We start from the raw sequence: 115343 nt of genomic DNA, 5'->3' as shown, positions 1-115343 counted from the left end.
ACACTTATTGGTTTTTGCCCAGGCGGTGTGTGCGTTGAATACGGCATGCCCGTGTTGCAATAAAGAGAATTATGTGATAACTCTACAAAGTTTGACACTCCCACATTTAATGAGGCATCAAGCGCATTAATTGCAGCATTGCCATTATCCACCGCTTTTTGATTTTGCAAACAGTTTGTTATTACATTGCCTTTGTTATTATCGCTGCCTCCAATTAATGTTTTCCCGGCCGTATAGTAAAGCGTAATTGCCGCACCATCTACAGGGATCTTGTTTTTTTTATCGGTAGATGTTCCAAAAAAATTACTTTGTATTAAGCAGTTTAAATTCGTAAATCCTGTTATAAGCAATGAATAGCCAAAAACGTTATTCGAAACCTCGATTGTTGTGTTTTTATGATAAGTTAATAAGGGTTGAACCCCGATACTCAGAGCCTGGTCATTCCAGCTAAAATCAATATTGGGGTCAGTATTTCTTTGCTGTAATGTATTAGCCGAGAAAATATTATTCTTTATTTTAATCTTCACATCTTCTTTAAGATCCTCGTTTGCACGAGCCGGCACAATAGAAACAAGATCGAATATCGTATTACCCTCATTATTATTGTCTCCACCAATTGTCACATTATAAGTAAACGGTAAAAATATCCGGGATTGGTTATAAGCTCCTATTTTAACACCATCTTCCCCAATACCAACTAAATTATTCTTTAGTTCAATTGATTGGACTTCGCATGCCGGCAGTCCCATTGAATTACTGTCTTCTATGCCCTCAATAGCCGATTGAACATTATATATTACATTTCCTTTGCCCGGGGCTCCGATAACGATATGGTCAACTTTCCCTTGAATGGAAAGCACAATCCCCCCAAATGCGCCAAAAGCAGGATTGTCGGCAACGTAAAGATTTTTGACTATCAATCCATACATTTCAAAATCAGCAACGCTGCCTAAAATAAAGCAATAAACTAACAGCGCCTTTTCTCCTTCTCCTTTAATGATAATTTGAGCGCCATTTACAGATAGTGGCGCGCCCGGCTGGGTCGATCCGTCGATAACCAGATCAGAGGTAATTTGGGGCAGATCTATTTTGATAGCTATCGTCCTCCCAGCCTCACTCAAATCCGGCAAATTAAAATTAATATAATCCTTCTCTGCACTGCCATTGGCGGCCGCTTTTGTTAAAGCTTCGCGCAAAGTGCCTAGGCCGCTATCTGCGTTGCTGGTTACCACAAACACCGCGGCAATAGAAGTATCCGAAAGTAATACAAGTAATAAAAGAATTAAAAATAACCTGTAACCCATCGCTAAAGATCAATCAACATTACCTGATAATGGTTAAGCTGCCCGAAAGCAGGCTGCATGGTGTGTTTAAATTTATTATATAATAATAAACTCCCTCGGCCACCGGCTTTCCGTTAAAACTTCCGGTGAATGGGGTTGAATAATCTTTAGATTCAAATACTTTTTGCCCATAACGGCTAAACACCTGCACTAATGAACCGGGGAATTTTTCGAGGCCTTCAATTTTCCAGTAATCATTTGTGCCGTCTCCATTGGGTGTAAATGTGTTGGGTCTTTTAACATCTACATGCACCACCTCTATATGCGTTTGGGTTCGGTTACTTTCACATGTGCCAATACTGTATGAAATATAAAAATCGCTGGTTTCTGCAACCGGCAGACTGAATTTTCCCGTAAGGTTGGTGTATAGTGGTTGTAGCGATGTTGCATCGGCATACAATTTATAAGTGCCGTTAACCGGATTTAGTACATTGATAGCAACCGTTTCCGGATCGCAGATCCTTTGATTGTTAATTATGGGCTGATCGGGCGCAAATTCGTTATTATCAACATTCCGTTGAATTGGAAGCGGAATGGCGCAGGAGGTATTATCGGTAACCACCAGCGAATAATTACCCTTGCCAACATTTTTCAGGTCTTTATCAAACCCGGCATTGGCATTATTATCCCTATTTGTCCAGGCGTATTTATACGGTGGCACGCCTCCGGTTACTTCAATACCGGTAATGCTGCCCAATAGCTGATTGCACTGATCTGCGGTTACAGAGGGATTGTTTGTAGCTGCAAATTGCAGCAATGGGGTTGCTTTTATCTCATAATTAGAGATCAATACAGATGGGCAGCCATTTATATCGGTTACATTTAATGTATAAAGCCCTGCCGCCAAATTGTTAATACTGGGGGTATAACCGGCTAACGACCCATCGGATTTTAACCATTGGTAAGAACTGGGTTTTATTGTGCCATCAAATGTAAGGTCAATGGCTCCGTTATCAAGGCCGCAGGTAATTGGGGTAGCCACGAGGGATTTTATAGTATACACCTGTGGAATTAACCGGTTAACAGCAAAATATTTGTCGTTACTGCATTGGGTAACCGTATTTAAAGCGTTGAGGCGGTAATTGCCATCGGTAAGGTTATAGATATTTAAATTGGTCTGATCGGTGGGAATAGGATTTCCCTGCGGATCGTACCATTGAAACTGGTTTGCATTTTGAACATACACCCCTGTTATCGATCCATCATTATTACCACATTTAGCCGGTGTTAAGTAGCCATCGCCAATATTTACCGAATTAGTTTCCGGAATGTATAATGCTGGTGTTGAATATGGGCTGCATTCGCTTTGATCATATAACGTTAGCGTGTAATAACCTCCTTTAACACCTTTCAGATCTTTCGAAGCACTAACTGCTTTCCCGTTTTCATCTGTCCATTTGTAAGTTAAAGTACCAATGCCCACATATGTTGTAATGTTGCTTATGCCGCCGTCGGCTACGCCACACCGGGCGGGTTTAGTAATTATGGTCGAAAGATCATAATCGGGTCCGGGCTTTGCCTTAATAGTTATAGCCGGGGCTGAGGTAACCGCACAGCCGGCCTCGTCATAAATGGTTACTGTATAAGTGCCTTCGGGCAAATACGCAGCTTTGTCGGTCGACTTGATCTGGCCGTTTTTATCCTTCCATGCAAAAGTTACATTGCCGGTACCGCCCGTAAAATTCACATCAAACGGAAACGATTTTTGGCGGCACTCGGGCGTAGGTTTAACAACGTTCTGTATTTTAATCCTCAGATCTTTTATCTCAAAGAGTTGGGTTATTTTTTGGCATCCGCCGGGATATTGAACAGTTAACTGGTAGGTACCCGGGAGCAGATTATTAATATTCTGATTGTCACCTATTGGTGTTAATTTTCCATTTGTTTCTTTTTTATCCCAGTGAAATAAAAGCCCGGTGCGATTTTGCTGAATGGTTACGCTGCCCTGGTATGCGCAGGTATAATTTTTAACAACGGCATCATTATCCTGTATCACCAACGATGAAAAGGGCGATGTGTTATTACTGGCATCGGTGGCGGTAGCTATAACCGCCTTGCTAAGATTTCCCGAATAGCTCCATACGCCGCCTCCGTTTGACTGTACAGTGGCTATATAGGTTTTTCCCTGGCATATATTGCCACAATCATCAGACAAAAACAGCTCGATGCTGCAATTGGGCGTGGCTACACCAGAAGCTGCCGTTCCGCTAAAATTAAGTACCTGTACAAATGGCACCTGGTAATAATTACTTAAAGCACTTATACCATAATCGCTATTGCAAAAAATGCTGTTGCGCGTAATGAGCGTATGCGAACTGTTTAAAGCCTCGATACCATAATTGTTAAAGCCTATATAATTTTTATCGGCAGCGGCTGTACCACCAATGGTTCCGGATGAACTTGTACCCGCGTGGATACCCTCGCCATTTCCCAGGTCTTTTGTTCCGGTAATATCGGTGCCAATTTTATTTGCTGTTATTTTAAAGGAGGAGTTCTCAATAAAAATACCGCAATAACGCTGCCCCGATATAAGATTAGATACGATGTTTACCGTTGTATTTGAAGCGTTAACATTAATGCCATAGGCCTTAATAAAGGCGCTTTGTTGCAGGAGGGGGATATTTTTAAAATCAACTTTGCCTGTATAATCGGTACCAATTTTATTATTTTGTATGCTTAATGAGTTTGGCAAACCAAAATTATTGTTACGGGTAATATTAATACCTGTTACATTTGCGGCTATAACATTGCCCATATTGGCATCTGTCCCGCCTATAAGTCCGTCTTTATCCAGGCTAATATTAATACCTGTATAATTGCTGGCAGCAGTAAAACCATCATCAAGCAGCCCGATAATATTACTTTGTATCTGGATATCTGAAATACCTGCAGAATAGTAATATGAGATATTATAGATACCGTTAATATTGCCGYAAAAAACATTTCCTTTGCCCGGTGCGCCTATAGTGATCCCGCTTGCATCGCCCTGGATCATTAACCCCGATCCCTGGTTAATATCTACATTTGCTAAGCTGGTAATTTTAGCAAAATTGCGAATGTACAACCCATATATGGCTATTTGTTTTGCAGGCGTACCCCCGGTGTTAACCTCACCATTTATATTTAAAGCATTAAAATAAACAGGAGAAGTTTCCGGCTCAATAATCACCCTGGCATCTGATACACCAAATACTATGCCCGGTTGCGTAGTACCATCAATAGTTACCTTGGAAGTTATAAAGGGCAACTGGCTTTTTAACCTGATGATACGATCGGACACTAAGCTACCCGGTAAATTGAACTGAATGACATCGGCGGTTGTAGTGCCATTCCCGGCTGCTATAGTGAGTGCCTCACGAAGGGTGCCAGGTCCGGTATCGGCATTACTGGATACAATAATGACAGCAGAAAAGGAAATACTGCTAAATAAAAACAAGAAGACAACCGAAAGTAAAAAATTCTTAACAAACATGATAAAGTTTAGCCTGTTAAAGATATAAATTTTCTGTGTAAATGCTTTGTCAACTTGATATTACGCAATTGTTACTCATATTGTAAAATTGTACCTTTGCGGTAAATTTAAGGGGACGACCACTTCATGAAGCTGAACGCAGATTACCAGGAGAGATTTCAATCGAGACACATAGCTCCAAATGAGGCCGATACGGCAAAAATGTTAAAAACCATCGGTGTTAGTTCACTGGATGAATTGATAGCACAAACCATTCCTGACAGGATCAGGCTTAAAAAACCACTCAATTTGCCACCTGCGAAAAGTGAGTTTGATTATCTTACTACACTTAAGCAAACATCATTAAAAAACAAGGTGTTTAAGTCGTTCATCGGCAAGGGTTATTATGATGTTATAGTTCCGGGTGTTATTCAGCGTAATATACTGGAAAACCCAGGCTGGTATACCCAATATACACCGTACCAGGCCGAAATTGCGCAGGGCCGTTTGCAAGCCTTGCTCAACTTTCAAACCATGGTTATTGATTTAACCGGTATGGAAATTGCCAATGCATCCTTACTGGACGAAGGTACCGCCGCTGCCGAGGCTATGTTTATGCAATATAGCCTGCGTAAAAACAGCAGTGCCAATGTTTTCTTCGTATCCGAAGAGCTGTTTCCGCAAACCATCGATATTTTAAAAACACGCTCCGAACCTTATGGTATCGAGCTGCAAATAGGCGACCACCGCACTGTTGAATTAACCGACAATATGTTTGGTGCCATTGTACAGTACCCGGCAGGTAAGGGTGCCGTTTATAATTATACTGATTTTGCTGTCAAAGGACACGAAAAAGGCATTAAACTAACCGTTGTTGCCGATATCATGAGCCTGGTTCTGTTAACCCCTCCGGGCGAATGGGGCGCCGATATCGTAGTTGGTTCAACCCAGCGCTTTGGTGTACCCATGGGCTTCGGCGGGCCGCATGCCGCGTTTTTTGCTACTAAAGAAGAATATAAACGATCAATCCCCGGCCGCATCATTGGTGTAACTATTGATAGTGCCGGTAACTATGCTTTGCGCATGGCCCTGCAAACCCGCGAGCAGCACATTCGCAGGGATAAAGCCACTTCAAATATTTGTACCGCGCAGGCATTACTGGCTATTATGGCCGGTATGTATGCCGTGTACCATGGCCCACAGGGAGTTAAACTAATTGCCGAAAGAATCCACGGGCTAACTGTACTATTGGCTAAGGCCCTTGGTGAATTAGGTTATAAACAGCTAAACGAATCGTATTTTGATACTTTGAAGTTTGATGTTGCTCATTTAGCCGGCCCTATCCATTCAGAGGCATTAAACAACGAAATGAACCTGAACTATGAAGGCTCGGTTGTTACCATTTCAGTTGACGAAACCACATCGCCCGAGGATATTAAAACTATCGTAAGGTTTTTTGCAAAAGTAATAGGCAAAACTATTCACGATGTAAATTTTGATGAACTGAAAGCCGATCTGCAAACTGTTATCCCTGCTGCATTGCAGCGCACATCTGCTTATCTAACGCATGGCCTGTTCAATACGCATCATTCTGAGCATGAAATGCTGCGTTACATCAAATCACTGGAAGCAAAAGATCTTTCGCTTTGCCATTCTATGATCGCCTTAGGTTCATGTACCATGAAGCTGAACGCGACCACCGAAATGGTACCGGTTACCTGGAATCATTTCAGCAAAATTCACCCGTTTGCACCTACCGACCAGGTAGGCGGCTACATGCAACTGTTTGATGAGATCAACAACTGGCTGAGCGAGATCACCGGCTTTGCAGCAATGAGCTTACAGCCAAATGCAGGCGCGCAAGGTGAGTACGCGGGCTTAATGGTTATCCGCGCCTATCATCATGACAGGGGCGATACCCATCGTAATATCGCTTTAATTCCATCATCAGCACACGGCACCAACCCTGCATCAGCAGCTATGGCCGGTATGAAGATTGTGGTTGTTAAGTGCGATGACAATGGCAACATTGATGTTGCCGATATGCGCGCCAAAGCAGAGCAATATAAAAACGAGCTATCGTGCTTAATGGTTACCTACCCATCAACCCACGGCGTATTTGAAGAGTCGATCATCGAGATCTGTGATGTTATTCACCAGAATGGCGGCCAGGTTTATATGGATGGCGCCAACATGAATGCCCAGGTAGGCTTAACCAGCCCTGCTAATATAGGCGCCGACGTTTGCCACTTAAACCTGCATAAAACCTTTTGTATTCCGCATGGCGGCGGTGGCCCGGGTATGGGGCCAATTGGCGTGGCTAAGCACCTGGTTCCTTATTTACCGGGGCATGCTGTGGTTGATATCGAAAGGGGTAAATCAATCCACGCGGTATCTGCAGCTCCCTGGGGCTCGGCTTCTATCCTCATCATCTCTCATGCTTATATAGCCATGATGGGCGGCGATGGACTGACTGATGCTACGCGTTACGCAATACTAAATGCCAACTATATTAAAACAAGGCTACAGGATCATTTCCCGGTATTATACACCGGCGCCAATGGCCGCTGTGCCCACGAAATGATATTGGATTGCCGCTCATTTAAATCATTCGGTATCGAGGTTACAGATATTGCCAAACGCTTAATGGATTATGGCTTCCATGCGCCAACTGTATCATTCCCGGTTGCGGGTACGGTTATGGTTGAGCCAACAGAATCGGAGCCTAAACATGAACTCGATCGTTTTTGTGATGCAATGATCGCTATCCGTCATGAAATTGCCGATATCGCCACCGGAATATCAGATAAAACAGATAATCCGTTAAAAAATGCACCTCATACAGTATCGGTAATTACCGGTAACGAGTGGGAGCATCCATATAGCCGCCAGAAAGCGGCATTCCCGCTACCTTATGTAGCCGCCTTTAAATTCTGGCCATCAGTAGGCAGGGTTAATGACACCTACGGCGATAGAACGCTGATCTGTTCATGTCCGCCATTAACCGATTACGAGTTTGAAGAAAGCGAAGTAACTACCCCGGAATACGGAACGTGAGATTTTAAATAACTATTTCATCCAAATAAAAAAGACCGTCATCAAAAATGGCGGTCTTTTCTGTTTATATTGTTGTGGAGGACGCGTATTTACGTCTATCACCTGAAAGGAAGATTGCAAGCCAATTTAAGTTAACTGGTTGAGCTTCTGCGTTCACCCTCTTTTATCCGGGGTTCCGAAAGTCTTTTGTCCGAAAGTCCTTTGTCCAAAAATCCCTGCTCTTTGCTCTAAGAATTAAAGTGATAAACAAAAACAATATCGCCGCTAAAGGCGGGTTTCTTTTGATCTTTAATTTCAAGGGTGGTTATCATGGTGGCTTTAATTGGTCCGCGCAGATTTACCAGGCCCCCGAGTTTTACTTTTAGCCTTACCTCCGAATCAACCAATACAGCTTGCCCAAAACGAAAACTTTCAATACCATAATTGATCTCCATTTTCAGGTTTTTAACTTTTACAATTTCCTTCCATAAATATGGGATCAGCGATAGGGTTAGATAGCCATGAGCAATAGTTGCTCCAAACTGGCTTTCAGTTTTTGCCCTTTCAGGATCAGTATGGATCCATTGGTGATCTAATGTGGCATCAGCAAATTTATTGATCTGCTCCTGGGTAATTTTATACCATGATGAAACACCAAGGTCATTCCCTATTTGCGCTTCAAATTCGTTAAAGTTATTTATAACTAACATTTATATCGGGTTTATTGCTTTCAACCGGCAAAGTAATTACAAAATTTCCAAAATCTGAATTTTTATTCTGATCTCCCGGGGGGTATAAACCCAACTTAACAAGTTTTTGCCCACACGGTGATTGACTATGGGCTAACAAAAAAAGCCGCCCGTTTAACAGGCGGCTTAAAATGTGCTTTTTATACTCCCCCTTTAGGGGGGCGGGGGGCTTACTGCGTTGATATGCTTGTAAACTTCGATCCTAAACTGATATAATCAGTCATGATCTGGCCTGCTTCGCGTTTTACAAAATCCAGGTCTTCATCTTTAGGTTTTTTATCCCCTTTTTTAAGGGCCGGCAAGCCTAAAGCTATGCGGCGCAGATTATTGCGTTCTAAGGCTTTTTGCTCATCGGCATCACGTTGTTTTTTCAACTCAGCCTCGTTTAAAGTAACACTATTTTCGGTTTCGTGCTTTTTAAAGTCGGCAATATCTTCCATCATGTATTTATAACTATCGCTGGTAGCCATACGCTGATCATGCAGTTTTGTTAATTGAGGCAACACAGAAGTAAAATCACCCGCTTTGATGAAATCACTTTTCTGAATAACATCAAAAGGCATAGCAGACGGTTCAGTATCCTCACCATATTTATCCAAAGGAATTAATGAAGGGAACTGGATATCTGGTGTTACACCCTTGTGCTGGGTTGAGCTGCCGCTGATGCGATAAAACTTAGCTATGGTTAAATTAAGCTGCCCATAAGTGCTCTGGCTGCCTGTTGATACCCTTGTTTTACCGCCAGCTGCTACTTTATTTGCCAGCTGATTAATTTTATCCTTAAGTGGCGAACCTAAGATTCTATCAAGGTCAATTGCGTTTTGAACAGAACCTTTACCATAGGTTTGCGTACCCAATATGATACCGCGACCATAATCCTGTATCGCTCCCGAAAAAATTTCGGACGCTGAGGCACTGAAACGATCAACCAGTACACCTAACGGACCAGCATAAGTAATTCCCGGGTCATCATCTTTCTCTACATCAACCTGGTTTTTAGTATCGCGCACCTGCACTACCGGGCCACTTTTTACAAATAAGCCGGTAAGCTCAATGGCCTCCATTAATGAACCGCCACCATTCTCGCGCAGGTCGATCACTACACCATCAATATTTTCCTGTTTCAGGCTATCCAATAATATTTTAACATCATGGGTGGTGCTTTTATAGTTGGGGTTACCTGCTTTATAATCATTGTAATCAATGTAAAATGCAGGGATAGATATAACACCAATTTTAACAGTCTTCCCATTATTATTGTACGTACGGATCTCCTTTTTAGCTGATTGATCTTTTAAAATGATCTTTTCCCGTACCATCTCCACAACTTTTGGCTTACCACCGGCGCTTGTTCCGGCAGGTAATATCTCCAGCCTTACAACAGTACCTTTTGTACCACGAATTAAAGCAATGGCGTTTTCAACTCTCCAGCCAACAACATTCTGAAATTCGCCTGTTTTGCCCTGGGCAACACCAACAATGCGGTCGTCAATACTGATTTGTTTGCTTTTATCAGCAGGGCCGCCGGCTACTACAGATTTTATAGTTACATATTCATTTTCAACCAAAAGCGATGCACCTATACCTTCCAGCTGACGCGACATTTCAATATTGAAATTAGCCGCGTTTGATGGGTTAAAGTAATTGGTGTGCGGGTCTATTGCCTCGGTAAAGGCATCCATAAAATACTGAAAAACATCCTGGTTTGATAATTTATTGGCTTGCGATAATAAATTCGTGTAGCGTTTTTTTAATGTTTCCTTATTTTTAGCCATATCGGGGCTGGCTATTTTTAAATTCAGCAAGTCGTATTTTACCCGTTGTCCCCACATGTCATCCATTTCGGTTTGCGAAGCGGGCCATGGCAGTTTATCGCGATCATAAACAAATGTTTCTTTTTTATCAAAATCAAAACTTTTGTTTAAACGGGCCAGTGAGTAATTTACATGCTCGATGTATCTTTTTTGAAAAACATTAAATATGTAAAAGGCATCGTTCAGGTTACCATCTTTAATGTCATCGTCAAGCACGGTCTTGTACTTTTCAAAATCCTTGATATCAGATGCTAAAAAATAGCTGTGGTTTTCGTCAAGCGATTTTATATAGCGGTTAAATATCACTGTGGATATAGAATCGTTCAAATCAACCTTTTTATAATTGTAATTAGTAATAAGCTCGGCAATTTTTTTGCAAACTATTACCTGTTGTTCATCAGGCACCAGGTCTGCTGTGCTTACTTTAACAGGTTTTGATGGCGCTGCCTTGCATGCAAGTGCAGCGGCCATCATTAATAATAAATATCCTTTCTTAAACATATCTTTCACTCTATTTAAATCGGGGGTTGTGTAAAACATCAATACTTGTGCCTAATATATAATCACTAATGTAAAAAAAAAGACAGTCAAAATGCTGTCTCTGAATAACAATAACAATTATACGATAATGTTTTACTTGTAGTATACAAGCAATGGCATTTTACGCTATTGTTACATAAAAAATTTATTTTATTACCTTTTTCTGATCCAATTTCTGATCCAAATCGGCGGTTTCGGCATAACGAATCTCCGCTTTAGGGTTCGATTTATTGTCCTGCAGGTAGCGCGCCTGTTTGTTTATAGCTGTAATATCCGTAGCAAGGCCGCGCGAAGTAGCCAGTACACGGGCTTCGGTAAGGTCCTGCATGGCTTGTACATAATCGCCATAACCGGCCTTTACTGTTGCTAGTCCTATTAAATTAGTAATGGTATGCCGGTCGTCGTTTTGCTGGCGCGAAATCTGGAGGCTTTGCAATAAATACCATTTTGCTTCGGATAAGCGGTTCTGTTTCAGGTACATCTGCGCCAGATCGCTAAAGTTATAGCTTGCGGCGCTGTATACCCTAAAACGCATATTATGTTGTGCCGTTCTCATTACCGACATTTCTTCGAGATAAAGCGCATATGGAGCACGTTCGATAATGGTTGGCGCAATTTTACGTTTGGCAATTTGAGCTGCAGGCAGTTTTTTTACGGAGTTATCCTTTAACCCGGCAATCTGCGGAAAGCGCTCATGCTTTTTAAATACATTACCGATGGTATTTATTGGCTTTTGCCACCATTGCGCAGACGCTGATATGCTAACCGAACATAAGATAATAAGTAAACAATATCTCATTTAATTTTTTTTGTCTGGGTTTAATAAATTAATCAGATAAACAAATATAACTATAATAACCAGCTAATCAATAATCATAGCCGGGCAAATCAATTGCAGAACTTCATTGATAGTTGAATTAAACGGAAGAAAAGCACATAATGTTATGTTGGTTTTATTCAAAAACTTCAACATCACCATCATGCAGGGCCCAAACCATATATGGATGTGTATCAGCATGATAAATTTTACCATCTGCTGATATTCCAACTATCCCGGCAAAGCCGTCAAATGGCTTCAACTCATCAAGTGTTTTTTCGGTAGCAGCAGATAATGGCATGCCATCGGTAACCCGGGTAACAATTTTTGAAGCTACAGCCCCGCTTACAATATCCTCCCCAACACCGGTACATGAAATGCCCGCGTGTGCATTTGCATAATTACCTGCCGTTGTTGCCGAATCGCTCACCCGGCCGGGAATTTCAAAGCCTTTGCCTCCGGTTGATGTTGCGGCCGCCAGGTTGCCATAAATATCAAGCGCAACACAGCCTACTGTACCCAGCCTAATGGAGTCACTTAACTTTTTTTCGTACTCATGGCGACGATGGGGTGTTTCGGGATTGTAATAAGCTGCCCCATTATTAGTAGCAAACTCTTTTGCTCCTTTGCCGCTTAAAACCCGATCATCATAGCCCATCAGTTTATCGGCAATACAAATGGGGTTTTTAACATCCTCGATATTGATCACCCCAGAGAATTTTTGAGTTTTGCCATCCATAAGTGATGCGCTGAGCCGTATTTTACCATCGCTTTGTATCTGCGAACCGGTACCGGCATTAAACAGATCACAATCTTCCAGGAGGCAAACTGTGTATACCGCCGTTTGGAGAGCGGTATGATTTTGCAGGTATTTATACCCTGCTTGCACAATATCGCTTAAAGCTTGTTGTTTGGCTTGTTTTATTTCAAGATTGGTTTGCGATTCGCTGAAAAAACCGCCGTGTATGATGATCTTCATTTTGAACTGTTTAATTGATTCAAAAAATATCGTTCGTCATGCCAAATTTATTCCGGCATCCCACAAGGCAAGTAAATTCACAGGTTTATACTAAGCATGTGAGATCCTGAAACAAGTTCGGGATAACATTTTTATATAACTGAGGAGTAGGTGTATTTATTTTAAAAGGTCGTTATCCGGTGCATTAATAAAAACACCCTCTTCTACCTTAACTGTTTTTTTAATGAGTAACCGATGTTCTGTAAGGTCATATTTATCAAATATAGACATTACATGTACTTTCAAACTTTCGATAGAAACCGGTGAACCTATCTCTACATCGTATATATTGGTGGCTACAATATTCCTGCCATCAACCAAAATGATCAACCCGGAGCCTATGGCTTCCATTATATTGCCTTCGGTTACAAGCAAACCGGCATCCTCGCCCAAACCAATACCTAAAATACCAGGATTGGTTGCTACGGCGTACATTAGCCTGCCTATACGGCCGCGCTGTACAAAGTGCGTATCAACTATAACAGAATCAATAAAGCCAAGCCCGGCGGTAATTTGCACCTCGCCTTTGATGAGTGCCTCATTGCTTTGTCCGCGATAGATCATGTGGGTTGAGGCCGCCGCCGCCCCTGCCGATGTACCGGCTATTACAAAATCTTCATTCCTGAAACGTTGTTTCAGGATCTGCAAAAATTCAGTGCCACCAAAAATAGCGGTTAGCCTAAGCTGGTCGCCGCCACTAAACATTACCACATCTGCTTTACGAATACGTTCAAGGTATTCTTTATTAGCTGCATCTTCACGGTTTTTAATATGCAGTACATTAACATTGGTAACATTTAGCTGCCCAAATGCCTTAATATATTCCTGGCCCACCAACTCCGGAATCTGGGAGGCAGTAGTAATAACTTCAACCAACGAACCTTCGTGCTTAGCTGATTCGGTAACGATCCGCTTTAAAATGCCCTGTTCAAAAAATTTAATATAATCTGGCTGTAAAATGTGTTCCTGTATGGTTACGTTACTCCCCATATCAACTGCGCCACCAATAATTATTAGTTTTCCTTTCGGGACAATCATGCTTCTTTATTGTTTGGTTGATTAAGTTGATTGAGGCGACTAAGTTGGTGAGTTACCCTGAATTTTAATTTTTTGCCGGATAACCACGCACTAAATCAACCTAATTTAACTAATCAAATGATTCTACAATACAAATTACGATAAAATGGATCAAAAACACAGTCTGTTATAAACAAATAATGCCTTTTTAGCTTTAAAAATTTTAAATACCCTATTAAGTTTTATAGTTTTAAAGAAATTAAGCCGTTTACAAATTTCGTAACATACGTATGAAGATCGAGAATATACAAGTACTGCGCGGACCGAACATCTGGAGCATCCGTCGCAAAAAATTAATACAAATGCGGCTTGACCTGCAGGAGATGGAGCATAAGCCCACTAACGAAATTGACGGATTTTATGAACGCCTGCAAGAGCTATTACCATCCTTATATGAACACCGCTGTTCGCCTGGTGTTCCGGGAGGTTTTTTTCAGCGGGTTGTTGCCGGCACGTGGATGGGCCATGTTATTGAGCATATCGCCCTCGAAATTCAAACCCTTGCGGGTATGGATACGGGCTTTGGCCGCACCCGCGAAACCAAAACCAAAGGTGTTTACAACGTTGTGTTTGCATATGTAGAAGAAAAAGTAGGCGTTTTTGCAGCCGAATCGGCAGTACGCATTGCCAGGGCTTTAATACAAGGCGAAGAGTATAACCTGGATGCCGATATACAGGAAATGCGCGAGATTAGGGAGTATACCCGCCTGGGCCCAAGCACAGGATCGATAGTGGAAGAGGCCATAGCAAGGGATATCCCCTGGATCAGGCTTAACAATCAATCATTGGTACAGTTAGGCTACGGCAAAAACCAGGTGCGTTTTCGTGCCACCATGACCGAGAGAACCAGCAGCATAGCAGTTGATATAGCCAGCAATAAAGATGAAACCAAGCGCATGCTGCAGGAACAGGCCATCCCCGTTGCCAAAGGTATTACCATTTCGTCGGTTGAAGGGGTGGCCGAGGCAATCCGCAAGGTTGGGTTCCCATTGGTGTTTAAACCTTTGGATGGCAATCATGGCCGGGGGATCTCTATCAATATAAAAACCGAAGAAGCGGCGATAGCCGCCTACGAGCACGCTGCCAGTATATCCCGTAAGGTTATTGTGGAGCGTTTTATTACTGGATATGATTTCCGTGTGCTGGTAATTGATAACAAAATGGTGGCCGCCGCCTTACGCGACCCAGCCCATGTTAACGGTGATGGGATATCTACCATCCAACAACTTATCGATAAAGAGAATACTGATCCGCGCCGTGGATTTGGTCATGAAAATGTGCTTACCCTTATAGGTATTGACCGCGATACTATTGACCTGCTGGAAAAGAAAGGCTATACGCTGGACACCATACCCGCCCGCGACGAAAAAGTATTTGTAAAATCGACTGCCAACCTTAGTACAGGCGGTACATCTGTTGATGTTACAGACCATGTGCACCCGCAAAATATTTTTATTTGCGAGCGGATTTCGAAAATAATTGGTCTTGATATTTGCGGTATTGATATCATGGCCGAAAATCTGCATGAGCCCCTTACCGAAAACGGAGGTGTGATATTAGAGGTTAACGCGGCGCCCGGTTTTAGGATGCATATCGCCCCAAGCGAAGGCCTGCCGCGCAACGTTGCCGGGAATGTGCTTGATATGCTTTACCCAGCAGGTAAATCGGCACGGATCCCTATTATTGCTATTACCGGCACCAATGGTAAAACTACTACTACCCGTTTAATAGCACATATTGTTAAAAATAATGGTCACAGGGTTGGCTTCACCACATCCGATGGTATTTATGTGCAGAATACGATGTTGCTAAAAGGCGATACCACCGGCCCGGTAAGCACGGAGTTTATTTTGAAAGACCCTACGGTTGATTTTGCCGTGTTGGAAACCGCCCGCGGCGGCATCCTGCGTTCGGGCCTGGGCTTTGGCTTTTGCGATATTGGTGTGATTACCAATATTCAGGAAGATCACTTAGGCCTTTCGGATATTCACACCCTTGATGATTTGACAAGGGTGAAAAGTGTGGTGCTCAATTCGGTTAAAAAGGGTGGCTGGGGAGTTTTGAATGCCGATAATAAGTATTGCGTACGCATTGGCAATAGGGCAGATTGTAACATCGCTTACTTTAGCCGGGACGAGAATAACCCGGTCATTAAATCGCATTGCCGCAAGGGAGGTATAGCCGCCATTTGCGAGAATGGTTTTATAACCATACAAAAAGGCGACTGGAAGATAAGGGTACAGCGCACTATTTTGATTCCGCTAACCTTTGGCGGTACGGTGCCTTTCATGATCGAGAATGTGCTGGCTGCAACTTTGGCTACGTTTTTATGGGGTTTCAAAACCGAAGACATTAAAATGTCTTTGGAGACTTTTATACCTTCAGCAGCGCAAACGCCGGGCCGCATGAACATTTTTGAGTTCAGGGATTTCCGTTTCATGATTGATTTTGCCCACAACCCCGATGGTTTTAGTGGTATCAGGGAGTTTTTAAGACATATAGATTCACCGCTGAAAATAGGGATCATTGCCGGAACCGGCGACAGGCGGGATGAGGACATTCGCGAACTTGGTAAGATAGCCGCCGAAATGTTCGATTACATCATTCTGCGCCAGGAAAAACACCTGCGCGGCCGTACCGAAGAAAATATATTGACACTGCTTATTGAGGGTATTCGCTCATTTAATCCTGAAAAGAAATTTGAGATAGTGCCTAAAGAAATTGATGCAATCAAACACGCCATGAGCCTTGCCAAACCCGGCACTTTCATTACTGCCTTAAGCGATGTGATTAATAATGCTATAGAAACGGTACAAAATTACCAGGAACAGGAAAGGAATGGGTTGTTTAATGTATAGGGCTTCACATGCTCTCTCTATAGATGACGGTTCTGATACACACATTTAATTTTCAAAGCCATTTTGCAGATTGCAAAGTGGCTTTTTTTTAAGCCCTCTCCTTTGCAGAGGGTTTGGGTGAGGCTAAATAATAATGCCACAGCAACATGCTTGCAATAGTTTTATAAGGCGCCCATTGTTCTGCTATTGCAATCATTTCTTCCCTTGAAATTTCCTTTGGTAGTTTTTTCACTCTTTTTAGCGCATTCACCGCTGCAAGGTCACCAATAGGAAATATATCTGTATGCTGTAATACAAACATTAAATAAACATCGGCAGTCCAGTTGCCAATGCCTTTGAGGGCAATTAGTTTGGCGCGGACTACCTCATCGGGCAGTTGTTCCAGTTCTGTTAAATTAATCTGCCCGCTAATGATGGCCTCGGCCAGGTATTTGGTATAGGTAGTTTTCTGCCGGCTAAAATAGCTGGCTTTAAATTCTTCGTCGGTTAATAACAACACCCTCGCCGGGGTTATTTCCTGAACACGCTCCCGCAGTTTATTTAATGCAGATAGTGCTGATGCAAGCGATACCTGCTGCTCCAGGATAATATGGACCAGCGTTTCGAACGTGTTGGGCCTCGACCATAGTGGCGGATAGCCATAGGTATTGATGATAGCAGCCAGGTCGGGGTCGGCCGAGGCAAGTTCATCACAAATAGCATGGTAGTTGGCGTGGTTAAACTGCTTAAACATGGTAAACTAATCAGCCTGTTTTACAATTATTTTATCCAGGTTAATGGTAAATATAGGAAGCCCCGTTTAAAAGTCACATAAAAAAGGGAGACAATTACCTTCCACCAGCGATCAAAAAACAAAAACCACTTAGCATTTCGCCCTTAATCTTGCCGGGGGCAACAAGATATTTTATTTTTTGTTGAGTTCTTCTTCAATCCGCCCCTGCAGCTCTTGCTTAAAACCGTCATCAAGTGGTGATGCCGATGAATGCACTGAATCATGAAAAAGCTTTTGCGCCATCTGTTGAATAAACCTGCTTTGAGTATCATACAATCTGCAAGCCGAGCACCCCGCCTGGTGGATCCTCAATTCGATAACCTCGCGAAAGCTTAACTTTTTGAGCTGTTTTTTCTCGATCAGAAAAGTAGCCTGCCTGCAGTTATATTGTATTTTTTTCAGTGGGTTCATATAGCTAAATTTTTAGATCCAGTTTCTTTGTAAACACGCCCTCAGGTTCAATTTGGCCCGGTGAATGATCACCCAAAAGTTGGCCTGCGAAATTTTAAGCTCGCTGCAAATAATATCAGTAGCCGCATCATCAATATGTTTCATGGTAAAAACGGCCATCCATAAGGCTGGCAGCTTTTGCATACATTTTTGAAAGATGCCGTTAAACTCCTTACTCTGTAAGGGATCCTGATTTTCTATGCCAAAGGGTTGGGGTGTGTGGATTTTATTCCAGTGCCCGTCATCAGCATTAAAAAAATCCCGCAGTTCTTCTTCAGCCTCTTTAACAGCTGTCATTTTTAAGCCCGATGATCTTTTTCGGTAAACGTCAATTATCTTGTTTTTCAGTATAGCGGTTAGCCACGTACGTTCAGAACTTTTACCTTCAAATTTCTCTTTCCTTTCAAGGGCAGCTAAAAACGTTTCCTGGACCAGGTCTTTAGCCTCCTCTTCATCATTTAAGCGTGGCAGTGCATAGCCATAAAGATAATCGGCGTACGCTTCAACCCAATGCCGGGGATCTAATAATTGCTTTTCAGTAGCCATTAACACATTTATTCATGAACGTTTTATTCCATTAGTCGGTAACAATGGCAAACCCTTACGATAAATTTTCATTTTTTTTGTTCGCCGATACAATGGGGATTTGTTGTTAAATTTACATATATCTAACTGATTATTAATTTATTTAAACATAGACGGTTATGCCCGGCCCCTTGATCGGGCACAAAAATTATTTTTTTGTAAGGTTGTCAACAGCAACCCGACTAAGCTATAAAAACGTACATCAAATTATTAAAATATGAGATCGATTAAAATATTTGCCCTTACCACCTGTCTTGCAATTGCAGTTTTGGTGTCGGCGGCATTTATCAATCATAAAAGCGATATTAAAAAAAGTGCGGTTGAAACAGCAGGTAATGGTTTTGCCGTAATTGAACTGTTTACATCAGAAGGCTGCTCCAGCTGCCCGGCGGCTGATGAACTATTGGCACGAATACAGAAAGAAGACAGCGACAAGCAGGTTTATATACTGGCCTATCATGTTGATTATTGGAACCGCCTGGGCTGGAAAGATGTTTTTAGCAGTGCCGATTATTCAAAAAGACAAAATAAGTATGCCAGCTGGTTAAAGCTACAATCGGTTTATACACCACAGGTTGTGGTTAACGGCAAAAAAGAGTTTGTAGGTTCGCAGGAAGGCACACTACGCATTGCTATCACCGCTGGCCTGCGTACGGCCCCAACCGGGACACTAACCCTTAATGCTCAAAAAAACCAGGATCATGTTACCATACAGTACCATACCGAAGGAGCAGAAAAGAATGCCATCCTGTTTTTGGCTCTTGTACAAAAAGCTGCACAAACAAAAGTACAACGAGGTGAAAATGGTGGCAGAACATTATCGCATATACAAATTGTTCGCAAAATGCAAAGCCTGCCAATAAGTACCGGTGGAAAGGGTTACGCTACCATTGCCCTGCCCCAAGGTTTTAACCTGCAGGGATTTGAAGTGATCGGCTTTGTACAAAATACAGGTAACGGTGCAATTTCAGCTGCGGCCAAATCATCATTTGATACTAATAGCGCGGGTAAATAATGTATTGTTGTTTGTTTTCACTTTATTAATGTGGCCTGTACCTGTTTAAATTAACCGGTTACAGGTATTTTTACCAACCAAAACTCCTCTTTAAATGAAAGTAATAAAAGAAAAACATCCTTTAGCCATGCGGTGGACACATTGGGTAAACTTCCCGATACTCACCATTATGATATGGAGCGGGATGTTAATTTACTGGGCCAACGACGAGTATAAAATAATGTTGTTCGGGCATACATTTTTTAGCTTTTTCCCGGCGGGGTTTTATAAAACGTTTAACATACCGCATCGCCTGGCTGAAGGTATGGCCTTTCATTTCCTGTTTATGTGGGCCTTTGCCCTTAACGGTTTGGTGTATATACTGTACACAATTATATCGGGCGAGTGGCGTGAGCTTGTTCCGCAAAAAAAATCGTTTAAAGAGGCATGGCTGGTATTGCTTCACGACCTGCACATCAGGAAAATGGCCCCGCCTCAAAATAAGTATAACGCAGCCCAGCGCATTGCATACACAGCAATTATAGTGATGGGCTTTGGCTCGTTAATAACCGGGCTTGCTATTTATAAACCCGTTCAGTTTTATTATTTAACCTGGATTTGCGGCGGATATCATTTTGCACGCATCCTGCATTTCGCCCTTACCATCGGCTATGTGTTTTTCTTTTTGATCCACATAGTACAGGTGCTGCTTGCAGGGTGGAACAATTTCAGATCGGTTATATCCGGGTTTGAAGTGATAAATGAGCCCGATCCCAAACCAATTAGTGAAACCCCAACTCCAACCGATGAAAAACCCATTCAGTAAAAAAAATAAAGCCCCCAAAAAAACGCTTACGGTTGAGCAAAAGATCACGAGGCGTAATTTTATATCATTTGGCAGTTTCATCGTACTATCGGGAGCTGCTTATGGTGGCTGGAAATGGCTATATAACTCGCCCAACGAAGCTATTGGCATTACCGCAGGCGCACACAAGCCTTTACGAAGAGCTTTGAATAAAACCGAGCTGGTTTTCCGTAATTTTTTCAGTAATAATCACCTGGTAAAAACCTATCCAAAAGAAATGGCCGCCAAAAATGTACGCCATAACAGCGACATAGGATCGGGAGGGAAAATAGATATAGCAACCTGGAGGCTGCAGGTAAAAAAACAATCGGGCGAGGTGCTGAACATCAGCCTGGATGATATTAAAGCCCTGCCCAAAACCGATATCATTTTTGATTTTAAATGCGTTGAGGGCTGGGACCAGATCTCGCATTGGGGTGGTGTTAAGTTCAGTGATTTTATAGCTCATTTTAAATTGGATGATGAAACCCGGCTGGAATATGTTGGGATGGAAACTCCGGATAAAGGATACTATGTTGGTATTGATATGCCCAGTGCCTTGCACCCACAAACAATGCTGGCTTACGAGATGAATGAAAAACCATTGCAACCAAAACATGGCGCACCATTAAGACTTATAATCCCGGTAAAATACGGCATCAAAAACCTGAAACGTATAGGCAGCATCTCTTTTAGCGATAAGCGCCCGCACGATTACTGGGCCGAGCGGGGTTACGATTATTATTCGGGATTATAACCGCGCGCCGGGCTTTACCAGCTAAGCAAATGTGAATAAAATAGGGCCTTGTAAAGAAGTTTATTGCCGCTATTGAGTTAATATTTGCATATTGCACAAAATGCTGGTTGCCAAATTCCCTCTTTCAAAACAGCTTGCTTATGCCTGCGGGATGATAGGCTGGAGTATCATGACCAATATAATAATTGTGATGCTGCCGTATTTTTATCTGCCTCCCTCCAACTCGGGATTAATTCCGCTTGTACCGCAATTGCTGGTATTTGGCGTGCTTAACATCATGTCGATCATTGCTGCTTCGGGCCGGTTTGTTGATGCGGTTTTTGACCCCCTAATTGCCTCATTGAGCGATAAAAGCACCAACCCCAGGGGCCGTAGAATACCATTTATGAAATGGACAATTTTACCGGCTGTTGTTTTTTGCGCGCTAACGTTTTGCCCCCTGGTAAAGGCCGAAAGTATAGACAATGCAGCCTGGATCTCGTTCACGCTTGTATGCTTTTTTATGGCCGCCACCAGCTACATTATTCCCTATAATGCCTTATTGCCCGAGCTCACAAATACCGCTGCCGAAAAGGTAAAACTTTCATCCCTGCAACAGGTAGGTTTCGTTATAGGTATCATTATATCGGCATTGGTGAATAACTTTGCTGATTTGGTGCAACACATTTTTCATGTAACAGATCGCAATTCAGCTGTGCAGCATACTATTTGGGGGTTATGTGGCTTTGCAGGCCTGATCATGCTAATCCCGGTTTTAGCTATTGAGGAAAAAAAGTATTCAAACATTACACCGTCTCATTTGCCTTTGCTGGCAGCTATCGGGAAAACCTTCGGCAACCGTAATTTTAAATACTACCTGATCTCCGATTTCTCGTACTATATGTCGTTGAGTATCATATCAAGCGGATTATTGTTCTTCCTGACAGTATTACTACACCTGCCAGAATCTATGGGGGGCATACTGATGGGATCAATGGTATTATTTTCGCTTGTATTTTATCCTTTCATTAATTACCTGTCGAAAAAAATAGGGAAAAAACCCATTGTGCTTTTTTCCTTTGGCCTGCTGAGCCTCATTTTTGTGGCGATATTTTTCCTTGGTAAATTTCCGATATCGCCAACCGCACAAATTTATATGCTGGTATTAAGCGCTTCTTTCCCGCTGGCCTCGCTGGGCATATTACCCAATGCAATACTTGCCGAAATAGCCCAGAACGATGCTGAACGAACAGGCGAAAACAGCGAAGGGATGTTTTTTGCGGTAAAATACCTGTTTGTAAAATTAGGGCAAACACTGGGGATAGCCCTGTTTGCATTTTTAACAGTGTACGGAAAAGACCCTGGACATGATTATGGTCTACGCCTTAACGGTATCTGTGGCTGTGTGCTATGCCTGCTGGCTATTGTATTTTTTAGCAGGTTTAAAGAAGCAAGGGTAAGGGGTTGATTGGGGTTTATTAAGTGAACGGTTGGTATTGTACATACAGAATACACTACACTGTTGACATTTCGAAACCGGCCTCGCAATTATCAAAGCCCCTTCTTATATTTATTTGGTCACCGTATTTAAAAAGCGCTCAACAGTATAGGTAGCCAGTTGACCGCCCGGGCCGTTTAAATTGTAATCAAAGCCATGGGTAGCCCAGGGCAGCTTCAATAAAAAATGCCTGATGCCGTTTTGTTCAAGCTTTAAATTCAATCGGCGGCTATGCTCGGGCGATACAAGTATATCGTTATCTCCATGGATAATTAAAGTAGGCAAAGAATACCTGCTCACAAATTCAAGCGGCGAGCAAGCTGCAAATTTATGAGGAACCTCCTGGTAGCTGCCGCCGATATAATCACGCATCACCTTACGTGAATCCATAATCAGCGGACTTGTTGGTATGGAGTATCCCCAAACCATGTCGGCCGGGCCATAATAATCAATCACAGCTTTTACACCCGGCTCATGCAATGTATAAGCAGCCAGTAAAGCTATCTGCGCCCCGGCCGAACGGCCCAGTAAAACAAAATTATTAGTATCAATATTTAATTCGGCCGCATGCCTGCGCAGGTAGGCTATAGCGTTGCGAACATCCTCTACAGGAGCAGGGGCTTGATATTTAGGTGCAAGACGATAGGTTATAGCGGCTACATTGTAGCCAGCTATAGCCAGGTAGCTGTTTAGCTCTGGTAATTGCTTACTATCTCCTTTACTCCAGGAGCCTCCGTGAACTATTACAACGCATGGCCTCTTACCAGCTCTTTGAGCGGGAAAATAATCCAGATACAAGTTTAAGCCCGGGGAGCTGTTATAAGTGATAGTCCTGCCGGCAACCTCTTTATTGCTCTTAAACATATTCCAGAAACTGTAAGGAGACGGGGTATCAATCCCATTAATAACAGTGCTGGCAGGCCCAAACGCAGCCTGGAAATTTTGTTTTAAACTGTCTGCCAAATGGTAAGCCCTTACTATTGGAGACGTAAATAACACCAAGGCTATAATACCGGCGATGGTACCCGCGAGCTGGTATTTTGAGGTGTAAAAACCGGCTAACAGGGTTATCAAAGTAAGTATGATAAATATCCAGCAAAACTCGGTGGCAATAATGGCAAGCATCCATATATGTAATTCGAATGCTTTTAAAATAGTAAGTGACGATATGAGCAATAGTAAAATGCAGATTATAAAACGGATCATGCGGCTTTTTTATAGTTACTCACAATCCACACGTTACCATTGTTTTAGCCCTGCCCGTTACCATTTTCCAGGCTTTGGCATCTGGCAAAGAATTGCCTGCTAATAATTCTTTATCTGTTTGGGCCTGTGCCACGCACGAAAATAAGAACGAAACAGCCAGAATAATGAGCAAATATTTTATTGTGGTGGTGTTCATCTCTATAATGTGCGAAAATTTTGATTGCAAGCGATTTTAACCTATGTAAAAATAAAAAAGCCATCACACTGTTTGGGTATGTGATGGCTTATATTTTATGCTTGTAACAAAGTTTTTATACCAGGTTCTTTTTAATGTATCCGATACTTTGCGCAATACTGTCAAACGGATCGCCGGGGCATACGTCCTGCTCAACAAAAAAGTATTTCATGCCTGCTTTTTTTGATTGTGCCAAAATCTTTTTAAAGTCGATAACACCATTGCCTACTTCTGTAAATTTCTTTTCAGGAGTTTTGTCCATATCCTTAACATGCAACAGCGGGAAACGACCAGGATATTTATTGAACAAGGCTATGGGGTCTTGCCCGGCTTTGGTTGTCCAGTACAGGTCCATTTCCATTTTTACCAGGTTGGGGTCGGTGTTGGTCAATAATATTTCATAAGGATATTTTCCATCCTGCTGCACAAATTCAAAATCATGGTTGTGGTAGCATAGCTGTATCCCCGCACTTTTACAGGTATCACCTGCAACATCAAGCATATTGGCTATATTTTTATAATGATCAAGGTCACCACGCTCCGATTGGGATAAATAAGCGCATACCATATATTTAACGCCTACAGCAGCGGCATTGTCAACGGCTTTTTTCCAGTCGTTTAAAATAGTGCCTTTTTGCGATTCACCGTTAACCAGTTCCTCACCAAGGCGATAATGCGCACTTGGCATGATCAGGCCTTCCTGGTTTAAAACACTTAAAAATCCTTTGGCGTTCATGCCATAAAATAATTGGGAGCCTGTATAAGTAGCCCCCTCAACAGAGGTAAAACCTAATTTGGCTACTTTTGCCAATGCTGCTATTGGGTCTTTTGCCATAGCATCGCGTACTGTATAAAGCTGCAAGCCTATTTGTTTTTTGTCGTAAGCAAATAAGCGGGGCGCTGCTAAAAGCCCGGCTGTAAACACCGCCGAAGTTTTGAGAAATGAGCGTCTGGTAGTCATTGTTTTTCGTTTTAGTAATTGGTTACTGTAAATATAGCGTATTAGCCATACCAAAACCAAAGACTTGAAATAATTTGAATGGTTTAGAAGAATATATAATAATTGTTACCATTTCGGTATAAATAGTATTCCTGTATTATTATATCCATCAATTAAGTAGACCTTTTTACATATAAACAAGATTCTTTTCCATAAACTTGCAGTGTAAATAGTTGTTTATCATAAACACCCAGTCGTAAAACATGAGTCCGGAGTTTTATCAGCAAATTTTTAACAAGCAGCAAAAACTTGAGTATATCCCTTCAAATAAGGAAATTACCAGGTGGGCGCTACGGGTCATTCATTTATTGTACCCCGAACAAACAGCAAAAATGTTTGCAACTGTTGATGAGTTGAAGGCGGAGTTTGTTTTACTGGAGGCCGAACTTTACAGCATCATGGAGGCCACAAAAGCGTGCGGCGACTGTGATAATAAGAAGCGTGCCGCTGATTTTTTTGAACAACTGCCGCAACTTTACCAGGTACTCAACACAGATATCCAGGCCATATTTAATGGAGACCCGGCTGCACGCAGCGAGTTTGAGGTTATCAGAACCTATCCGGGCTTTTTTGCCATTTCGCTGTACCGGCTGGCGCATCGTTTGTATGTAAGTGATGTTCCCTTAATCCCGAGGATATTAACCGAATATGGGCACTCCAAAACAGGTATTGATATACACCCGGCAGCAGTTATCGGCGAGTATTTCTATATAGATCATGGTACAGGCATTGTCATAGGCGAAAGTTGCAGTATCGGCTCACACGTAAAATTATACCAGGGTGTTACCCTTGGTGCTTTAAGTGTTGATAAAAGTATGGCATTCACCAAACGTCATCCTACTGTTGAGGACAATGTAGTTATATACTCGGGCGCTACTATACTGGGTGGTGAAACGGTTATTGGCAATAATAGTATAATTGGGGGCAATGTTTGGCTTACCAAAAGCCTTCCCCCTAACTCAAGGGTATACCACACACCAAAGATCCGCATACTTAAAAAGTTAAGCAGGCGGATCTTTGGAGAAAATAAATAAATTACATCTCCTACAACGAAAACGAATTATGGCTGCACTGATTGATCTGATAGGCAATACGCCTATGGTTGAAATAAAAAAGCTAAACCCTAATCCCAACGTACAAATATTTGCCAAGCTGGAAGGTAATAATCCCGGCGGCAGTGTTAAGGACCGTGCATCGCTTAACATGATCCGAAGCGCTATTGAACGTGGCGATATTAAGCCGGGCACTAAGCTTATTGAAGCTACCAGCGGCAATACCGGTATAGCACTGGCCATGATAGCCCGCCTGTTTGACCTGGAAATTGAGCTGGTAATGCCATCAAATTCCACCCGCGAACGAACGCTTACTATGGAGGCTTTTGGTGCTAAAGTAACCTTGCTGGAAGGCATTGAACTTTGCCGTGATTATGCCGAAGAAAAAGCAGCTACTGGTGAATTTTATTTAGTAAACCAGTTTGGAAATCCAGATAATTACGGAGCTCATATTAAAACTACAGGGCCCGAGATTTGGCGGGATACTGAAGGCAAAATAACCCATTTTGTAAGCGCAATGGGTACAACGGGCACCATTATGGGCTGCTCCATATACCTTAAAAAACAAAATCCAGTTATACAGATAGTGGGCTGCCAGCCTACTGAAGGCTCATCTATCCCGGGAATCCGCAGGTGGTCGGCTGCTTACCTGCCAAAAATATTTGACGCTTCAAGAGTTGACAGGGTGATGGATATCTCTGAAGAAGAGGCTACCCAAATGGCCCGTAAACTGGCTAAGGTTGAAGGTGTATTTGCCGGCATGAGCAGTGGCGGCGCCTTATCAGCAGCCATAAAATTAGCAACCGAATTAAAAGAAGGCATAATTGTATTTATCTGCTGTGATCGCGGCGACCGGTATTTAAGCAGCGAGCTTTTCGGGTAGTTTATTACTTACCTAAATCGTAATTGATAACCACTGTTGGCAGCAAGGTAGCATTATCCATAGGCACCTGGTTGGTTGATAAGATAGGCTTGCGTTTAGCATAAAATTCATAAACCTCTTTCAACAAAGCTTTACTTGGGATAGGCGGCTGATTAAATCCTATCGAAAACGGGATCACAAAATCATGTGCTTTCTCATGATCGGGAATGATCCATTTATGATTGGATTTTTTAAGCGCTTCAATAACCGGAGTAGTTAATATGTAATCATCAGCATAATAAACAACAATCCTTTTAATAGTGCCCTTTTCATCAGCTGTAAATTTAAAAACGGCTGTTCCGGTTGCCTTCTTGCTAACTATCTCGGGCGATACTTTCAGGCTATCCCTGAAAAAAGAGGTCATTACCGGAGCTCCGCCCTGGAAAGGGAATACCTGCTCTGTTTGAGCCATACTATAAACTGACGATAAAACGGCGGCGACAATTAATATGATCTTTTTCATTTATTCTTTTTTTGGTTATTCTTCTTTGGGTTCTCTTTTGCTTCCTTCATACAGCTCATATTCAAATAAGCGGCAATCCAGTTTACCATTGTAAAATTCTATTCTTCTTGATGGGCGCAAACCTATCTTTTTCGCCAGGTCGGGATTGCCGGTAAAAACATATCCCCTGTATCCCAGGCATTTCTTTTTCAGGAAATCGCCCATTCTTTTGTAAGTAACCTCCAGTTTGCTGTGTACGCCTAAACGTTCACCATATTCCGGGTTAAACATTACAACACCAGCATCCCCGGGCACTTCAGTGTCTTCGAAGTCACAAACAGCAAAATCAATCAAATGTTCTACACCGGCTGTTTTTGCATTTTTTTGGGCTATATCAATCGCGTCTTCAGATATATCGGTAGCTATAATTTTAAAGCCGGTTTCTTTTTTTGCCTTATCTTTTAATTTGCGGCGTTCGGCAAAAAACACGGTCTCGTCATACCCCATAATATGCATAAAACCATAGTTCATCCTAAATAAGCCCGGATGTTTATCTGTAGCCAGCAAGGCTGCTTCAATAGCCAGTGTACCAGATCCGCACATGGGGTTAATGAAAGTACTCTTCCTATCCCAATTGGTGGCCATAATGGTTGATGTGGCTAAAGCTTCCAGCATAGGAGCCTTGCCCGGTATTTTACGGTAACTATGCTTGGCAAGTGTTTCGCCCGATGTATCCATAAAAATATCCGCATCACTATCCTGCCAGTAAAGGTGTACCAGCGTCTTATTTGCCTCCGAGCCAGAATTAGGCCTGATGTCTTTCACAGATTTAATTCTGTCAACAATGGCATCCTTTACTTTCACATTGGCAAACAATGGCGTAAGTATATGCTCGTTATTAACGTTTGATGTTACAGAAAAATAGCCGCTAAAATCTATTAACTTCTCCCATTCAATGGTTACCAGTTCATCATATAGCTGTTTAGGATCATCGGCCTTAAAGCTTTTTATAAGGTAAAGCACCTGGCTTGCGCAGCGCAGGTTTAAATTAAGGGCTATAGTATCAGCCACCGTGCCCTTAAGCTCAACCCCGGTTTGAAAAACGCGGGTTGGCGTATAGCCCAATTCTTCTACTTCCTGTTGAAGGTAGCCCGACAGCCTTTTATTACAGGTAATTATTATTTTACTCTCGTTGTGGAAAACTTGCATAATATTTTGCGAATTTATGAATTAAAAAGCCCCTATTTTAATTTCCTAAGCATTAACTTTACATTTTAAATTTTTTAAGATTATGGAAGTTAAAGGTAAAGTACATGAGGTGTCGCCAACACAGCAGGTAACAGAGTCACTAAAAAAGCGTGAACTGATAATTGAGTATGTTGAGAATCCACAGTATCCCGAATATTTAAAGTTTGAAGCCATACAGGATCGTTGCGCGTTAATGGACAACGTAAAAATTGGTGACGACGTTGAAGTTTTCTTTAACCTGAAAGGCCGTCCATGGACTGATAAAACAGGCAAGAAAAGCTATTTCAACTCATTGCAGTTATGGAAAATTAACGTTTTGTCGGGTGCAGGTGCCGCCTCAACCCCAGAATATGCAGCGCCGGCAGCTGATATCAGTTCATCAAGTGATGATGACGACCTGCCGTTTTAATCGGGTTGCACATTAGATATTTAAAAGCTCCTTTTATTAAAGGGGCTTTTTTCGTTACATATCAAACAGCAATACCCTATTCTTCAAACCGTTATTGTATATTAACAATTGTTAAATTTTGTTAAATGCCCCTTTTGTTGGGTTATTTAAAATAATTTTGTTTGTTAACAAATGAAGAAAAGAAGCATAGGATTGATTATTGGACTAATGGGACTTGCACTTTTAGGTGTAATGGCCATGCAATTGTACTTTTTAAGGCAATCGTACCAGATGCAATCCGAACTATTTGACCGTTCTGTTAACGAAGCGCTCAATAACGTGGTATCAAAAGTAACCAAACAGGATGCCAATAATTTTTTAAGTTCAAGAGCTCAAAATAAAGATACGGAGGTAGATGAAGGGGGAATTAAAATTGTTAAAAGTAATTCAAACAAGGCATACGACTTAAACTCAAAGAAAAAGACAACTTATAAACAACGACGGATTGCCCTTTTGCGTGATAGCCTTGAACGAATGATCATGCACAAAAAGCTGGATGATGAGTTGAGCAATTTATTAATGCAGGAGGGTACCATTGATTTCAGCGTTGAAGAGCAAACAGACGAATTTGGGGTTGTGCATGTAAGGTTTACCCCGCAAGCTGTAAGAACACGCATAACAAAAATTAAAATACCCAAAAAGCTACACAAATATGATACGCTCAGGTATTTTTACCAAGACCCAATGATAGGCAAGCAGTTAACACTGCAACTTATACCCAACCCCCTTTGGGAGCGCGAGCAAAGACGTAAACAAAAGGAAAAACAAGTTTACCAGATCAAAAAAATGCTGGAGACTGATTCCCTCCAAAATTTAAATAATAGCAAAATTAGCGTTATCGAAAACCTGGCAGAGGATTATCGGAAATCCGGGCAGCCGCTAACCAAACGCCTAAGTCGGTTTTGGATTGATTCCTTACTCCGGTTCGAACTCCATAATAAAGGAGTGTACCTGCCTTTTAGCTATGAAGTTTCAACGGCCAATAATGATTCACTTATATTTTCAAGCGCCAATGACCTGGAAGGTAACAAGCCTGTATTTATAGCTGCAAATACCTACCAAACCCCTATTTTCAGTAAGGATGTGATCAATGATCCAGGCAAAATAAAGCTTACATTCCCTCAAAAAAACTCACTTATATTAAGCCATATGACTGCTACAATGGGCACCACAGGCGGTTTGTTGCTGGTGCTTATATTTTGCTTCGGATACACTATATTTTCTATCCTAAAACAAAAAAAGGTATCGGAGATGAAAATAGACTTTATCAACAACATGACCCACGAGTTTAAAACCCCTGTATCAACCATCATGATAGCAAGCGAGGCTTTAAAAGATACCGAAATTACAAACGACCAAAGCCGGGTATCGCGCCTTGCCAATATAATTTTTGAAGAGAACGAACGTTTAGGAAGCCATATAGAAAGAGTACTTAATATTGCCCGCATAGAAAAGAATGATTTTAAGCTCGACAAAAAACCGCTTGATGTAAACGATATGATAGCCGTTGTATTGGATAGCATGGCACTTAAACTGCATAAATGCAATGCCAAAACAACCCTTGAATTGGATGCAGAGCATGCCGTTATCATAGCTGACGAGCTGCATTTTTCGAACGTGTTGTACAACCTTATAGACAATGCCATTAAGTATAGCGTTGACCATCCGGAAATTACCATCAGCACGGTTAACAGGAACGGGCAGATTATTATAAAAGTTGCTGATAAAGGTATTGGGATGAGCCGCGATCAGCAGACAAAAATATTTGAGCAGTTTTATCGCATTCCAACAGGAAACCTTCATGATGTAAAAGGTTTCGGCCTTGGCTTAAGCTATGTAAACACCATAGTTAAACGCTTGAATGGTACCATAAGCGTAAGATCCGAAAAGGAAAAAGGGTCGGAATTTGAATTGAAATTTGGGTTGGCGTAGGGAGTCGGAAAGTCCGGGAGACAGTAAAATCCGGAAGTAAATAATTGAAATAAAATCTTCCGGACCTTCCGAATATCGGATTTCCGGGCAAAAAAACATGAAGAAAATACTACTGGTTGAGGACGATGCCAATTTGGGTTTGCTGTTGCAGGATTACCTGCAGCTGAAAGGTAAGTTCGATGTTGTTTTGTGCAAGGATGGAGAAGAAGGCCTGCGTGCTTTCACCAAACAGATGTACGACTTATTGATACTTGATGTAATGATGCCCAAAAAGGATGGTTTTACTTTAGGCAAAGATATCAGGAAGATAAATCCTAATGTTCCTATCATTTTCGCCACAGCAAAAAGCATGATAGAGGATAAAACACAGGCTTTTAACCTTGGCGGTGATGATTATATAACCAAACCTTTCCGTATTGAAGAGTTGTTACTGCGCATAAATGCCCTCCTTAAACGTACCGGCGGAACCGAAAAATCTGAAGAAGAAAAACAAACCAACTTCAAAATAGGCCGTTATTCGTTTGATTATACCTCGCAGATCATCACCATTGGCGAATCGAACCAAAAATTATCCACTAAAGAGGCCGAACTGCTCCGCCTGCTGTGCATGCGTAAAAACGAGGTACTTACCCGCGAAGAAGCCCTCCTTAACATCTGGCATGATGATAATTATTTTAATGGCCGCAGCATGGATGTGTTTTTAAGCAAGATCCGTAAGTATTTAAAGGATGACCCTAATGTAGAGATCATTAACGTACATGGCCGGGGTTATAAATTGCTTATCAATTAACCCCGGTCCGGGTATCTGTTGCCTTGGTTATTCTGGATGCTGAATTGAAACATTTTCCAGGGCATATTCATAAGTTTAAAACTGTATGGCTTTTTTGTGGCATAGAATGCGTATTTAATGCCTTTTAGTTAAGTTATCTAAATCATCAAGATCTTTATATCTGCCCGATGCCTTTTTAGCACTAATAAGGTCATTCAAATGAATAGTTCTGACAAGTAAGCCATCTTCCTCAAAATAGATCGCGCTATTATAACAGGAATCAAAGTCAACCCCCAGTGCAGATGTCATTACATCAATAGACGCCGGAGGTCTGCCAAATGTAAATACCTCTATATTTTCATTTAAGAACTTCTCCTCTGTCATATCAAAAACGGGCATACCGAAATGCAAAAATGCGGTTCTTAACTTTTTATAATTGTCAACTGTTTTTGCAACCAAAATATCCATGTCACCAGTAGTTCGGGGGTGGCCGTGTAAAATGACAGAATACCCACCAATCAGCACATACTTAACATCATTTTTATTAAGCTGGTCAATAAAATCTCTGAAATCCTGATTGAAAATATTACCCATCTATTTTTCCCTGGTCCTGATACTGAACACGGTTTTATCCATCCTTGGAGGATTATTCTCCGGGTAATTATAAGCAACACTATTTAGGTAGTTTGCTATGCGCAGTCTTTCCTGCCAGGTAAGCTGTTTATAATACCCTGTTTGGTCGGCGGCTTCTTTAGCTGTCTGGGCTTTAAAAGCAGTCCGGTCTAATCTAAAATCGCTCATAGTTCAAATATACCGCAAAAACTTTTACATGTAACAAATTTGTTAAGCCACAGTTATGGTTTTATGCCGATTAATAAATAGGTTTGTTATAGACTGATCTCATTATTTATTAACTATGAAACTAAAACTACTTTTTTCGTGCCTCTTATCTGCGGGCATAAGCGCTCAGCTGTTTGCACAGGAAACCGTTGATCCGGCAATAGTTCAAAAAATTCGTGACGAGGGTTTAAATCACTCCAAAGTGATGGAAACCGCTTTTTACCTAACCGATGTATCCGGCCCCCGTTTGGCTAATTCTCCGGGATTAAAACGTGCACAAAACTGGGCTGTTGAGCAATTGAAAACATGGGGTATGGTAAACGCCAAATTAGAGCCATGGGGCAAGTTTGGTAAAGGATGGGAAGTTCAAAAAAACTATGCCGCTATTACTGTTCCATACTATCATGCTATTATAGCTATCCCCAAAGCCTGGACACCTGGCACCGGCGGATTGATCAAAGGTGATGTTATGGTTGTAAAAGCCGATTCTGCTATTGATTTGGAAAAATACAAGGGCAAGCTGCAAGGCAAGGTTGTGATATTTGATACCAAACCACTTACCGAACGTACTTTTAAATCTGATGCAGCCCGTTATACCGATGAGGAGCTGGCCACCATGGAAAAGGCAACTATGGCCCCTGCACGCGAGCGCCGGGCGTTTGATCCAAACGCACCCCAGTTTGCTGCCATGCGTAAACTACGTGCATTCAGGGCGTCTTTAGGTGAGTTTCTATTGCAGGAAAAGGTTGCTTTGGTTTTAAGTCAGGGAAGAGGCACAGATGGCACTGTATTTACCACAAACGGTGCTTCATACGCCGATACAGCTAAAGCCGTAGCGCCGGAACTGGAAACCAGCAGCGAAGACTATCAGCGCATTTTACGCCTGGTAAATGCAGGTAAACCGGTACAAGTGGAGGCCGACATAAAAACTCAGTTTTTTACTGATGATATGCAGGGTTATGATGTAGTTGGAGAAATTTCGGGCACCGATAAAAAGCTAAAAGACCAGGTTGTTATGCTTGGCGGCCACCTTGATTCATGGCATGCAGCAACCGGCGCTACCGATAATGCCGCAGGCAGCGCGGTAATGCTGGAGGCTATGCGTATACTAAAAGCTATCGGTTTTAAACCAAAACGCACCATTCGTATTGCGCTCTGGAGTTCAGAGGAGCAGGGCTTATTTGGCTCACGGGGCTATGTGTTAAATCACTTTGGCGATCCTAAAACTATGCAGCTAAAGCCCGAGCAGGCAAAGCTTTCGGCATATTACAATTTAGATAACGGTACGGGTAAAATAAGGGGTATCTATTTGCAAGGCGATTCGGCTGCAGGGCCAATATTTAAAACCTGGCTGGAGCCCTTTAAAGATTTGGGCGCTACAACGGTAACCATCAGCAACACAGGCGGTACAGATCACCAATCATTTGATGCGGTGGGGATCCCGGGCTTCCAGTTTATCCAGGATGCTGTTGATTATGGTTCGCGCACCCACCATAGCAACCAGGATACTTACGATCGCCTGATTGAGGATGACCTTAAACAAGCTGCTACCATTATTGCCTCGTTTGTTTATAATACCTCACAACGTACCGAAATGATACCACGTAAAGAATTGCCTAAGCCGCAACCGGCACGCTAAATATCATTTTAAAGTGTTCCATCGGAACGGTGGAACGCAGCGGAACGGGTGGAACACCTTTCTGTTTGACTCTCAATGATTTAGGTAAAGTTTAAAACAAGGGCGGAACGCTATGGTGGCTGATTTTCAGCTGTTTACATAAACGCAAAAAGCAAAATGTAAACTAACAACAGGACTAATCAGTAAAAGTGTAAACTTTTTTCAGGGCGAGACAAACAAAGCAAAAACCAATACTTTGGCTATCAATTATATTAGCTTATTTGATAGGAAAGTATTTAAAAAAAGAAGAGAAAAAACGGGAAAAATTGAGAATTATAAAGAAAAATTCAATAAAAAAAGCGGTGCTGTTTTGGCATCGCTTTTTTTATTGCTTTATTCTTTTATCAAATACAAATGGTTCTGTTTTAACTAAGCGGATGGATTTAAAATCATCATGCTTAGGATTGATCAGGTAGTTGACCTCTTCGTCAATAATGGAGGATGGAACTGCTAATACAGCCGACTGCTTGTCTGCTATCCATTTATTGCCCAGGTTTTGAGTAAACAACATCCGGTCATATTCCTGCCAGTCTGGCGACAGGTCTTCCTTTTTAATACTGATGACCGGTAAGGTATCCGGCACCTCAATGGTCATTACATTAAAAGCAAGGTTGAGGCCAACCTGGTTACGGTGAACCACGTTTTCAAGACAGGCTAATGACCGCGATGAGGCCGTATATATCATCTCCACATCATTAGGGTTCCACCTGGCGGCCCTGCCCGATGCTACCAGTTTACCCGAATATTTTGCAAGCGCAATACGGTATACAAGCATCGTTAAGCCAGATCGCCAAATTGTATACGGATCAACTCTTCTTCGATGAGCTGGATACCTGTTATGGTATCCATTATATCAAAAGGCAGCCTGTTGCCAAGGCCATAAGCCGGCGTATTAAGCCACTGATGAAATGCCTGGCCCGAGCCGAATATTTCTATACCGGTATCAAATAGCGCAAATGATTTAAGCAGTTTTTCGCTTAAGGCGGCATCCAGTTTTAAATCGCGGCTAACATGGTTTTGAATAGTTTTAACCGTGGTTTTAAATGTTTCCTGGAATTCATCCTGGGTAAAACCCGATAATGATAAAAAATCAAGCGCGGTTTTTGCATCCAGTCCACTTTTTGACCGATTTAACAAGCTGATAGCATCTGTGTATTTTGGCTGACGGTTGTATACACCTTCAAAATCAGAAACATAACTAACTTTTTCAAAATCCTTATAAATCACAGGGGATTTTTTAAGGGTTGCTTGTTTTTTTACCTTTGCCATTGGTTTTATCTTCTACAACAAATATAGAAATTTTTCCACAAATAAAAGAAATTTTTCCATTTATTGTAATTCTATCCGCTGATGCTGGTAGGGTATCTCTATATGTTTAAACCCTTTCTCTTTTAGCTTTCCACTAAAATACTGCTGTACCTCGTATTCGCCGTGTACAAGAAAAATGCTTTTTACCTTTTCAGGATCCTGGCAAGCCATAAAATGCAGCAGGTCCTCATAATCGCCATGGGCACTCATTGATCTGATGGACTTTACCTCGGCATTAACGGTGTATGCTTCGCCAAAAATATTAACTTCCTTATCCCCGTTAAGTAAACGCCCGCCCAATGAGCTGGGCTCACAGTAGCCTACCATTAAAATAGTGTTTTTATTATTGCCGATATTTTTTTTAATATGATGCTTTACCCGGCCGGCTTCGGCCATGCCCGATGCGGAGATGATAACACATGGGCTTGGGTTATCATTCAGGGCAATGGATTCTTCGGTTGATTGAATAAACCGGAGTCCTTTAAATCCAAAAGGGTTTGGGTCGGTTTTTAATACGGCTTTCACTGCTTTATTATAAACCTCGGGGTGGCCCATGATTACCTGGGTGGCTTTTTCTGATAGCGGACTATCAACAAAATAAGGCAGATCCGGCAATACTCCTCTCAACTCCAGGGCATTTAAAGCGTATAGCAACTCCTGTGTTCGCCCAACACTAAATGCCGGGATAATCACTTTACCCTGCTTAATCTCGCAGGTTTCTTTAATAATCTCCAATAAGGCATCCTCAATAGGCCCGATATCCTTGTGCAGTGAATCGCCATAGGTTGATTCCAGCAAAATATAATCAGACTGGTCAAATACCTCCGGATCATTTAACAGCATGTCATCATATCGTCCAACATCACCGCTAAAAGTAATATGGGTTGGCTTGCCATCTTCCAATATGGATAAATGCACTACCGCGCTGCCTAATATGTGGCCGGCATCTGTAAACTTTAGCTTTACCCGGGGGGTAATCTCAAACTCCTCCTTATATTCAACAATTTTAAATAGCCTAAGCGCATCCATCGCCTGCTCATCTGTATACAGCGGCTCCAATAAGGGTTGACCTTTACGCGCCCGGCGCTTGTTGATATAGGCAACATCCTGCATCTGGATATGCGCCGAATCCATCAGCAGAATTCGCGCCAGATCCATTGTAGCCGATGTGCAATAAATAGGGCCATTATAGCCTTCGGCAACTAAACGCGGAATTAATCCGCAGTGATCAATATGCGCATGAGATAGCACCATATGATCAACCTTTTGTGGATTGAATCCAAAATGTTCGTTCAGGTCATCAGATTCTTCGCCCATGCCCTGGAACATCCCGCAGTCCAATAATATGCTGGTACCATCCTTTAAGCTGATAAGATGCTTGCTGCCGGTAACGTTACGGGCAGCGCCATGAAAGGTTATATTCATTGATAATTTAGTATGAAATAGCTTAACGAAGATGAGGATTAAAAGTTTAGTTTCAATAAAACTAAGTTTTTAGTTGTTATTTTAATTTATAGTATTTACCTTAGTTTAACCAATTGGATAATTGATGTGATTTTAAATAAGCATCAATAATATTTATTACAAAGCACATGGAAATTAAAGAATTAACCCGCGCCGAAGAACAAATTATGCAAGTATTATGGCAACTGGAAAAGGCCTATGTAAAAGATGTGATTGACGTATTACCCGAGCCAAAACCAGCCTATAATACCGTATCAACCATTATCAGGATTCTTGAAACAAAAGGATTTGTAGGGCATACGGCATTTGGAAAAAGCCATCAATATCATCCGGTAGTAAGTAAAGACCAATACCAGGATTTTGCTTCGGACAAACTGCTGAGCGGCTATTTTGATAATTCTGTAAACCGCATGCTTTCTTTTTTTGTAAAAAAAGAAAAGATCGACCTGAAAGAGGCTGATGAGATCATGAAACTGATTGAAAAACTTAAAGACAAGTAATTATGAATTGGTGGCAATATTTATTACTGGTAAATATTTACCTGGTGCTGTTTTATGTGTTTTATGTTTTATTGCTGCGAAAGGAAACCTTCTTTCAGCTTAACCGCGTTTACCTGGTAACGGCGGCACTATTGTCGTTTATTATACCGGTTATCCAGTCAAACTGGGTGCAAAACCTTTTTATTACACAACAGGTAAAATATACTATTTATAGCATCCCGGTAATAGAGTACCATTTTAAGCCCATAGACGACAGGCATATTAATATGGGCGAAATATTGGCCATTTTGTATTTAAGCGGAATATTGGTTTTATCGGCAAAGCTTACCTGGCAGTTATATAAACTGCGTAAGGTGATGCGGATGCCCAAAGCAGCTGTACCATACTCATTTTTTAAGCAAATAAAACTGGATGAAAGCAATCCCGATAATGCAGTAATTGAAGCGCATGAGCAGGTGCATGCGCAGCAATGGCACTCGGCCGATGTATTGTTGATTGAAATGGTAATGATCATCAACTGGTTTAATCCGATAGTTTACCTGTACCGGTTTTCTATCAAACACATTCACGAATACATTGCCGACAGGCAGGCTGTGCAGGCGGGTACCAGTAAAGCCGATTATGCACTGCTGCTATTGAAGCAAACATTTAATGCGCCGGCCCACCGGCTGGTAAATCCGTTTTTTAACAACAGTTTGTTAAAACAACGTATTATCATGTTACAAAAAAATAAATCGCAGCGAATCTCGCTTATCAAATACGGCCTTTCGGCGCCGTTATTTATACTGATGCTTATTTTATCATCGGCAACTATTAATAACAGTGAAACTTTTACAGCTATTAATGATAAGGCGCAGGAAATATTTATAACACCGGCGTTGCAAACAGACCTTTCTGCTGTACTGCCCGGCAACAATAAACCGATTACAGCTATTAAGACAAGCGATAAGCCTGATACTGGCAAGGTATTTTCTTCGGTAGAGGAATTGCCTGAATTTCCGGGAGGTGTTCAAGGTTTCGGGAGGTTTTTAGGTGTTAACATAAGGTACCCTCGGGACGCAAGGGAAAAGAAAATACAAGGCCGGGTAATTTGTTCCTTTATTGTTGAAGATAATGGAGCTTTATCACACATCAAAATTTTAAGAGGTGTTAGTGCCGATATAGATGCCGAATCGGTTCGCGTGCTTAAGCTTTCACCTAAATGGAAACCCGGTGTACAAAACGGAATAAAAGTACGAACACAGTATACTGTTCCTATAAGTTTCACTTTAGATGTTGATAGCATTAAATTGGACGAAGCTGCACAAACACCGGCAGCGAACAAGGTTTATAGTTCGGTACAGGAACTCCCTGCTTTTCCGGGCGGTATTGAGGCGCTTGGCAAATTTTTAAGCACCAACATCAGGTATCCTAAAAGCGCGAGGGAAAAAGGGATAGAGGGAAGGGTGATATGTACCTTTATTGTAGAAACCGATGGCTCATTATCTAACATAACAATTTTAAGGGGTGTTAGTGCCGATTTGGATGAAGAAGCGGTTAGGGTACTCAAACTCTCGCCAAACTGGACTCCCGGTAAGCAAAATGATACCGAAGTAAGGGTGCAGTATAGCATACCAATTAGCTTTAAACTTACCGAGGATAAAAAGCCGGCAAAATCAACAGAAAATAAAATGGGTAACGTGCGGGATACTGCTGCTACTTACAAAGAATCGCTTATATGCAATAATTTTACTACCGATTCCAAACCGCTGTATGTGCTCAACAACAACCCCATAACTGACCTGCAGCTTAAGCTGATGGATCCAAATACCATTAAAAGCATTAACGTTTTAAAGGACAAAAGCGCCACGGCCCTTTATGGCGATAAAGGCAAAAACGGCGTGATTGTAATAACCACAAAGAACAACAAGAGCTAAGTAACAGATGTGCAGATATGCAGATTACAGATGTGCAGATGAAGTCGGATATGCAAATGTGCAGATTTCAGATGTGCAAATGATTTTGCAGGTGACTTTTAAGGCGTAAAGATGAGGATGAAAGATGTCAGGGTCAAAAAAAAAGCAGATAGAATTATAATTTCCATCTGCTTTTTTTCATTTAATATCAATCATTGGCAGCTCCTCATCTGCATATCTGCACATCTATAATCTGCACATCTGAAGCCTCCACATCTACTTCGTATACCTGTTAATGATATCAACTATTACTTTGTTCTTTTGTAGCTGAGGCAGATAGTCAAACAGGATATAATGTTTCTCCGGATCGGATGTCAATGCCATTTCCAGGTAGTTAAGTGCCTCATTATATTCGCCTTTGGCAAACAGGTAAGCCACCATTCTATAATAAAGCTCTGCCGCTTCGGGGTTATTCTTTATCGCCTGCGAGATGATCTCGATAGCGCCTACCAGTCTTTGCTGTTCGTATAATATAGACGAATAATCAAGCCAGGCATCAATATCCAGGGGGTTTAGCTCAACCACCTTTTCATAAGCCTGTTCAGCTTCGGTCATGTGGCCCAGCTTATACTCAGCATCGGCAATGGCAAACCAATAATCGGCATTGGCAATATCAAGATCGAGCGCTTTTTTGTAAAAGTGCAGGGCCTCGAAATAACGTTCCTCAAAATCAAGTGTAACACCTATCCCAAACCAGGCATCAGCCAGTTTAGGATCCATTTTAACCGATTTTTTATAAAAAGCGCGGGCATCATCCATCTGCTCCAGCTTTTCGTAGCACTCGCCAATAGCGCAATAAGTATCAGCATTAGGTTGCTCATACTCAAAGGTGTGGCGGTATACTTCAATTGCTTCGGCATATTTCTCCAGGTTAACCAATGCGTTACCTTTATTAAAATAGGCTGATGCAAAGCTGTCTTTTATCAGGATGGCATAATCATAAGCATCAATTGCTTTCTCAAACAAACTTAGCTTAGTATAAGCGTTGCCAAGGTTGTACCAGGCTGCGTAGCTGTAAGGCTCGTTATCAATATATTGCTGATAAAACTGCACGCTCTCCTGCTGGTTGTCCATTACATCATAGCAAAAAGCCAGTTCGTACAGGGCATCCTGGTTTTCCATATTTTGCTTAAGGCAAAGCTTAAGGTAGCTTATGGCAGTATCGTAATCGCCCATGTTTTGATAAACGTAGGCAATGTGCAGTAATATCTCATCTGTTTCTTCGGCAAGGCCAAGGGCTTTTTCATAATTTTCCAAAGCTTCACCAAACCGTTCCATGCTCTCGTACAGGTTACCCCGTATAATATAAATATCGGCATCAGAGGCCTCAAGCATAGCGGCCTTTTCAAGAGCGGCAAAGGCTTCGGGAACTTTGTTGCCTACTACAAGCAACTGGGCCTGTTTAATTAAAAAAACTGCTGCAAATGGGTGTTGGTTACGTGCGTACTCTGCCACCTGCAGTGCTCTGGCCGGATCATTCTTTTCGATGTAATAGTCGATAATGTTCTCAAACGCCTGGGCATCAAAAAAGTACTGGTCGTGATTGCGGATCATCTCCTCGTACCGCTCTACCGAAAACTTTGGATCTTCGGTAAAACCAAATTCAAATTCTTCTTCCATTCAATTTTGTTTGCAGAACATCCGCTTTAGGTTAACAATTGATATTGCTTTGTAAAGACTTATTAAGTTGAAAATACGACAATAAAGCGTCTAATCGACAATTTAGTTTTCAACATTCGCACATTTTTAACAGATGTTAATTACAAAGCCTTGATAATTAATGACAATCAATTAGCAGGCAATGGGCGGGGTGATCAAAAAATTGCCTTAAAGATTTCTACCTTTGACAAAAGTAACGATTATGAGCCTTGATATTACAGATATTTTAAAACGTTTACATATAAACGATATTAATGATGCTTTTAGTACCGGGAGCAACTGGGGCAGCAGTGGCGATGCAGCCATAAAAAATGTTACATCGCCCGTTGACGGCCAAAAGATAGCATCGGTTAAATTTGCTACCGAAAGTGATTATAACCAGGTAATTGAGCAAGCTGCCAAAGCATTTAAAACCTGGCGCCAAACCCCTGCCCCAAAGCGCGGCGAAATAGTACGCCAGATAGGCGAGGCCCTGCGTGCCAATAAGCATGACCTGGGTACACTGGTATCCTATGAAATGGGTAAAAGTCTGCAGGAAGGCCTGGGCGAAGTACAGGAAATGGTAGATATAGCCGATTTCGCGGTAGGATTAAGCAGGCAGCTGTATGGTTTAACCATGCACTCAGAAAGACCGGAGCACCGTATGTATGAGCAATACCACCCACTGGGTATTGTCGGCATTATTTCGGCCTTTAACTTCCCGGTTGCAGTATGGAGCTGGAATGCACTGCTGGCATGGGTTTGCGGCGATGTTTGCATCTGGAAACCATCAGAAAAAACACCTTTAACCGCCATTGCCTGCCAGCACATTGCACAGGAGGTTTTTAAAAGAAACAATATTGAAGAAGGGGTATCAAACCTCATCATCGGCGATCGTAATATTGGCGAGCTGATGGCTAATGATACACGCGTACCACTCATTTCGGCCACTGGTTCAACCCGCATGGGTAAGGCGGTGAGCGCGGCCGTGGGCGCCCGGTTAGGCAAAAGCCTGCTGGAGCTGGGCGGCAATAATGCCATCATCATCAGCGAAAATGCCGACCTGGATATGTCGCTCATTGGCGCTGTATTTGGTGCCGTGGGCACCGCAGGGCAGCGTTGTACCAGTACCCGCAGGCTTATTATACACGAGAGTGTTTACGAAGCTTTTAAACAAAAACTGGTGAGCGCTTACGGGCAGATACGGATAGGTAACCCGCTGGATGAGCATAACCACATGGGGCCGCTGATTGATCATGATGCCGTGGCGCTTTACCTGGATTCAATAGAAAAATGCAAGGCCGAAGGCGGCAAATTTGTAGTTGAAGGCGGTAAGCTGGAAGGCAATGCTTATGCATCCGGATGTTATGTAAAGCCATGTATTGCCGAGGTTGAAAATCACTTTAAAATTGTACAGCACGAAACCTTTGCGCCTATCCTCTATCTCATAAAATATACCACGCTTGAAGAGGCTATCGATTTGCAGAATAGTGTACCGCAAGGCCTGTCATCGGCCATAATGACTAATAATTTGCGCGAGGCAGAACAATTTTTATCCTATGCTGGTTCTGACTGTGGAATTGCCAACGTAAACATCGGTACATCGGGCGCAGAAATAGGCGGCGCTTTTGGCGGCGAAAAGGAAACCGGCGGTGGCCGCGAATCCGGTTCTGATGCATGGAAAGTTTATATGAGGCGACAAACCAATACTATTAATTATTCAAAAACGTTGCCATTAGCCCAGGGGATCAAATTCGACCTCTAAAATTTTTATTACTAATATTTATACATGTTTAATTTCCGCTCATACATTACCTGCACTTTTTTATTCGCAGCATTAACAATTGATCAACTGGTATCGGCACAGGTAATGCCTAAGCCCGAACCCGACCCGCCAAGGCATTGGCAACTAATGGACCTTAAGGAAGATGGTTACTTCGGTATCAGCTTAAAACCTGCTTATCTTTATGTAAAAGGTAAAAAAAGCAAAACTGTTGTAGTAGCTACCATTGATAGCGGAGTGGATACCCTGCAAAATGACCTGAAAAGCATTTTATGGGTAAATACAAAAGAAATTCCGGGCAACGGCATAGATGATGACCATAACGGTTATATTGACGATGTACATGGCTGGAATTTTTTAGGCGGCGCAGGCGGTAAAGCTGATTTTAATGAAACTACCGAAGAAGTACGCGAGTACAACAAACTTAAAGGCAAATATGCCGATATGACTGAAGCCACGGCAACTGATAAAAAAGCATTTGCTTACTGGCAGCGCGTTAAAACCGTTTATGATACTACCATAAATAAATCGCAGACAGAAACCGCACAGTTACAGCCTATTATGAACGCCTTGATGGCAACCAGCGGATACATCAAAAAAGCGCTTAGTATAGGCGCAAACGGCACTTTTAAAGAAGCCGACCTTGTAAGGATCAAAACAACAAACGATACCTTAAGCCAAAGCAAATATGTATGGGCTACTATATTTTCGCAGGAGGGTGGCAACAAAACAAATGCTGCCATTATTAAAGATTTAAGCGAATACCTGGAGAAGCTCAATAACAACTTATCGCCCGACCTGGAATCGCGCAAAAGAATAGTTGGTGATAATGTAGATAGCTTGGATCATAAACCTTATGGCAACAACCTTTTAAAGTTTGCTGATGCATCACACGGTACAGGAGTAGCCGGATTAATTGGTGCTGTTCGCGGGAATAATTATGGTATAAACGGCGTTGCTGATAACGTAAGGATTATGGCGATTAAAGCAGTACCTAATGGCGATGAATATGATAAGGATGTTGCCAATGCCATACATTACGCGGTAGATAATGGTGCAAAGATCATTAACATGAGTTTTGGTAAAAAAATATCGCCGCATAAAGAATGGGTTGATGAGGCTTTAAAGTACGCCGCTTCAAAAGATGTATTGCTGGTATTAGCCGCCGGGAATGATAACGACGATATGGATAAGGACACTGATTACCCCAACGATCTTTTTCTTGACGGATCAGCTACCGATGCTGATAACCTGATTAATGTTGGCGCTTCGGGCTCACATTTGGGCGACCACCTTGCAGGAGATTTTAGTAACTATGGTAAAAAAATGGTGGATGTTTTTGCACCTGGTGTTAAAGTAACTACTATTGACACCGATGCCGAATTTAATACCGAGGACGGCACAAGCTTTTCATCGCCAATAACCGCGGGTATTGCAGCTTTGGTGCTGGAATATTATCCAACATTAAGTTCAAAACAATTAAAACAGGTTATCCTGGCATCGGCCACACCATTAACCGGTACTATGGTTTACAAACCCGGCTCCAAAACCGAGAAGGTTGACTTTACTACCCTGAGCAAAACCGGCGGCATTGTAAATGCATATAAAGCGCTGCAAATTGCCTCAACAATGCGGGGAGAAAGGAAATAGATTTTTTGGACTTTCAGACGTTCGGACTTTCAGACTTTCGGACAAAAGACAGAAGGACAAAAGATAAAGGACTTTAAATAGCTTTATATCTTTTGTCCTTTATCCAAAAGTCCCTCGTCCGAAAATCCCTCGTCCTTTGTCCGAAAGTCTGAAAGTCCTTTGTCCGAACGTCCTTCGTCCAAAAAATTACTTTTTCTTATCGCCGCCAATGGGTTTTACGGCGTCTTTTTTACCCGATTGGTAATCAGATGGCGCTTTTTTGCTTCCTTCGGCTGCTGGCTTCTTTTTTTCTTTTACGGCTTGTCTGTCCTTGCTCATGATCTTATAGTTTTAGATGTTAATTATGCAGGCTTGCTGGTATTGCAGCCCGGGTATTATATTGTATTTGCGGATGATTAACAGGCCCTCTTTTGTAGTGCCGGTTTTTAAGAAGAAAATGGATTGCTTTAATTTTAAAAACGCCTATCTTTGGCCAATTATTACAGCAATTAATTAAAGGTAATTGTTTTAAGCTATAAAAAGCATTCAGCGTGATTTTAAATATCGAAAACCTGTATAAATGCTTAGCTTTGCAACGTTTTTTTGATACACGTATATAAATAACAGATACATTACAACAATTCGCTAAAAAATGAAAAGCTTTATTCCAACAACCTTTTATGCATTTTTAAACTATGCAGTAGCCTTGTTACTGATTTCAACACTGTGGACGTTTGATACATTACATATTGGCGGCGCGGCTTTATTCCTGCCATTAATTGTAGGCTGGTTACAGTTGATCATGGCTATTTTTGCCGATAACAAGCTGGGCTTTATTAAAGTGTTTCCAATGAGCATGCATAATATAAATGATGTAATTATGGGTTCATTCCTGATGTGTTCTCCCTGGGTTTATGATTTTAGCTCAAAATTATGGATACCACAGGTTATTTTTGGTGGCCTGCTATTCATCATGGGTATTTTCACCGAGGGATCGCCTTTGCTTAAAAGGCACCAGGAACCGCTTCAAGAAGGTGGATTTACTTCAACAGATTCAATATAATCAGCTACATGATATAAAACAAAAAGGGGCGCAAAATTTGCGCCCCTTTTGTTTTTGCCCCGGCTTTTATGGTAAAATACTGCGTAATAACAGGCTGTTTTTAAAACACCTCGTTGAGCCCTAAAAAAAAGCCGCCGGAGCCATAGCTGCCCCGGGCATAATCAAAACACATGTTGGATCGGGTATATTTATTAAACAACAGCCTTAAGCCAAAGCCGGCTCCCGGCTCCCAATACCTGAACAGCTTAATATCCCGCTGGTTATTGGCCGATTCCACATTTACAAAAGCAACCCCGCTTAATAACTTATTAGCCGTTAGCGGAAACCGGTATTCTGCCTCATTATATACAAAAGATGGCCCTTTAAACCTGCCAATAATAAAGGCGCGACCTATGCGACCATAGGCATCGCTGGCGGTACCCGGCAGTTCAAGGTACGGTAACGATCCTTTAAGCAGGTAATTGGCCCAGTGCCAAATGGCAAAAACATTTTCGGGGTCGGTGTCGCTCAGGCTCCAGTATTTCCTCAATTCGGCTTTTATTTGCACCGCGGCATGATTACTGCCCAGCCAGGTTTGGTTAGCCCGCAAAATAACATCTGCGTAAATGCCTTTAAACGCGCGGTTTGGCTGATCGCGGCTGTTGTATTGAAAGTTTATTAAAACCCCATTGGCATTATATTTAAAAGGATTGTACCCCTTGCGAATGCTGTACCTGTAATTATGCGTATCCTCCACCGGGATATTTTTCCGGTTATCATCAATGTTATTATAAAAGTTAAAACTGAGGCCCGCGCCCACATAAATATGGTCTGTTATTTTGCGGTAAATGCGTTCGTTTATTTTCAGGTAGGTATATCTTATCGGAAACTCATTGGGGTTATCGCTAAAATGCAGTTCACCCATGTGGAATGGGCCATCACCAACGCTGCGCCTGCCGGTACCCAGGCCATTATCTTTAGCTATCGTTTTACCTACCTGCAACGTACCCTGCAGGTTCCACATATTTTTTGAGGTGAACGCATTGTGTTTAAACTCGAGTGTTGAAAGGCCATTGGTTGAAATGTACGCACCCGCGTTCATTACCGAGAGAATGGTATTATGCCTGTCGCCAAAGTATTTACCGGCTGCCGAGGTTGCGCCGATTGCAAAGCCTACGCTTGGATTATAAGCTGCCGAGGGTAGCACAGCCCAAAAGAAATTCTTTTCTTCGAGGCTGGTATCGGCCTCCTCTGTTTTTTTACTGCTGAAAATTGAATTTAAATACCCGTTGGCATCTCTTTGCGTTTTTAAAGAATCATCTAAACTTACCTGGGTTTGAGCAGATAGCGCAATTGAGTTTAAAGCAAAAACACATACGCCAAGCGCAAACCTGCAGATGGGTGACATCAATTTAGGGTAATTAATTAGAGTTCAGCGCTAATATATGTCATCGGTTTGATAATTAAAAAGAGTCGGGAGGCAAAAGTTTTTAAATATTGTTCAAGCTGTTGCGTTCCCAACAGGTAAAACAAACCGCAACACCTGGTCATATCAACGGCAACGCAGAAAAATCCATCACAACGCTTTTTAGCGTTGATTTTCAGCGATGGCGCTGTTGTGTCACCAAAAGGCGGGTTAAGAAATACAGTAGGTATGCCAATCACCCCAAATAGCTTTTCGTATCGTTATATCTGCATGCATAAATTTTCCGTAAAACTATTTGCTAATAACACAAATAGCTGTATCTTTGCAGTCCCGAAAATGCGGGGTATAATAAACGTTTAAACAATTTAATTTAAAGCAAGTGAATACGTTAAGTTACAAAACTGTCTCAGCCAACAAAAAAACCGTTAACAAACAATGGGTTGTTGTTGACGCACAAGGCGAGATTTTGGGGCGCTTGTCCACTAAGATCGCAATGATCATTCGTGGTAAAACCAAGCCAGATTTCACCCCGAACGTAGACTGCGGTGATAATGTAATAGTTATCAATGCAGACAAGGTAAAGTTGACCGGAAACAAATTCAGTGACAAAACTTATGTTTCGTACACTGGTTATCCAGGTGGTCAGCGTTTCATTTCTCCTAAGGAGTTAATGGCAAAACATCCAACACGCGTAATTGAAAAAGCCGTGCGTGGTATGTTACCTAAAAGTCGTTTGGGCAAGGCGTTATTTGGTAACCTGTATGTATATGCAGGTACTGAGCATCCTCATGCAGCACAAAACCCAACAACCATTTAACTTTTTAATTTTAAAGGAGAAAAAAAATGCCAACAACTAACACTTCAGGCAGAAGAAAAACAGCCGTTGCCCGCATCTACCTTTCAGAAGGAAATGGTGCGATCATCGTTAACGGTAAAGATTACAAAGAGTACTTCCCAACATTGCCATTGCAGTACATCGTAACTCAGAGCACTGAGGTTTCTGGTTCAGCCGGAAAATTTGATGTTAAAGTAAATGTTGCAGGTGGTGGTGTAAAAGGACAGGCAGAAGCCGTTCGTTTAGCTATTGCGAAAGCCATTGTTGAACTGGATCCTGAAAAGAAACCTTCACTACGCGCTAAAGGTATCATGACCCGCGATGACCGTATGGTTGAGCGTAAGAAACCAGGTCGTAAAAAAGCACGTAAGAGATTCCAATTCAGTAAACGTTAATCACAGGAGGACAACACAATGGCAAGAACAACATATCAGGATTTACTGGATGCAGGTGTACACTTTGGTCACCTTACCCGTAAATGGGATCCGAAAATGTCACAGTACATTTTCATGGAGCGTAACGGCATCCACATTATCGATTTAAATAAAACCTTAACCAAGGTTGAAGAAGCTGCTGCAGCTATCAAACAAATTGTAAAATCAGGCCGTAAGGTATTATTCGTAGCTACAAAGAAACAAGCGAAAGATATCGTTGCCGACTATGCAAAAAGCGTAAACATGCCCTACATCACCGAGCGTTGGTTGGGTGGTATGTTAACCAACTTTGCTACCGTACGTAAGTCGATCAAAAAGATGTCAAACATCGATAAATTGACTAAAGACGGTACTTACAGCAACCTTTCTAAAAAAGAAAGACTGATGATACAACGTGAGCGTATCAAATTAGAAACCCTTTTAGGAGGTATCTCTGATCTGAACCGTTTACCTGCAGCATTATTTCTTATCGACGTTAAGAAAGAGCATATCGCAGTTTCAGAAGCTTTGAAGTTGAACATCCCTACATTTGCTATGGTTGATACCAACTCCGATCCTTCAAACATCGATTTCCCTATTCCGGCGAATGACGATGCTACAAAATCAATTTCATTGATCACCAGCATTATCATCAAAGCTATTGAAGAAGGTTTGGATGAGCGCAAACGCGAGAAAGAAGACGAAGCAGAAAAAGAAGCAGCTACCGCGAAAGCTAAAGCTGATGCTCCTGAAGTAAAAGACCGTAGTGAAAACGAAGGCGGTAAAAGAACCAGGAAAACTGCCGAAGTTGCAGACGTTGTAGCCGACGCTGAAACTGAAGCTCCTGCTGCCGAAACAGAAGAGTAATCGAATTTAGTTGTGGGTTGTAGGTTGTGAGTTATAAGTTTTTTATAATCTACAATTTACAACCCATAGTTTTAATATTAAAAACAGTTGCAGGTTATAATAGCTAATTAATTTTGCCTTTAACTTACAACTTATAACAAACAACTTAAAACTCAAAAAAAATGTCTACAGTACAAATATCTGCAGCCGACGTAAATAAACTGCGCCAACAAACAGGTGCCGGTATGATGGATTGCAAAAAAGCACTAACCGAAACTAACGGTGATTTTGAAGCAGCTATCGATTTTTTAAGAAAAAAAGGTGCTAAGGTTGCAGCAAGCCGTCAGGACAGGGAATCAAACGAAGGCGTTGTTATTTCACGCACTTCTGCTGATGGCAAAACCGGTGTTATCATCGAACTTAACTGCGAAACTGATTTCGTAGCTAAAAACGCTGAGTTTGTTGCTTTCGCTAACGAAATTGCTAACAAAGCCGTTGAAAACCAACCAAAAAGCATCGAAGAGCTTTATGCTATTTCAATTGATACCGAAAACACCACTATTACTATTGGTGATGCTATTATCGACAAAACCGGCAAAATCGGCGAAAAAATCGGTGTATCTAAATTAGAGATCATCACCGGCGAAAAAGTTATCGCTTACGTACACGGTAACTTCCGTTTAGGTGTATTGGTAGCTTTAAACTCAAACCCCGCAGGTGCCGACGAAGCAGGTAAAGATGTTGCCATGCAAATTGCAGCTATGAACCCTATCGCGGTTGATAAAGATGGTGTTGATGCTACTATCATTGAGCGTGAGTTGGAGATTGCTAAAGACGTGATCCGTGCTGAAGGTAAACCAGAAGAAATGGTTGAGAAGATCAGCTTAGGTAAACTGAACAAGTTTTATAAAGACTCAACCCTGTTAAACCAGGAGTTTGTAAAAGATTCATCAAAAAGCGTTGCCCAGTTCCTGGCCACCGTTGAAAAAGGCCTTACAGTAACCGCCTTTAAGCGGGTAGCTTTAGGAGCTTAAATATTTTATCCCCCTCGTTTAAAACGAGGGGGATTTTTTTTGCAATATTGTTTCAGATGTCGACGACGACTCACCCGGTCGAGGCTACGCCCGACCACCCTCTCTCCGCTTCGCGCAAAGAGGGTTGAGAAAAACAAAAACTTTTCCGCCCCTCTATGCGGCGCAGCCGGAGAGAGGGGCAGACGAGCAAAGCGATGTCGGGGTGAGTCGTCTCCTCCGTTCATCGTAATCACGTATAGGATAAAACTGCTTACATGATAACAGCACTTCACAACCTCCAACTCATTTCAAACGGGCAAATTGCCCATGGTAAAGCCGTTTTAATTTCAAACGGATCGATCATTGATGTTATTGATGAAACCGCCATACCTGCAGATGCAGAAAAGAAGGATCTTAACGGCTCATATCTTGCTCCCGGTTTCATCGATCTGCAGATCTACGGCAGCGGCGGAAAGCTTTTTGCCGGCACGCCAACTGTTGAAGCATTGGAACGCCTGGAAAGCGATCTGTTAAACCAGGGAACTATAGGCGTTTTTGCCACCATAGGCACCAATACCAATGAAATTGTTGAGGCGGGAATTGAGGCTGCTAAATTATACCGCAAAAAGGCCAGGGGCGCATTCTGGGGCCTGCACCTGGAGGGGCCGTATTTAAACCCAGCAAAAAGGGGCGCTCATCCCGAAAAATATATCAAAAAAGCTACCCTTGCAGAAGTTAAGGGCTGGGTGGAGCGCGCTGAAGGTGAAATAAAAATGATCACCATAGCACCCGAGCTGCAAGACCAGGAAGTGATTGATTATTTGCATAGCCAGGGCATTATCATTTCATCAGGCCATAGCAATGCTACTTATGCCGAGGGAAAAGCGTTTTTAAACAAACCCATACAGGCGGTTACGCATTTATTTAATGCCATGCCGCAGATGCACCACCGCGAACCGGGCTATATCCCAGCTATTTTTGAGGAACGCCCGTTTACCAGCATCGTAGCCGATGGCATTCATGTTGATTTTGCGATGATTCGCCTTGCCAAGCGTGAGCTGGGTGATAAATTGTTTTTGATTACCGATGCTGTAACTTCTACCAAAGAAGGCACTTATCAACATGAGCTAAGGGGCGACAGGTATACCATGCCCGATGGAACACTCTCCGGCTCATGCCTTACTATGCTAAAGGCTGTGGAAAATTGTGTAAAAGAGGTGGGTATTCCCCTGGCCGAAGCCGTTAATATGGCCTCGTTATACCCGGCACAACTGGCAAAACAACTAAAAAAAGGCAAAGTTGAAAAGGGTTTTGATGCCGACCTGGTTATTTTTAACACTGATTTTGAGGTAGAAGGCACCATTTTACAAGGCCTTTTTTTAACAAAGACAACATAAAATTTTAACACTGATTTTTATTCTTTATTTTTGGCGAACTACGCACATATGAACAAAGCTTTATCAATTCATGATATCCACAAAAGCAAGTTCCATCTATTTCTATTATTAACAAATCACACCAAATGAAATACAAAAGAATTTTACTGAAACTTTCGGGCGAATCGTTAATGGGCAGCAGGCAATATGGCATTGATAATGCCCAGGTTTTGCAATATGCCCAGGATATAAAAAACGTGTACGATACCGGTATGGAAATAGCGATCGTTGTTGGTGGCGGTAATATTTTCAGGGGTCTGAGTGCCGAAAAATCGGGCATGGAGCGTGCGCAGGCTGATTATATGGGGATGCTGGCTACTGTGATCAACTGCATGGCACTGCAAAACGCGCTGGAAAGCATAGGCGTGGAAACCCGCCTGCAATCGGCCATTAAAATGGAACAGATTTGTGAGCCTTACATCCGCCGCCGGGCAATGCATCATTTAGAAGTTGGTAAAATAGTAATTTTCGGTGCCGGTACCGGAAACCCGTATTTTACTACAGATACCGCGGCATCATTACGCGCTATTGAAATTAAAGCCGATGTGGTACTGAAAGGCACCCGTGTTGATGGTATTTACACCGCCGATCCGGAAAAAGACCCCAGTGCTACCCGCTATGACGAGATCTCGTTCCAGGAAGTATACGATAAAGGCCTAAATGTAATGGATATGACGGCCATTACCCTTTGCCAGGAAAACAAGCTGCCTATTATTGTATTTGACATGAACAAAGAAGGCAACTTTATGAAGATTGCCAATGGTGAAGCAATTGGTACCCTGGTTAGATAGGGTCCTTTCCTGAAACAGAARGTAAAAAAAGGACATTAACAGTAGAGAGACTTACGAAGTTTTAAAAACTTCGTAAGTCTGCTGTTCATTCGTGAAATTCGATCCAATTCGTGAAATTAGTGTTTTTATCTACTTATCACTCAGCATTATAGGGTTCCCCCTGCCTCCGCCGATAATGATTACCTTGGCATTCGACGATAGGGCAATTTCCTTTTGAGCTTTGATACTTTCATACTGTAATTGCTTGTCAGATAATCCTGTGGATAGTATCTTTTGATAGTCGGCTATACCCTGGGCTTCTACACGCTTACGTTCGGCTTCCTGTTTCTCCTTTTGTAAAACGAACTGCATTTTTTGAGCGTCCTGCTCGGCGTTGATCTTTGATTCGATGCTCGCTCTTACAGACGCAGGCAGGGTGATGTTACGAACCAGGATCTGCTGAAGCTCCAGGCCCCTTTTTACAAAGTTTGCTGTTATATAACGGTTTATTTTATCCTGAAATTCCTGCCTTTTGGTTGAATACAGGTCAACGGCGGCATAATTTACAGCATTGTCTCGTATAGCGGTACGCGATACGGGGCGAACAATTTTTTCCAGGTAATCTACGCCAATATTTTGAAGGATGAAGGGTGCCTTATCAGGGCTTACTTTATATTGCACCGAAAGATCGATGCTAACCTCTAACCCATCAGATGATAATACCCTAATAGCATCGTCACCTTCTTTTTGGCCCTCGCTGCTAACTGCACTCATGGTATAAGTTTGCGTCCGGGTATCAAAAACGGTTATCTCCACAGCGGGGTTAACTATATGCAAACCGCTTTCTAACACATTATCCTGCACTTTACCAAAAAGGGACTGCACACCTGCATGGCCCGGTTCAATAACCTTAAACATGGACAACAGCAGGCCAACGGCCACCATCACTCCACCAACTATACTTACAGTGTTACTAAAATGATTTGCGGGCTCGGGCGAGCGTTTGAGCACTATACCCACCACGAGTACAATAACTCCTAATATTGCTATAAACATGCAATGAAGTTACACCTTTTTCTGTGAGTTTCTTACGTCTTTTAACAGTCTTATTTTTAAGAAAATAACAACCAGACAAACAAACACGGCAACACCCATATAAAGATAGTTTTTGGCCATGAATGATTGATATGCCACAAAAGCGCACAATACTGCACCTATGGTATATAATACATTGAGCACTAATTTAAAGCCCATATACTAATAAACATTAAGTGTAGGGTCAATTTCTGCGGCCCAGGCTAAAATACCGCCGTTTAAGTTATATAAGTTGGTAAAACCACGCTGCTCCAACTGCATAATGGCGGCCGCGCTGCGTTTACCACTGCGGCACATTACCACTACGGGCTTATCTTTATTAATCTTTTCGGCCTCTATTAATATGCCACCAAGGGGTATTAACTGCCCACCAAGGTTTGATGTTTCGTATTCAAAATCTTCCCTAACGTCAATCAGCTGAAAATCTTCACCTTTGTCAATTTTCTCTTTTAGTTCCTGTACGGTTATCTCGTTCATGATAAATAAATTAATACTCAAAGGTAGCTTTTTTTCTATTGCAAATAATTACACGATATTTTTGTAACAATCAATGCCCGGGAGCGTTTATTATATGGTTTACTTAGCAATACGTTATTTTGAGCAACAAAAGGCAGTAAATTAAGCAATGCCGATCTGATAATTTTACACAAATATTAAACCGGCATTAAATTTAAACAGATCATATAGATGAAAAAAGTTACCCGCTTTTTCTGGTTTTGTTCAGGAGCACATATAGATACGTTAAAAAAATACCCTATCGAGCATAATAAATATGTAGGTATTGGAGCTACTATATTTTTTACCGCCCTGTTTGCCTCCCTATCTGGCGGCTATGCCATGTATTTTGTTTTTAATGGCGATGCTTTTGCAGTAGGCTTTGCTATTTTGTTTGGCCTGCTGTGGGGAACGGCTATTTTTAACATGGATCGCTATATTGTATCCAGCATTAATAAAGAAGGTACAACCAACCAGCAGATCCTGCAGGCCTCCCCGCGTATCCTGCTGGCTATTATGATAGGTATAGTTATATCCCGCCCGTTGGAGTTGAAGATATTTGATAAAGAGATTCGCCAAAAATTAAAATCCTCCTACCTTAAAGGCCAGCACCGTAAAATTGACACCCTGGAAAAAACATACAACCAAAAGTATGCGATGGAAATGGGTAAGAATAGCGACCTGAAAAAGGAGAAAGACTCTCTGGAAAAAGATATCAACCGCACCCGTTTCCTGCTGAACCAGGAAGTATTTGGCGATAAAACCAACCAAACATCGGGCATTACCGGGTATGGCACCTACGCCAAGCAAAAACAAAGTGTATTAGAGGAAAAAGAAAATCGCCTGAAAGCAGTAACCGGCAACCTTGGCGAGATGGACCAATACCTGAGCCGGCGTAAAGAATTTGAAGGTTTAAACAATGCCAGATTATTTAATGATCATCAGCTGGACAGCCTGGCCAACGTAGCCGGCTTTGCCGATCGTAACTGGGCGCTTGGGCAGCTATCCTTCAACGAAAACGGCACCCGGGACCTTGATACCTATATGGCCATTTCATTCATTGGCTACCTGTTTATTTTATTTGAGTGCCTGCCGGTATTTGTAAAGCTGATGTCGCCCAGGGGGCCATATGATGCGGCGATCGGGAAAACGGCCGAAGCCAACCTTTATATGGCCGATAAAGAAAAGGACCGGGACATGACGGTTACTGATAATATTTACGACCATAACCTGGATACCGATGTCCAGCGGCGCAAGAAGATCATCTCAACCCAATCCGACTACGATTTTGAGCGCCATAATTATGATTAAAGCAATTGGACAGCGGCTATACATTTAGCCGTTAATTTCCCCCTAAGGAGCTGTTTAAAATAAATAAATAGACCGTCATTGCGAGGCACGAAGCAATCCCCGCCTTACAGAGTAGCTTTGCAAATCCGATCTGCGTAGTTAGGGATTGCTTCGTGCCTCGCAATGACGCGTGGAAATGTATTTCGTTAGAAGTATAAAAACATTAATAAATCAAATTTAAACAGCTTCAAAAAAAGCATACCTCAACTTTCAAAAAAATCTTAAAAATAAAAAATGTAAATCCAAGCTTTTATAAATCCCGTTTATATTATCATTTAATACATAATACATTGGGATGAAAGAAACGCTGAATTACAAAGTCAGGGCGATTGCAGTAAATATCAGGAAAACGCGCGAACAGTTAAACTACACACAGGAATACCTTGCCGCAAAATTGAATATATCGCAAAACGCCTATAGCAAAATTGAGTTAGGGTATACCAAAATAACCGTTGAAAGGCTTTTTCAGATTGCTGCCGTATTAGAAGTAGATATCCATAGCCTGATAGATACAGAAAACCCATCCGTTGCGCAGTAATTTAAAAATTATCCGCTGTTTCATCCCGGGCAATAATATCTTTGCAACCGGATGGAAAACGCAAACCTGATCAGGAGCACAGTACAATTTGTACGTGATACCCTTAAAAATGCTGAAGGCGGCCACGACTGGTGGCACATACACCGCGTATGGACCAACGCCAAACTGATTGCAAAAACAGAAAAAGCCGACCTGCTTACTGTTGAACTTGCCGCCCTGCTTCATGATATAGCCGATAGCAAATTCCATAATGGCGATGAAGAAATTGGACCGTTTACTGCCGGCAAATACCTGCAAAGTGCAGATGTTGAAGCGGAGGTGATTGAGCATGTACAGCAGATCATCAGGCATATATCCTTTAAATCGAGCTTTGATAAACCAACTTTTTACTCGCCCGAACTGGCTATAGTACAGGATGCCGATAGGCTTGATGCCATTGGCGCTATTGGGATAGCAAGGGCTTTTAACTATGGCGGCTTTAAAGGCAGGGAAATTTATAATCCGGAGGTTGAACCTAATTTAAACATGAACAAAGAGGAATATAAAAATTCCCCAACGCCTTCAATTAACCACTTTTACGAAAAACTATTACTATTGAAAGATAAAATGAACACCGCAACCGGCCGTAAAATGGCCGACCAACGCCACGCGTTCATGGAAACCTATTTGCAGCAATTCCACCTCGAGTGTAAACCATAGGTTTCAATATTCGTTTCAGCATTTAACTATTACCCATGAAAAAAACTTTACCTTTTATAATTTCCCTGTTAGGTATCTCTCTCGCCGCAAAAGCTCAGGATACGCTTAAACAGCAGCGCTTTAACTTTCATTTTCAACAAACTATAATAACCCAGTATAAACCATCGTTTGGAGCGGATTATACAGGCGATAACAGCTTGCTTACCAAATCAGAAACACAAAGCTCAATTACTACTACCTTTTTTGGCGGCGCCAGGTTATGGAAAGGAGCCTCGGCTTATTTTAACCCCGAAATGTCTGGAGGATCGGGCCTGAGCAAAACCCTGGGTGTAGCCGGTTTCCCAAATGGCGAAACCTTTAGGGTTGGTGGTTCAGATCCCAAGATCTATATAGCCCGCCTGTACTTTACACAGAATTTTGAATGGGGAAAAGATAAAGACACCATTCAGGATGATGCTAACCAGCTTGCGGGCTTAAAAAGCAAACGCTATTTCTCGGTAACCGCAGGTAAATTTGGCATGGCCGATTTTTACGATGGTAACGAATTTAGCCACGACCCACGCTCACAGTTCATGAACTGGTCATTAATGGATAATGGCGCCTGGGATTACCCGGCCAATACCCGGGGCTATGCCATGGGTATACATACCGAATTAGGAATGCCTAACTGGACGTTAAGGTTTGCCTTCACCATGTCGACAACCACAGCTAACGGCGCTATCTGGGATGCGAAAATAGGGAAGGCCAATACCCAAACCCTGGAGTACGAAAGACGCTACACACTTAACGGCAATAAAGGAACGCTAAGGGTTTTAGGTTTCCGTAACAATGGCAAAATGGGCGATTATCGCCAGGCACTGGCCATTAACAAGGTTAACCCGGTTGTGGATACCAATTTAGTTTATGGCAAGCATAAATACGGTTTTGGCATCAGCGCCGATCAATACCTAAGCAAAGACTTTGGGGTATTTGCCAAGCTAAGCTATAATAATGGTCATACCGAAACCTGGTATTTTACTGAAATAGATAGGTCATTAAGTTTTGGAGGCGTACTGAAGGGCAGTTCATGGAAACGCGGCGATGACGAGTTAGCATTGGCATTTGTGGCAAACGGCCTATCCAAACCCCATAGTGATTACCTGGCTGCGGGCGGCTATGGCTTTATTATTGGTGATGGCAAGCTGAATTACAGTCATGAATTGATAGCCGAGCTGTATTATAAAATAAACGCCTATCAAAAAAAATTCTGGCTTACGCCGGATTACCAGTTTATACTAAACCCGGCTTACAATAAAGATCGCGGCCCGGTAAATGTGTTTTCGATGAGGGCGCATGTGGAATTTTAATTGTACCGGTATTTAAAATAATAATCCCTTATGGTGATGCTCATTTGTTCGGTATCGCCGGCTATTAAAATACCTTCCATTGAAACATTGTCTGCAAGAACCCGGTAATATGTCCTGATTACCGGGTTCTTTATTTCGCCCCAATTCTTCCATGTCTTTCTCAACGACATTCTTAATCCCCGCCCTTTGTCTATGCTCTCTATATCCCGCCAGGCAATGGCACAGCCCCTTTTCTGAATAAAAATAAAGTCAGGGGTTATTATTATAGCGCGAATTCCCTTTATCACGTAATAAGTGTGCTTAACAAAAAATATCAGGAAATAATCAATAAGCAGCACCACTATGATAGCGCTGGAATAATCTTTATAAACGATCAGCTTTGTAAATATCGAATAAACCGGCTGCGCCGATAAAAGGCCAAAAAGTACCATTGGTAAAATAAAATATGGATTGTATTTATAAACTCTTGTCCCGTCCATATTTCTAAGCAGGTTATCCCATAAATACCAGTACCCCAAAATAAACCAGCATACAACCCGCGCTTAAAAAATTCATGCGCATGGCATTTTTAAAATTGGCGTTTTCTGTTGATTTGCCCACCTTATAAAACCAGTAATTAAAAAATAAAAATATGGGCAGTGCGCACACCAGGAAAAAATAGAAGTTGAACATTTTACCTGCTGCATGCCAGTAATAAAAAGAGCAGGCAATCCCCAATGCAAATAAAACACCCGATAAAATAAACGATCCCTTATAGCCCAGCACCAGGCTGATGGTCCTGTCCCCGCGGCGGCTATCTTCCTGATGCTGGTAAACCTGCGTTAACGGGTACGATGCGCCTATAAGGCAGGAGCAAATTGCCCCGGCTACTATAAAGCCGGCATCCCAATGCCTGAATAAACTTAAACCACTTAATGCCGAAAAAGTAACATAATAAACAAACGCTCCCTGGAAAAAGAAAACGGTAAGAAAACTAATGACAGGGTATTTTTTTAACCGGGTTGCAGGGTGGCTATAAAGTTTCGACATGATGCCATATAACAACACCGCAAAAGCAAATTCCCAACCAATCAAAAATCCCAATAAGAAAGCTAAAGCCTCCAGCAGTATTGAAAAATAATACAGGCTGATATCTACTTCGGGCGGCTTTTCTAAAAGACCAATACTATCTTCATCTTTATCAAAATAACTGTTATAGCCATTGCTCGCCGGGAATGCAAGAAGGTGCCATATTAAAAACACAAGTATGGCGTTAACCGGATCAATAAACGGCACCTGGCTAAAAGCAAACAAATATACCGGCAGCAAAAAAACCGAGAATACGAAACGCATGTGCGCCCAGGCTGATGAAGTAGGTATAATTTGTTTTAAGTTCATACAGAAACAGTATTTTAACAGGTAAAGGCAACCAATACTATTTGTTGAAACGTATTAAACCTACAACGGGTTGCCTAATCTTACTAATGTAAAAATTAGTTACAGATAAATCATTATGTTTGAAATCCACGTTAGCAGTAACATGATTAAGAAATTATTTACCATCGCGATTTTATTTTTTTTAGCAGCAACATCTTTCGCGCAAAGCAAAGTAACCCGTTCGGCAGTTACCTTTAAAATTAAAAATCTGGGCTTTAACGTAGCGGGTACTTATGGAGGTTTTAGCGCCGATATTAATTTTAAGCCCTCCAGTCTCGCCACCAGCTCAATTGAGGCTTCGGTTGCATCAAACACCGTTAATACGGATAGCGAAAGCAGGGATAGCCACCTGAAGAGCGAGGATTACTTTGATGTAGCCAGGTATCCTAAGATCACCTTGAAGTCGGTTTCTTTTAAACACAAAAGCGGAAACAACTTTACAGGTAATTTTAACGTAACTATTAAAGATAAAACAAAGCTGATTGAAATACCTTTTACGTATATTGAAACGGGTAACTCCGCTGTGTTTAAGGGTGATTTCCAGGTTTTAAGAACAGACTTTGGTATTGGAGGCAAAAACGTCATCTTATCAAATGAAGCCAATATCTCGGTAGAAACTGAGGTAAGTAATTGAAATAAATTTGTATCGGAGATATCAAAATACTTTGCTTCGGGCTTTGGGCCTTAAGCTTTAAGGTCAGTATAAAATGGAGAGTTGCATTAGCGCCATCGGGATAGCAAATCCCCATAACCGTATCGCCCAGCAGGATATTTACCATTTTATGGTGAACGCTTTTGGGTTGGATAAAACCAATGCGGCGAGGCTCAAAAGCATCTACGATAATTCGGGGATCGATCATCGTTATTCGGTAATTCCTGATTTTGGGGAAAGCGATCCATCCAATTATACCTTTTTTGATCAATCCGGAAGTTTTGAGCCTTTTCCCGACACACAAAAACGATTGAAGATTTATGAGCAGGAGGCTATAGATATCGCTATTAATGCGGTAAAAAATTGCCTGTCGGGTTTTGAAGAAGGTATTTTACAACAAATAACCCACCTGATAACCGTCAGCTGTACCGGGATGCATGCTCCCGGCATTGATATTGAACTGGTAGAAAAGCTTAGCCTGAATCGTGATACCGAGCGAACCTGTATCAATTTTATGGGATGTTACGGCGCCATAAACGCTCTTAAGGTTTCCGATTATATTTGCCGTGCCAACCCCGAAGCTAAAGTATTGGTGGTAAGCGTTGAACTATGCACGCTACACTTCCAAAAAGAGAACACGCTGGATAATTGGGTGGCCAACTCCCTGTTCTCTGACGGCGCCGCGGCAGTATTGGTTGAAAATACCTCGCAGCGCCTGGGCCAGGGAACATATTTTTCTTTAAAGAATTTCTACTCGGAATTTGTGACCGAAGCCCGCGATGATATGGGCTGGTATGTTGGTAATACCGGTTTCGAAATGAAGCTTACATCGCGCGTATCTAAGCAGATCAAAAAAAACATCAAGGCCTTAACCGGCAGATTTTTACAAAAAGCCAAGCTTGATGCCGGGCAGATCACCGCATATGCAGTACACCCCGGTGGCCGTAAAATACTGGAAGCGGTTGAAGAAGCACTGGAACTTCCGGAAGAAAGCAATGCATTTGCTTACCAAACATTACAGGAATATGGAAACATGTCATCTGCCACTATTCTTTTTGTATTGCAGAAAATGCTGAAGGCCGGCAATCTTATTGATCAAAAGATCATGAGCTTTGCTTTTGGGCCCGGTTTAACGGTTGAAGGTATGATACTTGAAATGCATTAACCCGAAATGAGCGATGTAATAATAGTTGGCGGCGGCCTGGCAGGATTGTTTAATGCAATACTGCTTAACCGCGCCGGATTAAAAGTTACCCTGATCGAAAAAAAAACATACCCCATGCACCGGGTATGCGGCGAGTACATCTCCAATGAAGTGATTCCTTTTCTCAGCAAACTGGATATCGATCTTGATCAATTAAATGTTTCCCGCATTAATCGGCTGGAAGTTACAGCAGCATCGGGCACCAGGCTTTCACAAAAGCTCGACCTGGGTGGTTTTGGCTTGAGCCGGTATACGTTTGATAACTTCCTGTACCATAAAGCAGCGATAGAAGGTGTAAACTTCATGACAGGCACCCGGGTAGAGGATGTGAGGTTTAATAATAATTATTTTGAAGTTGTTACGCCGAGCGAAGTATTGACAGCCCCGCTGGTAATAGGCTCCTTTGGCAAGCGCTCAAATCTTGATCAAAAGTTAAAACGGCCATTCTTTTATAAGCGAAGCCCCTACCTGGCTGTAAAGTTCCATGTACGGATCGATTTTCCGGATGACCTTATTCAGCTTAATAATTATAAAGATGGTTACTGCGGAGTGAGCAAAACAGATGGCGACAGGTATTGCATGTGCTATATGGCCCACCGGGATGATCTTCGAAAGTACGGTACACTGCAGGCTTTGGAAGAGAATATCATCCGTAAAAACCCATACCTCGATGATATTTTTACCCATGCCGAATTTTTGCTGGATAAGCCCGAGGTGATCAACGAGATCTCGTTTGAGAAAAAGGCTCCGGTTGATAACCATATCCTCATGAGTGGCGATACAGCAGGGATGATTGCCCCGCTTTGCGGCAATGGCATGACTATGGCTATCCACTCGGCTAAGATCCTGTCAGAAAAAATCATCAGCCACTATAAGCCTGGCAGCTTTACCAATAGTAATCGTGCTGCTCTTGAAGCCGACTATACGGAAACCTGGAACAGGCAATTTGCACAGCGTTTATGGGTTGGGCGCCAGTTACAGCGTTTATTCGGCAATAACAATACTACCGCCCTTACACTTCAGCTGCTAAATGGTTTGCCATCCTTATCGCGTTATTTGATCAGTAAAACCCATGGAAAACCTTTTTCATAAGGTTGATGTATTTATATTATGCCCAATTTAACAACCCGAGCTTTTGATGCCGAGATCATGGATGATCTCAATTTGCCCGATGAAGAAATTGTCCCGGTTTTGGAGGGGTTGGGCAAAGTAAACTCCTGGTTTGGCGGCCATAACAGTATAATTAACACCCTCAAAAAATTCCCGGTACATAATGGTTACGCTGTTAGCGACTGGGGTTGCGGCGGCGGCGATACCCTGATTGCTATTGCCAAATGGGCCAAACAACAGCAAATACACCTAAAACTTACAGGTATTGATGCGGCCCCTGCTGTAATCAATTTTGCACGTAAAGAATCAAAGGGCTTTAATAATATCAGTTATGTACAAGCCGATGTGATAAACGATATTTATTTACTGGGTAAACACGACATCATTATCAGCAGCCTGTTTACACACCACTTTGATGATGAGCATTGGATACAGATGATCAAAAACATGTATGCATCGGCCCGCAAGGGAATTATCATTACCGATTTGCACCGGCATTGGCTGTTATACTACGCTGTTATATTTATAACCAACGTTTTAACCCGCAATAAAATGGTACGTTATGATGGTCCGCTATCGGTAAAGCGGGCGTTCAAAAAACAAGAATTATTAACCCTGCTTAAAAATGCAGGAATTGATAACTTTAATTTAACATGGAAGTGGCCTTTCCGCTGGCACTTAATGATCTATAAATCGTAGCTTTACGCTATGAATTTGCGCGTATTGGTTTTGGTTACAGCAATAGGTGTTGCAATAACGCTGTCGGCTGTAAACTTCTATTTTCAACATAAGTGGTACGATGTTATGATTACTTTTACGGCTACCCTTGCCGTAAGCTATTTTGTATTTTACTACCTGATAGAAAAATACATCTACTCGCGTATTAAACTTATTTATAAACTTATCCATAATTTAAAGTTAGGCCGCGACCTGCGTGATGCCCTGGGCGAGCATATTACAGCCAACCCTATTGACGATGTTGAACAGGAAGTAAAGGAATGGGCAAAACAAAAAAAATCCGAAATTGATGAATTGCGCAAACAGGAAAAATTCCGCCGCGACTTTTTATCAAATATTTCCCACGAATTTAAAACCCCGCTTTTTGCTATACAGGGATACATCGAAGCCCTGCAGGATGATGATTTTGACGACCGGGAAATGGCAAGGCAATTTTTGGAGAAAGCCTCAAAAAATGTTGATCGCCTAAGTTATCTTATTAAAGATCTGGATGAGATCTCGAAGCTGGAATCAGGGGAGATTCCTATTAATTACACAAAATTTAAGATCAATGACCTTATAAAAGAGGTATTTGAATCATTAGAGATAAAGGGCAAACAGTACAAAATCAAGCTCATATTCAAACAAAAATATGATGACGGGATTGTGGTATATGCTGATCGTGAAAAAATACGGCAGGTACTTGTTAACCTGATTGATAATTCTTTTAAATATGGGAAAGAAGAAGGCAGCACTTCGCTCAGTCTTTTTGTACTTGACGACCAGGTTTTGGTTGAAGTTACCGATGATGGTATTGGCATAGAAGAAAAGTTCCTTCCGCGCTTGTTTGAGCGTTTTTACCGCACAGATACCAGCCGTTCAAGGCAAATAGGCGGCTCGGGATTGGGTTTGGCCATAGTAAAACATATTATTGAAGCACATCAGCAAACCATAAATGTGCGCAGTACAGAGGGTTTGGGATCTACCTTTGGCTTTACTTTGCAAAGAGCAAAACAAACTTTACCTTTCCCAAACATACCAGTGTTAAAAAGTTAACATTAATTTAACATAGCAACCGTACCTTTACCTCAATTTAAAACAATATGTCACTTAACAGCATTTTCCAGTATTTTGTACCAAAGGACAAAAAAATATTTTTTCCTTTATTTGAGCAAGCAGCAAGCAACGTAGTTACCATGGGTACTATATTGGTTGAAGCTGTAAACTCAAACAACGCGGTTACCCGCGAGGAGTTGTTTAAACAGATTGATAAGCTGGAGAACAAAGGCGATGAGCTTACACACCAGATCTATCTTGAGCTGGGTAAAAACTTTATTACCCCTTTTGATCGTGAGGATATTCATGCCTTAGCTACTGCTATTGACGATGTGGCCGATTATATACAAGGTGCAGCTAACCGGATGAGCCTTTACAGGATAGATGATTTTAATGAACACATCCGTAAACTATCCGACCTCATTTTACAGGCCAGCATCGACCTGGAAAAAGCTGTGCGCGAATTAAAGGATCTGCGTAATGTACGCAACATTGCCGATTCATGTATCAGGATAAACAGTGTTGAAAACCAGGCTGATTATGTATTTGACCGCGCCGTGGCCGATCTGTTTCTTTATGAAAAAGACGCTATCCGCCTGATAAAATATAAAGAGATACTTGCCGCCCTTGAAACAGCTACTGATATGTGCGAGGATGCAGCAAATGTAATGGAATCAATATTAGTTAAAAACGCTTAAGCATACCTAATAATCACTAAATGGTTACCTCCTTACTTGTTGTTATTGTTTTACTTGCACTAATATTTGATTACACAAACGGTTTTCATGATGCCGCCAACTCTATTGCTACCATAGTATCAACTAAGGTACTTACGCCTTTCCAGGCAGTGTTAATGGCTGCAGTATTTAATTTTGCGGCCTATTTTTTTATTAAGGATCATAAAGTTGCCAATACCGTATCAAAAATTGTTATTGAGCATTATGTAACCTTACACGTAATACTTGCGGGTTTAATAGCCGCTATCTCCTGGAATTTAATTACATGGTGGTTTGGTATTCCTTCAAGCTCGTCGCATACGCTTATAGGTGGTTTTGCGGGCGCGGGTATGACAAATGCCCTATATATGGGCGCAAACGCATTACATGCTATTGAAATGCAATACGTGCTTAAAATTATAGCATATATTGTTTTGGCCCCTTTTATCGGGCTGCTTATGGCTTATATTGTAACCATCCTGATATTAAACATTTGTAAACGTGCAAAGCCGGCCACTGCCGAGCGTTGGTTTAAAAGATTACAACTGGTATCTGCCGCGGCATTGAGTTTTGCACATGGTGGTAATGATGCGCAAAAGGTAATGGGTATTTTATATGTAACTTTAATTGCAGCAAAAGTAATTCATTCGGGTGCCCCTATGCCAGATTGGATTCCGCTGGCTTGTTATACCGCTATCGCGGCCGGAACCATGTCTGGCGGCTGGAAGATTGTTAAAACTATGGGATCAAAGATCACCAAAGTTACACCGCTTGAAGGTGTAAGTGCCGAAACTGCCGGTGCCATTACCCTTTTTATAACTGAAAGATTTGGTATTCCTGTTTCAACAACACATACCATCACGGGCTCAATTATTGGTGTTGGTTTAACCAAGCGTGTTTCTGCAGTACGCTGGGGCGTAACCATCAACCTGGTTTGGGCCTGGATAATAACTATTCCTATTTCTGCTTTAATTGCTGCAGGTGTATTTGCCTTATTAAAGGCGATTGGATAATTTTTTAAAACAGTTGGCGGCATTTTTGCTATTTTTAACCACTATGAAAACAAAAATATTTTCAATAACTGTTTTATTGTTCTTTATAACACTTAGCAGTTGCGATACACTGAACCAGGTAGCCCAGGCTGCCGGAACAATTCCCCAGGGCAATCCTACTACATTAGAAATTGGCAACGGCCTTAAACAGGCACTTGAAATAGGCACCGGTAAAAGCTCAGACAAACTTTCGGTAGTGAATGGCTTTTTGAAGAATGCCGAGGTTAAAATACTTTTTCCGCCCGAAGCTCAAAAAGCAGAGAAAACCCTCAGGAGCATTGGTTTAGGCAACCTTTGTGATAACGTGATAACTTCCCTCAACCATGCGGCAGAAGACGCCGCAGTACAGGCAAAACCCATATTTATTGGCGCTATAAAGCAAATGACCCTGCAGGATGTTACCAATATTTTATTAGGCAGCCAGGATGCCGCAACCCTTTATTTTAAACGTACCACCACAGCACAATTATCCGGCAAGTTTAAACCGGTAATCCAGGTGAGCTTAAACAAGGTTGGCGCAACAAAATATTATACCGATGCCGCGCAGGCCTATAACAAAGTTCCGTTTGTATCTAAGATCAACCCCGATATCAGCGATTATGTAACTCAAAAAGCTATAGATGGCTTATTTGTGGAAATAGCCAAAGAAGAATTAAACATTCGCCAGAATTTAGGCGCGCGTACTACGCCACTATTGCAAAAGGTATTTTCTTTTGCGGATAAGAAAAAGAGCGGGCAATAGATAATAATAGAGCGTCATTGCGAGTAACTATCAGGTAAGAACCTGAAAAAAATCGTGATGACGCGTTTACTTATGCGAGTAATCGGCCTGTCACCCTGAGCCTGTCGAAGGGCCGCGCGTAGAGGCCCTCACCCGCTATGCTTCGACAGGCAACCCATGACAAGTTGAAAAACGGAAGTCATCCCGAACTTGTTTCGGGATCCCACAGGACAGGTGACCCGTACGAAGTACACTTAGCATGTGGGGTGCCGAAACAAGTTCGGCATGACATTGGGGATTAAATCGCTGTCATTTCCCCTTCAGAATTTCGCGAAATTTTACCACTCAGCATGACAGGCCTTTTTTAACAATCATGCTACCTCTTACAACGAAGAGTATTTTTAAGCATAAATCTCTTACCCGTCATTGCGAGGAACGAAGCAATCCCCAACTTACAGAGTAGCTGTGCAAATCCGCTCTGTATTTTGGGGATTGCTTCGTCGTACCTCCTCGCAATGACGATCACGAGGTGATTGTGGTACCCATACATGTCATTACTATTTTTTCCAACTCGGCTGGTGGTTACTCGCAATGACGGATTTAAAATATAAAAGGCCAATCGCAAAACGATTGGCCTTTTATATTTTAAAGTCTCCCCTTCAGGGGAGATTTAGAGGGGCTATTACTTTGGCCCGTAAGTTACTACCGGAATGATCATTTCTTCTAACGAGATGCCGCCATGCTGGAAGGTTTCGTTATAAAAATTAACAAAATGGTTGTAGTTGTTCGGGTACACAAAATAGCTGTCTTCCTTGGCAAACACAAAGCTTGAGCTTAGGTGTAGCTTTGGCAGCATAGCATCGTGTGGGTTACGAATGTGAAACACCTCCTTGGCATTATAATTAAGGTTTTTACCTTGTTTGTAACGCAGGTTGGTATTGGTATTCCTGTCACCCACAATTTTGCTCGGGTTTTTTACGCGGATGGTACCATGGTCGGTAGTAATAATTACCCGTACTTGTTTCTGCGCTAAAAATTTAAGCAGGTCAAACAAAGGCGAGTGTTCAAACCATGATAGGGTTAATGACCGGTAAGCCGCGTCATCACTTGCCAGTTCACGAATCATTTGCATATCTGTACGTGCATGCGACAGCATATCAACAAAGTTGTATACAACCACATTCAGCTCGTTATTCATCAAATTACTTACCGATTCATTCAGCGCACGGCCTTCGTCGATGTTAAGGATCTTATGGTACGAGTACTTGCAGTCCCTTTTTAATACCCGTTTTAAATGATCGGCAATAAATTCAGATTCGAAAAGGTTTTTACCGCCTTCATCCTCATCATTTTGCCACATTTGCGGATACCTTTTTTCCATATCCAAAGGCATAAGCCCGCTAAAAATGGAGTTACGGGCGTATTGGGTAGCTGTAGGTAAAATACTGTAATAGGTATCTTCTTCTTCCAGCCTGAAATATTCTGATATTATGGGGTTGATGATCTTAAACTGGTCGAACCGCAGGTTATCTATCAGTATAAAAAACAATGGGCCCTTGCCATCCATCTTAGGGAACACCTTCTTTTTAAACAGCTGCGGCGAACTGGTAGGCGCCAAATCCGGGTTTTTGATCCAGTTTAAATAGTTGCGTTCAATAAACTTGCAAAACTGCATATTGGCCTCGGCTTTTTGCATGGTCAATATCTCGTGCATCCCGGCATCTTCCAGTTTTTCCAGTTCCAGCTCCCAGTAAATAAGTTTTTTGTAAACATCAACCCATTCCTGGTGGCTCAGGTTATCATTCAGCGTCATACCAAGTGTGCGAAAATCCATTTGGTAGGCCATGGTGGTTTTTTCGGTAACCAGGCGCTTGTTTTCGGTAAGCTTTTTAATGGTAAGCAGTATCTGCTTAGGGTGAACCGGTTTTATCAGGTAATCATCAATTTTTGAACCGATGGCATCCTCCATTAAATATTCTTCCTCGTTCTTGGTAATCAGCACAATAGGTACATCGTTATTAATGTTTTTTATTTGCTGCAGCGTTTCCAGGCCGGTAAGGCCGGGCATGTTCTCATCAAGGAAAACCAGGTCGAAATAGTTATTTTTAAAAGTATCAACTGCGTCGTTGCCGTTGGTTACGGTTGTAACCTTGTAGCCTTTTTCGTTTAAGAAAAGTATATGTGGTCGTAACAGGTCAATTTCGTCATCAGCCCATAAAATGGTTGTATCTTGCATAGTATCTGTACTTAAATAGTCTGAATCAGAAACAATTCTGATTCAGTCAGTAAACCCCAAAGAGACGGTTTTGTTGTGATTGAGTAAAGGTATTAACAAAATTTAACAAACATCGGGCGCTTATTTTACCTTTGTTTTACATTTTTGCACTTTATTGAGTCCATTGAATAAAAAGAAAATAATAAACGACCCGGTTTACGGCTTCATCAGTATCCCCACAGAGCTGATATTCGACCTGATTGAACACCCTTACTTTCAAAGACTAAGGTATATCAAGCAATTGGGGATGACGCACCTGGTTTACCCCGGTGCGCTTCATACCCGCTTCCATCATGCACTGGGCGCTATGTACCTCATGGATATGGCTATTGAAACCCTGCGGTACAAAGGCCACAACATAAGCAAAGAAGAAGAGGAAGCCGTTACCATTGCTATATTACTGCATGACGTTGGCCATGGTCCTTTCTCGCACGCGCTGGAGCGTACCATTATTGAAGGGATCAACCATGAGGATATATCATCTATGCTCATGAATAAGCTTAACGAGCAGTTTGGCGGGCGGCTGGCCATGACTATCAGTATTTTTAACGATACCTACCCCCGCAGATTTCTTCATCAGCTGGTATCAAGTCAGTTAGATATGGACAGGCTTGACTACCTGAACCGCGACAGCTTTTTTACCGGTGTTTCCGAAGGTGTGATCAGCTCTGACCGGATCATTAAAATGCTGAATGTTAAAGACGATCATATAGTGGTTGAAGCGAAAGGCATTTATTCGATAGAAAAGTTTTTGATAGCCCGCCGCCTCATGTACTGGCAGGTTTACCTGCATAAAACCGTAATTGCCGGCGAGGAGCTGTTGGGAAAAGTTTTTAAACGCTGCCGCGAGCTTGCTTTAAAGGGCGAAGATCTTTTTGCTACTCCCGCCCTGAAGCATTTTATTAAAAACAGCATCAGCAGGGATGCTTTCATGAATGAAGACCATCACCTTGATACTTTTGCCAGCCTGGATGATGCTGATATCATGTCGGCAGTAAAAGTTTGGGCAGGGCATCCTGATTTTGTGTTATCCAGGCTATCACAAAACCTGGTGCGGCGTAACCTTTATCATGTTGACATCAGCAATCAGCAGCCCGATAAAGCATTTGTAGACACACTTACCAAAAAGGCCATGCAAAAATATGGTGTAAGCAAGCAGGATGCCGAATACTTTGTTTTCACCACGTCCATCCGTAACAATGCCTATACCGCCGGCGATGGCAACATTGGTATATTAATGAAGGATGGCCAGGTACATGATATTACAACGGCAAGCGATAACTCAAATTTAGAGGCATTAGCTAAAACCGTAAAAAAATACATACTTTGTTATAGTAAGGAGCTGATAGAAGTAGCAAGTAGTTAGTATCAAGTAGTTAGATTTTTTTAAGAATCGTATCAGGCAGCGGTCTTGATACTAACTACTTGATACTTGATACCCACAATTATTAATTTGCTGCTTTAATTTTAACATTTAAATTTGTCGATGCAATTTACTGCCCAGGATATAAGTTTTCTGCTCAACGGAACTGTTGAAGGTGATCCTTCGGTAACCGTTCATCAACTGGCTAAAATAGAAGAAGGCACTCCCGGCAGCCTTTCTTTTTTGGCCAACCCTAAGTATGAGCAGTATTTATATACTACAAACGCTTCGGTAGTTATTGTAAATAACGACCTGCAGCTTACCGGCCCGGTTACCGCTACCTTAATAAGGGTAGAGAATGCGTACAGTTCATTTTCGGTTCTGCTTGAAAAATATAACACCTTCAAACTCAACAAAAAAGGCATTGAAGAGCCCTGCTTCATCCATCCCTCGGCACAAATAGGCGCCGAACCGTATATTGGTGCATTTGCCTACATTGGCCTTAATACAAAAATTGGCGACAATTGTAAAATTTATCCCAATGTTAACATTGCCGATAATGTGACGATAGGTAATAATGTTACCTTGTTTTCGGGCGTTACAGTTTACTTTGATTGCGTTATAGGCGATAATGTTATTGTACATTCAGGAGCTGTGATAGGCAGCGATGGTTTTGGCTTTGCGCCCAACGCCGACGGAACCTATACCAAAGTTGCGCAAATAGGCAATGTGATTTTAGAGGATGACGTGGAGGTAGGCTCAAATACAACTATTGACAGGGCGACTATGGGGTCGACAATTATACGTAAAGGTGCAAAGCTGGATAACCTGGTCCAGATAGCCCATAATGTAGAGATTGGCGCTAATACAGTTATTGCGGCCCAAACAGGAATATCGGGCAGCACCAAGATTGGCGAAAATGTGATATTAGGCGGCCAGGTTGGTTTGGTAGGCCACATCACTATTGCAAACCGTACCCAGGTGCAGGCTCAATCGGGCATTAGCCGTAGCATTACCGAAGAGGGTAAAAAATGGGCGGGCAGCCCGGCCACACTTTATAGTGCCAATATGCGTTCAAACGTGGTGATAAACCGCCTGCCCGAACTGGAAAAAAGAATAAACGAATTAGAAAAAATAATTACCGAATTAAGAAAAGGTCATTAGTTCACTGGTTCATTAGTTCATTGGTCTTTTCTGATGGCAATAATGAACTATTCACCAATGAACCAATAAACTAATGAACCAATGAACTATAAAAAATGAATGTAAAACAAAGAACCATTAAAACACCTGTTTCGGTTTCGGGCACCGGCTTACATACCGGCCAAAGGGTAACCATGACATTTAACCCCGCCCCCGAAAACCATGGCTACAAATTCAGGAGGGTTGATATGCCCGGTTCGCCCATAATTGATGCGGATGTTGATAACGTTACAGATACCTCACGCGGTACCACTATTTCACAAAATGGTGCAACTGTAAACACCGTGGAGCACGTACTTGCGGCATTGGTGGGTTTGGAGGTTGATAATGTACTTATTGATATGGACGGCCCCGAAACGCCCATTATGGATGGCAGCTCGATACAGTTTGTTGATGTTATCCTGGAAACGGGTTTGATTGAACAGGAAGCCGACCGCGAATATTATCACATACCCTATAACATTCATTACTCGGAGCCCGACCGCAAGGTAGAGATGGTTGCCATGCCTTTAGATGATTACCGCTTTACCTGTATGGTTGATTATAACTCGCAGGTATTGGGCAGCCAGCATGCCAGTATATCAACCATTGGCGAGTTTAAAAAGGAAATAGCATCATGCCGTACTTTTTGCTTTTTGCATGAACTGGAAATGCTGTTAAAGCACGACCTGATAAAAGGCGGCGACCTTAACAATGCCATCGTGGTTGTTGATAAAGAGGTTGATGACGAAGAGCTTGCCCACCTTGCCAAACTATTTAACCGTAAAGATATTAACGTAGCCCCACAGGGGATACTTAATAACATTGAGCTGCGCCACCAGAACGAGCCCGCAAGGCATAAACTACTGGATATGATAGGCGACCTGGCCCTGGTAGGTGTACCCCTGAAAGGACACATTATGGCGGCCCGCCCCGGCCATGCTGCCAATGTGGCCTTCGCTAAAAAAATAAAAACCCTGATTAAAAAAGAAAAAAGCCGTAAGCAGGTTAAAGTTTACGACCCAAATGCGAAGCCTGTATTTGATACGGTTGAAATTATGGGCATGTTACCGCACAGGCAACCTTTTTTAATGATAGATAAGATATTGGAATTGACCAAAAACCACGTTGTGGGCATGAAAAATGTAACCATTAACGAGGAGTTTTTTAAAGGACATTTCCCTGGCGCCCCCATTTTTCCGGGTGTGCTGCAAATTGAAGGTATGGTACAAACCGGCGGCATCCTGGTTTTAAATACCGTTCCCGATCCCGAAAACTATCTTACCTTGTTTTTAAAGATAGAGAATGCCCGTTTTAAAAGTAAAGTAGTACCCGGCGACACCATTATTTATATTTGCGACCTGCTGGCCCCCATAAGGCGGGGAATTGCCACAATGAAGGGAGTAGGCATGGTTGGCGAAAGGGTTGTTGTTGAAGCCGAATTAATGGCACAAATTGTAAAAGTAAAAGGAACAGAAGCATGATCCAGCCTTTAGCATATATACACCCACAGGCTAAAATAGCCGATAATGTGGTGATTGAACCTTTTGTAACCATCCACAAGGATGTTGAAATTGGCGAGGGTACCTGGATCGGTTCCAACTCCGTTATTATGGATGGTGCCCGGATTGGTAAAAACTGCCGTATTTTCCCGGGTGCCGTAATATCTGCACCACCACAGGATTTGAAATACAAGGGCGAACAAAGTACCGTTTCTATTGGTGACAATACAACCATCCGCGAATGCGTAACACTTAACCGCGGAACTGCTTTGGATAAAAATACCACTACTATTGGCAGCAATTGCCTGTTGATGGCCTATGTACACGTGGCACATGATTGCGTTATAGGCGATAATGTGATTATTGCCAATGCGGTACAATTAGCCGGGCACATTAATGTTTATGACTACGCCTTTATCGGCGGATCATCTGCCGTTCATCAGTTTGTTGAAATTGGCGCACATAGCATGATTTCCGGCGGTTCGTTGGTACGTAAGGATGTGCCACCGTTCACCAAGGCCGGTCGCGAGCCGTTATCATATGTAGGGATCAACTCGGTTGGTTTGCGCCGCAGGGGATTTTCTGCAGCTACTATCAACGAGATCCAGGAGATCTACCGCATCCTGTTCCTCAAAAAATATAATGTAAGTAAGGCTCTTGATATCATCGAAGCCGAATTTACCCCAAGCGTTGAACGCGATGAGATCATCAACTTCCTGCAAAATTCGCAAAGGGGCATCATGAAGGGGTTTGGAAATTCTTAATTGTCTGAATCAGAATTTACAGGATTTTTAAATTAACAGAATCCTGTAAATTTGTTCATTCACTATTCTGCCCATTCTATAATTCTGTAAATTCTGATTCAGACATCTCATGACCATCACCCTAAATAACATTGGCCGCCGCTTTAACCGCGACTGGATCTTCAGGGGGATAAGCCATACTTTTACCAGTGGCGAATCATACGCCATTCTTGGACCAAATGGATCAGGAAAATCTACCTTGTTGCAGATTTTAAATGGCAGCCTTTCGCCATCTGTGGGTACTATTGATTTTGTTTCCCAGGAAAAACCGGTCGAGATTGATAAAGTATTTCATCACTTAAGTCTTGCAGCACCATACCTTGAACTGATTGAAGAGTTTACCCTGAGTGAAATGGTTGATTTCCATTTTAAGTTTAAAAACTATAAAAATGGTGTTGATAAAAAACAACTCATCGGATTGCTGAACCTGCCCAAGAGCGAAAACAAGCTTATTAAATACTTTTCATCGGGCATGAAACAGCGCCTTAAACTGATCCTGGCTTTTTGTGCCGATACCCCTATGCTGATGCTTGATGAGCCCACCTCAAACCTGGATACCCAGGGCGTGGATTGGTATTTAAGCCTGGTTGAGCAATTTGCAACAGGCCGCCTTACCATCATCTGCTCAAACCAGGAACATGAATATGGCTTTTGTAAGCATCGGTTGAGTATATCGGATTATAAAAATTAGATGTGAGATATTAGATTTGAGATTTGAGACAGAAGTTCCCCGCGCAAGGCCCAGGCAAAATCTCATATCTAATATCTCACATCTCAAATCTATCCCCCCGCATACTATTGTCATAATTCAGCAACTTCCGGGCAAAATCTCAAATCTCATCCCTCGCATCTCAAATCTATTCACGTACCTTTAGGTAATCAAAAATTAAAACTACTTATGATACCAGTTAAAGGATACGCGGCACAGTCGCCTACCACTAACCTTGCGCCATGGGACTTCGAGCGTCGCGACGTTGGTCCGCATGATGTGCAATTTGATATTTTATTTTGTGGTGTTTGCCACAGCGATCTGCACCAGATTAAAAACGATTGGTTTCCGGGGATTTTCCCAATGGTACCTGGCCATGAAATTGTTGGCCGCGTGGTTAAAGTTGGCGACCATGTGAAAAAGTTTAAGGTTGGCGACCTGGCCGGTACAGGCTGCCTGGTTGACTCATGCAGGGTATGTGAAAACTGCAAGCAGGACCTGGAGCAATACTGCTTAAACGGCAACTCGCAAACCTACAACGGTTTAGAGCAGGACCATAAAACCCCAACCTATGGCGGTTACTCAAACAGTATTGTTGTTCATGAGGATTTTGTGCTTCATATTTCAGATAAGCTTGATCTTGCCGCTACCGCGCCATTGTTATGCGCCGGCATTACCACCTATTCGCCGCTTAGGCACTGGAAAGTTGGCAAAGGCCATAAGCTGGCAGTTTTAGGGTTAGGCGGATTGGGCCACATGGGTGTTAAATTTGGCGTAGCCTTTGGTGCCGAAGTTACTGTGTTGAGTACGTCGCCAGGCAAAGAAGCCGATGCCAAAGCATTGGGCGCACATCATTTTGTAGTTACAAGCGATCCGCAACAGATAGAAGCAGCTAAAAACTCCTTCGATTTTATACTGGATACGGTATCTGCGCCGCATGATTTTAACATGTACCTGTCGCTATTAAGAACCAATGGCGTACATATTTGCGTGGGTGTGCCGCCAGAGCCAGCCAGCATCCAGGCTTTTAGCTTATTAGGCGGCCGTAAAAGCCTTGCCGGATCGGGCATTGGCGGTTTGGCCGAAACCCAGGAAATGCTTGATTTTTGTGCCGAACATAACATAGTGTCAGACATTGAAATGATTGATATAAAAGATATCGATACCGCTTATGCCCGCATGGTAAAAGGTGATGTACGGTACCGTTTTGTAATTGATATAGCTACTTTGTAGATTTGAGATATTAGATGTGAGATTTGAGAGAGCAGCATTTGCCGCTTTTTGATCTCACATCTTATTTTATAAACGTTAGCAAATGCGAAAAACTAAGTGATTTCGGTTTTTATATTGACCCATAAGTGTCTCATATCTAAAATCTCACATCTCATATCTGCCCACAAAAATCTCAAATCTAACTTCTCACATTTCAATTCTAATCCCTAATTTTGCGCCTCAATATTATTTTATGGCCAAAGCATCAGATGTTAAAAATGGAAATGTGCTTCGCTTTAACGGCGAGTTAGTACAGGTAGAAGAATTTTTACACCGCACGCCAGGTAACTTGCGTGCATTTTACCAGGCGCGTATGCGTAACGTAAAATCGGGAAAGCTGGTTGAGTACCGTTTCCGTACCGACGAAGAGGTTGATATAGCCCGTGTTGAAACCAACGATTATCAATATTTATATGAGGATGGCGATGCGCTTGTAGTGATGGATAACACCACTTACGATCAGCATAACATACCCAAAACTCTTTTTGGTCCAGCCGTTAAATTCCTGAAAGAGGGGATGAACGTAATAGTAGCTTTTGAAAGCGACGAACCTATTATGGGTTCTATCCCAGGCTCTGCCGAGCTTGAAATTACGTATACCGAGCCGGCTGTTAAAGGCGATACCTCAAGCGGAGCCCTAAAAAATGCAACCGTTGAAACCGGCGCCGAAATCCGCGTACCGCTATTCATCAACATTGGTGATAAAGTAAAGGTTGATACCACTACCGGATCATATGTGGAAAGAGTAAAAGGATAGCCCCCCAGCCCCCTGAAGGGGGAGTTTACAAGCAGGAGGCTGGTGCAAAAAAAGGAGGTTTCGTTAAAAACGAAACCTCCTTTTTTGAAAATACAATACGCTAATTAAAAAGCTCCCCCTTCAGGGGGCTGGGGGGTAAACTCCAGCTCCAGCAGCACCGGGCAATGATCGGAATGCCTTGCTTCGGGCAATATCGACGCTCTTTTGATGTTGTTTTCCAGTTCGGTACTAACCATGTTATAATCAATACGCCAGCCTAAGTTTTTGCCTCTTGCACCGGCCCTGAAACTCCACCAGGTATAATTATGCGGTTCTTTATTCAGGTGGCGGAAGGTATCAATAAACCCTCCTTCAATGAATTTTTCCATCCACTCGCGCTCTTCGGGTAAAAACCCGGATGAATTGGCATTTGATTTTGGATTATGGATATCAATAGGGCGATGGCAAATGTTATAATCGCCGCATACTACCAATTTAGGGTGTTCTGTTTTTAGCAGGGTAAGGTATTTGCCAAACTCATCTAAAAAACGATATTTAAATATCTGCCGCTCATCGCCACTTGAGCCAGATGGAAAATATACGCTCATAACAGATACCTCCTCAAAATCAACCCGGATGCAACGGCCCTCGCGGTCAAAATCGGGAATACCACAACCGTATTCAATATGTTTTGGTGCTTGTTTACAGAAGATAGCGGTACCGCTATATCCCTTCTTTTCGGCCGGGAACCAATAGTGTTTGTACCCCAGCTGATCTACCAATCCCAGGTCGGTAAGTACATCGGGAGTAGCTTTAATTTCCTGCAGGCAAACTACATCGGCATCGGTGGCCTGCAGCCAGGCCAACCAGTTTTTGTTGATTGCCGACCGGATACCATTAACGTTATAAGTGATTATTTTCATGCCCCTTACCCCCTAAAGGGGGAATTTTTGATTTAAATTATTTTATGCGCAATATTAATTATATCTGAATACGATTGAAGAGTTATATCTCAAATATGTCGCCCCCCTTTAGTGGGCTGGGGGGCTTAGCTTTAAAAGCTTATCCAGCTGCCTGCATTCCCTTTTACTCAGTACATCAACGGTCATTGGTACATCCTGCAACGGGCGATCCTTTTTATCTGTTTTAACGGCTGCAATATGATCAACCATGTCTATGCCTGATACTACTTCGCCGTACACGGTGTAGCCATGATCTAATTGAGCCGTGCCGCCAACAGTTTTATAATATTCGCGCTGCCAGGCAGGTATTTTAAATCCTTTTAAACGGCCCTTTTCCAACGAATCCATTTTAGCATCGGTAAGGCGTTTGCCTTCCACAATATAAAACTGGCATCCGCTTGATGCTTTTTTAGGATTATCATCACGGGCTGCAGCAAGCACGCCGCGTTTATGGAATAAACTATCCTTGAACTCGGCAGGTATGGTATAGCCAACATCTCCGTTGCCCAGTTCGGCGCCAGGTTTGGCTTTAACAGGATCTTTGGAATCCGGATCGCCGCCCTGGATCATAAAGTTTTGGATCACCCGGTGAAACAGCACGCCATTGTAAAATCCTTTTTTGGCCAGCTTAATAAAATTATCGCGGTGCAAAGGAGTTTCATTGTACAGGCGAATGATGACACTGCCATAACCGGTACTAACGCGTACGTACTGGTTTTTAGGCGGTTTGGCAAAGGCCGTTGCAAAGGTTAGCAGTAGTACACTCAGCGTAAGGATTTTTTTCATATTTAGTCAGAATCAGAATAGACCGAATTATAAAATTAGCAGAATTATTTAAAAAATAGCTACACCCCGTTTTTGCATTTTCCCTTGACTGACAGATGAGTTTATTTGGATATTTTTTAGATTTTTTGTAAATTTGTATAGTCACAGACAGCACGATTATTTTTAGGGACTATCTCCCTGCTCTTTTCAAAAAAAAGAGCTACAAAATCAACAGACACATTGTTAAAGCACTTAACTTCAATAAGTTAATCTAAAATCAACAGATGCGAAAAGGCATCCAAAGGAGTACGGCTGGTGCATGTAAAACAACCCAAAGGTGTATGAACGGTGCACGAACGGGGTGTTACAGGTACTAAATCACATCCATCTCCTCAAAATAACTAATGATCAATGATTTCATGAGCATTTCCTGCTCAAGCAAGGTATAGTTGGGGATAACTTTTATACGTTTCCAGTGCGGCCAGCCATCCTGGTCAAGCCCTTCCAATTCATAAAACCCCATCATGCTCATCAGCTTGCAATTGGCTATATGCATCAGTTCTTCTTTTTGGCGCTTGCTGAACTTACGTGGCCCCTGGCCAAGTTCCTGTACGCCAATTAAAAACAGCATTACTTTTATATCAGGTTTCTCGTTATCAAAATCTTCGGCAATGCGGTCCTGCAATGCACTCCACTTTAAATTAATTTCAGCAGGTTTCATATTGGCAAATATAAGGTTAGTTCACGGTTGATGGTTCACAGATCAAGTCAAAATGTTCCAGGTATGACCTGATTGCATGAAGCTACTATGAAGCCTTACCGATATTGTTACAATGTTGCATTAATTATCCCGTTTTATTGCTTATTTTTGCAGCATCCCTTATAAGAGGCTGTAGGCGTGAAGAAAAATAAATTAAATATTATTTATTCGTGGCTGTTGCTCATCTGCTTTATCGCAGGTCAGTATATGGTTTATACGCACCAGCACCAGCTTATAAAAGGCATCTCAAAAACGGCATCGGTAACAAACAATCATCCGCAGCAAACCATGAAGGAAAAATGCGATATGTGCGATGCCATGCACCACAATTTCGCGGTAATTGACAACCCTTTATATGCAATCCCACAACAGGCAGTAATGCGTGTTTTTAAACCCTGCGATTATAATTTTGTAAGCATATCTCTTGTGCTTGCTGCCGGTAGGGCCCCTCCTGTAATTTCGTAACAAACTTATTCTGTTATCATTTTTTACAAACAAAGCCGTTTTATAAGCGGTATTTATTGATCTACAATTTATTCGTTATGAAATTAAAGCTGATTAGCTTCTTAATATTGCTGTTTATAGGTTTTACTCATTTGGCAAATGCTGCAACCACAACTCTTGAAAATACGCCCGGTGATGCTGTAGGAACCCTATCGGGTACAGTTACCGACAAAGCCGATGGCAAGCCAATTATTGGTGCAACTGTTACTATTCCCGATTTAAGAAAAGGCGCTATTACCGATGCAAATGGTAAGTACGCTTTTACTAATATACCTAAAGGCATTTACCTTGTACAGGTAAGCTACCTTGGTTATTCAACGTTAAACCAAAGGGTTGATTTTTCTAAAACCACTGTATTTGATGTAAAACTGCAAACCTCATCGGTTGAAGCGGGCGAGGTAATTATCACTGGCGTAAGTAAGGCCACCGAAATAAAACGCAGCCCCGTGCCTATGGTAGCCGTGGGTAAAACTTATTTGGATCAGCGCGCTGCTTCGGGTAATATCATCGACCAGATAGCTACTCTGCCGGGCGTAAGCGCAGTTACTACCGGGCCAAACGTATCAAAGCCTTTTATACATGGCCTGGGCTATAACCGGGTAATCACCCTGATGGATGGTATCCGCCAGGAGGGGCAGCAATGGGGCGATGAACACGGCATCGAAGTAGATCAAAACTCTATCGACCGCGTGGAAGTAATTAAGGGCCCTGCCAGCTTAACTTACGGCTCTGATGCTATTGGCGGTGTTGTGAATCTAATATCGCCATCGCCTGTTCCTGAGGGTACAATAGCTGGCTCTGTACAAGGAATTTATGGCACCAACCAGGGTTTACTGAATGGATCATTCCGGTTACAGGGCAATCAAAATGGTTTTGTATGGGGAACAGTTGTTTCTGCCAAAGAAGGCAAAAATTACCAGAATCAGCATGATGGTCGCGTTTATGGTACCAACTATAAAGAAAAGGATGCCCGCATTATGGTGGGTTTAAATAAATCATGGGGAACATCATATCTGCATGCATCTGTATTTGACGATGAACAGTCGATCCCCGATGGCAGCCGGGATTCAATTACCCGCCAGTTTACCCGCCAGATTACCGAGGATGATGCCTACAGGCCAATTGTTCCCGAATCTATGCTGAACACTTATAAGATTCCTACACTGCACCAGCATGTACAGCTTTACCGCATTTATAACAACAGTAATTTCAGGCTGGGCGATGGTAACCTCATTGTGAATCTGGGTTATCAATACAGCCACCGGCGCGAATACACACATCCCGAAGCCGGGGACATTGCCGGGCTGAACCTGCATTTAACTACCTATACCTATGATGTTAAATATAACTTTAACATCGGGAATGATTATGAAACCAGCATCGGCATAAACGGACAGTACCAAAATAATACTATTGGCGATGCTACGGATTTTCCTATACCGGCTTATCATCAGTTTGATATAGGGCCGTTCTTTGTAGTGAAGAAAAGCTATGGCAAGCTTGATCTGTCGCTGGGTGCAAGGTATGATAACCGGTCGTTCAATAGCAGTGCTGCTTATGTTGATACCCTGGGCGCAAACGGCTTTCCGCAATTGTATACCGGCCCTAATCCAACTACAACATCAAATGTCACCTCGCAATTTGATGCTTTCAGTAAAACCTTCAGGGGCGCTTCAGGGAGCTTTGGGGCAACTTACAATATCTCCGATGCATTCCTGGTAAAGGGTAATATTTCACGCGGTTTCAGGGCGCCAAGTATTGCCGAGATCTCGGCCAATGGCCCAGACCCGGGTTCGCAGATCTACCACATCGGCGATAAAAACTTCAAATCCGAATTTAGCTTACAAGAAGACCTTGGCACCTTTTTAACACTGCCAAATATATCGGCCAGTGTGGAGGTGTTTAATAATGATATCTCCAACTACATATACCAGCAGCAGGTTTTAAATCCTGATGGCAGCCCGGTTTATACCCAGGGTTATACTACCTTTACCTATGTACAAAGCAAAGCGCGCATTTATGGCGGCGAAGTTAATGTCGATTTGCACCCAATACCATGGTTACACTTTGAAAACGCCCTTAGCTTAACCTACGGCGAAAACAAAGGCAACGGCGGTCCCGTTGCAGATAGCCTGAAATACCTGCCATTCATTCCGCCGCTACATACCCACTCAGAACTGCGCGGAACATTTAACGGCGGCTTTGGCGACTTTAAAAACCTGTACGTTTTTGCTGGCTTTGACCACTACAGTGCTCAAAACCGTTATTTTGCAGCTTATGGTACCGAAACTGCAACCCCGGGCTATAACCTGTTAAGTGCCGGTTTTGGTGGCAACATTGTAAACAAAGCAGGTCAGCCGGTTATTAAATTGTTTATTGAGGGTACCAATCTTGCCAATGTTAATTATCAATCAAACATGAGCAGGTTAAAGTATTTTGATAACCCAACAGTACCTGCCGGCGTGCGTCCGGGTATATTCAATATGGGTCGCAACATCAGCTTTAAAGTAGTTGTTCCTTTTGGATTTAATACCGGGAAGAAATCATAAGATAATTCCTTTGGTTTAGGAAGCCCTGGCGGTAATAACTGGCAGGACTTTCTTATTGGCTTAAGTATTTTGAGTATTTTAGCCCCACCAAACCCTCCCCGGAAAGGAGGGCTTTAAATAAAATTTATAAATGTAAAGTCTCCCCTGCCGGGGGAGATTTAGAGGGGGCTTATGCAACTAACCATTCAATCCATATCAAACTTACCCGGCGCAGCCGAAGCTATTCTTGAGCATACAGGCAACAACAAAATATTCCTTTTTTATGGGGATATGGGTGCCGGTAAAACTACACTTATTAAGCAGTTATGCGCAACTTTAGGCACAACAGATACCGTTACCAGCCCTACGTTTTCTATTGTTAACGAGTATCATACCGCAACGGGTAAAATATATCATTTTGATTTCTATCGCCTTAAAGATCAAACCGAAGCATTGGATATGGGTTACGAAGAATACTTTTACGATGGTGCCTACTGTTTTATTGAGTGGCCCGAAAAAATACCGGCTCTGCTGCCGCCGCATTATGCCAATATTAGCCTAAAGGTTTTGGATGATGGGGCAAGGCAGATAAACATTGAAAATATTTAGTTTTAGGATAGGTCCTTTTTTCTTATCTTCATCTGCCAGAAAATAACACATACATGAGTTCAGGGATATACAGCGGGTTTTCGGATGTCGCCAAGCAGGCAATGATGCAACCTCAGGAGTCGATGCTGGAGGTAAAAAGCAAAAAAAACAAGCTCTATATCGGCATTCCAAAGGAAATCTCCTTTCAGGAAAACAGGATTCCTTTAACACCGCTTTCGGTAGCGTTGCTTGTAAATAATGGCCACCATGTAATACTGGAAAGCAATGCGGGGCAGGCAGCCAATTTTAGCGACAAGGATTATAGCGAACAGGGCGCCCAAATTGTTTATGATACCAAAGCGGTTTACGAAGCGGATATCATCATCAAAATTGCCCCTCCTATGCTGAAGGAGATAGAGCTCATGAAGCCCGGACAGATCCTGATCTCGGCTCTGCAAATGGCTACACTTAAGGCCGAGTGCCTGCATGCCCTCATGAATAAAAAAATTACCGCGCTATGCTTTGAGCATTTGCGTGATGAGGGCGGATCCCTGAGCGTTGTGAGGGCCATGAGTGAAATCGTAGGCGCGACATCCATACTGATAGCTGCCGAATATTTAAGTAACGTTTTTGAAGGCAAAGGACTGATGCTGGGCGGCATTACCGGTGTTCCGCCTACAGAGATTGTGATATTAGGTGCCGGTACAGTAGGCGAATACGCCGCGCGTACCGCCATATCATTAGGTGCCGAAGTAAAGGTTTTTGATCCATCGATATATAAGCTACGCAGATTGCAAAACAATATTGGCAGCCGGGTTTTTACCTCTGTAGTGCAACCCATCGTATTGGAAAAAGCAATTACTACCTGCGATGTGGCTATCGGCGCCATGCGCGCAGAGGATGGCCGCAGCCCCTGCATTATATCAGAAACTACCGTTAGCCGTATGAAACGCGATTCGGTAATTATAGATGTAAGTATTGACCAGGGAGGCTGTTTTGAAACATCTGAGGTTACCAACCATACTCACCCTGTGTTTCGCAAGCATGATGTAATCCATTATTGTGTGCCTAATATAGCTTCAAGGGTTGCCCGTACAGCCACCTACGCGCTTACCAATATTTTTGCGCCTATCCTGCTGGATATTGGCGAACACGGAGGTATAAAAAATGTGATATGGCAAAAATCGGGCGTACGTAACTCGGTTTATATTTACCAGGGGCACCTCACCAATAAGCATATCGGCGATCGTTTTTCTATCCCGTGTAAAGATCTTGATTTGCTTATTGTATCAAACCGCTAAGCTTTTTTCATGAACCGTTGCCTTATCATTGTGCTATTACTGTTTATAGCAGGTAGCGCCGCTAAAGCACAGCATTACAAGTATATTGACAGCAACCGGATATGTGGCATAGCAAATTATAAAAGGCAGGTAAAAACCAATCCGGATAAGCAGCTTGTAGAAATCGTTAAATATAATCCGGCTATAAAATTGGATCTCCGTTATGCTACCTCCAATAACTTTATGCATAGGCGCATGTATTGGCAAGCTAAAGCATATGCACGCCTGCCGGTAGTTAAAGCCCTGCAAAAAGTAGCGCAAGAACTGCAAACACATGGATTAGGGTTAAAAGTTTTTGATGCCTATCGACCTTACCCGGTCACCGTACAATTTTACGGAATGACTCCTGATACTAATTTTGTGGCCAATCCCAGGTTTGGCTCCAGGCATAACCGGGGCTGCGCTATCGACCTTACACTGATTGACCTGAAAACAGGGAAAGACCTGGATATGCCTACCGGCTTTGATAGTTTTAGCCATAAGGCTGCTGCCAATTACACCGGAGCTACTCCGCTACAAACGACTAACCGGGAGTTACTTAAAACAATGATGCAGGCACATGGGTTTACTGTACTAAAAAGTGAATGGTGGCATTATGATTTTAATGAATGGCCTAGTTACCAATTGCTTGATGTCCCTTTTACAGCCTTATAGCATGCAGGTTTTAACTATAGTTGATTTAAAGGCATTAAAATTGCATAGCAAAATGGGGTTAAAGAGTACAATTAAAAAATGAGGATGAAATTTTTAAGCACGGACTATTTAAAACAGCTTTGGAAGGTATTAGTGGCAACATTTAAAGGATTTGGCAGTGACAATGGTTTAAAACTAAGCGCCTCTTTAGCTTACTATACCGTATTTTCCATAGCGCCTTTGCTAATTATAATAATATCAGTGGCCAGCCTGGTTTTTGGGCGAGACGCAGCTACCGATAAATTGTACCCACAGATAGCCCACTATGTGGGTACCGGACCGGCCTTACAAATTCAGGATATATTAAAGCACCTGGCACTTTCGGGTAAATCGGGCGTGGCTGTAATAATTGGTGTAGTTACCTTGCTGTTGGGCGCCAGCAGTATTTTTATTGAGATACAGGACTCACTAAATACCATATGGCGGGTGAAAGCCAAACCCAAACGCGATTGGGTCCACTTGCTAAAAAATCGTTTTGTTTCTTTTTCACTAATTATAAGCCTTGGTTTTTTGCTATTGGCAACACTCACAATAAACCTTATACTTGATGCCTTAAAGGGTAAGATTGAACGTTTTATACCAATTGTAACAGGGTTCCTGTTAAAAGGAGTTAACCTGGCGCTCACCCTTATAGTAATAACTACTTTATTTGGTATCATCTTTAAGTTTTTACCCGATGTGAAAATTAAATGGAAAGATGTGCGATCCGGTGCATTTTTCACAGCCTTACTTTTTATGCTTGGCCAGTACATCATCAGCCTTTATATTCAATATACAGCCCAGGGTTCCGCTTACGGGGCCGCGGGTTCTATTATTGTTATTTTGGTTTGGATCTATTATACATCGGCCATATTATACATCGGCGCCGAATTTACCCAGGTATACGCAGAAGCTATTGGCAGCCGCATTGAGCCGGCAGACTACGCGGTTTCTATTCAACAAACCGAGGTTGAAAGAGAAGTTAAAAGTCTTCCCCCGCAAAATCCGCAATTGCAGGGACACCTGAAGAAGGAAACGCAGAAAGAAGCCAGTAAGTAGTATCAAGTAGTTAGTATCAAGACAAAAGAAGGGCTGATAACTTTGGTTGTGATGCGTCGCTTTCAGCTTAATGTAGTAAGCAGTCCGCAAACTAAAAAAAACAGCCACCTGCTGCAAACCACTTGCATCCTTCCTTCACAATATATTCACTTATTATTCCTAAATTCGTATAAGATTTATTTATAAAAAAAATGGAAACTAAAGATCCTGAATACGTTTACAAAAACGTAATACAATTAACAGAACAAGATGCATCCCGTAAATTTATAGCCAATGTATTTTTATGGATGTTTGTGGCTTTAGGCCTTTCGGCCTTTTGCGCATTCATGTTTTCTCATAACCAGGCATTATATGAAATGCTCAGAGACCCGGCCACAGGCCGCAATACCGGCTTAGGTACTATTGTTATGTTTGCTCCGCTGGCTTTTGTGCTAATTATTTCATTTGGCTTCAACCGCTTATCTTACGGGGTAGCTGCGTTGCTGTTTATTGCTTTTTCGGCAGTAATGGGCATTAGTTTAAGTTATATCCTTATAATTTATACAGCAAGTTCCGTGCTCGGCGTGTTTATTACCACATCTGTTGTATTTGGCATTATGGCAGTTGCTGGTTATACTACTAAAACGGACCTTACAAATTTCGGTTCAATAATGATTATGGGGCTGGTGGGCATTATCGTTGCATCATTATTTAATATGTTTATGCATAGTACCCAACTGGAATACATTATTAGCTACATTGGTATAGCCGTTTTTGTAGGCTTAACCGCTTATGATGTTCAAAAGCTAAAGCGCATTGGCGCAGGCCTTGAGTATGGCAATGCTTCGGCCGGTAAAATGGCACTTTTAGGGGGCTTAACGCTATACCTTGATTTTATCAACCTTTTCCTGATGATACTGCGTTTATTTGGCAGAAGAAGATAATAACCCCGCAAAACATCTGTTATTAAAAGCTGCCTGCAAAAGGCGGCTTTTTTTGTACACATAAATTTACGCAGCATACAGATTGAAGGGTTAAACAACTATTGCATTTTACCGCTTTATTATGCACCTTTGCATTGCTTATGGAGAAAGACGGAGGGATTAGACCCTGCGATGTCTTAGCAACCTGTGCTTCACAAGGTGCTACATTCTACTCAGCCAGCCATACGGCCCTGGGAAAGATAAGCGAAAGTCAATATAACACCCGACTTTTCGATGTAAGCTTTTTTAAGTATCAAGTAGTTAGTATCAGGTATCAAGACATTTTTGTTTTGTGCTATGGCCTAATTTAAAAATCAAGCACCGGAATTTCCCGTACTTGATACTTGATACTCGCTACTTGATACCAAAATGGACATTAGAAAAGAATTAGAAAAACGAATCCTTATAATTGACGGGGCTATGGGTACCATGATACAGCGGTACCAGCTTGCCGAGCGGGATTTTCGTGGGGAGAGGTTTAAAGATCATATCAGCGATCTTCAGGGAAATAATGACCTGCTGAACATCACACGCCCAGATATCATAAAGGCAATTCATGCCGAATATTTGGATGCCGGCGCGGATATCATCGAGACCAATACCTTTAGTACGCAAATAATTTCGCTTGCCGATTATAAGCTGGAAGAACTGGCTTATGAGCTGAGCTACGAGGGCGCTCGCCTTGCCCGCGAAGTAGCCAACGAATACACTAAAAAAAATCCATCAAAACCGCGTTTTGTTGCCGGTGCTGTTGGACCAACTAACCGTACCGCGTCCTTATCGCCCGATGTTAACGATCCGGGTTATCGTGCTGTTACTTTTGATGACCTGGCTAACGCGTATTACGACCAGGTTCGAGGTTTGGTTGATGGGGGATCGGACCTGTTATTGGTTGAAACCATATTTGATACCCTTAACGCCAAAGCCGCGTTGTTTGCAATAAATCGTTATGCAAATGAATCGGGTAAGCATTTGCCAGTTATGATCTCGGGGACTATAACCGATGCGTCAGGTCGTACTTTATCGGGGCAAACTGTTGAAGCTTTCTGGAACTCGATACGCCATGCCAACCTGCTTTCGGTGGGGTTAAACTGCGCTTTGGGTGCTAAAGAAATGCGTCCGCACCTGGCCGAGCTTTCTGAAAAAGCTGACGTATTTATTTCGGCCTATCCCAATGCGGGCTTGCCAAATGAGTTTGGCCAGTATGACGAAACCGCGCATGAAACAGCGCACCAGCTTGATGATTTTATTAAAGCCGGGCTGGTTAATATTGTGGGGGGCTGTTGTGGCACCACGCCAGAGCATATTAAGTGTATTGCCGAACGAGCTGCAAAATATCCACCAAGAAGAATTCCTGAAGTTGAACCCGATTTGCGCCTGAGTGGTTTAGAAGCAGTTACCATAAAGCCCGAAAGTATTTTTGTGAATGTGGGCGAACGTACCAATATCACAGGGTCGCCAAAGTTCTCGAAACTTATTTTAGCCGAGGATTATGAAGCCGCATTAGCCGTTGCCTTGCAACAGGTGGAGGGTGGTGCCCAGGTAATCGATATCAATATGGATGAGGGTATGATTGATTCGGAAGCGGTAATGGTAAAATTCCTGAACCTGGTGGCCTCCGAACCTGATATTGCCAAACTGCCTATCATGATCGATTCATCCAAATGGACGGTTATCGAAGCTGGGTTAAAATGCATCCAGGGTAAGGGTATTGTAAACTCTATCTCCCTAAAAGAAGGCGAAGAAAAGTTTATTGAATATGCCCGCAAAATATTAAGCTATGGCGCTGCCACAGTAGTGATGGCCTTTGACGAAACCGGGCAGGCCGATTCATTACAGCGCCGTACCGAGATTTGTAAACGCTCCTATGATATATTGGTTAACGTGGTTGGTTTCCCTCCGCAGGATATTATTTTCGACCCTAATATATTAACTGTTGCAACCGGCCTGGAAGAACACAATAACTACGCGGTTGATTTTATTGAAGCCACGCGTTGGATTAAACAGAACCTTCCACACGCCAAAGTAAGCGGTGGGGTTAGTAATATTTCCTTCTCGTTTAGAGGAAACAATGTAGTGCGCGAGGCAATGCACTCGGCATTCCTGTACCATGCCATTAAAGCAGGTATGGATATGGGAATTGTGAATGCGGGGATGCTGGAAGTTTATGAAGAAATAGATAAAACCCTGCTCGAACTGGTAGAAGATGTATTACTTAATCGCAGAGATGATTCCACCGAGCGCCTGGTAGAATATGCCGATACCATTAAAAGCAAAGGTAAAGAGGTAGTGCGCGATGAAGAATGGCGCAAGGGAACTGTACAGGAGCGTTTATCGCACGCGCTTGTGAAGGGCATTATTGAGTACCTGGATAATGATGTGGAAGAAGCGCGCCTGGCTTATGATAAACCTTTGGAGGTTATTGAGGGCCCATTGATGGATGGCATGAACATAGTAGGCGATTTGTTTGGCGCCGGCAAAATGTTTTTGCCACAGGTGGTAAAATCAGCCCGGGTAATGAAAAAGGCGGTGGCTTACCTACTGCCATTTATCGAGCTTGAAAAACAAAGGGTTATTGATGCCGGAGAAGACTCCAGCGGCAGCCGTGCCAATGCCGGTAAAATATTGATGGCCACCGTAAAGGGCGATGTGCACGATATTGGTAAAAATATAGTAGGCGTAGTTTTGGCCTGTAACAACTTCGAGGTAATTGACCTGGGCGTAATGGTACCGGCACAAAGGATCATCGAGGAAGCAAAAAAACAAAACGTAGACATTATCGGCCTGAGCGGACTGATCACCCCTTCATTGGATGAAATGGTGCATTTTGCCAAGGAAATGGAACGTGAAGGTTTTACTATTCCGCTCATCATAGGCGGGGCTACCACCTCGCGCATCCATGCGGCAGTTAAGGTTGATCCTCATTACTCGGGTGCTGCCATCCACGTATTGGATGCATCACGTAGCGTTACCGTTTGCAGTAGCCTGATGAATCGCGAGGGCAGAGATGCTTATATCCGAAACATTAAGGAAGAATATGCCAAATCGCGCGAAGCGCATTTGAATAAAAAGTCGGATAAACGTTTTGTAACTATCGGGCAGGCGAGGCAGGCCCGTTTCCAGATCAGCCTTGACGGTGATGTTGCGCCAAAGCCAACCTTTACCGGCACTAAAGTATTTGAATCGTACCCGCTGGAAGAGCTTGTTCCCTATATTGATTGGACACCGTTTTTCCATACCTGGGAACTACGCGGCAGCTACCCCAAAATATTTGCTGATAAGTTTGTGGGCGATGAAGCTAAAAAGCTTTTTGATGATGCACAGGAGCTGTTAAAGAAAATTGTAGATCAGAAACTATTACACGCCAATGGTGTGATTGGTTTTTGGCCGGCCAATAGTGTTGGTGATGATATTGAACTGTATACAGATGAAAGCCGTACTACTTTATTAACTCGCATCCATACGCTTCGTCAGCAGGCCGAAAAGGTTAAAGGCGATCCTTACTATGCTCTGTCAGATTTTATCGCACCAAAAGAGAGCGGTGTGCCCGATTATTTTGGAGGATTTGCCGTGACTACGGGTATAGGCTGCGATGAACTGGTAGCAGAATTTGAAGCCGACCATGACGATTACAACAGCATTATGGCCAAAGCACTTGCAGACCGCCTTGCCGAAGCCTTTGCCGAGAAAATGCATGAGCTGGTGCGCAAGGAATATTGGGGTTACAGCAAAGGCGAGCAACTAAGTGCCGACGAACTGATCAAGGAAGAATATCAGGGCATCCGCCCTGCACCAGGCTATCCCGCCTGCCCGGATCATACGGAGAAGACAACCTTATTTGAATTGTTAAAGGCCGAGGATAATGCTAAAATGTACCTGACCGAAAGCCTGGCCATGACCCCGGCAGCGGCAGTAAGCGGGTTCTACTTCGCGCATCCGCAGGCCAGGTATTTTGGATTAGGAAAAATCAGTAAGGATCAGATTGAAGATTATGCTGTACGTAAGAATATGGATATTGAAACAGTAGAACGCTGGCTTGGTCCAAATATAAACTATTGATAATAACACACAACAAACCGTCATTGCGAGGTACGAAGCAATGACGGATATAATAAGAAACCCGCACCATAATTAACAATGAAGATAACGGACCATATTGCTAACGCAAAAGGCAAAACACTATTCTCTTTCGAACTTATCCCTCCACTAAAAGGTCAAAGCATTCAAGGAATCTACGATGCCATCGACCCTTTGATGGAATTTAAGCCTCCGTTTATTGATGTTACTTCGCTGCGCGAGGATTATATATATAAACAGCATGATAATGGTCTGCTGGAGAAGCTAAGCTACCGCAAACGCCCCGGCACCATTGCTATTTGCGCAGCTATCATGAATAAATATAAGGTTGATACCGTACCGCATTTGTTGTGTGGAGGTTTTACCAGGGACGAAACTGAGAATGGCTTAGTCGACCTACAGTTTTTAGGGATCGAAAATGTACTCGTACTTCGTGGTGATGCCCGCCGTGGTGATGCCTCTTTTGTGCCAACTCCAAACGGACACAACTACGCTACTGATCTATTGCAACAGGTGGTAAATATGAACAATGGTATTTACCTCCACGAGCATAATGACGCGAGCCTGAAAACCAATTTCTGCATCGGTATTGCCGGTTATCCTGAAAAGCATTTTGAAGCACCAAACCTTAAAACCGACTTTAAATACCTGAAACAAAAGGTGGATATGGGCGCCAATTTTATAGTAACCCAGATGTTTTTTGATAACCAGAAGTATTTCGATTTTGTAAATAACTGCCGGGCTAATGGCATTACCGTGCCTATTATACCGGGCTTAAAACCGGTTACCACATCAAAGCAGCTGATTAACCTGGCCAAAACTTTCCATATTGATATGCCCGAAGACTTGTGCGACGCGGTTAATGGCTGCATGTCTGAAAAGGATGTAAAGGATATCGGCGTGGAGTGGATGATAAACCAATGCCGCGAGCTGATGGCATTTGGCGTACCCGTACTGCACTTTTATACCATGAGCAATGCCGGGCCGACTAAAAGGATAGCGGAAGCGATTTTTTAATCGGTTATTAAATATCTGTGTAAACAAAAAACGATGTTCTTAAATAAGAGCATCGTTTTTGTTTGTACATAGATGCTTTTCCTGTTTCTATAATGATTTCAACTTTTTGTTGGTCATAAAGCACGAGCCCCAAGATGAAAGCAGCCTTTTTAATCAAGGTGGCTACTACTGTTTTATAGCGTGTGATTGCACAACGTACTAATACAGTTTCGCTTGCGTAGAAATACGCAATATATATCCGGTGAAACAAGCAATCAAAAACATTACTTATTGTAAATGAGAAGCTTACAAAATCAAAGCCAGGTTTATATTTTGATTAAGGCATATTGCCCTGTTGAAATAATAACTTATTAACCTTAGTTTTATCCAAATTAATTCCTAACCCTCATTAAATTCAACCATGGAAACAAAAACAACCAGGGATACCAGCCCAATCACCGGCGAAGAAGGTGCCGCAATTGACCTTGAACTTGCAGCCAGCTGGACAAAAAACCACAGACAAAGACACCCTAATGGGATTGTGTCTCAATTTTTTGGACAAAAGATATTAAACACCATACTGCAGCAAAATGGCTGTTTAGGCGTCCGTATTTATTATGCAAACAAGCAGCGCCTTAGCGGCTGGCAAAATTTTTGGGTTTCCGTTGGAAACTTCTTTATAAAAGTTGTTGCAAACGCCGAAGGAGAAAAGCGTTTTGTTATAACAGGCGTTATGGCTACAGGTGAAGATCAGCTACCTGGTGAAGCAAAAAAAGAAGTGGCTGCTGTATCATCAGAAATAAAAACATTTAAACTAACTGCAGCAAAAGCGGATAATCTGGTTGGCAATCAGTCCTACCCTTGTCCCGGTTCTTCCGGTTGTCCCCAGAACGTACTTTCCGGGAGCTAATTTGTATATCAGGCATTCAAACAAGGAAAGTTTATGACTGTAGACAATGGATTCGCACTCATTTCAGGAATCTCTGGCTTTTTTCCGGTGCTGGCGGCGATGTATAATTACAGGCACCTTGACAAGGTTTTAAAAATTGCCGCGCTGTTTTTTCTTGTGGCATCGCTTTTTGACCCGTTAATGTGGTTATTAACTAATGCGGGAAGCAAGAATAATATGCCGGTTATTCATGTTAATATATGGGTATCTTTAATTTTCTATACCCTAATTTATTATAATCTGTTTACTAAAGCTATTTTTAAAAATACCACCATTGTTCTTGCTGCTGTAATAGTGATATTAATCATATGCTTTAATCGGGATCCCTTTGAGTATCCTACAGTTTCAAACACATCATTAGGTATATTTTTAATTATATTGTCGCTTATTTATTTTTATAAATTACTAAACCCATTAAAGTTTATAGATATTGAAAAGCAAGGTCTTTTTTGGATAAATGCAGGTGTTCTGTTTTATTCATCGGTTAATATATTTCTATTCATGATATTTACTCAAATACCCGTTCAAAATCAGCATAATTATTACATCATTAACAATATAACCAACGTTATTGCCAACACATTATTTTCAATAGGATTACTTTGCAAGCCACAGAAAACAACCTGATCCCGGTATTAATAGTGGGTAAGGTTACTTTGCCAACCACAGAAAACGGCTTAATCCCGATATTAATAATCGGTACGCTTGTAGTGGTTGTATTGATTACCTGCCTGTTTTTCTTCGTGATTATTTATCAGCGTAAAATGATAAAGAACCAGCTTGAATTGCGAGCCTTGCATGATGCAAGGCAAAGCGACCTGATGGCTGCTGTTTTTGAAACCCAGGAAAGCGAACGCAAACGCCTGGCCGAGGATTTGCACGATAGTGTAGGGCAGGTTTTATCGGCTATAAAACTTAATTTGCACCGGCTTGATAAAAACTGCATCAGTGAAACAACCCAGCCCCTGCTGGCCGATACCCGCAGGCTTACTGATGAATGCATTCAGGAGATTCGCAATATTATTCACAATGTTTTGCCTCCTGTACTTACCGATTATGGATTACTTGTGGCTGTTGAAGCCCTGAGCAGTAAGGTTGAGCAAAACACTCACATTAAGGTGAAGTTTAGCAAAAACATGCCCGATCAGCGCTTTCCACATGAAATTGAACTTGCCCTTTACCGAATAGCGCAGGAGCTTTTTGGCAACGCTATTAAACACTCTGATGCCACTGTTATTTACCTGTCTATTAATAAAGAGGGCAATTATATGGTGATGGAATTTAAGGATAATGGAGTAGGTTTTAACCAGGGTGGAGTAACACAAGGCTTTGGAATAAAAAACCTTGAAAGCCGGGTGCAGCTCATTAACGGCGAAATTAATATTTACAGCAAACCGTTAAACGGCACACTTACTACTATTAAATTAAAAATAACATAGTTTTGTATCTTTAATCTATCTTTATCCAACTATTTGTTAATCAATGAGTACAATTAAATTAGGTATAGTAGATGACCATAAAATTTTCAGGAATGGGCTAAAAGCCACACTTGAAGATTGCGAAGATTTTGACCTTATACTTGAAGCATCAAACGGCAAAGAATTGATGGGTTTATTAACAACCCAAACCCCCGATGTACTATTGATGGATATTAAAATGCCCGAGATGGATGGCATCCAAACGGCATCAGCTGTTCATCAGCATTATAAAAACATCAAGATACTGGCGCTATCCATGTTTAACGAGGATAAGTATATTGTGGATATGATGAAGGCCGGGGCATCGGGCTATCTGCTTAAAAATGCCGAGCCTGAAGAGATTATTGAAGCAGTATCTACCGTACATAATAAGGGTTTTTATTTTAACGAACACTTATCCATCACCCTTATTAAACAGTTGATGGGCAATGATCACTCCGAAAGCGTAACTCAAAATAAAGCCGACCTTAATGAACGCGAGATAGAAGTGCTGAAACTGGTTTGCCAGGAATGCTCAAACCAGGAAATAGCCGATAGGATTTTCCTGAGTGTACGTACCGTTGAGGGCTACCGCGCCCGCTTGTTTGAAAAAACCGGTTCAAAAAACCTGGTCGGCCTGGTTATTTACGCTATTAAACGCGGCATCATTAACGTAACCTGATTTTTAAGCCGATAGCTTTTTGGCGCTGCTGATTAGGTTATGCATAAACTTTTTACGGTAATTAAGGGGGCTAAGATGCATTTTGGCTTTAAACATTTTATAAAAATGTGAAACATCGCCAAAGCCGCTTTCATATGAAATTTCTGATATGGGTTTGTCTGTTTGTACCAATTGCTGAATGGCATAATTGAGCCTGTATTCAATTATAGTTTCCATAAATGTTTTACGGGTTACTTTTTTAAAGTATTTGCAAAATGCATTTGTGGTCATGTTTGCTATACCGGCGGCTGTATCCAATGATACCTGTTTTCTGAAATTCTCAACCAAGTAAGCAAATACCGGGTGTATGCGTTCCCGCTCAGCAGATAAGCGCTCGGCTACAATACGGTGCTGATCGAGCAAAATATACTCATCTGATGAGGCCAGGCGCTGCAGTATTTCCAATAAGCCTATAAGTATCCTGAAATTACTTTTTTCTTCTACCAGGTTCAACAAAAGCTGCTTAACCTCAACCTGGGTATCTGAGTGGAATGATATGCCGCAGCCGCTTTGTTGAAAAAGCCTTTTGATATGCTGCAACTCAAACTTATTAAAAAAATCATCTCCTAAAAAAGCATCGTTAAACTGGATCACTATTGCTCCCGCTTCGGCTGCTATTGAATCACCTGCTTCCAGTTTCCAGCAATGCGGCAGGTTTGGGCCAAGCAACACAACATCGCCAGATACAAAATCTTCCATGTGGCTGCCAACATATCGCTTGCCGCTTCCTTTTATAATGCAGGTTAGCTCATACTCCTCGTGAAAGTGATAGGGGGCATCAAATGCCAGTTTATCAAATTTTCTGACCAGGAATGATTGACTACTTGAGGGCTGAAGAACTTCGTACGATGCCTTTATCATTGCATATTTTAACGTAGAATTTATTTATATGTTAAGTTACGGATAAAATAATCCATAATTACACCATTCTTTTCATTTTTTATCGGCTAAAGTTAAACTTACTTTGAATATAAACTAAAAAAATATGAATACCAAGGTTTCTGATCTGTTACTGCTGGACGATTTTATAAAATTACCGGAAGAAAGCATTCACGAATTCCGGGAAAAGGGGCACACCCTGATTCAAAACATACTTTCAAAAGAAGAAATAGAAGCTTACAGGCCTGTAATTGTCGGTGCTGTCGATAGGTATAATACCGAGAAACGCAAACTGGAAGACAGAGATACTTATGGCAAGGCTTTTTTACAGATCATGAACCTGTGGACGCTTGATGCCGATGTAAAAAGGTTTGTGTTTGCTAAACGACTGGCCAAAATTGCCGCCGACCTCATGGGGGTTGAAAATGTAAGAATTTATCATGACCAGGCCCTGTTTAAAGAAGCATGGGGTGGCCCCACCCCATGGCACCAGGATCAATATTACTGGCCAATTGATACCAATAATACGGTAACCATGTGGATGCCGCTGGTTGATATTGATGCAGATATGGGTATGCTCACCTTTGCATCAAACTCTTATACTAAAGGAGCCGTTTTTAACCATGAGATCTCGGATGAGTCGGAATCTGCATTTGATGACTATGTGAAAGATAATAACTTCCCGATAAGTCGTGCAAGAAACATGAAGGCTGGCGATGCTACCTGGCACCGTGGTTTTACTATACACAACGCGCCCGGTAACAACTCCAATAAAATGCGCGAGGTGATGACCGTTATTTACGTGGCTGATGGAGCGCGCATTACCCCATATAAAAACGAATGGCAAAAAAAAGATCACCATAAATGGCTAAAGGGTAAACCAATTGGTGGGCTGATAGATTCAAAACTTAATCCGAAATTGCTATAGCTAAAAAGACTGTCTCTTGTTAAGGGTACAGTCTTTTTTAGTATTAAGTATTGCGCTTGTAAATAAGTGGTTTTTATTGGCCGGCGGTGCCTAATGTCCACTGTTGGCAGGTGGCACCATTATAATCATATAATGCCAGCTGAACGCCATCGGCAGTTGAAGCATTGGGTACTTCTACTACCCGGTTGCCATTTAATGATGTAAATACCAAACCGCCATTTGCGGCCCTTTCTAAATTGAACTTTTGACAATTATTATTCAGGTAGGCATACAAATCTAACGGGGCGCCGTTTGCGGCATTACAATTGGTAACATCTGCAGCCAAACCGCCTTGTACGCATGTTATTTTATAAATGCCGTTGCCAAGTGCCGTAAAGTCCCATTGCTGGCATAAAAGCCCGTTACTGGTGCCCTGTGCAATAGCTTGCTGTGAAGCCCCTGTACAACCCCACGCATCCCAAACCTTGCCACTGTTGTTATTTATAATTTTAAAACGACCAGCAGCAATCCAGTCTTGCGTAATAAATGGCCAGCCGCCAGACCAACCCATATTACCTACTGCCAACGTTGGCGTACCATTATTGTCGCCGCTATAATAATGATAGGTAACAAAATTATACCCGTTTTCGGAATAAAGGCCCACTTGCCCGGGTCCTATATATTTACCCGATGTACTTAATACCGTAGTACCACCGCCGCTAAGCAGGTTTACACCGTTTTTATCTACATAGGTGCCATTAGGACTGGTTGATCTGCCCATTTGAACGTAATAGGTGCTGCTGGTGCCGTTGCAGCATATGCCCTTATTATAAAACAGGTAATAATAACTGCCATTCCTGATCACGTACGATGCTTCATTTTCGCTACTGCTGCTGCCGGCTATATTTTTAACAGTGCTATTAAGTCTTTTACCTGTAGCAGGATTTATCTGAGCTATCCAAATACCGGTTAAGTGCGATCCAAATGTCATCCAGTAATTTCCACTGGCATCTGCAAATACCGCAGGGTCAATGGAGCCATAAACTGTGTTATTATCAGAGTAAACAACCATTCCCTGGTCTGTCCATGTAGTTAAGTCGGTACTGGTTGCTACCCCTATTGCGCAAGGTTTTGCACCCATCGAAACGGAGTAATACATATAATACTTGCCTCCCATATATATACATTCGGGGGCCCAAAAATTACCTCCAAAACCAGATACATATGAATTTATCCAGCTGGGCCATGTTCCCGAAGCAAATACGGTTGAAGCGGCCGTCCATTTTATTAAATCAGTTGAGGTAAGATGATATATTTGGTTGCCTGTACCCCAAACATGATAAACCCCGTTGCGTTTAATTATAGTTGAAGGATCATGAATACCAGTGGCGCCTGCTAAAGAATTTATAGCTTTAGTTTTACTTGTTGCCGTAGTTTCCACTTCGGCGATGGTTTTGACCCGCTCATTTTTTTTACAGCTTAGTACCATCATAATTGTTACTACCGCTAAAACTTTGCAATGCGCGGCCAGTGAAAAATTTCTTTTCATAAAAAAACAGATAAAATTGGTTGGTGCCTACTCTTAAGATTTTCGGCTTCGTCTATAATTGGAGAAACTGCAAACTTACATGCAGGTAATTATTAGTGTTTATTTAACAATTATAATTAAATAATTAATAGAAAGAAAACTTTTAATAATTATTTTGATGTTTGAAATAGTGTAAATAATACACTTGGCCGGCACCATTTATCTCACACAATAGCCTGTTAAACAGCACAAAAGGCATTTAGTGGCATTTTTTATGTTGATGGGCTTATAGATTGTATATAATATAGGTAATGGCATAAAACTTAATTATATAATTAATAATTGTGTTAACAACAAATATTAATTTAAATGACCACAATCCTTTTATTAAGAACAAAAGTTTACCGGCAATTTATATCCGTATGCTTCTCTAAAAAAAATCAACTGTTTTTTGCGCGTGATTTGAATTGTCGAAAAAACCAAACCGGCAGGCTTTAACATAAAAAAAGGTTGCCAGTTAAAACCGACAACCTAAAGCGTTTGTAAAATTATGTCTTTCGCAATTCACCAAAATTTACCCCGCCACCCAAACCGCATCAACAAACCACTTTTTACCATCAAAAAACTGGGTTACCGGAGCAAAACCGGCGTTTATGGCTATCTGGTCGGTTTGCATGAGCGTGAATTTTTGAGAGATCTCCATGAAGATGTATTCATCTTTCATAAACGTGATCGTTTCCTTTCCGTTTATCTTCACCTGTTGATCCTCCAGGCTGATGAGGTAACTTTTGCATGCACCTGTTTCGGGGTCATAGGTTGGGTAATGATCAAATTTGGTCAGATCAAAATCTGCCCGAAGTTCGCGATTGATACGCTCCAGCAGGTTAAGGTTGAATCTTTTGGTAATCCCGCCTTTGTCGTTATACGCAGCCAGCACTATTTTAGGATCCTTTTTAAGGTCCATTCCAATCAGCACCATGTCGCCTTCTGATAAGTTATTTCTTAACTCTCTGCAAAATTCGATAGCCTCGGGCACCGGCATATTGCCAATATTTGATCCTAAAAACAAAACTACTTTTCGTCTTGACGATATCGAGGCTGCTTTTTTCAGCATATCAAAATACTCGCCGTTAAGCCCGGTAATCTTTAAACCCGGCAAAGTTACCGGCAGGGTGATATTAAGATATGATATTACATTTTCAGATATATCGATGGGTAAATAGGTAAAATCGGCTTTTTTTGCCAGCAAATCTTTTAGCAGGTAAGTCGACTTCATCGCATCACCTGCTCCAAGCTCTATCAGGTCAAATGTATCTCCCGAAGCAATGAGTGCATTGGTGATCTCATCGGTACTTTCAGAAAATATTTCCAGTTCGCAATTGGTTGGATAGTATTCTTCACAGTTCATCAACTCCTGGAAAAGCTTATCACCATTGGCATCGTAAAAATACTTTGAATTTAAACGTTTGGGCGACGATTGTAACCCGGCTATAACATCTTTATAAAACAAATCAGTTTTGGTGCCTGTTGTTGGGTTCAATTCGGTTTGTATTAACGTTGAGTCCATATCTTCCTGTTTTTTGTGCTTTTACCGCGCAAGTCTTATGCCAGTAAATTGCCAGCGTAAATGTGTTTGAAAAAAGTTGCGATAAGTTATCCTGCTATGCCCCGGCGAAGTTACTTCAGATGCACCACGCAGTACCTTTTGGTTTACCATAAACTTACCATTGTATTCGCCAATTGCACCGGGAGCTTTTGCAAAGCCAGGGTAAGGGAGGTATGAGCTTTCGGTCCATTCCCAACCTTTACCCCAGCTAAATTGGGTTGCTGCTGCTTCCCACTCAAACTCAGTAGGCAAACGGAGGCCTTTCCATGAGGCGTAAGCATAGGCTTCGAAATAGCTGATATGGCAAACGGGGTCTTTTAAATTAAGCGACAGCAAGCCATGGAAGGTGTAGTTTTGCCATTCGCCATCAATTAAATGCCAGTAAAGCGGCGATTCAATTTTATTGGTGTTCACCCAATCCCAGCCTTCGGCGTGCCAATGCCTGAAATCATGATAACCACCACTATTGATAAACTCCAGGTACGCTGCATTGGTAACCAGGTTTGGGCTTATTTCATACGTATTCAAATAAACCTTGTGCCGATTCAGCTCATTGTCAAAACAAAACCCATCGCCGGTATGGCCTATTTCATATACCCCTTCATCTATCTTAATAAAACCGGGACTGCCGGCTTTTGGGGTCTTTGGCGAGATATAGTTATCGGAATAAGCCGGGAACAATGGGTTATGCCCCAAAATGTATTTGATATCGGTTAATAAAAGCTCCTGGTGTTGTTCCTCGTGATTAAAGCCGAGGATGAGCAACTCTTTTATTTCAGCCGATGGCTCCTCACACAGGAATTTGGCCATGGCCTCATCCACATAGGCGCGGTATTGGTAAATATCGGCAACCGTTGGGCGGCTTAAATTACCCCTGTCGGTACGAATAACCCTGTTGCCAACTGTTTCATAATAACTATTAAAAACGTAATTATAATTGGGGTTAAATTCCTGGTAACCCATAAAATATGGTTTCAGGATAAAAGTTTCAAAAAACCAGGTAACATGCCCTATATGCCATTTGGGCGGACTAACATCAACCACCGGCTGTACCACGTAATCTTCTGTTTGCAGGGGGCTGCAGATCTGCTCCGTACGCTGGCGAACTCTTTTATAACAATTGGCTAAATCCATCGAATTACTTACTATTCAAATATCGTTTAAGGTTTGAAATTGTTTTAATATTTAAACTCTTTGCCTGTTGTCTTCTCATCATTAACGCGTAAGCGTTGTTAAAACCAATTGGTTTTAGCCATTTTACCTGGTAGCGTTTTTTAAACTCCTGCTGTACATAATTGTATGTGCTGTTATTATTTTTTGTTACCCTGGCAACTGTTTCCGGCGATGCCTGTAATATGGCCAGCAAACCTGTACCGGTATACTCCGGATAAAAATCAATCTGATCATTAGTCAAGGCATCAAAACAAATTTTGGTGCCCCCCAACCCTGTTTTTGTGGATACATCATAATTGGTATATCCCTTTATCAGCATACTATATATATTGGCCAGGATGTACTGCTCGCCAAATATTTTTGAGCCGATGCGAACGATTCCGGCATTTCCCTCACGGGATGACTTATACAGTTTATTGGCTGCCAGGAAATCCCTGGCAACACGTTCCGGGCTTTGGTGAAGATAGTCGGTACGGTAGTTTAATACCGTCATAATGGAATCATTTATTTTGCCCGATAGCAGGTTTAATGTCTTTTCCAGGTCAGGAAATTTCCTGAGCGATTCTTCGCGGATGATAGGCGCAGCATAATAGGGTGGAAAAATCCCCTTGTCGTCATCCAGCACCACCAGGTCATATGCCTTTAACCGGCCATCGGTTGAGTAACCGCTGATAACATCCAGTTGCTTCTCAAACGCGGCCTTGTACATCACAGCATCGCTGATTACGATGGTATGGATCTTTAAGCCGTACTTACGCTCCAGCCCAAGGTTGCCATCCTGCCTGCCCATAAACTCGGGCGTAAAGCCAGCGGTAAGTTTGCCCCCGTAAGCCGATGGAATAAAGTAAAACGACGACAACAATATCAACAGAACAGGTATTGCATAGGCGCTTGCCTTAATCTTTTTGAAGTTAAGCTTTTGCACCCGGGATAACAGGAAATCAAAAATGATAGCCAGTAATGCCGCAGGAATTGCCCCGGCCAGTATCATATTGGTATTGTTAAGCGAGATGCCACCGAAAATAAACTCACCTAAGCCACCCGCCGCTATATACGACGCCAATGTTGCCACGCCAACATTGATCACCGTAGCGGTGCGGATACCGGCTAAAATAACGGGCATAGCCAAAGGCAGCTCCACTTTAAATAATACCTGCCACCTATTCATTCCCATAGCTACCGCGGCTTCCTTTACCGCGGCATCAACCCCGGTAATGCCGGTATAGGTATTGCGAATTATAGGCAGCAATGCGTAAAGCAATAAAGCAACAATTGCGGGTTTGGCACCTATTCCTAAAACCGGGATCATGAAACCCAGTAGCGCAATGCTTGGGATAGTTTGTAACACACCTGCAATGCCCAAAACCGGCCCCGAAAGTTTTACTTTACGGGTAATAAAAATGCCCAGCGGCAAGCCAACAAGTACTGCAATAAAAAGCGAGATAAAAGTAAGCCCGATATGCTGCAGTGTTTGCACCGCAAGTTTATCGGCCTGCTGGCCCATAAACTCAAACAATGTTTGCTGCTGCTCATTCATGCTATCGCTTGTTTTTATATTGATAAAAAGCCGACATCAATTGTTCAAAGCTCACTGGTTTCTGCCTGTTTTGATCCTTAACAATGTTGATGGTTTCCTGGCGGCTAAATTTGAAATTTTCCAATACAGTCCAAACATCCATATCAGATGATAACGAAGAGGTATTGGTCTCCTTATACAAATCAGGCAGCAAATCCCACAGGTCATCCAATCGTACTGCTTTAAATTCCAGCTGAAGACGTTGATCCTTTAGGAAACCTTCAACAAAGTCATTTACAGGCGCGAACAACAATTCGGCTGGGGTGCCCGATTGTACAATTTTACCCTTATCCATCAAACAGATCGTGTCGCCCAATTCAAAGGCTTCCTGCACATCATGGGTAACCATAATGATGGTTTTCCGTTTCAACTCATCAAGCGCCTTAAATTCCTTGTGAATATTTGATCGGGTTACATTATCCAGGGCGCCAAAGGGCTCATCCATCAGCAAAACCGGCGGATCGGATACCAGGGCCCTTGCCAGCCCTACTCGCTGCTGCTGCCCGCCGCTCAGTTCATTTGGATAAACATTCAGGTAGCTGGCATCAAGGTGCAGCTTTTCCATCAATTCGGCAGTGCGGCGTATGGTTTTCTTTTTATCCCATTTAAGCAATTGCGGAACTACAGCAATATTTTCGGCAACGGTATAATGGGGAAATAGTCCGTTATTTTGCAATACATAGCCAATACCCCGCCGTAAAGCTTCGGGTTGCTGCTCAAATATATTTTTGTTATTGATATAGATATTGCCGCTGGTAGGCTCTATCAAACGGTTTATCATTTTTAACGTGGTGGTTTTACCACAGCCGCTGGTGCCCAGCAAAATGAGGTTCTCCTGTTCCTGCACCTCCAAAGATATAGCATCAACGGCTTTAATATTGCCAAACTGTTTACTTATACCTTCAACCTTTATCATATGGTAAAACTAATCTTCCAAAGCTAAAAAAAGATTATTCAATGATTCGGAATACAGTGGATGCGCGAACACACAATGGCGGATCCTGTCGTAAGTAATACCGCCTTCCATAGCCATCTGCAACACCGTCATGATCTCGCCCCCTTCGGGACCCAATACGGTAACACCTAAGATTTTTTTTGTTTTTTTATCAACCACCGCTTTCATAAAACCCCGGGTATCGCCAGTTTCAATGGCTCGGGCAACGTGTGTCATAGGCAGCCGGGCTACCTTATAATCTAATCCTTGCTTTTTGGCCCCCGTTTCATCTATCCCTATCCGGCCTAATTGCGGATCGGTGAACATGCAGTAGGGTACAGGCCTATCGGTAGTATTTAGGTTTTGTTTTTCGATAAGGTTACGGTATACAATCGTATAATCGTTGTAAGAGATATGTGTAAAAGCCGGACCACCTTTTACATCACCTAAAGCATAAATACCTTTCACATTGGTTTCCAGCTTTGAATCTACTTTAATATGCCCTTGTTCATCTGTTTTTACACCTGCTTTAACTAAACCCAGCGTTTCGGTTTGTGGAATGCGCCCAACAGCCACCAAAACATGTGTGCATTTGATCTTTTTTTCCTCCCCATTAATTGTTGCCGTGGCTATTATTTTACCATCTTCCTTTTGCTTAAATCTGGTGGCTTGCGCATTGGAATGAATATTGATCTGCTCCGCCTCCAGTATCTTTTGCATCTCGGCCGACACATCTTCGTCCTCATGAGAAACTATCCTTGCTGATTTTTCTAATATGGTAACTTTACTTCCGAACCGGCGGAACATTTGCCCAAATTCTAAACCTATATAGTTGCCCCCTAAAATCAAAAGATGTTTTGGCACATAATCCAGATCCAGTATGGTTGTTGAAGTGAGGTATTCAATTTCATTAAGCCCTTCAATCTCCGGGATAAAAGGTTTTGCACCGGGATTTAAAAAAATAAGATCGGCCTGCAGACTTTGGTTTTTGCCATTATTAAGAGCTACTGAAACTGTTTTTTCGCCGGTAAAAGTAGCCTCACCAAAAACAACATCCAACCCTTTTGTTTTCTCGGCTGCATGCTGACCGCCAACACGTGAGCGCATCACTATATCATCCTTCCGCTTTTTTATTTTGGGCATGTTAACCGAAAATCGCTTTACCGGCACCCCCAGATCAGCGCTTTTGGCGGCCATATAAGCTGCCTTTGCCGATGCCACCCAGGTTTTAGTAGGCGTGCAACCATCATTTACGCAGGTACCACCATAAAATCGTTTTTCGATAATTACGGTTTTCATGCCGGCCAGGGCAAGTTTTTTGGCAAGCGGAGCGCCGGCCTGACCCGCGCCAATGATGATGGCATCGTATTTCTTCATGTTTAGTCGGTTATTTTAACGCCCTTCCAAAATGCAACATAGTTGGTAATGTTTGCAGCCGCTTCTTTAGGCTGCGGATAATACCAGGCCGCATCCGGATTTTTTTTGCCATCTACATTGAGGGTATAATATGATGCGAGGCCTTTCCACGGACAGGTAGTATGCGTATCAGTAGTTTCCAGGTATTCGGCCTTAACACTATCTTTAGGGAAGTAGTAATTATTTTCCACAATAATAGTATCATTGCTTTCGGCGATTACCTTATCATTCCAGATTGCTTTCATAAGTAAATTGATTTTATGGTAAAGATAACCTTAACAGCTGCAGATTTACAATGAAAATAGGGCTATTTTGTTTGGCAAATAAAAAAACAACATTCATTATCAGCGACAAACAAATAAAATTTAAATTTTATTTTATTTTTATCATTAAAGCTATATCTTTGCATTCCCAAAATAAGGGAAACAAAAATAAAAAAGGCCCGTTCGTCTAGGGGTTAGGACGTTAGATTTTCATTCTAGAAACAGGGGTTCGATTCCCCTACGGGCTACAAAGCCGCTTTACGAAAGTAGAGCGGCTTTTTTACTTGGTATACTTATTCGCAACAATACAACAACAAACCGGTGAAAACCTTTCACCTACCATCCCAAAACCGAACGCCCTTTGTTCGCTTCAGTTACAGCAAAACATATTTATCGTCGCATAATTTTGTATATATCAATATATTGTAAATTTGGAACAGCCTTTGGCTATTTGAATTACTTGAATCCTGATATATTCCATATTAGCCTTTACCATGTGGCCGCCATGGCAACTCTGTTTTCGGGGTTTACTCTTGCGCTGCTTTTAGCATTCGCAAAAAGGGAAGACCAAACAGCCAACCTGTTTTTAAGTGCCGCTTTAACTGTAATTGTACTGAAGGCTGGCGGGCTTTCGCCGATTTTTTTACCGGCGCTGGGGCCGCTATTGTATTTTTATGTGCGGGGGATGACGGCACCAAAACTACAATTTGGCCGAAAGGATGTTCTACATTTTTGCCCTTTGCTGGTTGCGTATTGGATGCCGGGCTGGCTGGTGCTCATTTCGGTTGTCATTTATTTATACCTGTCGCACCGGTTGATACAGCATTTTTATAACCGCTTGCAGCCGGTGCTAATGGATAGGCCGCGCTTTGCTTTCCGCCGGTTGGATAAGGCCCTGCACTTGCTGGCCTTGCTTTGCATGTTATGGCTGTTTAATGATGTGTTGAGTTTTACCGTTGCTTTTGTGCTTATTGGCATGACTGCCGAAGTGATGCTAAAATTGGATAGCAGCATACAACTGACTACGCCGATAACAGATAGATATGATGCAAAGGAAAAAAGCCGGAGGCTAAAGGAAGCCGTAGCCGCAAACCGTTTTTACGAGGATGCCGAACTGACATTGACCACCCTCGCAGTAAAGCTGAATATCCATCCGCACGATTTATCGCGGATTATTAATGTGGGGATGGAAAAGAACTTCAGCGACTTTATTAATGAGTTCAGGGTTCGTGAAACTGCCAGGAAGATGCAGGACCCGGCCAACGACCGGCTCACACTGCTGGGGATCGCCTACGAGTCGGGGTTTAACTCCCAAAGAACTTTCAACCGCGTTTTTAAAGAGATGACCGGCAAAACCCCGGTGGAATACAAGAACCGCCTGAAAAAAGAGTTGCCAAATGATAAGTTGGCCATCCCATCACACTTACCGTCGGTAATATTGCGTTCAGGAAGCCCGCCAGGTTGGGCTCCTGTAAAATTAAATCGCAATTATATGATCAGAAATTATTTCAAAATTGCCTGGCGCAACCTTATTAATAATAAGGTATTGTCGCTCATTAATATAGGTGGCCTTGCAGTGGGTATGGCAGTGGTAATGCTCATCAGTTTGTGGATTTTGGATGAAGTATCATTTAATAAGTACCACGGTAATTATCACCGTATAGCCCAGGTAATACAAAATGTGACCAATAATGGCGAAGTGAAAACCTCGTTCCATGTACCGTATCCTTTGGCAACCGAGCTACGCAAAAACTATGGCAGCGATTTTAAGTCTGTAGCAATGTCGACACTCCCGAGAGATTATATATTGGCTTTAGGCGACAAAAGACTGACTGAGCAAGGTGCTTTCATGGAAGCCAGCGGGCCAACCCTGTTTACACTAAATATGCTCGAAGGCAGAGGCGATGCTATAAAGGACCCATCGTCGATATTAATATCCGCGGCTACAGCGAAGGCATTTTTCGGCAATGAGGACCCCATGGGTAAAGTATTGAAGTTAAATTTGAGGTGGAACGGTTTAGATAAACTAAAAATAGCCGGCGTTTATGCAGATCTGCCCAGAAATACCACGCTTGGCGGCATGGCTTTTATTGGCTCATGGGGCCACTTTGAGGCAGGCTTGAGCGGAATGAGGGAGCCATGGGGCCCAGGCATTGTTAACTTATATGTTCAACTGGCTCACAATGCCGACCTTGACAAAGTATCTTTAAAGATCAGGGATGAAATGATCCGGCGTTTAAAACCAGTTGCAGCTTCAGCAAAACAGGCGCTGTTCCTGCAGCCAATGAGTAAATGGCATTTGTACAGCGAGTTTAAGGACGGAAAAAACATTGGTGGCGAAATACAATATGTGTGGCTTTTTGGTATTGTAGGTGTGTTTGTACTGCTGCTGGCCTGCATCAACTTCATGAACTTAAGTACAGCCCGGTCTGAGAAACGCGCGCGTGAAGTAGGTATACGAAAGGCAATTGGTTCATCCCGTAGCCAATTGATATACCAGTTTTACGGTGAATCGTTACTTTGCGTATTGCTGGCATTTCTGGCTTCATTGCTATTGGTTGAATTAAGCATTTCAGCCTTCGATGAGCTGGCCGGTAAACAGATAGTCATTCCCTGGAATAGCCCGGAGTTTTGGCTCGCGGGAATTGGCCTCAGTTTCATCACTGCTATTATTACCGGCAGTTATCCAGCACTCTACCTATCGTCATTTAAACCTGTGAAGGTATTGAAAGGGGCGTTCCGGGTTGGGCGGCTGGCTTCGGCACCGCGTAAAGTACTGGTGGTACTTCAGTTTACAGTTTCTATTGTGCTTATCATCGGTACCATCGTAGTTATCCGGCAGATACTTTTTGCCAAAGACCGCCCGATAGGCTATAGCCAGGATGGATTGGTTGCCATCCCCGTCCGGACTATCGAACTCCATCAACATTTTGATGCGATAAAACAGGCCCTTGCAAGTAACGGCACAATAACTGAAATGGCCGAAGCAGATGCTCCGCCTAACAAAGTTGCTGGTACTACTGGCGGCATGGGATGGCCCGGAAAAGACCCTAATCTGAGTGCCGATTTCGGCCAGGAGGATATTTCATACGATTATGGCAAAACCATTGGTTGGGAATTTAGCGCAGGCCGGGATTTCTCACCGTCATTCCTTTCCGATTCAGCAGCGGTGATCATTAACCAGGCAGCAGCTGATTTTATGACCATGAAAAAACCGACAGAAAACTACATAACCTTTTATGGCCAACAGTTTAAGATCGTAGGGGTGACTAAAGACATCATTAACCGTTCGCCTTATGAACAGGTGCGACCTATGGTTTATTTTCTATCGAAATGGGCGGGAGGCTGTTTACTGCTAAAGATAAACCTGAAAATGAGCGCTGGTAAAGCTATAAGCAACATCGCTTCGGTGTTAAAAACCTATAATCCTGAACAGCCCTTTGAATACCACTTCGTTGACCAGGAATATGAAAAAGAATTCGGTGATGAAGAACGCATAGGTAAGCTGGCTACTGTTTTCGCCGGCCTGGCTATATTTATCAGCTGCCTCGGGCTGTTTGGCATGGCATCATTCATGGCCGAACAGCGCGTTAAAGAAATAGGTGTACGCAAGGTGCTTGGCGCTTCCGTATTCGCCCTGTGGCAATTGCTATCAAAAGATTTTGCCATACTGGTGTTTATTTCAATAATTATAGCCTCGCCTGTAGCTTATTATTTCATGCACAACTGGCTGCGTAATTATCAGTATCACACCGATGTTGCATGGTGGATATTTATCGTTACAGCTATTGGCGCTATACTAATCACATTAATAACGGTAAGCTTCCAGGCCATAAAAGCCGCATTGGCAAACCCGATAAAAAGTTTGAAGACAGAATAACAAGCTATGTATGCCGCCTTTTTTATTTACCCCTTAAAGCAAGCCCTTTTATTAAAGTCATGATCAACACGATAAAGATTTACCCTGTTGTAACGCGGACTTCTTATTCAGTAAGAGAAGCAAAGAACCATATCCGGCATTTTATGATTTAAATTTAAAACAATCAAATTCTACAGAGGATGAAAACAAGATTTCGAGTACTTGAACTTTTCAAATGTAGATTATCGATGTTTTGTGGTTCGAGCCTAGTCTGAGGAACAATGGCCTTGTGAACCCTACGGGAGATGAATAGCCAAATATCTCCTACTTATCGATTACGCTAAAATCCTGGGTCAGAATAAGGGCAATGTAAAATAAAATTTACAGCCGTTGTTAACTTCACTTTCCAACCAGATATCTCCCTTATGTTGTTTGATAATTTGTTTGGAAAGATATAATCCCATGCCATAGCCCTTCACTGTCTTCTCATTTTCACCTTCCACCCTATAAAACCTGTCAAATATTTTCTCCTGGTCGGCGGCCCTTATCCCTATTCCTTGGTCTTCAACCACCACCTGCAAGCAATTCCCCACTTTTTTAGAATGTACTATAATTACGTCTGTACTCGACGAATATTTAATGGCATTACTTAACAGGTTTTGAAACACCTGGGCTATCTTCTCCTTGTCGGCATAGACTTGAATATCGAACCCTTGCTTAAGAAAAACAATATAACCAGGATATAAAAGATGCAAGTCACCTATCACTTCTTTCAATAATTCCCTGATGTCAAATGTTACTGGGAAATGGCTCATCTTTCCTGCCGTCATCGCCGATGACTCCAAATAGCACTGGATCATCCTGTCCATCTTATGAACCTGCAGCTCCGCTTTTTTAAGCATTCCAGGAATATGATTATTACCGATACTCCCGGCGACCTGGCTGCACACCTGTATACAAAGCTTAATGACCGACAATGGTGATCTCAAATCATGGCTTGCTATAGCCAGGAAGTCTTGCTTCAAAAGCTCGCAGTTTTTCCTTTCCGAAATATCCTCAAACATGCCATGAATCACTGGCACGGGATTTCGGTTATTAAAAGTGGCCGCGCCCGTTATCCTCAGTCATTTTGGACACGAATTTTTACCAGCAATGACTGGTACTTCCATGTCGAATGGAACCCCTTTTTTAATGGCCAGAAAAATGGCTTTTACCGCGCCTTTTTTATATCCGCCACCGATGAGATCGCTAAACAATTTGATGTTTACATTCTTCAAGTCCCATATAGAGATAATTTCATTACATCTTTTGCAAACCATTAGCGAATTTGTTGCAATATCCAGGGTCCAAATCCCTGCATTTGATGATTTTATTGCTGTTTGTGTCCTTTCCTGCCCAAGACATGGGCTATTATCATCGTTTGTATTTAGTTCAATGATTGATATTTTTATATCCCCTTCACGGATGCCTTTTTTTGTGGTCGCATCGAATAACATATCGTCATTGTTGTGCATCATAATTGTTTTTTGATCCGTAAATCACTATTTCCGGGCTGTAAAACATTGTTGGATATTACAACCTGCTTTGTTTGAGCATAGCAATTACCAAAGGTCCCACTCGTCGGAGAGTCATATTAACCCCGGATAATATTTATTATCGCAGTTGATAAATCACTAATAAAACTGGCAATCGCAAACAGCATATTATTCAAGGCGTGTTAATCTAAATTATTTATAATTTGTACACACGCTTTTCAAAGAATTCTTGCCGGGTGTTTTATGAATTGTCTGCAAGTGTTTGCCAAACAGGTAGACCAGGCTTAAAACAGTAATAATAACCAGATTTCTTACTGCCCGCCGGATATTAAAGTTATTCATCGTTGTCATGGTTTTCTATTTACATTTGCCCTGGATTATTAGCACATGAATGTACTGCAAACCGAAACTGCCTTTTGAAACAGGCCTCGGCCTGCCCAAAAAAAGCAGTTCATCAGCATTACAAAATAAAAGCATATGCTACCCGCAGGCATAAGAAGTTATTTGTTTTGCCACCGTCATCGAATTTGGTATTCCCTTCAAAGCGGATTCCGGCATCAATGTAGTTTTTGCCGCCGAGGCAAAAGAGTAATCCTACTTGAGGCGCATAAACAAAAACTGCAGATTTATTAAAGCCAAGATCATTCTTGTTGGTAATGAATGAGGCTCCTGCTTCTCCCTGCAAATAGAGGCACTTTAAAGGGAAATACTTCAGTCCTCCTTTAACTGGGATCATATGAATATCATTGAGGCTTGAACTATTTTTGGCAAAGAAATTATTATAGCCACCATTAACAGTTGCATATAATTGATCTTTAATAATCGGAAAATCGCCTTGTATCGATCCGCCAAAGTTCCAGTCATAATTATCTTTTAAAGAACCGACCGGGATTCCGCCATCTGCACCTATACTCAACCTGATACCCGAGCCATACGATTCGGTCTTTTTTGCTGTTTGCGCATTTGAACGCATGCTTAAAAATGAAAATAATGCAAGTGTAATAACACTGATTTTAATTGAATTTTCCATGGTTTTGGAATTATTTATTGATGTTAAAGAGTTGTTCAATTTCATTTTACAAATGCTTCGAAATGGATTATGGCTACCCGGTAAAATGCATTCATTGTTACCTGAATGCTACGCAAAAGTAAAATTGGGCTCTGGACAATTATTGGTTTTGAACCAGCATTTCCATCACTATTTTTTGAGAATATGGCCAGCCAGATGATGGTTGTCACGCAGATGACCATGATAAGATGTGTTGCTACAAATACTGTTTCCATTTTGATTTATGTTTAATAATTCATGGTAAATGTTAATACCTGTGATTCCGCTCCGCTTTACTATTATGCCAACACAATGCCAATTTATAATGTATTAATAATCAGATATTTGCATTGAATCTCAGATTATATAAGAACTTTATTTCGTGGATTAGCTATTAGTTACACGAAATCTGACAGTCAACAGAGGGGCTGTTTCTATAGCGTTACTTAACAAAGAAATGCCGGTTAACTATCATTTTTGGCTGATGTTATGGAGTGTTAAAAGGCCATATTAATTTCTTGTTTTCGTTTTGGCTGTCTTGCGCATTTTGCCTTCGTCTGCTAAACCATACCGGTGAGGTGGAGAATATCACGAAAATGGTTTATACTGTTGCCGGGAGTAACTTTATTATCCGTGCTTTTACTAATGTAAATGGTGATAAGGGGATAGGCACGTATGAATTAATATGAAAATGCCGCGGTTGAAACTGGTTGATTCAGCCATGCTCCAAATAGATTGGATTTGCCAATTTCCTTCGAAAACATACCTGTCATTTATTGGCGGACGGCCTGGGGCCAGGCTCATCTCGACGATCTTTAGCGTTTGCTATCATCATCCCCGTAATTACCCGGAGATACAATCCGTATGTGTCTTGCTTTTTATGGCGGTAAAATGGTAGAATATATTATGCCATCCTGAAAAAATAGTCTTGTTTTTGAATATCGAGTTTTTTCATCTTTGAATGCAGAGTAGTCGGAGGGATCTCTAACCAGTCGGCTGCACCTCCATTTCCGGAAATCCGGCCGCTGCATCTTTTTAATACCTCAATGATATGATTCCTTTCAACATCATAAAGCGTCTTATTCTTAAAAACCTCCTGTTCGTTTTTGCATTCGCTGGCGTAAGCTGGTAAACTGATGTCGTTTAGTACACCGCCGTTTGATAGAAGCACGCTTCTTTCAATAAAATGTTCCAGTTGCCTAACATTTCCCGGCCAGGAATAGCTTTTTAATTGTTGTATTACCTTGTTAGATATTGAATTCACTTTTCGGCCGGTAATTTTACTGTAATGTAAAAGGAAGAATGTGGCTAAATGAACGATATCGTCCATGCGTTCTCTCAATGGCGGCAGGCTGATTGGAAAAACGTTCAGGCGGTAATAAAGGTCGGATCTAAATCGGCGTTCATTAACTTCCGTTTCAAGGTTCCGGTTGGTAGCAGCAATGATCCGTACATCAACCTTGATCGTTGTTTTTCCACCGATCCGTTCAAATTCGCGTTCTTGGATCACACGCAATATCTTTACCTGCAGGTCTATTGGAAGTTCTCCAATTTCATCCAAAAAAATAGTGCCTTGATGTGCCAATTCAAATTTGCCTATTCTTCTTTCCATTGCCCCTGTATATGAGCCTCTTTCATGACCAAATAGTTCGCTTTCTATCAAATTGGCAGGAAGTGCAGCACAGTTTACGGTTACCATGTGTTTGCTTTTTCTCAACGACGATTGATGTATAGCGCGGGCTATTACTTCCTTGCCGGTGCCTGTTTCCCCCAACAGCAGTACTGTCGAGTTGCATGATGCGACCAATGACATGAGTCGATAAACGTTTTGCATTTCGAAGCTGTTCCCAATAAGGCCGGGGTAATTATATTGTGGCTTCGAACCTTGTTTGGTAATTTCCGCATTCATTTCCGACCCGATCAGGGTGCTTCCAAATATTTGATCATGAAATTTTGGTTTATCTACTGTTTGTTGGCGGATTGCCGGTCGCAATATTGTTCCCTCTGTTTCCATTTTAAGTTGTATTAAACATTCATTGTTTTTGGATGCTCGAATTTTATGCCACTTTAATTGATTGCATAAAAGGCTGTATTTAATCGCGGCAACGGCGATATTTCGACCATTTTGTATTTTGAAAATTATATATCGTCGGCTTTGGGTCTGAATTTGACGAATAGCATACTAAGATGTCCCCGAAAGAACCGTGGGCAATAACTCCCTGAATGACGTATTTAAATCGAATCAGGCAATACCGGGTAATTACTACAAATTGGTGGGGAGCTTTGAATAAACAAAAACATCCAGCCGGTTGTAAATTATTCAACAGGCAATAGACAGGTATTTAATGCATTACACCTGTTTTTATTGCTATTGTTTACAGTATTTATTTCAAATTTGGTTTAATTTGTCATTTGTTAATTACCCCCAATGAAGAAAATATTAATTGTTGAAGACGAATCGCTTGTGGCTCACCATTTGAAATTGATTTTAACGGGGGCCGGTTATAGGGTTTGCGGCATATCGGAATCTGTTTCAGAGGCGCTTTCAACAATTGAAATACAAAAACCCGATTTAGTATTGCTTGACATTCATCTTAAAGGAACATTAAACGGGATCGACCTGGCAAGGAAGCTCACGGAATTTAATATAGCTTTTGTTTACCTCACAGCAAATTTTCAGGGAACATTGCTTGAAGAAGCCAAATCAACAATGCCATATGGATTTATCGTTAAGCCATTCAGGGAATCGGATCTCCTGACAACGTTGGATGTCGCTTTCTATCGTCATCAAAATAGCCTGGAAGCCCGCCGCCAGCAGGAATTTGAACTTAATCAAAAATTAAAAGGCGTTAGTTCTAATACAGCCGATATGAGGCAGAAATTGCTGCAAATGGCAAACATTCTACAGCCGTATATTCCCTTTGATTATTTAAATTTTATTATTGGAAAAGCAGGCGAATCTACAAGCAGTATCGGTTTTTTAAGGATTGGCTTTGACGAGTATCAAATTTTGGGAACGGAGGAATTCATTAACATCACCGGGATGGCTCTTAAGGAGCTCGATCGTGTTTTCAAATCGCTGCCTGCTGCTAACAAGGCTAAATTCTTTAATGGTGACGAATTTGATGCCATGTGTAATCAAAATCTTTTAAGTAAGACGATTGCTGATGCTTATGATTTTGAATCTGCGCTATTTTTTCCTGTACTGTCCGATAGTTCAGAACTGATCCGGTATGAGTTTTATAACCGGAAAGGCAGCACATATTCTCAGGTCCATATTACGCTGCTAAGCCGTTTAATAAATGCCTTGGGAGATGTAATGGGAGACAATAAGCATGCTTCCATTATTGAAGAATATGTCCGGCGACCAGCAAATGATTTCCGCACCCCAGAAAAAACTAAAGAAATGCCTGGTGTTTTTGACGGAATAGTGGGACATAGTCATTTGATGTTGTCAGTGTTTGATCAAATCGCCACTATATCTCCGTTAGATACCTCAGTTCTTATCCTCGGGGAAAGTGGAACGGGGAAAGAAAGAGTTGCAAAAAGTATCCATTCGCTATCGGCTCGTAAAAACAAACCCCTTGTTGTAGTAAACTGCGCGTCGCTTCCAGCCAACCTTATTGAAAGCGAGCTTTTCGGGCATGAAAAAGGCTCGTATACAGGGGCAATGGAAAGAAGAATAGGCAAATTTGAACAGGCCAACGGCGGTACCATCTTCCTGGACGAAATTGGTGAATTAACAGTTGATCTGCAGGTGAAGTTGCTCCGTGTTTTACAAGAGCAGGAAATTGAACGTGTTGGTGGTAAAGGGCCTTTTAATATTGACGTCCGGATTATTGCTGCCACAAACCGGGA

The 115343-nt window shown here is 42.1% G+C and carries 103 protein-coding genes, 1 tRNA gene and 1 riboswitch (2 of these 105 only partly in view); of the genes, 59 read left to right on the top strand and 45 right to left on the bottom strand.

Features of this window, described 5'->3' with window-relative positions:
- Together AC1DO4_RS04035 and AC1DO4_RS04030 are read right to left on the bottom strand one after the other, a co-directional pair.
- Positions 1-1304 carry the beginning of a T9SS type B sorting domain-containing protein gene (locus AC1DO4_RS04035; protein WP_477413215.1) on the bottom strand. 2212 nt of this gene lie to the left of the window's left edge, so only the first 1304 of its 3516 coding nucleotides appear in the window; the start codon lies at positions 1302-1304; the stop codon falls past the left edge of the window.
- Between the two features lie 19 nt (positions 1305-1323).
- Positions 1324-4815 (bottom strand): T9SS type B sorting domain-containing protein, encoded by a 3492-nt coding sequence (locus tag AC1DO4_RS04030; protein ID WP_477413213.1) that lies wholly within the window; start codon positions 4813-4815, stop codon positions 1324-1326.
- A 126-nt stretch (positions 4816-4941) separates the two neighbouring features.
- On the opposite strand from AC1DO4_RS04030, the gene gcvP reads away from it, so the two are divergent.
- Complete coding sequence (gene gcvP / locus AC1DO4_RS04025) at positions 4942-7851, top strand: aminomethyl-transferring glycine dehydrogenase (protein ID WP_477413211.1); 2910 nt, start codon at positions 4942-4944, stop codon at positions 7849-7851.
- 227 nt (positions 7852-8078) lie between these two features.
- Here the strand turns inward: gcvP and AC1DO4_RS04020 are convergent, their stop codons facing one another.
- The 5 genes from AC1DO4_RS04020 to AC1DO4_RS04000 all read right to left on the bottom strand — a co-directional run bounded on the left by AC1DO4_RS04020 (position 8079) and on the right by AC1DO4_RS04000 (position 13806).
- Positions 8079-8540: a MaoC family dehydratase gene (locus AC1DO4_RS04020; RefSeq protein WP_477413209.1), complete on the bottom strand. Its 462-nt coding sequence runs from the start codon at positions 8538-8540 to the stop codon at positions 8079-8081.
- A gap of 209 nt (positions 8541-8749) precedes the next feature.
- Complete coding sequence (locus tag AC1DO4_RS04015; RefSeq protein WP_477413207.1) at positions 8750-10894, bottom strand: carboxy terminal-processing peptidase; 2145 nt, start codon at positions 10892-10894, stop codon at positions 8750-8752.
- Between the two features lie 184 nt (positions 10895-11078).
- The gene (locus AC1DO4_RS04010) at positions 11079-11732 is read right to left on the bottom strand and encodes a hypothetical protein (RefSeq protein WP_477413205.1); all 654 of its coding nucleotides are present in this window, start codon (positions 11730-11732) and stop codon (positions 11079-11081) included.
- Positions 11733-11886: 154 nt separating this feature from the next.
- Positions 11887-12729, bottom strand: a complete 843-nt coding sequence (locus AC1DO4_RS04005) for an isoaspartyl peptidase/L-asparaginase (RefSeq protein ID WP_477413203.1) — start codon at positions 12727-12729, stop codon at positions 11887-11889.
- A 156-nt stretch (positions 12730-12885) separates the two neighbouring features.
- On the bottom strand, positions 12886-13806 hold the full coding sequence (locus tag AC1DO4_RS04000) for a cyanophycinase (protein WP_477402841.1): 921 nt from the start codon (positions 13804-13806) through the stop codon (positions 12886-12888).
- 269 nt (positions 13807-14075) lie between these two features.
- Here AC1DO4_RS04000 and cphA point away from each other — a divergent pair, with 269 nt between their 5' ends.
- Positions 14076-16703, top strand: coding sequence for a cyanophycin synthetase (gene cphA / locus AC1DO4_RS03995; RefSeq protein WP_477413201.1), 2628 nt, complete (start codon positions 14076-14078; stop codon positions 16701-16703).
- An 88-nt stretch (positions 16704-16791) separates the two neighbouring features.
- Here the strand turns inward: cphA and AC1DO4_RS03990 are convergent, their stop codons facing one another.
- The 3 genes from AC1DO4_RS03990 to AC1DO4_RS03980 all read right to left on the bottom strand — a co-directional run bounded on the left by AC1DO4_RS03990 (position 16792) and on the right by AC1DO4_RS03980 (position 18471).
- The gene (locus AC1DO4_RS03990) at positions 16792-17436 is read right to left on the bottom strand and encodes a DNA-3-methyladenine glycosylase family protein (protein ID WP_477413199.1); all 645 of its coding nucleotides are present in this window, start codon (positions 17434-17436) and stop codon (positions 16792-16794) included.
- A gap of 171 nt (positions 17437-17607) precedes the next feature.
- On the bottom strand, positions 17608-17886 hold the full coding sequence (locus tag AC1DO4_RS03985) for a hypothetical protein (protein ID WP_477413197.1): 279 nt from the start codon (positions 17884-17886) through the stop codon (positions 17608-17610).
- A gap of 12 nt (positions 17887-17898) precedes the next feature.
- On the bottom strand, positions 17899-18471 hold the full coding sequence (locus AC1DO4_RS03980) for a sigma-70 family RNA polymerase sigma factor (protein WP_477413195.1): 573 nt from the start codon (positions 18469-18471) through the stop codon (positions 17899-17901).
- Positions 18472-18727: 256 nt separating this feature from the next.
- On the opposite strand from AC1DO4_RS03980, the gene AC1DO4_RS03975 reads away from it, so the two are divergent.
- From AC1DO4_RS03975 to AC1DO4_RS03960, 4 genes are all read left to right on the top strand, one after another.
- Positions 18728-19525: a DUF1223 domain-containing protein gene (locus tag AC1DO4_RS03975; RefSeq protein ID WP_477413193.1), complete on the top strand. Its 798-nt coding sequence runs from the start codon at positions 18728-18730 to the stop codon at positions 19523-19525.
- A 94-nt stretch (positions 19526-19619) separates the two neighbouring features.
- A complete protein-coding gene (locus AC1DO4_RS03970) occupies positions 19620-20330 on the top strand; it encodes a cytochrome b/b6 domain-containing protein (RefSeq protein ID WP_477413191.1) in 711 nt (236 codons plus the stop codon).
- Positions 20311-21105, top strand: coding sequence for a molybdopterin-dependent oxidoreductase (locus AC1DO4_RS03965; RefSeq protein ID WP_477413188.1), 795 nt, complete (start codon positions 20311-20313; stop codon positions 21103-21105). The genes AC1DO4_RS03970 and AC1DO4_RS03965 overlap by 20 nt, the downstream gene beginning before the upstream one ends.
- 100 nt (positions 21106-21205) lie before the next feature.
- Complete coding sequence (locus AC1DO4_RS03960; protein ID WP_477413186.1) at positions 21206-22552, top strand: MFS transporter; 1347 nt, start codon at positions 21206-21208, stop codon at positions 22550-22552.
- A gap of 102 nt (positions 22553-22654) precedes the next feature.
- On the opposite strand, the gene AC1DO4_RS03955 is transcribed toward AC1DO4_RS03960, so the two are convergent.
- The 3 genes from AC1DO4_RS03955 to AC1DO4_RS03945 all read right to left on the bottom strand — a co-directional run bounded on the left by AC1DO4_RS03955 (position 22655) and on the right by AC1DO4_RS03945 (position 24984).
- Complete coding sequence (locus AC1DO4_RS03955) at positions 22655-23788, bottom strand: alpha/beta hydrolase fold domain-containing protein (protein WP_477413184.1); 1134 nt, start codon at positions 23786-23788, stop codon at positions 22655-22657.
- 19 nt (positions 23789-23807) lie between these two features.
- The gene (locus AC1DO4_RS03950; protein ID WP_477413182.1) at positions 23808-23984 is read right to left on the bottom strand and encodes a hypothetical protein; all 177 of its coding nucleotides are present in this window, start codon (positions 23982-23984) and stop codon (positions 23808-23810) included.
- Between the two features lie 115 nt (positions 23985-24099).
- Positions 24100-24984, bottom strand: coding sequence for a sugar phosphate isomerase/epimerase family protein (locus AC1DO4_RS03945; RefSeq protein ID WP_477413180.1), 885 nt, complete (start codon positions 24982-24984; stop codon positions 24100-24102).
- 242 nt (positions 24985-25226) lie between these two features.
- Here AC1DO4_RS03945 and epsC point away from each other — a divergent pair, with 242 nt between their 5' ends.
- Together epsC and cysM are read left to right on the top strand one after the other, a co-directional pair.
- The gene (epsC, locus tag AC1DO4_RS03940) at positions 25227-26057 is read left to right on the top strand and encodes a serine O-acetyltransferase EpsC (RefSeq protein WP_477413178.1); all 831 of its coding nucleotides are present in this window, start codon (positions 25227-25229) and stop codon (positions 26055-26057) included.
- A 28-nt stretch (positions 26058-26085) separates the two neighbouring features.
- Positions 26086-26958, top strand: a complete 873-nt coding sequence (gene cysM, locus AC1DO4_RS03935) for a cysteine synthase CysM (protein ID WP_477413176.1) — start codon at positions 26086-26088, stop codon at positions 26956-26958.
- Positions 26959-26962: 4 nt separating this feature from the next.
- Here the strand turns inward: cysM and AC1DO4_RS03930 are convergent, their stop codons facing one another.
- A complete protein-coding gene (locus AC1DO4_RS03930) occupies positions 26963-27460 on the bottom strand; it encodes a hypothetical protein (RefSeq protein WP_477413174.1) in 498 nt (165 codons plus the stop codon).
- Between the two features lie 15 nt (positions 27461-27475).
- A complete protein-coding gene (locus AC1DO4_RS03925) occupies positions 27476-28648 on the bottom strand; it encodes a THUMP domain-containing class I SAM-dependent RNA methyltransferase (RefSeq protein ID WP_477413172.1) in 1173 nt (390 codons plus the stop codon).
- An 82-nt stretch (positions 28649-28730) separates the two neighbouring features.
- Between AC1DO4_RS03925 and AC1DO4_RS03920 the strand changes: the two genes are divergently transcribed.
- The 3 genes from AC1DO4_RS03920 to AC1DO4_RS03910 all read left to right on the top strand — a co-directional run bounded on the left by AC1DO4_RS03920 (position 28731) and on the right by AC1DO4_RS03910 (position 31857).
- Entirely contained in the window at positions 28731-29096 is a 366-nt protein-coding gene (locus AC1DO4_RS03920) for a DUF3127 domain-containing protein (protein ID WP_477400901.1), read from the top strand.
- A 171-nt stretch (positions 29097-29267) separates the two neighbouring features.
- On the top strand, positions 29268-31067 hold the full coding sequence (locus tag AC1DO4_RS03915) for a sensor histidine kinase (RefSeq protein ID WP_477413170.1): 1800 nt from the start codon (positions 29268-29270) through the stop codon (positions 31065-31067).
- Between the two features lie 97 nt (positions 31068-31164).
- On the top strand, positions 31165-31857 hold the full coding sequence (locus AC1DO4_RS03910; protein ID WP_477400905.1) for a response regulator transcription factor: 693 nt from the start codon (positions 31165-31167) through the stop codon (positions 31855-31857).
- 114 nt (positions 31858-31971) lie between these two features.
- On the opposite strand, the gene AC1DO4_RS03905 is transcribed toward AC1DO4_RS03910, so the two are convergent.
- Together AC1DO4_RS03905 and AC1DO4_RS03900 are read right to left on the bottom strand one after the other, a co-directional pair.
- Positions 31972-32430 carry a DUF6036 family nucleotidyltransferase gene (locus tag AC1DO4_RS03905; RefSeq protein ID WP_477413168.1) on the bottom strand — a complete coding sequence of 153 codons (459 nt, stop codon included), beginning with the start codon at positions 32428-32430 and terminating at the stop codon, positions 31972-31974.
- Positions 32431-32637 carry a hypothetical protein gene (locus AC1DO4_RS03900; protein ID WP_477413166.1) on the bottom strand — a complete coding sequence of 69 codons (207 nt, stop codon included), beginning with the start codon at positions 32635-32637 and terminating at the stop codon, positions 32431-32433. It abuts the gene before it with no gap.
- Positions 32638-32752: 115 nt separating this feature from the next.
- Here AC1DO4_RS03900 and AC1DO4_RS03895 point away from each other — a divergent pair, with 115 nt between their 5' ends.
- Positions 32753-34315 carry a M28 family metallopeptidase gene (locus tag AC1DO4_RS03895; RefSeq protein ID WP_477413164.1) on the top strand — a complete coding sequence of 521 codons (1563 nt, stop codon included), beginning with the start codon at positions 32753-32755 and terminating at the stop codon, positions 34313-34315.
- 364 nt (positions 34316-34679) lie between these two features.
- Here the strand turns inward: AC1DO4_RS03895 and AC1DO4_RS03890 are convergent, their stop codons facing one another.
- Genes AC1DO4_RS03890 through AC1DO4_RS03880 form a run of 3 tightly spaced genes read right to left on the bottom strand, consistent with a single transcriptional unit; the run spans position 34680 to position 37087 of the window.
- Positions 34680-35129, bottom strand: coding sequence for an RES family NAD+ phosphorylase (locus tag AC1DO4_RS03890; RefSeq protein ID WP_477413162.1), 450 nt, complete (start codon positions 35127-35129; stop codon positions 34680-34682).
- A gap of 2 nt (positions 35130-35131) precedes the next feature.
- The gene (gene parS / locus AC1DO4_RS03885; RefSeq protein WP_477413160.1) at positions 35132-35623 is read right to left on the bottom strand and encodes a type II RES/Xre toxin-antitoxin system antitoxin; all 492 of its coding nucleotides are present in this window, start codon (positions 35621-35623) and stop codon (positions 35132-35134) included.
- Between the two features lie 60 nt (positions 35624-35683).
- On the bottom strand, positions 35684-37087 hold the full coding sequence (locus AC1DO4_RS03880; protein WP_477413158.1) for an MBL fold metallo-hydrolase RNA specificity domain-containing protein: 1404 nt from the start codon (positions 37085-37087) through the stop codon (positions 35684-35686).
- 167 nt (positions 37088-37254) lie between these two features.
- Between AC1DO4_RS03880 and AC1DO4_RS03875 the strand changes: the two genes are divergently transcribed.
- Entirely contained in the window at positions 37255-37626 is a 372-nt protein-coding gene (locus tag AC1DO4_RS03875) for a BlaI/MecI/CopY family transcriptional regulator (RefSeq protein ID WP_477400913.1), read from the top strand.
- Between the two features lie 2 nt (positions 37627-37628).
- Complete coding sequence (locus AC1DO4_RS03870) at positions 37629-39542, top strand: TonB family protein (protein ID WP_477413156.1); 1914 nt, start codon at positions 37629-37631, stop codon at positions 39540-39542.
- Positions 39543-39797: 255 nt separating this feature from the next.
- Here AC1DO4_RS03870 and AC1DO4_RS03865 read toward each other — a convergent pair whose 3' ends face one another.
- On the bottom strand, positions 39798-41201 hold the full coding sequence (locus AC1DO4_RS03865; RefSeq protein WP_477413154.1) for a tetratricopeptide repeat protein: 1404 nt from the start codon (positions 41199-41201) through the stop codon (positions 39798-39800).
- A gap of 241 nt (positions 41202-41442) precedes the next feature.
- Between AC1DO4_RS03865 and amaB the strand changes: the two genes are divergently transcribed.
- Together amaB and AC1DO4_RS03855 are read left to right on the top strand one after the other, a co-directional pair.
- Complete coding sequence (gene amaB / locus AC1DO4_RS03860) at positions 41443-42984, top strand: L-piperidine-6-carboxylate dehydrogenase (protein WP_477413152.1); 1542 nt, start codon at positions 41443-41445, stop codon at positions 42982-42984.
- A gap of 24 nt (positions 42985-43008) precedes the next feature.
- The gene (locus tag AC1DO4_RS03855) at positions 43009-44652 is read left to right on the top strand and encodes a S8 family serine peptidase (RefSeq protein WP_477413150.1); all 1644 of its coding nucleotides are present in this window, start codon (positions 43009-43011) and stop codon (positions 44650-44652) included.
- A 186-nt stretch (positions 44653-44838) separates the two neighbouring features.
- Here AC1DO4_RS03855 and AC1DO4_RS03850 read toward each other — a convergent pair whose 3' ends face one another.
- Positions 44839-44970, bottom strand: a complete 132-nt coding sequence (locus AC1DO4_RS03850) for a hypothetical protein (RefSeq protein ID WP_477400920.1) — start codon at positions 44968-44970, stop codon at positions 44839-44841.
- Between the two features lie 313 nt (positions 44971-45283).
- On the opposite strand from AC1DO4_RS03850, the gene AC1DO4_RS03845 reads away from it, so the two are divergent.
- The gene (locus AC1DO4_RS03845; protein ID WP_477413148.1) at positions 45284-45694 is read left to right on the top strand and encodes an SPW repeat domain-containing protein; all 411 of its coding nucleotides are present in this window, start codon (positions 45284-45286) and stop codon (positions 45692-45694) included.
- Between the two features lie 100 nt (positions 45695-45794).
- Here the strand turns inward: AC1DO4_RS03845 and AC1DO4_RS03840 are convergent, their stop codons facing one another.
- Complete coding sequence (locus AC1DO4_RS03840) at positions 45795-47081, bottom strand: BamA/TamA family outer membrane protein (RefSeq protein ID WP_477413146.1); 1287 nt, start codon at positions 47079-47081, stop codon at positions 45795-45797.
- 397 nt (positions 47082-47478) lie between these two features.
- Here AC1DO4_RS03840 and rplM point away from each other — a divergent pair, with 397 nt between their 5' ends.
- The 6 genes from rplM (at position 47479) to pyrH (ending at position 52433) form a co-directional block, all read left to right on the top strand.
- Positions 47479-47916: a 50S ribosomal protein L13 gene (gene rplM / locus AC1DO4_RS03835; protein WP_477413144.1), complete on the top strand. Its 438-nt coding sequence runs from the start codon at positions 47479-47481 to the stop codon at positions 47914-47916.
- A 26-nt stretch (positions 47917-47942) separates the two neighbouring features.
- Entirely contained in the window at positions 47943-48329 is a 387-nt protein-coding gene (gene rpsI / locus AC1DO4_RS03830) for a 30S ribosomal protein S9 (protein WP_477413142.1), read from the top strand.
- An 18-nt stretch (positions 48330-48347) separates the two neighbouring features.
- Complete coding sequence (gene rpsB / locus AC1DO4_RS03825) at positions 48348-49214, top strand: 30S ribosomal protein S2 (protein ID WP_477413140.1); 867 nt, start codon at positions 48348-48350, stop codon at positions 49212-49214.
- A 161-nt stretch (positions 49215-49375) separates the two neighbouring features.
- Entirely contained in the window at positions 49376-50227 is an 852-nt protein-coding gene (gene tsf / locus AC1DO4_RS03820) for a translation elongation factor Ts (protein ID WP_477413138.1), read from the top strand.
- Between the two features lie 254 nt (positions 50228-50481).
- Positions 50482-51603: an N-acetylglucosamine-6-phosphate deacetylase gene (gene nagA / locus AC1DO4_RS03815; protein ID WP_477413136.1), complete on the top strand. Its 1122-nt coding sequence runs from the start codon at positions 50482-50484 to the stop codon at positions 51601-51603.
- Between the two features lie 125 nt (positions 51604-51728).
- Positions 51729-52433, top strand: coding sequence for a UMP kinase (gene pyrH, locus AC1DO4_RS03810; RefSeq protein ID WP_477400928.1), 705 nt, complete (start codon positions 51729-51731; stop codon positions 52431-52433).
- A 129-nt stretch (positions 52434-52562) separates the two neighbouring features.
- Here the strand turns inward: pyrH and AC1DO4_RS03805 are convergent, their stop codons facing one another.
- Genes AC1DO4_RS03805 through AC1DO4_RS03795 form a run of 3 tightly spaced genes read right to left on the bottom strand, consistent with a single transcriptional unit; the run spans position 52563 to position 53984 of the window.
- A complete protein-coding gene (locus tag AC1DO4_RS03805; RefSeq protein WP_477413133.1) occupies positions 52563-53468 on the bottom strand; it encodes a prohibitin family protein in 906 nt (301 codons plus the stop codon).
- 9 nt (positions 53469-53477) lie between these two features.
- Positions 53478-53666, bottom strand: coding sequence for a DUF6358 family protein (locus AC1DO4_RS03800; RefSeq protein WP_477413131.1), 189 nt, complete (start codon positions 53664-53666; stop codon positions 53478-53480).
- Positions 53667-53669: 3 nt separating this feature from the next.
- Positions 53670-53984 carry a rhodanese-like domain-containing protein gene (locus AC1DO4_RS03795; protein WP_477413129.1) on the bottom strand — a complete coding sequence of 105 codons (315 nt, stop codon included), beginning with the start codon at positions 53982-53984 and terminating at the stop codon, positions 53670-53672.
- A gap of 210 nt (positions 53985-54194) precedes the next feature.
- Between AC1DO4_RS03795 and AC1DO4_RS03790 the strand changes: the two genes are divergently transcribed.
- The 4 genes from AC1DO4_RS03790 (at position 54195) to AC1DO4_RS03775 (ending at position 57935) form a co-directional block, all read left to right on the top strand.
- Complete coding sequence (locus AC1DO4_RS03790; protein ID WP_477413127.1) at positions 54195-55313, top strand: DUF4407 domain-containing protein; 1119 nt, start codon at positions 54195-54197, stop codon at positions 55311-55313.
- Positions 55314-55647: 334 nt separating this feature from the next.
- Complete coding sequence (locus AC1DO4_RS03785) at positions 55648-55890, top strand: helix-turn-helix domain-containing protein (RefSeq protein ID WP_477413125.1); 243 nt, start codon at positions 55648-55650, stop codon at positions 55888-55890.
- A 51-nt stretch (positions 55891-55941) separates the two neighbouring features.
- Entirely contained in the window at positions 55942-56589 is a 648-nt protein-coding gene (locus AC1DO4_RS03780) for an HD domain-containing protein (protein ID WP_477413123.1), read from the top strand.
- Positions 56590-56624: 35 nt separating this feature from the next.
- The gene (locus tag AC1DO4_RS03775) at positions 56625-57935 is read left to right on the top strand and encodes a carbohydrate porin (protein WP_477413121.1); all 1311 of its coding nucleotides are present in this window, start codon (positions 56625-56627) and stop codon (positions 57933-57935) included.
- Here the strand turns inward: AC1DO4_RS03775 and AC1DO4_RS03770 are convergent.
- On the bottom strand, positions 57932-58414 hold the full coding sequence (locus AC1DO4_RS03770; RefSeq protein WP_477413119.1) for a hypothetical protein: 483 nt from the start codon (positions 58412-58414) through the stop codon (positions 57932-57934). The two genes, AC1DO4_RS03775 and AC1DO4_RS03770, sit on opposite strands and share 4 nt — an antisense overlap.
- A 13-nt stretch (positions 58415-58427) precedes the next feature.
- Positions 58428-59312: a UbiA family prenyltransferase gene (locus AC1DO4_RS03765; RefSeq protein ID WP_477413117.1), complete on the bottom strand. Its 885-nt coding sequence runs from the start codon at positions 59310-59312 to the stop codon at positions 58428-58430.
- Positions 59313-59454: 142 nt separating this feature from the next.
- Here AC1DO4_RS03765 and AC1DO4_RS03760 point away from each other — a divergent pair, with 142 nt between their 5' ends.
- The 8 genes from AC1DO4_RS03760 (at position 59455) to AC1DO4_RS03725 (ending at position 66600) form a co-directional block, all read left to right on the top strand.
- Positions 59455-59985: a YceI family protein gene (locus tag AC1DO4_RS03760; protein WP_477413115.1), complete on the top strand. Its 531-nt coding sequence runs from the start codon at positions 59455-59457 to the stop codon at positions 59983-59985.
- A 73-nt stretch (positions 59986-60058) separates the two neighbouring features.
- Positions 60059-61168 carry a type III polyketide synthase gene (locus tag AC1DO4_RS03755; protein WP_477413113.1) on the top strand — a complete coding sequence of 370 codons (1110 nt, stop codon included), beginning with the start codon at positions 60059-60061 and terminating at the stop codon, positions 61166-61168.
- Positions 61169-61174: 6 nt separating this feature from the next.
- Positions 61175-62299 (top strand): NAD(P)/FAD-dependent oxidoreductase, encoded by a 1125-nt coding sequence (locus AC1DO4_RS03750; RefSeq protein WP_477413111.1) that lies wholly within the window; start codon positions 61175-61177, stop codon positions 62297-62299.
- A gap of 18 nt (positions 62300-62317) precedes the next feature.
- Positions 62318-63016, top strand: a complete 699-nt coding sequence (locus AC1DO4_RS03745) for a methyltransferase domain-containing protein (RefSeq protein ID WP_477413109.1) — start codon at positions 62318-62320, stop codon at positions 63014-63016.
- 9 nt (positions 63017-63025) lie between these two features.
- The gene (locus tag AC1DO4_RS03740; protein WP_477413107.1) at positions 63026-64090 is read left to right on the top strand and encodes a sensor histidine kinase; all 1065 of its coding nucleotides are present in this window, start codon (positions 63026-63028) and stop codon (positions 64088-64090) included.
- 47 nt (positions 64091-64137) lie between these two features.
- Entirely contained in the window at positions 64138-64788 is a 651-nt protein-coding gene (locus AC1DO4_RS03735) for a DUF47 domain-containing protein (protein ID WP_477400951.1), read from the top strand.
- Positions 64789-64808: 20 nt separating this feature from the next.
- Positions 64809-65819 carry an inorganic phosphate transporter gene (locus tag AC1DO4_RS03730; protein WP_477413104.1) on the top strand — a complete coding sequence of 337 codons (1011 nt, stop codon included), beginning with the start codon at positions 64809-64811 and terminating at the stop codon, positions 65817-65819.
- A 43-nt stretch (positions 65820-65862) separates the two neighbouring features.
- A complete protein-coding gene (locus AC1DO4_RS03725; protein ID WP_477413102.1) occupies positions 65863-66600 on the top strand; it encodes a DUF4197 domain-containing protein in 738 nt (245 codons plus the stop codon).
- Positions 66601-67261: 661 nt separating this feature from the next.
- Here the strand turns inward: AC1DO4_RS03725 and porX are convergent.
- Entirely contained in the window at positions 67262-68815 is a 1554-nt protein-coding gene (gene porX, locus AC1DO4_RS03720) for a T9SS response regulator signal transducer PorX (protein ID WP_477413100.1), read from the bottom strand.
- Between the two features lie 163 nt (positions 68816-68978).
- Between porX and AC1DO4_RS03715 the strand changes: the two genes are divergently transcribed.
- From AC1DO4_RS03715 to efp, 7 genes are all read left to right on the top strand, one after another.
- Positions 68979-70220 carry an HD domain-containing protein gene (locus AC1DO4_RS03715; protein WP_477413098.1) on the top strand — a complete coding sequence of 414 codons (1242 nt, stop codon included), beginning with the start codon at positions 68979-68981 and terminating at the stop codon, positions 70218-70220.
- Between the two features lie 120 nt (positions 70221-70340).
- Positions 70341-71381, top strand: a complete 1041-nt coding sequence (gene lpxD / locus AC1DO4_RS03710; RefSeq protein WP_477413096.1) for a UDP-3-O-(3-hydroxymyristoyl)glucosamine N-acyltransferase — start codon at positions 70341-70343, stop codon at positions 71379-71381.
- 95 nt (positions 71382-71476) lie between these two features.
- A complete protein-coding gene (locus AC1DO4_RS03705) occupies positions 71477-72883 on the top strand; it encodes a bifunctional UDP-3-O-[3-hydroxymyristoyl] N-acetylglucosamine deacetylase/3-hydroxyacyl-ACP dehydratase (protein ID WP_477402184.1) in 1407 nt (468 codons plus the stop codon).
- Positions 72880-73665 (top strand): acyl-ACP--UDP-N-acetylglucosamine O-acyltransferase, encoded by a 786-nt coding sequence (lpxA, locus tag AC1DO4_RS03700; protein ID WP_477402182.1) that lies wholly within the window; start codon positions 72880-72882, stop codon positions 73663-73665. Before AC1DO4_RS03705 ends, lpxA begins: the two co-directional genes overlap by 4 nt.
- Positions 73666-73774: 109 nt before the next feature.
- Positions 73775-74395: an ABC transporter ATP-binding protein gene (locus tag AC1DO4_RS03695; protein ID WP_477413093.1), complete on the top strand. Its 621-nt coding sequence runs from the start codon at positions 73775-73777 to the stop codon at positions 74393-74395.
- A 207-nt stretch (positions 74396-74602) separates the two neighbouring features.
- Positions 74603-75646 carry an NAD(P)-dependent alcohol dehydrogenase gene (locus tag AC1DO4_RS03690; protein WP_477413091.1) on the top strand — a complete coding sequence of 348 codons (1044 nt, stop codon included), beginning with the start codon at positions 74603-74605 and terminating at the stop codon, positions 75644-75646.
- A 232-nt stretch (positions 75647-75878) separates the two neighbouring features.
- The gene (efp, locus tag AC1DO4_RS03685; RefSeq protein WP_477400347.1) at positions 75879-76442 is read left to right on the top strand and encodes an elongation factor P; all 564 of its coding nucleotides are present in this window, start codon (positions 75879-75881) and stop codon (positions 76440-76442) included.
- A 104-nt stretch (positions 76443-76546) separates the two neighbouring features.
- On the opposite strand, the gene AC1DO4_RS03680 is transcribed toward efp, so the two are convergent.
- From AC1DO4_RS03680 to AC1DO4_RS03670, 3 genes are all read right to left on the bottom strand, one after another.
- Positions 76547-77344 (bottom strand): exodeoxyribonuclease III, encoded by a 798-nt coding sequence (locus AC1DO4_RS03680; RefSeq protein WP_477413089.1) that lies wholly within the window; start codon positions 77342-77344, stop codon positions 76547-76549.
- Between the two features lie 108 nt (positions 77345-77452).
- Positions 77453-78169 (bottom strand): peptidylprolyl isomerase, encoded by a 717-nt coding sequence (locus AC1DO4_RS03675; protein ID WP_477413087.1) that lies wholly within the window; start codon positions 78167-78169, stop codon positions 77453-77455.
- Positions 78170-78521: 352 nt separating this feature from the next.
- A complete protein-coding gene (locus tag AC1DO4_RS03670; RefSeq protein WP_477413085.1) occupies positions 78522-78869 on the bottom strand; it encodes a hypothetical protein in 348 nt (115 codons plus the stop codon).
- Between the two features lie 177 nt (positions 78870-79046).
- Between AC1DO4_RS03670 and AC1DO4_RS03665 the strand changes: the two genes are divergently transcribed.
- The 13 genes from AC1DO4_RS03665 (at position 79047) to AC1DO4_RS03605 (ending at position 94722) form a co-directional block, all read left to right on the top strand.
- Entirely contained in the window at positions 79047-79373 is a 327-nt protein-coding gene (locus tag AC1DO4_RS03665; protein ID WP_477413083.1) for a hypothetical protein, read from the top strand.
- A gap of 77 nt (positions 79374-79450) precedes the next feature.
- Positions 79451-81961 carry a TonB-dependent receptor gene (locus AC1DO4_RS03660; RefSeq protein WP_477413081.1) on the top strand — a complete coding sequence of 837 codons (2511 nt, stop codon included), beginning with the start codon at positions 79451-79453 and terminating at the stop codon, positions 81959-81961.
- Positions 81962-82132: 171 nt separating this feature from the next.
- Positions 82133-82549 carry a tRNA (adenosine(37)-N6)-threonylcarbamoyltransferase complex ATPase subunit type 1 TsaE gene (gene tsaE / locus AC1DO4_RS03655; protein WP_477413079.1) on the top strand — a complete coding sequence of 139 codons (417 nt, stop codon included), beginning with the start codon at positions 82133-82135 and terminating at the stop codon, positions 82547-82549.
- 53 nt (positions 82550-82602) lie between these two features.
- Entirely contained in the window at positions 82603-83829 is a 1227-nt protein-coding gene (locus tag AC1DO4_RS03650; RefSeq protein ID WP_477413077.1) for an alanine dehydrogenase, read from the top strand.
- A 9-nt stretch (positions 83830-83838) separates the two neighbouring features.
- The gene (locus AC1DO4_RS03645) at positions 83839-84522 is read left to right on the top strand and encodes a M15 family metallopeptidase (protein ID WP_477413076.1); all 684 of its coding nucleotides are present in this window, start codon (positions 83839-83841) and stop codon (positions 84520-84522) included.
- Between the two features lie 84 nt (positions 84523-84606).
- A complete protein-coding gene (locus tag AC1DO4_RS03640; RefSeq protein WP_477413075.1) occupies positions 84607-85599 on the top strand; it encodes a YihY/virulence factor BrkB family protein in 993 nt (330 codons plus the stop codon).
- Positions 85600-85790: 191 nt separating this feature from the next.
- Complete coding sequence (locus AC1DO4_RS03635) at positions 85791-86522, top strand: Bax inhibitor-1/YccA family protein (RefSeq protein ID WP_477413073.1); 732 nt, start codon at positions 85791-85793, stop codon at positions 86520-86522.
- A gap of 135 nt (positions 86523-86657) precedes the next feature.
- Positions 86658-86768: riboswitch (SAM riboswitch) on the top strand.
- A gap of 162 nt (positions 86769-86930) precedes the next feature.
- Positions 86931-90620, top strand: a complete 3690-nt coding sequence (metH, locus tag AC1DO4_RS03630) for a methionine synthase (protein WP_477413071.1) — start codon at positions 86931-86933, stop codon at positions 90618-90620.
- 78 nt (positions 90621-90698) lie between these two features.
- The gene (gene metF, locus AC1DO4_RS03625) at positions 90699-91655 is read left to right on the top strand and encodes a methylenetetrahydrofolate reductase [NAD(P)H] (RefSeq protein ID WP_477413069.1); all 957 of its coding nucleotides are present in this window, start codon (positions 90699-90701) and stop codon (positions 91653-91655) included.
- A gap of 400 nt (positions 91656-92055) precedes the next feature.
- Positions 92056-92544 carry a hypothetical protein gene (locus tag AC1DO4_RS03620; protein WP_477413067.1) on the top strand — a complete coding sequence of 163 codons (489 nt, stop codon included), beginning with the start codon at positions 92056-92058 and terminating at the stop codon, positions 92542-92544.
- A gap of 33 nt (positions 92545-92577) precedes the next feature.
- Positions 92578-93210: a hypothetical protein gene (locus AC1DO4_RS03615; protein WP_477413065.1), complete on the top strand. Its 633-nt coding sequence runs from the start codon at positions 92578-92580 to the stop codon at positions 93208-93210.
- Positions 93186-94022, top strand: coding sequence for a sensor histidine kinase (locus AC1DO4_RS03610; protein WP_477413063.1), 837 nt, complete (start codon positions 93186-93188; stop codon positions 94020-94022). Before AC1DO4_RS03615 ends, AC1DO4_RS03610 begins: the two co-directional genes overlap by 25 nt.
- Before the next feature lie 43 nt (positions 94023-94065).
- Complete coding sequence (locus AC1DO4_RS03605; protein ID WP_477413061.1) at positions 94066-94722, top strand: response regulator transcription factor; 657 nt, start codon at positions 94066-94068, stop codon at positions 94720-94722.
- A gap of 3 nt (positions 94723-94725) precedes the next feature.
- Here AC1DO4_RS03605 and AC1DO4_RS03600 read toward each other — a convergent pair whose 3' ends face one another.
- A complete protein-coding gene (locus tag AC1DO4_RS03600) occupies positions 94726-95622 on the bottom strand; it encodes an AraC family transcriptional regulator (RefSeq protein WP_477400371.1) in 897 nt (298 codons plus the stop codon).
- Positions 95623-95746: 124 nt separating this feature from the next.
- On the opposite strand from AC1DO4_RS03600, the gene AC1DO4_RS03595 reads away from it, so the two are divergent.
- On the top strand, positions 95747-96568 hold the full coding sequence (locus AC1DO4_RS03595) for a phytanoyl-CoA dioxygenase family protein (protein ID WP_477400372.1): 822 nt from the start codon (positions 95747-95749) through the stop codon (positions 96566-96568).
- A 73-nt stretch (positions 96569-96641) separates the two neighbouring features.
- Here the strand turns inward: AC1DO4_RS03595 and AC1DO4_RS03590 are convergent, their stop codons facing one another.
- The 7 genes from AC1DO4_RS03590 to AC1DO4_RS03560 all read right to left on the bottom strand — a co-directional run bounded on the left by AC1DO4_RS03590 (position 96642) and on the right by AC1DO4_RS03560 (position 105025).
- On the bottom strand, positions 96642-98096 hold the full coding sequence (locus AC1DO4_RS03590; RefSeq protein ID WP_477413059.1) for a family 43 glycosylhydrolase: 1455 nt from the start codon (positions 98094-98096) through the stop codon (positions 96642-96644).
- Between the two features lie 553 nt (positions 98097-98649).
- Positions 98650-99642, bottom strand: a complete 993-nt coding sequence (locus tag AC1DO4_RS03585; RefSeq protein ID WP_477413057.1) for an L-histidine N(alpha)-methyltransferase — start codon at positions 99640-99642, stop codon at positions 98650-98652.
- A 21-nt stretch (positions 99643-99663) separates the two neighbouring features.
- Entirely contained in the window at positions 99664-100815 is a 1152-nt protein-coding gene (egtB, locus tag AC1DO4_RS03580) for an ergothioneine biosynthesis protein EgtB (protein ID WP_477413055.1), read from the bottom strand.
- A 4-nt stretch (positions 100816-100819) separates the two neighbouring features.
- Positions 100820-102391: an ABC transporter permease/substrate-binding protein gene (locus AC1DO4_RS03575; protein ID WP_477413053.1), complete on the bottom strand. Its 1572-nt coding sequence runs from the start codon at positions 102389-102391 to the stop codon at positions 100820-100822.
- Between the two features lies 1 nt (position 102392).
- A complete protein-coding gene (locus AC1DO4_RS03570) occupies positions 102393-103346 on the bottom strand; it encodes an ABC transporter ATP-binding protein (protein ID WP_477413051.1) in 954 nt (317 codons plus the stop codon).
- 9 nt (positions 103347-103355) lie between these two features.
- A complete protein-coding gene (locus tag AC1DO4_RS03565; RefSeq protein WP_477413049.1) occupies positions 103356-104741 on the bottom strand; it encodes a mercuric reductase in 1386 nt (461 codons plus the stop codon).
- Positions 104742-104743: 2 nt separating this feature from the next.
- The gene (locus AC1DO4_RS03560; protein ID WP_477413047.1) at positions 104744-105025 is read right to left on the bottom strand and encodes a DUF427 domain-containing protein; all 282 of its coding nucleotides are present in this window, start codon (positions 105023-105025) and stop codon (positions 104744-104746) included.
- Positions 105026-105219: 194 nt separating this feature from the next.
- Here AC1DO4_RS03560 and AC1DO4_RS03555 point away from each other — a divergent pair.
- Positions 105220-105291 (top strand) — tRNA-Glu (locus tag AC1DO4_RS03555).
- Between the two features lie 257 nt (positions 105292-105548).
- Positions 105549-108923 (top strand): FtsX-like permease family protein, encoded by a 3375-nt coding sequence (locus AC1DO4_RS03550; RefSeq protein WP_477413045.1) that lies wholly within the window; start codon positions 105549-105551, stop codon positions 108921-108923.
- 332 nt (positions 108924-109255) lie between these two features.
- Here AC1DO4_RS03550 and AC1DO4_RS03545 read toward each other — a convergent pair whose 3' ends face one another.
- From AC1DO4_RS03545 to AC1DO4_RS03525, 5 genes are all read right to left on the bottom strand, one after another.
- Entirely contained in the window at positions 109256-109984 is a 729-nt protein-coding gene (locus tag AC1DO4_RS03545; protein WP_477413042.1) for a sensor histidine kinase, read from the bottom strand.
- Between the two features lie 42 nt (positions 109985-110026).
- Entirely contained in the window at positions 110027-110419 is a 393-nt protein-coding gene (locus AC1DO4_RS03540) for a hypothetical protein (RefSeq protein WP_477413040.1), read from the bottom strand.
- Positions 110420-110897: 478 nt separating this feature from the next.
- Entirely contained in the window at positions 110898-111467 is a 570-nt protein-coding gene (locus AC1DO4_RS03535; RefSeq protein WP_477413038.1) for a hypothetical protein, read from the bottom strand.
- Positions 111468-111508: 41 nt separating this feature from the next.
- The gene (locus tag AC1DO4_RS03530) at positions 111509-111721 is read right to left on the bottom strand and encodes a hypothetical protein (protein WP_477413036.1); all 213 of its coding nucleotides are present in this window, start codon (positions 111719-111721) and stop codon (positions 111509-111511) included.
- A gap of 668 nt (positions 111722-112389) precedes the next feature.
- Positions 112390-113499, bottom strand: coding sequence for a sigma-54 interaction domain-containing protein (locus tag AC1DO4_RS03525; RefSeq protein ID WP_477413034.1), 1110 nt, complete (start codon positions 113497-113499; stop codon positions 112390-112392).
- 414 nt (positions 113500-113913) lie between these two features.
- Here AC1DO4_RS03525 and AC1DO4_RS03520 point away from each other — a divergent pair, with 414 nt between their 5' ends.
- A protein-coding gene (locus tag AC1DO4_RS03520; protein WP_477413031.1) for a sigma 54-interacting transcriptional regulator crosses the window boundary here: on the top strand, positions 113914-115343 show its 5' portion. The gene runs 499 nt beyond the window's last position; the window shows 1430 of its 1929 coding nt (coding positions 1-1430); the start codon lies at positions 113914-113916; the stop codon falls past the right edge of the window.

The sequence above is a fragment of the Mucilaginibacter sp. P5_A6 genome (assembly GCF_056400585.1).
Note: the sequence above shows the minus strand (reverse complement) of the source record. Positions and strands in the feature narration are given on the sequence as shown.

Bases quoted from the DNA above. Each gene is read 5' to 3' on its own strand.
- gcvP (WP_477413211.1), top strand. From the start codon at position 4,942: ATGAAGCTGAACGCAGATTACCAGGAGAGATTTCAATCGAGACACATA.
- AC1DO4_RS04020 (WP_477413209.1), bottom strand. From the start codon at position 8,540: ATGTTAGTTATAAATAACTTTAACGAATTTGAAGCGCAAATAGGGAAT.
- AC1DO4_RS04015 (WP_477413207.1), bottom strand. From the start codon at position 10,894: ATGTTTAAGAAAGGATATTTATTATTAATGATGGCCGCTGCACTTGCA.
- AC1DO4_RS04010 (WP_477413205.1), bottom strand. From the start codon at position 11,732: ATGAGATATTGTTTACTTATTATCTTATGTTCGGTTAGCATATCAGCG.
- AC1DO4_RS04005 (WP_477413203.1), bottom strand. From the start codon at position 12,729: ATGAAGATCATCATACACGGCGGTTTTTTCAGCGAATCGCAAACCAAT.
- AC1DO4_RS04000 (WP_477402841.1), bottom strand. From the start codon at position 13,806: ATGATTGTCCCGAAAGGAAAACTAATAATTATTGGTGGCGCAGTTGAT.
- cphA (WP_477413201.1), top strand. From the start codon at position 14,076: ATGAAGATCGAGAATATACAAGTACTGCGCGGACCGAACATCTGGAGC.
- AC1DO4_RS03990 (WP_477413199.1), bottom strand. From the start codon at position 17,436: ATGTTTAAGCAGTTTAACCACGCCAACTACCATGCTATTTGTGATGAA.
- AC1DO4_RS03985 (WP_477413197.1), bottom strand. From the start codon at position 17,886: ATGAACCCACTGAAAAAAATACAATATAACTGCAGGCAGGCTACTTTT.
- AC1DO4_RS03980 (WP_477413195.1), bottom strand. From the start codon at position 18,471: ATGGCTACTGAAAAGCAATTATTAGATCCCCGGCATTGGGTTGAAGCG.
- AC1DO4_RS03975 (WP_477413193.1), top strand. From the start codon at position 18,728: ATGAGATCGATTAAAATATTTGCCCTTACCACCTGTCTTGCAATTGCA.
- AC1DO4_RS03970 (WP_477413191.1), top strand. From the start codon at position 19,620: ATGAAAGTAATAAAAGAAAAACATCCTTTAGCCATGCGGTGGACACAT.
- AC1DO4_RS03965 (WP_477413188.1), top strand. From the start codon at position 20,311: ATGAAAAACCCATTCAGTAAAAAAAATAAAGCCCCCAAAAAAACGCTT.
- AC1DO4_RS03960 (WP_477413186.1), top strand. From the start codon at position 21,206: ATGCTGGTTGCCAAATTCCCTCTTTCAAAACAGCTTGCTTATGCCTGC.
- AC1DO4_RS03955 (WP_477413184.1), bottom strand. From the start codon at position 23,788: ATGATCCGTTTTATAATCTGCATTTTACTATTGCTCATATCGTCACTT.
- AC1DO4_RS03950 (WP_477413182.1), bottom strand. From the start codon at position 23,984: ATGAACACCACCACAATAAAATATTTGCTCATTATTCTGGCTGTTTCG.
- AC1DO4_RS03945 (WP_477413180.1), bottom strand. From the start codon at position 24,984: ATGACTACCAGACGCTCATTTCTCAAAACTTCGGCGGTGTTTACAGCC.
- epsC (WP_477413178.1), top strand. From the start codon at position 25,227: ATGAGTCCGGAGTTTTATCAGCAAATTTTTAACAAGCAGCAAAAACTT.
- cysM (WP_477413176.1), top strand. From the start codon at position 26,086: ATGGCTGCACTGATTGATCTGATAGGCAATACGCCTATGGTTGAAATA.
- AC1DO4_RS03930 (WP_477413174.1), bottom strand. From the start codon at position 27,460: ATGAAAAAGATCATATTAATTGTCGCCGCCGTTTTATCGTCAGTTTAT.
- AC1DO4_RS03925 (WP_477413172.1), bottom strand. From the start codon at position 28,648: ATGCAAGTTTTCCACAACGAGAGTAAAATAATAATTACCTGTAATAAA.
- AC1DO4_RS03920 (WP_477400901.1), top strand. From the start codon at position 28,731: ATGGAAGTTAAAGGTAAAGTACATGAGGTGTCGCCAACACAGCAGGTA.
- AC1DO4_RS03915 (WP_477413170.1), top strand. From the start codon at position 29,268: ATGAAGAAAAGAAGCATAGGATTGATTATTGGACTAATGGGACTTGCA.
- AC1DO4_RS03910 (WP_477400905.1), top strand. From the start codon at position 31,165: ATGAAGAAAATACTACTGGTTGAGGACGATGCCAATTTGGGTTTGCTG.
- AC1DO4_RS03905 (WP_477413168.1), bottom strand. From the start codon at position 32,430: ATGGGTAATATTTTCAATCAGGATTTCAGAGATTTTATTGACCAGCTT.
- AC1DO4_RS03900 (WP_477413166.1), bottom strand. From the start codon at position 32,637: ATGAGCGATTTTAGATTAGACCGGACTGCTTTTAAAGCCCAGACAGCT.
- AC1DO4_RS03895 (WP_477413164.1), top strand. From the start codon at position 32,753: ATGAAACTAAAACTACTTTTTTCGTGCCTCTTATCTGCGGGCATAAGC.
- AC1DO4_RS03890 (WP_477413162.1), bottom strand. From the start codon at position 35,129: ATGCTTGTATACCGTATTGCGCTTGCAAAATATTCGGGTAAACTGGTA.
- parS (WP_477413160.1), bottom strand. From the start codon at position 35,623: ATGGCAAAGGTAAAAAAACAAGCAACCCTTAAAAAATCCCCTGTGATT.
- AC1DO4_RS03880 (WP_477413158.1), bottom strand. From the start codon at position 37,087: ATGAATATAACCTTTCATGGCGCTGCCCGTAACGTTACCGGCAGCAAG.
- AC1DO4_RS03875 (WP_477400913.1), top strand. From the start codon at position 37,255: ATGGAAATTAAAGAATTAACCCGCGCCGAAGAACAAATTATGCAAGTA.
- AC1DO4_RS03870 (WP_477413156.1), top strand. From the start codon at position 37,629: ATGAATTGGTGGCAATATTTATTACTGGTAAATATTTACCTGGTGCTG.
- AC1DO4_RS03865 (WP_477413154.1), bottom strand. From the start codon at position 41,201: ATGGAAGAAGAATTTGAATTTGGTTTTACCGAAGATCCAAAGTTTTCG.
- amaB (WP_477413152.1), top strand. From the start codon at position 41,443: ATGAGCCTTGATATTACAGATATTTTAAAACGTTTACATATAAACGAT.
- AC1DO4_RS03855 (WP_477413150.1), top strand. From the start codon at position 43,009: ATGTTTAATTTCCGCTCATACATTACCTGCACTTTTTTATTCGCAGCA.
- AC1DO4_RS03850 (WP_477400920.1), bottom strand. From the start codon at position 44,970: ATGAGCAAGGACAGACAAGCCGTAAAAGAAAAAAAGAAGCCAGCAGCC.
- AC1DO4_RS03845 (WP_477413148.1), top strand. From the start codon at position 45,284: ATGAAAAGCTTTATTCCAACAACCTTTTATGCATTTTTAAACTATGCA.
- AC1DO4_RS03840 (WP_477413146.1), bottom strand. From the start codon at position 47,081: ATGTCACCCATCTGCAGGTTTGCGCTTGGCGTATGTGTTTTTGCTTTA.
- rpsI (WP_477413142.1), top strand. From the start codon at position 47,943: ATGCCAACAACTAACACTTCAGGCAGAAGAAAAACAGCCGTTGCCCGC.
- rpsB (WP_477413140.1), top strand. From the start codon at position 48,348: ATGGCAAGAACAACATATCAGGATTTACTGGATGCAGGTGTACACTTT.
- tsf (WP_477413138.1), top strand. From the start codon at position 49,376: ATGTCTACAGTACAAATATCTGCAGCCGACGTAAATAAACTGCGCCAA.
- nagA (WP_477413136.1), top strand. From the start codon at position 50,482: ATGATAACAGCACTTCACAACCTCCAACTCATTTCAAACGGGCAAATT.
- pyrH (WP_477400928.1), top strand. From the start codon at position 51,729: ATGAAATACAAAAGAATTTTACTGAAACTTTCGGGCGAATCGTTAATG.
- AC1DO4_RS03805 (WP_477413133.1), bottom strand. From the start codon at position 53,468: ATGTTTATAGCAATATTAGGAGTTATTGTACTCGTGGTGGGTATAGTG.
- AC1DO4_RS03800 (WP_477413131.1), bottom strand. From the start codon at position 53,666: ATGGGCTTTAAATTAGTGCTCAATGTATTATATACCATAGGTGCAGTA.
- AC1DO4_RS03795 (WP_477413129.1), bottom strand. From the start codon at position 53,984: ATGAACGAGATAACCGTACAGGAACTAAAAGAGAAAATTGACAAAGGT.
- AC1DO4_RS03790 (WP_477413127.1), top strand. From the start codon at position 54,195: ATGAAAAAAGTTACCCGCTTTTTCTGGTTTTGTTCAGGAGCACATATA.
- AC1DO4_RS03785 (WP_477413125.1), top strand. From the start codon at position 55,648: ATGAAAGAAACGCTGAATTACAAAGTCAGGGCGATTGCAGTAAATATC.
- AC1DO4_RS03780 (WP_477413123.1), top strand. From the start codon at position 55,942: ATGGAAAACGCAAACCTGATCAGGAGCACAGTACAATTTGTACGTGAT.
- AC1DO4_RS03775 (WP_477413121.1), top strand. From the start codon at position 56,625: ATGAAAAAAACTTTACCTTTTATAATTTCCCTGTTAGGTATCTCTCTC.
- AC1DO4_RS03770 (WP_477413119.1), bottom strand. From the start codon at position 58,414: ATGGACGGGACAAGAGTTTATAAATACAATCCATATTTTATTTTACCA.
- AC1DO4_RS03765 (WP_477413117.1), bottom strand. From the start codon at position 59,312: ATGAACTTAAAACAAATTATACCTACTTCATCAGCCTGGGCGCACATG.
- AC1DO4_RS03760 (WP_477413115.1), top strand. From the start codon at position 59,455: ATGATTAAGAAATTATTTACCATCGCGATTTTATTTTTTTTAGCAGCA.
- AC1DO4_RS03755 (WP_477413113.1), top strand. From the start codon at position 60,059: ATGGAGAGTTGCATTAGCGCCATCGGGATAGCAAATCCCCATAACCGT.
- AC1DO4_RS03750 (WP_477413111.1), top strand. From the start codon at position 61,175: ATGAGCGATGTAATAATAGTTGGCGGCGGCCTGGCAGGATTGTTTAAT.
- AC1DO4_RS03745 (WP_477413109.1), top strand. From the start codon at position 62,318: ATGCCCAATTTAACAACCCGAGCTTTTGATGCCGAGATCATGGATGAT.
- AC1DO4_RS03740 (WP_477413107.1), top strand. From the start codon at position 63,026: ATGAATTTGCGCGTATTGGTTTTGGTTACAGCAATAGGTGTTGCAATA.
- AC1DO4_RS03735 (WP_477400951.1), top strand. From the start codon at position 64,138: ATGTCACTTAACAGCATTTTCCAGTATTTTGTACCAAAGGACAAAAAA.
- AC1DO4_RS03730 (WP_477413104.1), top strand. From the start codon at position 64,809: ATGGTTACCTCCTTACTTGTTGTTATTGTTTTACTTGCACTAATATTT.
- AC1DO4_RS03725 (WP_477413102.1), top strand. From the start codon at position 65,863: ATGAAAACAAAAATATTTTCAATAACTGTTTTATTGTTCTTTATAACA.
- porX (WP_477413100.1), bottom strand. From the start codon at position 68,815: ATGCAAGATACAACCATTTTATGGGCTGATGACGAAATTGACCTGTTA.
- lpxD (WP_477413096.1), top strand. From the start codon at position 70,341: ATGCAATTTACTGCCCAGGATATAAGTTTTCTGCTCAACGGAACTGTT.
- AC1DO4_RS03705 (WP_477402184.1), top strand. From the start codon at position 71,477: ATGAATGTAAAACAAAGAACCATTAAAACACCTGTTTCGGTTTCGGGC.
- lpxA (WP_477402182.1), top strand. From the start codon at position 72,880: ATGATCCAGCCTTTAGCATATATACACCCACAGGCTAAAATAGCCGAT.
- AC1DO4_RS03695 (WP_477413093.1), top strand. From the start codon at position 73,775: ATGACCATCACCCTAAATAACATTGGCCGCCGCTTTAACCGCGACTGG.
- AC1DO4_RS03690 (WP_477413091.1), top strand. From the start codon at position 74,603: ATGATACCAGTTAAAGGATACGCGGCACAGTCGCCTACCACTAACCTT.
- efp (WP_477400347.1), top strand. From the start codon at position 75,879: ATGGCCAAAGCATCAGATGTTAAAAATGGAAATGTGCTTCGCTTTAAC.
- AC1DO4_RS03680 (WP_477413089.1), bottom strand. From the start codon at position 77,344: ATGAAAATAATCACTTATAACGTTAATGGTATCCGGTCGGCAATCAAC.
- AC1DO4_RS03675 (WP_477413087.1), bottom strand. From the start codon at position 78,169: ATGAAAAAAATCCTTACGCTGAGTGTACTACTGCTAACCTTTGCAACG.
- AC1DO4_RS03670 (WP_477413085.1), bottom strand. From the start codon at position 78,869: ATGAAACCTGCTGAAATTAATTTAAAGTGGAGTGCATTGCAGGACCGC.
- AC1DO4_RS03660 (WP_477413081.1), top strand. From the start codon at position 79,451: ATGAAATTAAAGCTGATTAGCTTCTTAATATTGCTGTTTATAGGTTTT.
- tsaE (WP_477413079.1), top strand. From the start codon at position 82,133: ATGCAACTAACCATTCAATCCATATCAAACTTACCCGGCGCAGCCGAA.
- AC1DO4_RS03650 (WP_477413077.1), top strand. From the start codon at position 82,603: ATGAGTTCAGGGATATACAGCGGGTTTTCGGATGTCGCCAAGCAGGCA.
- AC1DO4_RS03645 (WP_477413076.1), top strand. From the start codon at position 83,839: ATGAACCGTTGCCTTATCATTGTGCTATTACTGTTTATAGCAGGTAGC.
- AC1DO4_RS03640 (WP_477413075.1), top strand. From the start codon at position 84,607: ATGAAATTTTTAAGCACGGACTATTTAAAACAGCTTTGGAAGGTATTA.
- AC1DO4_RS03635 (WP_477413073.1), top strand. From the start codon at position 85,791: ATGGAAACTAAAGATCCTGAATACGTTTACAAAAACGTAATACAATTA.
- metH (WP_477413071.1), top strand. From the start codon at position 86,931: ATGGACATTAGAAAAGAATTAGAAAAACGAATCCTTATAATTGACGGG.
- metF (WP_477413069.1), top strand. From the start codon at position 90,699: ATGAAGATAACGGACCATATTGCTAACGCAAAAGGCAAAACACTATTC.
- AC1DO4_RS03620 (WP_477413067.1), top strand. From the start codon at position 92,056: ATGGAAACAAAAACAACCAGGGATACCAGCCCAATCACCGGCGAAGAA.
- AC1DO4_RS03615 (WP_477413065.1), top strand. From the start codon at position 92,578: ATGACTGTAGACAATGGATTCGCACTCATTTCAGGAATCTCTGGCTTT.
- AC1DO4_RS03605 (WP_477413061.1), top strand. From the start codon at position 94,066: ATGAGTACAATTAAATTAGGTATAGTAGATGACCATAAAATTTTCAGG.
- AC1DO4_RS03600 (WP_477400371.1), bottom strand. From the start codon at position 95,622: ATGATAAAGGCATCGTACGAAGTTCTTCAGCCCTCAAGTAGTCAATCA.
- AC1DO4_RS03595 (WP_477400372.1), top strand. From the start codon at position 95,747: ATGAATACCAAGGTTTCTGATCTGTTACTGCTGGACGATTTTATAAAA.
- AC1DO4_RS03590 (WP_477413059.1), bottom strand. From the start codon at position 98,096: ATGAAAAGAAATTTTTCACTGGCCGCGCATTGCAAAGTTTTAGCGGTA.
- AC1DO4_RS03585 (WP_477413057.1), bottom strand. From the start codon at position 99,642: ATGGACTCAACGTTAATACAAACCGAATTGAACCCAACAACAGGCACC.
- egtB (WP_477413055.1), bottom strand. From the start codon at position 100,815: ATGGATTTAGCCAATTGTTATAAAAGAGTTCGCCAGCGTACGGAGCAG.
- AC1DO4_RS03575 (WP_477413053.1), bottom strand. From the start codon at position 102,391: ATGAATGAGCAGCAGCAAACATTGTTTGAGTTTATGGGCCAGCAGGCC.
- AC1DO4_RS03570 (WP_477413051.1), bottom strand. From the start codon at position 103,346: ATGATAAAGGTTGAAGGTATAAGTAAACAGTTTGGCAATATTAAAGCC.
- AC1DO4_RS03565 (WP_477413049.1), bottom strand. From the start codon at position 104,741: ATGAAGAAATACGATGCCATCATCATTGGCGCGGGTCAGGCCGGCGCT.
- AC1DO4_RS03560 (WP_477413047.1), bottom strand. From the start codon at position 105,025: ATGAAAGCAATCTGGAATGATAAGGTAATCGCCGAAAGCAATGATACT.
- AC1DO4_RS03550 (WP_477413045.1), top strand. From the start codon at position 105,549: ATGGCAACTCTGTTTTCGGGGTTTACTCTTGCGCTGCTTTTAGCATTC.
- AC1DO4_RS03540 (WP_477413040.1), bottom strand. From the start codon at position 110,419: ATGATGCACAACAATGACGATATGTTATTCGATGCGACCACAAAAAAA.
- AC1DO4_RS03535 (WP_477413038.1), bottom strand. From the start codon at position 111,467: ATGGAAAATTCAATTAAAATCAGTGTTATTACACTTGCATTATTTTCA.
- AC1DO4_RS03530 (WP_477413036.1), bottom strand. From the start codon at position 111,721: ATGGAAACAGTATTTGTAGCAACACATCTTATCATGGTCATCTGCGTG.
- AC1DO4_RS03525 (WP_477413034.1), bottom strand. From the start codon at position 113,499: ATGGAAACAGAGGGAACAATATTGCGACCGGCAATCCGCCAACAAACA.